Annotated in this window: 101 protein-coding genes and 1 pseudogene (1 of these 102 running past the window's edge); 48 read left to right on the plus strand and 54 right to left on the minus strand. The window is 59.8% G+C overall.

The features are described 5' to 3' along the window. Together BT116_RS31240 and BT116_RS15030 are read right to left on the minus strand one after the other, a co-directional pair. Positions 1–245 (minus strand): annotated as a pseudogene (locus BT116_RS31240) (IS4 family transposase); the annotation flags it as partial. Positions 246–462: 217 nt separating this feature from the next. Beyond that, positions 463–693, minus strand: a complete 231-nt coding sequence (locus BT116_RS15030) for a hypothetical protein (RefSeq protein ID WP_072345155.1) — start codon at positions 691–693, stop codon at positions 463–465. 153 nt (positions 694–846) lie between these two features. On the opposite strand from BT116_RS15030, the gene BT116_RS15035 reads away from it, so the two are divergent. Then, entirely contained in the window at positions 847–1,383 is a 537-nt protein-coding gene (locus tag BT116_RS15035) for a hypothetical protein (protein WP_003201795.1), read from the plus strand. A 148-nt stretch (positions 1,384–1,531) separates the two neighbouring features. Here BT116_RS15035 and BT116_RS15040 read toward each other — a convergent pair whose 3' ends face one another. After that, complete coding sequence (locus BT116_RS15040; protein WP_072345157.1) at positions 1,532–2,869, minus strand: cation:proton antiporter; 1,338 nt, start codon at positions 2,867–2,869, stop codon at positions 1,532–1,534. A 353-nt stretch (positions 2,870–3,222) separates the two neighbouring features. Here BT116_RS15040 and BT116_RS15045 point away from each other — a divergent pair, with 353 nt between their 5' ends. From BT116_RS15045 to ligD, 4 genes are read left to right on the plus strand one after another with little or no spacing between them, the layout of a single operon-like run. After that, positions 3,223–4,608 carry an iron-containing redox enzyme family protein gene (locus BT116_RS15045; RefSeq protein WP_072345159.1) on the plus strand — a complete coding sequence of 462 codons (1,386 nt, stop codon included), beginning with the start codon at positions 3,223–3,225 and terminating at the stop codon, positions 4,606–4,608. Between the two features lie 10 nt (positions 4,609–4,618). Next, positions 4,619–5,629, plus strand: coding sequence for a methyltransferase (locus BT116_RS15050; protein WP_072345161.1), 1,011 nt, complete (start codon positions 4,619–4,621; stop codon positions 5,627–5,629). Next, positions 5,601–6,764, plus strand: a complete 1,164-nt coding sequence (locus BT116_RS15055) for a carboxylate-amine ligase (RefSeq protein ID WP_072345163.1) — start codon at positions 5,601–5,603, stop codon at positions 6,762–6,764. Before BT116_RS15050 ends, BT116_RS15055 begins: the two co-directional genes overlap by 29 nt. Then, entirely contained in the window at positions 6,761–9,370 is a 2,610-nt protein-coding gene (gene ligD, locus BT116_RS15060) for a DNA ligase D (protein WP_072345165.1), read from the plus strand. Before BT116_RS15055 ends, ligD begins: the two co-directional genes overlap by 4 nt. Before the next feature lie 51 nt (positions 9,371–9,421). On the opposite strand, the gene BT116_RS15065 is transcribed toward ligD, so the two are convergent. Further along, the gene (locus tag BT116_RS15065; protein ID WP_072345168.1) at positions 9,422–10,033 is read right to left on the minus strand and encodes a Yip1 family protein; all 612 of its coding nucleotides are present in this window, start codon (positions 10,031–10,033) and stop codon (positions 9,422–9,424) included. 167 nt (positions 10,034–10,200) lie between these two features. Here BT116_RS15065 and BT116_RS15070 point away from each other — a divergent pair, with 167 nt between their 5' ends. From BT116_RS15070 to BT116_RS15080, 3 genes are read left to right on the plus strand one after another with little or no spacing between them, the layout of a single operon-like run. Next, complete coding sequence (locus BT116_RS15070; protein ID WP_072345170.1) at positions 10,201–10,701, plus strand: CinA family protein; 501 nt, start codon at positions 10,201–10,203, stop codon at positions 10,699–10,701. A gap of 10 nt (positions 10,702–10,711) precedes the next feature. Then, positions 10,712–11,230 carry a hypothetical protein gene (locus BT116_RS15075; RefSeq protein ID WP_072345172.1) on the plus strand — a complete coding sequence of 173 codons (519 nt, stop codon included), beginning with the start codon at positions 10,712–10,714 and terminating at the stop codon, positions 11,228–11,230. 7 nt (positions 11,231–11,237) lie between these two features. Then, the gene (locus tag BT116_RS15080) at positions 11,238–11,681 is read left to right on the plus strand and encodes a DUF421 domain-containing protein (protein ID WP_072345174.1); all 444 of its coding nucleotides are present in this window, start codon (positions 11,238–11,240) and stop codon (positions 11,679–11,681) included. A 175-nt stretch (positions 11,682–11,856) separates the two neighbouring features. On the opposite strand, the gene BT116_RS15085 is transcribed toward BT116_RS15080, so the two are convergent. Further along, positions 11,857–12,714: an SDR family oxidoreductase gene (locus tag BT116_RS15085; protein WP_072345176.1), complete on the minus strand. Its 858-nt coding sequence runs from the start codon at positions 12,712–12,714 to the stop codon at positions 11,857–11,859. Positions 12,715–12,901: 187 nt separating this feature from the next. Here BT116_RS15085 and BT116_RS15090 point away from each other — a divergent pair, with 187 nt between their 5' ends. Continuing rightward, entirely contained in the window at positions 12,902–13,306 is a 405-nt protein-coding gene (locus BT116_RS15090) for a VOC family protein (protein WP_063321290.1), read from the plus strand. 72 nt (positions 13,307–13,378) lie between these two features. Here the strand turns inward: BT116_RS15090 and BT116_RS15095 are convergent, their stop codons facing one another. After that, a complete protein-coding gene (locus BT116_RS15095; protein ID WP_072345178.1) occupies positions 13,379–14,527 on the minus strand; it encodes a MalY/PatB family protein in 1,149 nt (382 codons plus the stop codon). 504 nt (positions 14,528–15,031) lie between these two features. On the opposite strand from BT116_RS15095, the gene BT116_RS15100 reads away from it, so the two are divergent. The 3 genes from BT116_RS15100 (at position 15,032) to BT116_RS15110 (ending at position 18,231) form a co-directional block, all read left to right on the plus strand. Continuing rightward, positions 15,032–16,108, plus strand: a complete 1,077-nt coding sequence (locus BT116_RS15100) for an alpha/beta fold hydrolase (protein WP_072345180.1) — start codon at positions 15,032–15,034, stop codon at positions 16,106–16,108. A 227-nt stretch (positions 16,109–16,335) separates the two neighbouring features. Further along, complete coding sequence (locus tag BT116_RS15105; RefSeq protein WP_072345182.1) at positions 16,336–17,082, plus strand: YkgJ family cysteine cluster protein; 747 nt, start codon at positions 16,336–16,338, stop codon at positions 17,080–17,082. 240 nt (positions 17,083–17,322) lie between these two features. Next, a complete protein-coding gene (locus BT116_RS15110) occupies positions 17,323–18,231 on the plus strand; it encodes an AraC family transcriptional regulator (RefSeq protein WP_072345184.1) in 909 nt (302 codons plus the stop codon). Positions 18,232–18,276: 45 nt separating this feature from the next. Here the strand turns inward: BT116_RS15110 and BT116_RS15115 are convergent, their stop codons facing one another. The 12 genes from BT116_RS15115 to BT116_RS15170 all read right to left on the minus strand — a co-directional run bounded on the left by BT116_RS15115 (position 18,277) and on the right by BT116_RS15170 (position 34,262). Beyond that, on the minus strand, positions 18,277–20,514 hold the full coding sequence (locus BT116_RS15115) for a xanthine dehydrogenase family protein molybdopterin-binding subunit (RefSeq protein WP_072345186.1): 2,238 nt from the start codon (positions 20,512–20,514) through the stop codon (positions 18,277–18,279). 12 nt (positions 20,515–20,526) lie between these two features. Then, the gene (locus BT116_RS15120) at positions 20,527–21,000 is read right to left on the minus strand and encodes a (2Fe-2S)-binding protein (RefSeq protein ID WP_072345188.1); all 474 of its coding nucleotides are present in this window, start codon (positions 20,998–21,000) and stop codon (positions 20,527–20,529) included. 149 nt (positions 21,001–21,149) lie between these two features. Further along, complete coding sequence (locus tag BT116_RS15125) at positions 21,150–25,058, minus strand: hypothetical protein (protein ID WP_072345190.1); 3,909 nt, start codon at positions 25,056–25,058, stop codon at positions 21,150–21,152. 36 nt (positions 25,059–25,094) lie between these two features. Then, positions 25,095–26,036, minus strand: coding sequence for an exonuclease/endonuclease/phosphatase family protein (locus tag BT116_RS15130; RefSeq protein WP_072345192.1), 942 nt, complete (start codon positions 26,034–26,036; stop codon positions 25,095–25,097). Positions 26,037–26,107: 71 nt separating this feature from the next. Then, on the minus strand, positions 26,108–27,223 hold the full coding sequence (locus tag BT116_RS15135; protein ID WP_072345194.1) for a hypothetical protein: 1,116 nt from the start codon (positions 27,221–27,223) through the stop codon (positions 26,108–26,110). A 20-nt stretch (positions 27,224–27,243) separates the two neighbouring features. Then, positions 27,244–27,954, minus strand: coding sequence for a hypothetical protein (locus tag BT116_RS15140; protein ID WP_072345196.1), 711 nt, complete (start codon positions 27,952–27,954; stop codon positions 27,244–27,246). Between the two features lie 9 nt (positions 27,955–27,963). After that, positions 27,964–29,598, minus strand: a complete 1,635-nt coding sequence (locus tag BT116_RS15145) for a hypothetical protein (protein ID WP_072345198.1) — start codon at positions 29,596–29,598, stop codon at positions 27,964–27,966. Between the two features lie 22 nt (positions 29,599–29,620). Next, positions 29,621–30,685: a polyprenyl synthetase family protein gene (locus BT116_RS15150; protein WP_139209455.1), complete on the minus strand. Its 1,065-nt coding sequence runs from the start codon at positions 30,683–30,685 to the stop codon at positions 29,621–29,623. Next, positions 30,685–32,001 carry a hypothetical protein gene (locus BT116_RS15155; RefSeq protein WP_072345200.1) on the minus strand — a complete coding sequence of 439 codons (1,317 nt, stop codon included), beginning with the start codon at positions 31,999–32,001 and terminating at the stop codon, positions 30,685–30,687. The genes BT116_RS15150 and BT116_RS15155 overlap by 1 nt, the downstream gene beginning before the upstream one ends. A gap of 22 nt (positions 32,002–32,023) precedes the next feature. After that, a complete protein-coding gene (locus BT116_RS15160; protein ID WP_072345202.1) occupies positions 32,024–32,419 on the minus strand; it encodes a hypothetical protein in 396 nt (131 codons plus the stop codon). 29 nt (positions 32,420–32,448) lie between these two features. Beyond that, the gene (locus BT116_RS15165; RefSeq protein ID WP_072345204.1) at positions 32,449–33,390 is read right to left on the minus strand and encodes a hypothetical protein; all 942 of its coding nucleotides are present in this window, start codon (positions 33,388–33,390) and stop codon (positions 32,449–32,451) included. A gap of 314 nt (positions 33,391–33,704) precedes the next feature. Beyond that, positions 33,705–34,262, minus strand: coding sequence for a helix-turn-helix domain-containing protein (locus BT116_RS15170; protein ID WP_072345206.1), 558 nt, complete (start codon positions 34,260–34,262; stop codon positions 33,705–33,707). 366 nt (positions 34,263–34,628) lie between these two features. Here BT116_RS15170 and BT116_RS15175 point away from each other — a divergent pair, with 366 nt between their 5' ends. From BT116_RS15175 to BT116_RS15210, 8 genes are read left to right on the plus strand one after another with little or no spacing between them, the layout of a single operon-like run. Next, positions 34,629–35,273, plus strand: a complete 645-nt coding sequence (locus BT116_RS15175; protein WP_003201856.1) for an iron-containing redox enzyme family protein — start codon at positions 34,629–34,631, stop codon at positions 35,271–35,273. A gap of 27 nt (positions 35,274–35,300) precedes the next feature. Beyond that, positions 35,301–36,422 (plus strand): pyridoxal phosphate-dependent aminotransferase, encoded by a 1,122-nt coding sequence (locus BT116_RS15180; protein WP_072345208.1) that lies wholly within the window; start codon positions 35,301–35,303, stop codon positions 36,420–36,422. A gap of 13 nt (positions 36,423–36,435) precedes the next feature. After that, positions 36,436–37,593 (plus strand): NAD(P)/FAD-dependent oxidoreductase, encoded by a 1,158-nt coding sequence (locus BT116_RS15185; protein ID WP_170845950.1) that lies wholly within the window; start codon positions 36,436–36,438, stop codon positions 37,591–37,593. Beyond that, positions 37,584–38,441 (plus strand): TauD/TfdA dioxygenase family protein, encoded by an 858-nt coding sequence (locus BT116_RS15190; RefSeq protein ID WP_072345212.1) that lies wholly within the window; start codon positions 37,584–37,586, stop codon positions 38,439–38,441. Before BT116_RS15185 ends, BT116_RS15190 begins: the two co-directional genes overlap by 10 nt. A gap of 9 nt (positions 38,442–38,450) precedes the next feature. Next, entirely contained in the window at positions 38,451–39,734 is a 1,284-nt protein-coding gene (locus BT116_RS15195; RefSeq protein WP_072345215.1) for an ATP-grasp domain-containing protein, read from the plus strand. Between the two features lie 46 nt (positions 39,735–39,780). Further along, positions 39,781–40,728 carry an EamA family transporter gene (locus BT116_RS15200; RefSeq protein ID WP_072345217.1) on the plus strand — a complete coding sequence of 316 codons (948 nt, stop codon included), beginning with the start codon at positions 39,781–39,783 and terminating at the stop codon, positions 40,726–40,728. 23 nt (positions 40,729–40,751) lie between these two features. Further along, a complete protein-coding gene (gene argE / locus BT116_RS15205; RefSeq protein WP_063321266.1) occupies positions 40,752–41,993 on the plus strand; it encodes an acetylornithine deacetylase in 1,242 nt (413 codons plus the stop codon). Continuing rightward, positions 41,990–43,309: an MFS transporter gene (locus BT116_RS15210; protein WP_072345219.1), complete on the plus strand. Its 1,320-nt coding sequence runs from the start codon at positions 41,990–41,992 to the stop codon at positions 43,307–43,309. Before argE ends, BT116_RS15210 begins: the two co-directional genes overlap by 4 nt. Before the next feature lie 20 nt (positions 43,310–43,329). On the opposite strand, the gene BT116_RS15215 is transcribed toward BT116_RS15210, so the two are convergent. Continuing rightward, complete coding sequence (locus BT116_RS15215) at positions 43,330–44,538, minus strand: MFS transporter (protein ID WP_063321264.1); 1,209 nt, start codon at positions 44,536–44,538, stop codon at positions 43,330–43,332. A 152-nt stretch (positions 44,539–44,690) separates the two neighbouring features. Between BT116_RS15215 and BT116_RS15220 the strand changes: the two genes are divergently transcribed. Then, positions 44,691–45,572: a LysR family transcriptional regulator gene (locus BT116_RS15220; protein ID WP_072345221.1), complete on the plus strand. Its 882-nt coding sequence runs from the start codon at positions 44,691–44,693 to the stop codon at positions 45,570–45,572. Position 45,573: 1 nt separating this feature from the next. Here the strand turns inward: BT116_RS15220 and BT116_RS15225 are convergent, their stop codons facing one another. Further along, positions 45,574–46,440, minus strand: coding sequence for a LysR family transcriptional regulator (locus BT116_RS15225; RefSeq protein ID WP_072345223.1), 867 nt, complete (start codon positions 46,438–46,440; stop codon positions 45,574–45,576). Positions 46,441–46,542: 102 nt separating this feature from the next. Between BT116_RS15225 and BT116_RS15230 the strand changes: the two genes are divergently transcribed. From BT116_RS15230 to BT116_RS15275, 10 genes are all read left to right on the plus strand, one after another. Next, entirely contained in the window at positions 46,543–47,664 is a 1,122-nt protein-coding gene (locus BT116_RS15230; protein WP_072345225.1) for a muconate cycloisomerase family protein, read from the plus strand. Between the two features lie 29 nt (positions 47,665–47,693). After that, on the plus strand, positions 47,694–47,984 hold the full coding sequence (gene catC, locus BT116_RS15235) for a muconolactone Delta-isomerase (RefSeq protein WP_072345227.1): 291 nt from the start codon (positions 47,694–47,696) through the stop codon (positions 47,982–47,984). A 62-nt stretch (positions 47,985–48,046) separates the two neighbouring features. After that, positions 48,047–48,952 carry a catechol 1,2-dioxygenase gene (catA, locus tag BT116_RS15240; protein WP_072345229.1) on the plus strand — a complete coding sequence of 302 codons (906 nt, stop codon included), beginning with the start codon at positions 48,047–48,049 and terminating at the stop codon, positions 48,950–48,952. Positions 48,953–49,052: 100 nt separating this feature from the next. Next, positions 49,053–50,021: an AraC-like ligand-binding domain-containing protein gene (locus BT116_RS15245; RefSeq protein WP_072345231.1), complete on the plus strand. Its 969-nt coding sequence runs from the start codon at positions 49,053–49,055 to the stop codon at positions 50,019–50,021. A gap of 86 nt (positions 50,022–50,107) precedes the next feature. Beyond that, a complete protein-coding gene (locus BT116_RS15250; protein ID WP_072345233.1) occupies positions 50,108–51,484 on the plus strand; it encodes a Rieske 2Fe-2S domain-containing protein in 1,377 nt (458 codons plus the stop codon). Continuing rightward, a complete protein-coding gene (gene benB / locus BT116_RS15255) occupies positions 51,481–51,969 on the plus strand; it encodes a benzoate 1,2-dioxygenase small subunit (protein ID WP_072345235.1) in 489 nt (162 codons plus the stop codon). Before BT116_RS15250 ends, benB begins: the two co-directional genes overlap by 4 nt. 10 nt (positions 51,970–51,979) lie before the next feature. Next, positions 51,980–53,002 (plus strand): benzoate 1,2-dioxygenase electron transfer component BenC, encoded by a 1,023-nt coding sequence (gene benC / locus BT116_RS15260; protein ID WP_072345237.1) that lies wholly within the window; start codon positions 51,980–51,982, stop codon positions 53,000–53,002. A 10-nt stretch (positions 53,003–53,012) separates the two neighbouring features. Next, positions 53,013–53,774: a 1,6-dihydroxycyclohexa-2,4-diene-1-carboxylate dehydrogenase gene (locus BT116_RS15265; RefSeq protein ID WP_072345239.1), complete on the plus strand. Its 762-nt coding sequence runs from the start codon at positions 53,013–53,015 to the stop codon at positions 53,772–53,774. A gap of 53 nt (positions 53,775–53,827) precedes the next feature. Further along, entirely contained in the window at positions 53,828–55,168 is a 1,341-nt protein-coding gene (locus BT116_RS15270) for an MFS transporter (RefSeq protein WP_072345241.1), read from the plus strand. Between the two features lie 77 nt (positions 55,169–55,245). Further along, positions 55,246–56,502, plus strand: coding sequence for an OprD family porin (locus BT116_RS15275; RefSeq protein WP_072345243.1), 1,257 nt, complete (start codon positions 55,246–55,248; stop codon positions 56,500–56,502). Between the two features lie 66 nt (positions 56,503–56,568). Here BT116_RS15275 and BT116_RS15280 read toward each other — a convergent pair whose 3' ends face one another. Genes BT116_RS15280 through BT116_RS15315 form a run of 8 tightly spaced genes read right to left on the minus strand, consistent with a single transcriptional unit; the run spans position 56,569 to position 65,371 of the window. Then, entirely contained in the window at positions 56,569–57,348 is a 780-nt protein-coding gene (locus BT116_RS15280; RefSeq protein ID WP_072345245.1) for an SDR family NAD(P)-dependent oxidoreductase, read from the minus strand. Positions 57,349–57,408: 60 nt separating this feature from the next. Further along, positions 57,409–58,668, minus strand: a complete 1,260-nt coding sequence (locus BT116_RS15285; RefSeq protein ID WP_072345247.1) for a TIGR02270 family protein — start codon at positions 58,666–58,668, stop codon at positions 57,409–57,411. A 15-nt stretch (positions 58,669–58,683) separates the two neighbouring features. Next, the gene (locus tag BT116_RS15290; protein WP_170845949.1) at positions 58,684–59,550 is read right to left on the minus strand and encodes a hypothetical protein; all 867 of its coding nucleotides are present in this window, start codon (positions 59,548–59,550) and stop codon (positions 58,684–58,686) included. Continuing rightward, positions 59,550–60,464 carry a DUF4150 domain-containing protein gene (locus tag BT116_RS31590; RefSeq protein WP_072345251.1) on the minus strand — a complete coding sequence of 305 codons (915 nt, stop codon included), beginning with the start codon at positions 60,462–60,464 and terminating at the stop codon, positions 59,550–59,552. The genes BT116_RS15290 and BT116_RS31590 overlap by 1 nt, the downstream gene beginning before the upstream one ends. Beyond that, positions 60,461–61,525: a 3-oxoacyl-ACP synthase gene (locus BT116_RS15300; protein WP_256572578.1), complete on the minus strand. Its 1,065-nt coding sequence runs from the start codon at positions 61,523–61,525 to the stop codon at positions 60,461–60,463. The genes BT116_RS31590 and BT116_RS15300 overlap by 4 nt, the downstream gene beginning before the upstream one ends. Further along, positions 61,522–62,664, minus strand: coding sequence for a DUF2169 family type VI secretion system accessory protein (locus BT116_RS15305; protein WP_072345253.1), 1,143 nt, complete (start codon positions 62,662–62,664; stop codon positions 61,522–61,524). The genes BT116_RS15300 and BT116_RS15305 overlap by 4 nt, the downstream gene beginning before the upstream one ends. A gap of 12 nt (positions 62,665–62,676) precedes the next feature. Then, positions 62,677–63,129, minus strand: coding sequence for a DUF6484 domain-containing protein (locus BT116_RS15310; RefSeq protein ID WP_072345255.1), 453 nt, complete (start codon positions 63,127–63,129; stop codon positions 62,677–62,679). 16 nt (positions 63,130–63,145) lie between these two features. Continuing rightward, on the minus strand, positions 63,146–65,371 hold the full coding sequence (locus tag BT116_RS15315; RefSeq protein WP_072345257.1) for a type VI secretion system Vgr family protein: 2,226 nt from the start codon (positions 65,369–65,371) through the stop codon (positions 63,146–63,148). A gap of 269 nt (positions 65,372–65,640) precedes the next feature. Between BT116_RS15315 and BT116_RS15320 the strand changes: the two genes are divergently transcribed. Further along, positions 65,641–66,699, plus strand: coding sequence for a LirA/MavJ family T4SS effector (locus tag BT116_RS15320; protein WP_072345259.1), 1,059 nt, complete (start codon positions 65,641–65,643; stop codon positions 66,697–66,699). A 36-nt stretch (positions 66,700–66,735) separates the two neighbouring features. Here the strand turns inward: BT116_RS15320 and BT116_RS15325 are convergent, their stop codons facing one another. The 3 genes from BT116_RS15325 to BT116_RS15335 form a co-directional block, all read right to left on the minus strand. Next, entirely contained in the window at positions 66,736–67,542 is an 807-nt protein-coding gene (locus BT116_RS15325; protein WP_072345261.1) for an HNH endonuclease, read from the minus strand. Then, complete coding sequence (locus BT116_RS15330; protein ID WP_072345263.1) at positions 67,535–69,742, minus strand: AAA family ATPase; 2,208 nt, start codon at positions 69,740–69,742, stop codon at positions 67,535–67,537. The genes BT116_RS15325 and BT116_RS15330 overlap by 8 nt, the downstream gene beginning before the upstream one ends. Before the next feature lie 352 nt (positions 69,743–70,094). Further along, entirely contained in the window at positions 70,095–73,448 is a 3,354-nt protein-coding gene (locus tag BT116_RS15335; protein ID WP_072345265.1) for a patatin-like phospholipase domain-containing protein, read from the minus strand. 529 nt (positions 73,449–73,977) lie between these two features. Between BT116_RS15335 and BT116_RS15340 the strand changes: the two genes are divergently transcribed. Continuing rightward, on the plus strand, positions 73,978–74,658 hold the full coding sequence (locus BT116_RS15340; protein WP_072345267.1) for a peptidoglycan-binding domain-containing protein: 681 nt from the start codon (positions 73,978–73,980) through the stop codon (positions 74,656–74,658). Continuing rightward, positions 74,655–76,568: an HNH endonuclease family protein gene (locus tag BT116_RS15345; protein ID WP_072345269.1), complete on the plus strand. Its 1,914-nt coding sequence runs from the start codon at positions 74,655–74,657 to the stop codon at positions 76,566–76,568. The genes BT116_RS15340 and BT116_RS15345 overlap by 4 nt, the downstream gene beginning before the upstream one ends. On the opposite strand, the gene BT116_RS15350 is transcribed toward BT116_RS15345, so the two are convergent. The 9 genes from BT116_RS15350 to BT116_RS15390 all read right to left on the minus strand — a co-directional run bounded on the left by BT116_RS15350 (position 76,563) and on the right by BT116_RS15390 (position 86,073). After that, positions 76,563–77,096, minus strand: a complete 534-nt coding sequence (locus BT116_RS15350) for a carboxypeptidase-like regulatory domain-containing protein (RefSeq protein ID WP_139209454.1) — start codon at positions 77,094–77,096, stop codon at positions 76,563–76,565. The two genes, BT116_RS15345 and BT116_RS15350, sit on opposite strands and share 6 nt — an antisense overlap. Before the next feature lie 220 nt (positions 77,097–77,316). Further along, complete coding sequence (locus BT116_RS15355; protein ID WP_072345273.1) at positions 77,317–78,285, minus strand: ABC transporter ATP-binding protein; 969 nt, start codon at positions 78,283–78,285, stop codon at positions 77,317–77,319. Next, positions 78,285–79,274, minus strand: a complete 990-nt coding sequence (locus BT116_RS15360; RefSeq protein ID WP_072345275.1) for an ABC transporter ATP-binding protein — start codon at positions 79,272–79,274, stop codon at positions 78,285–78,287. The genes BT116_RS15355 and BT116_RS15360 overlap by 1 nt, the downstream gene beginning before the upstream one ends. Before the next feature lie 2 nt (positions 79,275–79,276). Then, positions 79,277–80,158, minus strand: coding sequence for a D,D-dipeptide ABC transporter permease (gene ddpC, locus BT116_RS15365; protein ID WP_072345277.1), 882 nt, complete (start codon positions 80,156–80,158; stop codon positions 79,277–79,279). A gap of 1 nt (position 80,159) precedes the next feature. Then, positions 80,160–81,176, minus strand: a complete 1,017-nt coding sequence (locus tag BT116_RS15370; RefSeq protein WP_072345279.1) for an ABC transporter permease — start codon at positions 81,174–81,176, stop codon at positions 80,160–80,162. Positions 81,177–81,252: 76 nt separating this feature from the next. After that, positions 81,253–82,833 carry an ABC transporter substrate-binding protein gene (locus BT116_RS15375; RefSeq protein ID WP_072345280.1) on the minus strand — a complete coding sequence of 527 codons (1,581 nt, stop codon included), beginning with the start codon at positions 82,831–82,833 and terminating at the stop codon, positions 81,253–81,255. A gap of 161 nt (positions 82,834–82,994) precedes the next feature. Continuing rightward, on the minus strand, positions 82,995–83,534 hold the full coding sequence (gene ddpX, locus BT116_RS15380) for a D-alanyl-D-alanine dipeptidase (RefSeq protein ID WP_072345282.1): 540 nt from the start codon (positions 83,532–83,534) through the stop codon (positions 82,995–82,997). Between the two features lie 38 nt (positions 83,535–83,572). Continuing rightward, entirely contained in the window at positions 83,573–84,427 is an 855-nt protein-coding gene (locus tag BT116_RS15385; RefSeq protein ID WP_072345284.1) for a MurR/RpiR family transcriptional regulator, read from the minus strand. A 266-nt stretch (positions 84,428–84,693) separates the two neighbouring features. Continuing rightward, positions 84,694–86,073, minus strand: coding sequence for an XAC2610-related protein (locus tag BT116_RS15390; protein WP_072345286.1), 1,380 nt, complete (start codon positions 86,071–86,073; stop codon positions 84,694–84,696). Positions 86,074–86,228: 155 nt separating this feature from the next. On the opposite strand from BT116_RS15390, the gene BT116_RS15395 reads away from it, so the two are divergent. Together BT116_RS15395 and BT116_RS15400 are read left to right on the plus strand one after the other, a co-directional pair. After that, positions 86,229–86,858, plus strand: a complete 630-nt coding sequence (locus BT116_RS15395; protein WP_072345288.1) for a LysE family translocator — start codon at positions 86,229–86,231, stop codon at positions 86,856–86,858. A gap of 63 nt (positions 86,859–86,921) precedes the next feature. Next, entirely contained in the window at positions 86,922–87,602 is a 681-nt protein-coding gene (locus BT116_RS15400; RefSeq protein ID WP_072345290.1) for a class I SAM-dependent methyltransferase, read from the plus strand. Between the two features lie 276 nt (positions 87,603–87,878). Here the strand turns inward: BT116_RS15400 and BT116_RS15405 are convergent, their stop codons facing one another. After that, a complete protein-coding gene (locus BT116_RS15405; RefSeq protein ID WP_072345292.1) occupies positions 87,879–89,117 on the minus strand; it encodes an OprD family porin in 1,239 nt (412 codons plus the stop codon). Between the two features lie 119 nt (positions 89,118–89,236). Next, positions 89,237–90,520: an MFS transporter gene (locus tag BT116_RS15410; RefSeq protein ID WP_170845948.1), complete on the minus strand. Its 1,284-nt coding sequence runs from the start codon at positions 90,518–90,520 to the stop codon at positions 89,237–89,239. 262 nt (positions 90,521–90,782) lie between these two features. Here BT116_RS15410 and BT116_RS15415 point away from each other — a divergent pair, with 262 nt between their 5' ends. The 8 genes from BT116_RS15415 (at position 90,783) to BT116_RS15450 (ending at position 99,698) form a co-directional block, all read left to right on the plus strand. Beyond that, positions 90,783–91,730, plus strand: a complete 948-nt coding sequence (locus BT116_RS15415; protein WP_072345296.1) for a LysR family transcriptional regulator — start codon at positions 90,783–90,785, stop codon at positions 91,728–91,730. 92 nt (positions 91,731–91,822) lie between these two features. Further along, positions 91,823–92,614, plus strand: coding sequence for a putative hydro-lyase (locus BT116_RS15420; protein WP_072345298.1), 792 nt, complete (start codon positions 91,823–91,825; stop codon positions 92,612–92,614). A gap of 39 nt (positions 92,615–92,653) precedes the next feature. Then, positions 92,654–93,187, plus strand: a complete 534-nt coding sequence (locus tag BT116_RS15425; protein ID WP_072345300.1) for a hypothetical protein — start codon at positions 92,654–92,656, stop codon at positions 93,185–93,187. A 58-nt stretch (positions 93,188–93,245) separates the two neighbouring features. Continuing rightward, positions 93,246–94,166 (plus strand): LysR family transcriptional regulator, encoded by a 921-nt coding sequence (locus tag BT116_RS15430; RefSeq protein ID WP_072345302.1) that lies wholly within the window; start codon positions 93,246–93,248, stop codon positions 94,164–94,166. Positions 94,167–95,037: 871 nt separating this feature from the next. After that, positions 95,038–96,417, plus strand: a complete 1,380-nt coding sequence (locus BT116_RS15435) for a UDP-glucose dehydrogenase family protein (protein WP_072345304.1) — start codon at positions 95,038–95,040, stop codon at positions 96,415–96,417. 177 nt (positions 96,418–96,594) lie between these two features. Further along, positions 96,595–97,302, plus strand: coding sequence for an HPP family protein (locus BT116_RS15440; protein ID WP_072345306.1), 708 nt, complete (start codon positions 96,595–96,597; stop codon positions 97,300–97,302). A gap of 134 nt (positions 97,303–97,436) precedes the next feature. Next, complete coding sequence (locus BT116_RS15445) at positions 97,437–98,543, plus strand: enoyl-CoA hydratase/isomerase family protein (protein ID WP_072345308.1); 1,107 nt, start codon at positions 97,437–97,439, stop codon at positions 98,541–98,543. Positions 98,544–98,546: 3 nt separating this feature from the next. Continuing rightward, a complete protein-coding gene (locus BT116_RS15450) occupies positions 98,547–99,698 on the plus strand; it encodes an acyl-CoA dehydrogenase family protein (RefSeq protein WP_072345310.1) in 1,152 nt (383 codons plus the stop codon). A gap of 222 nt (positions 99,699–99,920) precedes the next feature. Here BT116_RS15450 and BT116_RS15455 read toward each other — a convergent pair whose 3' ends face one another. The 11 genes from BT116_RS15455 to pssA form a co-directional block, all read right to left on the minus strand. Beyond that, entirely contained in the window at positions 99,921–100,694 is a 774-nt protein-coding gene (locus BT116_RS15455) for an enoyl-CoA hydratase (RefSeq protein ID WP_024617255.1), read from the minus strand. A 13-nt stretch (positions 100,695–100,707) separates the two neighbouring features. Beyond that, complete coding sequence (locus BT116_RS15460; protein WP_072345312.1) at positions 100,708–101,835, minus strand: acyl-CoA dehydrogenase; 1,128 nt, start codon at positions 101,833–101,835, stop codon at positions 100,708–100,710. 9 nt (positions 101,836–101,844) lie between these two features. After that, positions 101,845–103,032, minus strand: coding sequence for an acetyl-CoA C-acyltransferase (locus BT116_RS15465; RefSeq protein WP_072345337.1), 1,188 nt, complete (start codon positions 103,030–103,032; stop codon positions 101,845–101,847). Between the two features lie 16 nt (positions 103,033–103,048). Then, positions 103,049–103,810, minus strand: a complete 762-nt coding sequence (locus tag BT116_RS15470; RefSeq protein WP_072345314.1) for an SDR family NAD(P)-dependent oxidoreductase — start codon at positions 103,808–103,810, stop codon at positions 103,049–103,051. Positions 103,811–103,826: 16 nt separating this feature from the next. Further along, positions 103,827–105,491, minus strand: a complete 1,665-nt coding sequence (locus BT116_RS15475) for an AMP-binding protein (RefSeq protein WP_072345339.1) — start codon at positions 105,489–105,491, stop codon at positions 103,827–103,829. A gap of 304 nt (positions 105,492–105,795) precedes the next feature. Beyond that, positions 105,796–107,253 carry an ArnT family glycosyltransferase gene (locus BT116_RS15480; protein ID WP_072345341.1) on the minus strand — a complete coding sequence of 486 codons (1,458 nt, stop codon included), beginning with the start codon at positions 107,251–107,253 and terminating at the stop codon, positions 105,796–105,798. Positions 107,254–107,320: 67 nt separating this feature from the next. Further along, positions 107,321–107,614: a lipid-A-disaccharide synthase N-terminal domain-containing protein gene (locus tag BT116_RS15485; RefSeq protein WP_063321222.1), complete on the minus strand. Its 294-nt coding sequence runs from the start codon at positions 107,612–107,614 to the stop codon at positions 107,321–107,323. A gap of 1 nt (position 107,615) precedes the next feature. Continuing rightward, complete coding sequence (locus BT116_RS15490) at positions 107,616–108,359, minus strand: glycosyltransferase (protein ID WP_072345315.1); 744 nt, start codon at positions 108,357–108,359, stop codon at positions 107,616–107,618. A 32-nt stretch (positions 108,360–108,391) separates the two neighbouring features. Further along, complete coding sequence (locus BT116_RS15495; protein ID WP_072345343.1) at positions 108,392–109,363, minus strand: NAD-dependent epimerase; 972 nt, start codon at positions 109,361–109,363, stop codon at positions 108,392–108,394. 154 nt (positions 109,364–109,517) lie between these two features. After that, positions 109,518–110,534, minus strand: a complete 1,017-nt coding sequence (locus BT116_RS15500; RefSeq protein WP_072345346.1) for an AraC family transcriptional regulator — start codon at positions 110,532–110,534, stop codon at positions 109,518–109,520. An 11-nt stretch (positions 110,535–110,545) separates the two neighbouring features. Beyond that, a complete protein-coding gene (pssA, locus tag BT116_RS15505) occupies positions 110,546–111,889 on the minus strand; it encodes a CDP-diacylglycerol--serine O-phosphatidyltransferase (RefSeq protein ID WP_072345317.1) in 1,344 nt (447 codons plus the stop codon). A gap of 121 nt (positions 111,890–112,010) precedes the next feature. Here pssA and BT116_RS15510 point away from each other — a divergent pair, with 121 nt between their 5' ends. The 4 genes from BT116_RS15510 to BT116_RS15520 all read left to right on the plus strand — a co-directional run bounded on the left by BT116_RS15510 (position 112,011) and on the right by BT116_RS15520 (position 114,088). Beyond that, positions 112,011–112,574, plus strand: a complete 564-nt coding sequence (locus BT116_RS15510; protein ID WP_072345318.1) for a TetR/AcrR family transcriptional regulator — start codon at positions 112,011–112,013, stop codon at positions 112,572–112,574. A 45-nt stretch (positions 112,575–112,619) separates the two neighbouring features. Next, on the plus strand, positions 112,620–113,099 hold the full coding sequence (locus BT116_RS15515; protein ID WP_046062452.1) for a nuclear transport factor 2 family protein: 480 nt from the start codon (positions 112,620–112,622) through the stop codon (positions 113,097–113,099). Positions 113,100–113,282: 183 nt separating this feature from the next. Further along, complete coding sequence (locus BT116_RS31055; RefSeq protein ID WP_170845947.1) at positions 113,283–113,450, plus strand: hypothetical protein; 168 nt, start codon at positions 113,283–113,285, stop codon at positions 113,448–113,450. Between the two features lie 236 nt (positions 113,451–113,686). Further along, complete coding sequence (locus tag BT116_RS15520) at positions 113,687–114,088, plus strand: hypothetical protein (RefSeq protein WP_083569150.1); 402 nt, start codon at positions 113,687–113,689, stop codon at positions 114,086–114,088. A gap of 36 nt (positions 114,089–114,124) precedes the next feature. On the opposite strand, the gene BT116_RS15525 is transcribed toward BT116_RS15520, so the two are convergent. Further along, positions 114,125–115,343 carry the 3' portion of a TonB-dependent receptor gene (locus BT116_RS15525; protein WP_072345320.1) on the minus strand. Its footprint extends 1,205 nt past the window's final position, so 1,219 of the gene's 2,424 nt are visible here — the last part of the coding sequence; its start codon lies beyond the right edge, outside the window; the stop codon is at positions 114,125–114,127.

The following is a 115,343-nucleotide window of genomic DNA, read 5'->3' on the forward strand; positions in this document are numbered from 1 at the left end:
AGCCAATTCCCCGATTTATCGACTCGTTTGAGCAAGCCAACATCCGACAGTTCTACGTCGGCTCGCGCCGCCGTTTCGCGCATCGAACAATCACTGCTCAGATACAGCAATAGGGTGCGTAATAAAGTCTCTGGGGTGAAACGGCGCCCGAACTTCAACGCCCCCAATTCCCTGGCCTTGGCTTCCCATCCCGCAGGCAATAGCGCTAACAGCTTTGGCCAATCTTCATCTAGTCCTGGTGTCACACTTGCTTTCCTTGCAACTCATCTCAATTGCGGATCAGTTTACTATTTTTGGAGTTTGGTTAGCGCCTATGGGATTTATCCCCGCCGGGGCGCGAAGCGGCCCTCCATAGTACCGACGCCTCGGCATATCAGGCGGATAGAGGGGCTGCTGCGCAGCCCAACGGGGATAAATCCCCTCACCACTAGGGGAAGATGCCTGCCTAAAAAGGGAATATGCCTATTCAGTGTTCTTCCTGAACCCCCGCAAATTCATCGCACACAGGCAAAACTGCAACACGATCAACGCATACGCGCGGGTATGAAGCCCCCAGATCACCCACAGAATATTGCTTGCAATAAAACAACTGAATCCCGCCATCCGGCGTCGCGGTTGGCGTGAGCCGATCAACCAGGCGGCCAGCACCGTGACGAGCATCGCTGGCCATTGCACCCATCCAAGATAATCCACACAATCGTCCTCTTGCCCTTATGAACTAGAGACCCTGGCGGTTGGGGAGCGTTTCCCCGGATGTTGGATGCACCTACGGTCCATTGGCTTGAACTTGCCGCGCGCCGGGTTCTTCTAATGAGTCCGAATCATCATCGAGGCACCGCCTGCGCAATGCCCAGAATACTCACCGGGCCAACCCCGGAAGAAGAACTGACGGAACACAACGCCAAACTGTTTGGCTCGCCCAAGGAGCGACTGGATTTCTATCGCCGGGAAATCCAGTACGAAACCAGCATCCTGGCCAACCGAACCGACGCTTACCTGGCCGCCCAATCTTTCCTGGTGATCGCCTTTGCTTCGTGCATGGCCAACCTGAACCCGGAGTGGGGCAAGTTGTTCACGTTGATCGTGCCGCCATTTTTGGCCTTGCTGGGATTCTTGAGCTCGCTCAATGCCTGGCCGGGCATCAAGGCGGCCTACGAAATCATCGATCATTGGCATTTCAAGCAGAGCGAGCTATTGCGCGCCGAACCCTTGATGGGCCTGGCCTACGACGAGTCACCGCTGTTCAGCGAGCGCGAGTCGACGCACAAAGGCTATCGCAAGTCGCTGCTGTTCTCGGTGCGTACACCATGGATCTTCGCCACCTTCTGGGTATTGCTGGGGGTGTATTCGGTCTATATCCAGATGGGCGATCCTGGCGGTTGAGCCACGCGATCTTGCGGACGAACATCATCGTGGCGAGGGAGCTTGCTCCCGCTCGGTTGCGCAGCAACCGCAAAGCTTGGGGCAGCTTCGCAGCTCAGCGGGAGCAAGCTCCCTCGCCACAACAGCGTTCATCTCCTGCCGCAGTGCCTCACCTCGGCTGCTTGCGGCGCTCATACCATGCCAGGGTCGGTTGGGTCGTGACGCCATGAACCAGAATACTCAAGGCCACCACCGACAGGGTGAGGTTGATGCACAGCTGCGCCACCTCCGGCTGCAGGTCATTGTTCAAGGCGAAAAACAAATAGAACAAGCTGCCGATCCCGCGGATGCCGAACCAACCGATCAGCAGCCGTTGCGGTCCGTCGAGCAATCGCCCCCAGGGTAACGCCAGCACACTCAACGGGCGGATGACGGCAAACAGCAGGGCACCGATCGCCAAGGCCCGCCAGTCCCAATGGTTGGCCAGCACGACCCCCAGCAGGGTGACCAGAAACACTTCCATCGATCGCTCCACCAGGCTGCCGAATGCGAGCATGTCGCTCATCATGACCCCAGCGGCCAATTGACCATCGTCCAGCGACTCGGTATCACCCGCGACGGCCTGTTGGGGATCGACGGTTTCATGGCCCACCACCGGTTGCACCAGGTGTTCTGCCGGCGGCGCCGCTTCATCGGTGGATTTGACCTCAGCCTGGCGCAGCCCCAGGCCGGCGGCGAACACTGAGAGAAAACCATAGCCCTGGATCCACTCTGCCACGACGTAAGCCAGGGCAATCAGCGCCAGGGCCAGGTAGTCATTGGGCGACAGCGTGCTGTCGGCATTCCTGATGCGCATCGACAAGGTCAGCTTGCCAATGCCGCGGCCCATCCAGTAGCCGACCAGCAAACCGGCCGGCACCGCCCAGAGGACGTTACGCAGCAGCCATTCACCGAGAAAACCGCTGCCGTCTTCACGCAGCATCAACAGGCCGAGGATCACAAAAGGAAACGCCGTCCCGTCGTTCAGTCCCGCTTCGCCCGACAGGCCGAAACGCACCCGGTCGTCATCGCGCGCGTCGTTGACCTGCACCAGCGCCGCCAGCACCGGGTCGGTAGGTGCCAACATCGCGCCAATCAGCATCGACACGCCCCAACCCAGGCCCAACAGATAATGCAATGCCAGGCACAGGCCGGCGATGCACAGGATCATCACGGGCCCGGCCAGCCCATAGGCGACTCGCCAGGTACGGTTCTTGAGGGGCAAACGCAACTTGAGGCCGCTGACGAACAATGAAAACACCACCGCGACCTCCGTGAGGTGTTCCATCCAGACCGCCGACTCGCTGATGTCCAGCTTCAGCACGTCCAATCCCATCGGCCCGATGGCAACGCCCAGTACCAGGCACATCGCCGAGGTGGTGACCGGCATCCAGCGCAGATAGGAGGAGGTCAAGGCCAGGGTCAGCAACACCGCACCGAGCACCGCTACCCATACCGTGAAAGTCATCGTTGCTCCTTGGATAGCGCTTGGTACGGCCGGTGAGTGAGCCCCATGGCGAGGGAGCTTGCTCCCGCTCGGCTGCGAAGCAGTCGTAAAAACGCTTTGACCGCGCCCCTTGCATGGGCCGCTTCGCGTCCAGCGGGAACAAGCTCCTCGGCACAACAGCGCCGTTGCCACATTCAACAGCTGGGGGTGGTTCTCAGTATTCGAGGGTTGGAGCGAAACGAGGGTTCCCCTCGTGAACGGACAACCCGTTTATCCGCCTGCCCTTCAACCCAACGGAATTTTTCGTCGTTGCCGGTGCTCTGCAACAGAAGAGACGTGCTGATTCAGCGTCCGCCGAAACCCAAGAGGCCCTTATGACTGCGCTGACACCCCTCCAATCCCAGCCGGGAACCGTGCACCCTGTTACGCCTGACGGGCACGTGCGCCAATGCTATGAACGACTGTTCCAGGGCCCCGACGACGCTGACACGCAAGCCGTCGCCCAAGCGTTCCTCCAGGAATGCATCGCAAAGGCCGCGGCGCTTCCTCAGGAGATGCCCGATGACCCCATGGCGCTGCTGTCCTGGGTCGAGCAACACAGCGCCGGCGTGGCCCGGCAGTACGCTGACTACCTGGAGCGGCGCAAAAATGGCGGCGCGCGGGAGTTCTTCAGCAGCAAGGCCCACGCCTTGTACTTCCTGCAGGCTGTGGCGCCGACCAAACGGGTCGACGGCGCCTGGCTGTATGGCGTGGTGAAGCACTGGCACGACCATCGTTTCGAAGGGTTGCTGTGCACCTACCTGGAAGAACTGGGGGACGGTCATCCCGCGCAAAACCATGTGGTGCTCTATCGAAAATTGCTCGCCGAACACGATCTGTCGGATGCCCCGGACATCGACGACGACCTATATCTGCAAGGCGCCGTGCAACTGGCCCTGGGGTATGCCGGCGACGAATACCTGCCAGAAGTCATCGGCTACAACTTGGGCTATGAGCAGTTGCCCCTGCATCTGCTGATCAGCGCCTATGAGCTGAGCGAGCTGGACATCGATCCGTACTATTTCACCCTTCATGTCACCATCGACAACGCCAGCACCGGTCACGCCCATAAGGCCGTACAAGGGCTGCTGCAGCTGATGCCGATGGAAGCCGACCGTGAAGCCTTCTGGCACCGGGTCACGTTGGGCTATCGCCTCAACGACCTGGGGCAGGGCAGCCGGGACATCATCAACTCGTTCGACCTGACCCGCGAAGTGCTGGACATGCTTGAACGCAAACGTCCGTTCGGCCAGCACATGCATTCCGATTACTGCAAGTTCGAAGGCAAGACCGTCAACCAGTGGCTTTCGGCGCCGGGCCAGTTGGAAGGATTCTTGGCGGCAATGCAGAACAAAGGCTGGATCAAACGCCATGAAGACCCGCAGAACAGCCGCTTCTGGACGCTGGTCAACGGGGCCGGAGCGGCCATGTTCGGGGTGTTCAGCCCCTACGAAAAACAGCTGCTGCACGATTGGATAGCCGGTGACTGGCTGGACGAGGGTACAAGATCCGGCGTCCGGCGCGCTTCGGTTGCTGCTTGCGAGCCGACGACGCCGATGGACGATCCCGATGTACAAAGCTTGCAACAGGCACTGCAAGGGCGGACGCCCAACGAGCAGATGCAAGTTCTGATGCCCTGGCTCTGTGCCCGGCGTCATAGCCATCCGGCCGGCCTGTTGGCGACTCGTCGGTTCATCGAACTCAAATCCGCACTTCGCTAGGGAGCCCTGCATGAATGAAGAACGCCTGTCCGAGCGGGACCTTGCGCTGTTGCAACTGGGCCGGCGGCTGCAAGCCGACGGCTACCGTTTCATTACCCCAACGCCGTTGACCCACGAGCGAGTCAACCAGCGCCCCGGCAATGAACGCTCCAAGACCTTGCGGGACGTGTTCGGTTGGTCACGGCCATTTGCGCCGGGACTGATCAGTGCCGATGAACAGCGGCAACTGCAAGAGGCCCAAGTGCTGGAAGAGCACGACGGCCTGCTGCGCAGCCGGGTGCGCTGGTCGAGCCTGGATGGCTTGCTGTTCGCTCATTCGCCGTTCCCCACCCAGGCCACCGATGCGGTGTTTTTCGGCCCTGACAGCTACCGCTTCGCCCAACTGATCCATACTCATCTGCAGCAGAACTTCACGGCGGTACATCGCGCCGTGGACATCGGTTGTGGCGCCGGCGTCGGTGCGATCGTGATGGCCCGCGCCCGGCGTGAAGCGCAAGTACTGGCGGTGGACATCAACCCGCAAGCCTTGCGCCTGAGCGCCGTGAACGCCGCGCTGGCCGAGGTGGGCAATGTCGAGGTCGCTCGCAGCGACGTGCTGCAGGACGTGCCAGGCAACTTCGATCTGATCGTCGCCAACCCGCCGTACATGGCTGATCCATCCGAGCGCGCCTATCGCCATGGCGGCGGCGCACTGGGCGCCGGGTTGTCGTTGCGTATCGTCGACCAGGCCTTGCCCCGGCTGACACCGGGCGGCTCGCTGGTGCTCTACACCGGCGTGGCGATGGTGGATGGGCGCGACCCGTTCCTGGAAGCGCTGGGCCAATGGCGTGACTCGGCGGATTTCGGCTGGACCTACAAGGAATTGGACCCGGACGTGTTTGGTGAGGAATTGCTGACGCCGGGTTATCAGGACGTGGAAAGGATCGCCGTGGTGGCGTTGGTTGTAACCCGCATTGGCGCAGGTATCGGCGGGGTTATCGGAGGGATTATCGATGAACAGGCGCATGAAATTCGGCATTGAAGAGGAGTATTTCATTACCGATCTGCAAACCCGTTGCATGCCAGGCGAGCCACCCGCACAAGCGATCGCAGCTTGCCAGGCCGAGCTGGGCAAGCATTTCGCCCATGAAATGTTCTTGTGCCAGGTCGAGATGGCATCGCCCATCTTTCGCAGCCTGTCAGAGGCGGCCGATTACCTGAGCCAGGTGCGTACGGGCTTGAACCAGCGGTTGGCACCCTATGGCCTGGGTCTGCTCAGTGCCGGTTCACATCCGATGACGACCCAAGTGCTGCAGCCGACCGACGAGCTGCATTTCCAGCAACTGTTCGATGATTATCAACGGGTGGCGAGGCGCAGCGTGCTGTCGGGCCTGCATATCCATGTGGAAGTTCCGGCCACTCAGGATCGGGTGCGGGTCATGAATGAGATCCTGCCCTGGTTGCCGATGTTCCTGGCCCTGAGCGCTTCATCGCCGTTCTGGAACGGTGGCTACAGTGGCTTCAGCAGCTATCGACAAGTGGCCTGCGATGAATGGCCACGCATGGGCGTGCCGGAGTTTTTCGAAGACGAGTCGGCGTTCGCCAGCTACGTCGACATGCTCATGCGTACCGGGTCCATTCGCCAACCCAGCGATTGCTGGTGGGTGATACGGCCTTCCTCACGTTACCCCACGCTGGAACTGCGCATTTGTGATGCCTGTCCTCGGGTCGACGACGTCCTGTGCCTCGTCTCGCTGTTTCGCCTGATGGTGGCCCATGCCGTGGCGCAGCGCCGGCCTGGCGCCCACTACAGCCAGATGTCCCAGTGGATCCTCAAGGAAAATCGCTGGCGGGCCAAGCGTCATGGGATTCTCGCGGAGTTCATCGTCGAGGGGCAGGAGCAGCCGATGCTGATCGGTGAATGGCTGACCCTGGCCGAGCAAACCTTCGGTGAGACCGCAGCAGAGCTGGGCGTCCAGGACGTTTTCAAGCAGGTGCGCCGCATGGTGCAGGAAGGCACCAGCGCCGACCGGCAAATCGTCCTCTTCGAACAGGGGCTGCTGCTGGGCGATTCCGTCGAACAGGCCCTGGGCCGCGTGGTCGATCAATTGCTCGCGGAAACCGTCGGGCTGCCGGTTGCCGATCCGGCGTTGCAACAGGTGGCTGGTGGTCCATGAGCAGCAAGACCCTGGATGACTACAACCGTATGCGGGACTTCGCCGCCACCCCGGAGCCGGCGGCGAAGCGCTCGCGCCAATCGGCGAAGACGGCCCATGCCTTGCAGTTCTGTATTCAAAAACACGACGCCTCGCGGCTGCATTACGATTTTCGGCTGGAACTGGACGGTGCACTCAAGAGCTGGGCGGTGCCCAAAGGCCCCTCCCTGGACCCGAAAGCCAAGCGTCTGGCGGTGCATGTCGAAGACCATCCGCTGGATTACGCCACGTTCGAAGGCAACATCCCCGAGGGCCATTACGGCGCCGGTGACGTGATCGTCTGGGACCGAGGCGTCTGGATTCCCCAGGGCGATCCCCACGAGGCCTATGAAAAAGGCCGGCTCAAGTTCGAGCTACAAGGGGAAAAGCTCAGCGGCCTGTGGAACCTGGTACGCACCCACATGCCCGGCAAGCAGGAGCAGTGGTTCCTGATCAAGCACCAGGACCAGGCCGCCCGCCCCGAGAGCGAATACGACGTGGTCCAGGCCGAGCCGGACAGCGTGCTCAGCGATCGCACCCTCGTGCCCAAGCGTCGAGGCAAGGCCGCTGCAGCCAAAGCGGTGAAACAAGCGGAAAAAGCCGTCCAGCCGAAATCGCCGAAACGCCCGTCGAAAACCACCCTCAGCGGCGCGGTCGCCAGGCCGCTGCCGGACACCCTCAAGCCGGAACTGGCGACCCTGGTGGAAAGCGCGCCCGACGGCGAGTGGCTCTATGAAATCAAGTTCGACGGTTACCGGGTCATGGCGCGGATCGAAAACGGCGATGTAAGGCTGCTGACCCGCAACGGCCATGACTGGACCCACAAATTGCCAAGCCAAGCCGAAGCATTGGCCGCGCTGGGCTTGGAATCGGCCTGGCTCGACGGCGAGATGGTGGTCGCCAACGAGCAGGGTGTGCCGGACTTCCAGGCTTTGCAAAACGCCTTCGAGGCCGGCAGCAGCGGCAAAATCGCCTATTACCTGTTCGACGTGCCTTATCTCAATGGCATGGATTTACGCAATGTACCGGTGCAAGAGCGCCGGGCCGCCTTGGCCGCCGTGCTGGAGCCCAACCAAAGCCCTCTGCTGCGGTTTTCCGATGCCTTCGAAGAAACCCCTGAAGCGCTGCTCAATAGCGCCTGTCAGATGCAGATGGAAGGGCTGATCGGCAAGCGCGTCGGCAGCACCTATGTGTCCCGGCGCAGCAACGACTGGATCAAGCTCAAGTGCAAGAATCGCCAGGAGTTCGTGCTGGTGGGCTTCAGCGAGCCCAAGGGCGCTCGCAGTGCCTTCGGTGCCTTGTTGCTGGGGCTGCATGATGCCGACAGCGGCCAGTTGCGCTACGCCGGCAAGGTCGGCACCGGGTTCAACGAAACCACCCTCAAAAGCATCTACCAGCAATTGCTGCCCCTGGAGACGAAAAAGGCCGCCGTGGTGAACCCGCCCACCGGCTACGAAGCCAAGGGCGTGCATTGGCTGGAACCGAAGCTGCTGGCCGAAGTGGCCTTTGCCGAAATGACCAAGGACGGCTCGGTGCGCCATGCGGTCTTCCATGGCTTGCGCAACGACAAGCCGGCCAAGGACATCACTCCGGAGCTGGCCAAGCCTGTGAAAAAAAACGCAACGGCAAAAAAAACCAAAGCCAAGGATGAGCCTGGCGCGACATCGGCCAGGACCAAGAGCAAGGCCAAGGCAGCGGCCTTGGACGGCAAGGTCCGCATCACCCATCCGGAGCGGGTCATTGACGCCAGCAGCGGCACCACCAAGCTGCAACTGGCCGAGTACTACGCCAGCGTGGCCGAATTCATCCTGCCGGAACTGGAAGACCGCCCGGTCGCCTTGGTCCGGGCGCCGGATGGCATCGCCGGTGAGCTGTTCTTCCAGAAGAACCCCGAGCGCCTGGCAATTCCCGGTATCACCAGCCTGGACAAGGAACTGACCGGGCAGCCGGTGATGATCATCAACAACGCCGAGGCGCTGATCGGCGCGGTGCAGATGAGCACGGTGGAACTGCACACCTGGAATGCCACGTCTGTCGATCTGGACAAGCCCGACCGCTTCGTCCTCGACCTTGACCCGGACCCGGCGCTGCCCTGGAAAAGCATGGTCGAGGCGACGCAGCTCACCTTGTCGGTGCTCGATGAACTAGGGCTCAAGGCGTTCCTCAAGACCAGCGGCGGCAAGGGCATTCATGTGGTGGTGCCGCTGACGCGCAAACTGGGTTGGGACGAGGTCAAGGGCTTCAGTCATGCGATTGTCAGTCACATGGCCAAGCTGCTGCCAGACCGTTTTTCGGCGGTGTCCGGGCCGAAGAATCGGGTAGGGCGGATTTTCATCGATTACCTGCGCAATGGGTTGGGCGCTACGACGATTTGTGCCTACGCCGCCCGGACCCGGGAGGGGTTGCCGGTGTCGGTGCCGATATTTCGTGAGGAGGTGGCTGAGCTCAAGGGGGCGAACATGTGGAATGTGCACAATGTTCATGAGCGTCTGGCGGAAGTTGGGCATGAGCCTTGGGCTGGGCTCAAGCGAACTCGGCAGAGTATTACGGCTGAGATGCGCAGGCGTATCGGTATGAAGAAAGTTTAACCGGATAACCTCAAGCCGCTGTCATCGGCATTGTGCACCCCGAAGACGCATTCAGCCCACCGGGACACGCAAATATTCCGGCTGCAGGTAGTTGAACCAGAGCAGGATCATTTCCACCAGGATCGTCACCAGGACCAGCAGGCCCACGCCCCAGACACTCGCCGAATACAGCAGGCCCTGTTCCTTCTTGAGGCCCATGAACTTGGGCAGCCCGACGAACAGCAGGAATGTCGAGTAGGCCGATGCCAGCAACAGCACCGCCACGGCCAACCAGCGGCTCGGGTAAAGCCCGAAGATTCCGGCCAGGAAGTACGGCGTTGCGGTATAGGCGGCGAAGCCGATGCATTGGTTGACCGTCGGGCGCGCTTCGAAAGTGCGGGACATCCAGCGGATGAACAGCCCCATCAACGTGACGCCGACGACGATGGTCAGGTACAGCAGCACGCACAATTGAAGCGCGCTGGCACTGCTGAGCCGTACCGTTTCGTTTTCGGCCAGGCTCCATCCGGTCCATGTCGTGCCGATGAACAGGCATACCGTGGGGATCAGCGCGAGCAGCAGCAAATGAGCCAGGTAGTGGCGCGGATGAGCCTGTTCCTGCTCGCGAATGTCGGCCCAGGCGAATTCGGGCTGTGTGAACAGTTTGACGAAAGGTGCGGACATGACGACCTCCTGATCAGGACGGCCTCTGCATGAGGCCCTTATGGAGTTTGAGGTACAGAAAAAGACTCGGGTTTCATTTATTTGCTGGGCCTGGCCAACGGGGCGATAAAGGGAATGAAACACAACGGTAGCGGTCAACCCATCAGCATCCCGAAGGACCGTCTGCCATGACTGTTGCCCAAATCCTGGTTGATTATTTGCGCGATCATGACCTGCGCCTGACCACAGCCGAATCCTGCACCGCCGGCCAGATCGTCACATTGCTGGCCGAGGTGCCCGGCAGTGGTTCACTGATCGAAAGCGGTTATGTGGTGTACTCCCCTGAGGCCAAGCAGCGCTTGCTCGGCGTCAGCCCGCGCACCATCGAGACCTTCAATCTCACCAGCCGTGAAGTCGCCGAGGAAATGGCCCTCGGCGCCTTGCACGATGCCAATGCCAATGCGGCGGTGGCCACCACCGGTCTGCTCGGGCCAGACGACAAGGACGGAATACCCGCCGGCACCGTCTGCTTTGCCTGGGCGTTCGATGTGGACGGTCAGCGAGCACTGTTCAGCCGTTGCGTGCGCTTCTTCGGCAGTCGCGGTCAGGTGCAATTGTGGGCCGCCGAATACGTGCTGCAACAACTGCCCGGCTTTCACCAGCGCGCCGTGGCCGGCGAGCGGCGCTAGGAGGGCGGCCATGAGCGATCCATACGAGCGGGACGACCACCGCAGCCGCCAGTTTCCGGTACGCGAAGACATGGCGTTCCAGCACAAGGTCTGGCGTTTCGAGCGAATTGGCTGGTACGTGTTGGTGCTGTTGGTGATCCTGGCCTTGCTGGGGCTGTTCTCCCGTGGCCCGCTGAGCAACCGGGAGCTGCACAGCGACGACGGCAGCCTGGGCGTCGAGTATCAGGCCTTCCACCGCAACGGCTCCAGCAACGTCCTGGTCATCCGTCTCAAGGGCCAGCCCAATGCCGTGTTGGAAGTCGAGTTGGGTGGCGATTGGCTGGAAGGTTTCGAGGTGCAAGCGTTGCAACCTGCACCCCTGCGCTCGGCGGGCGCGGGGCAGGGCATGACCCTCTGGGTACAGGCCGATGAACGAGGGCAGGCCAGCCTGCACCTGTCATTGCTCGGCGAGGGTTTCGGGACCTATCACAGCCGCATCGCAACCCCTGGCGGTGCCTCGGTGAGTTTCAATCAGTTCATTTTTCCTTAGGTGACCTATGGATTCGGTGCTGCGGGCAGCTGCGATTTACCTGGCATTGCTGGTGTTGTTCAAGATCGCTGGACGCCGGTCGCTGGCGGAACTCACCACCTTCGACTTCGTGTTGTTGATGATCATCGGCGAGGCGACTCAGCAGGCGTTGCTGGGGGATGATTTTTCGCTCACCAACGCGTTGATGGTGATTGTGACGCTGATCGCCATCGACGTGGGATTGTCGCTACTCAAGCAACGTTCCCAGTGGGTGTCACAACTGATCGACGGTGGCCCGACTGTCATCGTCGAGGACGGGCGAATCCTCCAGGGCCGGATGCGTCATGCCCGGCTGGTAGAAGCCGACATCATGGAAGCGGCGCGCTCAAGCCAGGGTATCGAGACCCTGGAGCAGATCAAGTTCGCGATCATCGAGCGCAATGGGAAAATTTCGGTGATTGCCAAGGAGTAACCCTGAGTGCTGGCGAACTTCATTGTGGCGAGGGGATTTATCCCCGTTGGGCTGCGAAGCAGCCCCAGTAGGCAAACACTCGGGATCAGCCTGATATACCAAGTGAGCTTTTTAGGGCTGCTTCGCAGCCTAGCGGGGATAAATCCCCTCGCCACAAAAGCAGTCTTAGCCTTGATCAGAGCATCGGCTTGCCCCCGGTAACCCCATAACGGGCTCCGGAAATGTAGCTGCCTTCGTCCGAGGCCAGCAGCACGTAGATCGGCGCCACTTCAACCGGTTGGCCGGGGCGGCCGAGCGGGGTCTGGGAGCCGAAATTCTGTACCTCTTGCTCGGGCATGGTCGCCACGATCAGCGGCGTCCAGATCGGTCCTGGAGCCACGCTGTTCACACGGATGCCCTTGGGGCCGAGCATTTGCGCCAAGCCGCCGGTGAAGTTGGCGATGGCGCCCTTGGTAGTGGCATACGCCAGCAGCGTCGGCTTGGGCATGTCGGAGTTGACCGAACTGGTGTTGATGATCGAGCCCCCCGGTTTCATGTGCGGCACGGCGGCCTGGCAGATCCTGAACATCGCGGTGATGTTGATATCGAACGTACGCACCCATTCTTCGTCGGGAATATCCTCCAGGTTTTCGTGGGTCATCTGGAACGCGGCGTTGTTGACCAGGACGTCGATATGCCCGAAGCGGGCGACGGTTTCATCGACGATTTTGCGGCACTGGTCTTTGTTTGCCAGGTCTCCGGGCAGCAATAGGCATTGGCGCCCGGCCTGCTCGACCCAGCGCGCGGTTTCCCGGGCGTCTTCATGCTCGTCCAGGTAGGCAATCGCCACGTCCGCGCCTTCACGGGCAAAGGCAATGGCGACGGCGCGACCGATGCCGCTGTCGGCACCGGTGATCAGGGCGATTTTGTTCGCCAGGCGTCCGGAGCCGGTGTAGCTCTGTTCGCCACAGTCCGGGTAAGGGTCCATTTTGCGCTGGGTGCCGGGCACCGGCTGGCTTTGTTTCGGGAAAGGTGGAAAAGGGTAGTCGACCATTGTCGTTCTCCAGGTGGGTTGCGATGGAGGGTGGACTTTGGGTTTTCGGGCAGAGTTCGGTCGAATTGTCCGGCCAGTCGATGAGCGTAATGAGGCGTGTTTCGTCGGCGAATAGAGGGGCCTGGCGAACATTGGACGGCCCTGTATTCTCCAATGTGAGTGCAGGTGTCGTTTAAGGAGCAGGACAATGTTCAGCCACATACAGATCGGCGCGCGCGACCTGCCGACAATGGTCGCTTTTTATGATGCAGTCCTCGGCTGCCTGGGGCTGGAGCGCATCGAGGGCGAAAATGATTCGGGCCCGCCAGGAGAAGGCTGGCGTCAGCCCGGCAAGCATTGGCCCCAGGTTTTCGTCCAGCTGCCTTTCAATGGCCTGCCCGCTACGTGGGGCAATGGCATGCAAGTGAGCTTCGCCGCGGACTCCCCGCAAACCGTGCGTGCTGCCTGGGAGCAGGCGATCGCCATGGGCGGCTCCGACGAAGGCCCACCCGGCCCGAGGCCGCAGTATTGCGAAGGCTATTTCGGGGCCTATTGCCGCGATCCGGAGGGCAACAAGCTGTGCTTTGTCCATGCGCCGGATATGCATGAATAAAGCGATTGTGGCAGATGACTATTGTGGCGAGGGGATTTATCCCCTCACCACAGGGGGGCGTTGGTCTTTGGATCAGCCCCTGGCCTTCAGGCTGCGCTCCATCCGCGCGATCCCTTCCTCCAGCAGCGCCTGCGGGCAGCCGAAATTCAAGCGCACGAACTGACCGGCGTCGTCGCCAAAATCCAGGCCGGCACTCAGCCCCACCTTGGCTTCTTTCAAGAAGAAGCCCTGCGGGTCATCCAGTCCCAACCCGGAGCAATCCAGCCAAGCCAGGTAAGTGCCCTGGGGTACGGTCATGGTGATGCCCGGCAGGCGAGTGTTCACTGCATCGACCAGGTAATCGCGGTTGGCTTGCAGGTACGCCTTCAGGGCCTCTAGCCACGGACCGGCTTCGCTATAGGCCGCACGGGTCGCTTCAAGGCCCAGGGCATTGACGCTGTCGACCATGCCGGCCCGGGCGCTGTTGACCCGTTCGCGCAGCTTGGCGTTCTGGATAATGGCGAACGAGGTCTTCAACCCGGCGATATTGAAGGCCTTGCTGGCGGACATCAGGGTGATGGTGCGCTCGGCAATCTCCGGGCTGAGGGAGGCGGTTGGAATGTGCACACGGCCGTCGAAGCACAGTTCGGCATGGATTTCGTCGGAGATGATCCAGGCGTCCTGCTCCAGGCAGATGTCTGCCACGGCCTTGAGTTCCTGGCGGTCAAACACCTTGCCCAACGGGTTGTGAGGATTGCTCAGCAACAGCGCGCCACCGCCCTGCAAGGCCTCGCGCAACGCAGCCAATGGCGTGTGGAATTCACCGTTGACCGGGTTGAATGGCAATTCCACTTTGTTCAACTGCCAGTGACCTGGGGCGTTGCGCAGCGGCGGGTAGTTGGGCACCTGCACCACGACATTCTGCTGGGGCTCTACCAAGGCATGCAGGGCCATGTTGAAGCCCGGTTCGACACCCGGCAGGAACACAATCTGCTGGGGCTCGACGCGCCAGGCGTACTTGCTCCACAGATCGGCCACGACGGCGGCGCGCAGATCGTCCTGGGCCACGCTGTAGCCCAGCATCGGATGTTCCAGGCGCTTGTGCAGCGCGTCGATGATCACCGGTGGGGCGGGGAAGTCCATATCGGCGACCCACATCGGCAACACATCGGCCGGGTAGCGGCTCCATTTGGTACTGCCGGTGCCGTGGCGTTCCAATACCGTGTCGAAATCGAAAGTCATGGGGGTTCCATCAGTCAGTCATGAGATGGCGAACATCATAAAGCAAGGCCACATCGCCGTGCGCTTTAACGATCACCACCGTAAAGCCGATCGCATCATGTCGGGACTGCTTTGGCTTACGAGGAAAAGTGACCGAAAAGAACGCAAGGGAAAAAGTTAATCAACTCGCCCTCGCGGTTGAAAAACGCTGTGGGAAAAGCGCCGTATCCGCGGCCTCGAAGTTTCTTTGAACGATATCAGCTGGCAAAGACGATACAGCTGTGTTTTTTCAGACTTTTGTGATGGACACGGCGCAGACATATGTGCTTTCAGGCGATGTGGGTAGTCTGATACCCATCAATCACATGTATCTCCGTGTATCCATCACCTGTACAGATACGGACTGTTTCTTCTAAGCGCTTCGATGACACACGCGCGATACCTGGCCGACGTCTAATGAGCCCATCGAGACAACCCAAGCCCGTCTCATTGGCTCACCCCCAAGCCGTTTGCAAGGAGCTCCACATGGACACACCTCTGTTGAACCCCACATCCGCACCCCGGCATTGCCGCCTGCTCGCAGCAACCACGTTGGCGTGCGCAATGATGCAACTGGGCGCCTTGGGATTGACCGCTTCCCAGGCAAGCGCGGCCGATGTGTCCGCGAACACTGTCGGCACGATTACCCCCGGCAGTCACACCTCGTTCGGCGCGCTGAAGCACGTCAAGGCTGGCCTGCTGGACGTTTCCTATGCCGAGGTCGGCCCCGCCGATGGGCCGGTGGTCATCCTGCTGCATGGTTGGCCCTATGACATTCACAGCTACGCGGATGTGGCACCCGCGCTGGCAGAGAAGGGCTATCGCGTGCTGATCCCGTACGCCCGCGGTTATGGCGACACGCGCTTCCTGTCGGCCAAGACCCTGCGCAACGGCCAGCCTTGCGTACTGGCAAGCGATCTGATTGATTTCATGGACGCGCTGAAGATCAAGCAGGCCGTGCTCGGCGGTTATGACTGGGGCGCACGCACCGCCGACATTGTCGCGGCCCTTTGGCCGGAGCGGGTGAAGGCGCTGGTGGCGGTGAGTGGCTACCTGATCGGCAGCCAAGAGGCCGGCAAGACACCGCTACCACCGGCCGCCGAACTGCAGTGGTGGTATCAGTTCTACTTTGCGACCGAGCGCGGCCGCCTCGGTTACGAGAAAAACACCCACGACTTCGCCAAACTGATCTGGAAGCTGGCGTCGCCCAAGTGGAACTTCGATGACGCAACGTATGAGCGCAGTGCCGCCGCTTTGCAGAACCCCGATCATGTCGCCGTTTCAATCTTCAACTATCGCTGGCGCCTGGGCCTGGTCAAGGGCGAGGCCAAATACGATGCGCTGGAAAAGAAACTGGCGACGTTCCCGTCGATCAGCGTGCCGACCATCACCTTGGAGGGTGATGCCAATGGCGCTCCTCATCCGCCCGCCGAAGCCTATGCCAAGCGTTTCACTGGCCAATACGAACATCGCCTGATCGATGGCGGTGTCGGCCACAACTTGCCGCAAGAAGCACCGCGGGCGTTCGCCCAAGCCGTGATCGACGCCGATCACCTCCAGTGAGGCCGCGTTCCCGGTATCTGAAGTGAAGGGTAACCCGAAACAACGGATTCGCCTCCCAAAGGCTGATACCTGAAATCACCTTGGATCAGGCAAACATGCCGGCGAATCCGGCAAACGGATAGGCGTTTCGCTCCACATACTCTCGCGGCCCTGAGGCCCTGCCACAGCTGTATCCGAGTGGCGGGGACTTCTGTAGGCCATCGAAAACATGTGTGCGAGTGCTTGATATGGAAAACAACACGATCCGCTTTGCCTGCAACGGCTGCGGGATCTGCTGCAAGGGGCGGCTGATTCCACTGACGTTGGATGAGGCAAGGCAGTGGCTACACCGCGGACATGAGGTGGCGGTCATACTGGAGGCGTTCGATGAGTCAACCTGGCCTTCCGAGCCTAGGCAATTCGCCCACAGCGCCCAACGGGCCGTGGCCGTCACCAGTGGCGATGCCCAGATTCGAGTCGTGGCGGTACTGGCGGGCAATGCGCTGACGCAGTGCCGCAATCTCGGCGACGATGGTCGTTGCGGCATCTATGAAGAGCGGCCGCTGGTCTGTCGAATCTATCCGATGGAAATCAATCCGCTCATTGCCTTGCGTCCTGCCGACAAGGTCTGTCCGCCTGAGGTCTGGGAGACGGGCGAGGTCTTGTTCAGCGACCGCGTTGTCGATCCGATCCTGGCCGATCAGATCGAACGCTCCCGCCAGGCGGACAGGGACGATGCCCAGGCCAAGATTGCGCTGTGTGAAGCGATGGGCATGAACGTCGCCGCCTGGAAGGGCAACGCGTTGGCGGTGTACTTGCCTGATCGGGCGCAGTTGACTGAAGCGATCATTCGCTACGATCGCGCCCCCGTGGCACCGACAGGCCTGGATTGGAAAGTGCGGGTCGAAACGCCGGCCCTGGCCCAACGCCTGCTGCAAGTGGGGGTCGCGCTGGATGATCAACGGTCAACCGGCTACATCTTCCAGAATCTTTAGGCACCCAGCCAAACCATCACTTTGTGCCCCCCAAACTCCTGAAACATATTGTCATTTCTGGCCCGAGGTGACTGATGCGAGCTACGGATCGTTAAATCGAGTAAGAAATTGCGTCAATCAGGCAAGCGACTCGAACCGCCGACCCAGCATACTGCGTCCATATTGATCAACGACTTACGGTGATGGCGAACAGTGTTCGCATCACCAAGTCGTGGGTCCGATGTTTCCAAGGAGTGAAATGTGCACACCGACTTCAACTGCGACCAGGGCGTCAGCGACATCAGTCGCCTGGCCGGTTCGGTCAGCCAGCTTGTGCCCAGCGAGGGCGACCAGATCACCGCCATTGCCGGCTTGAGCCTGCATCGGCGCAACGCGATCACCGCGCCGACGCACTGCATCTATGGCCTGGGTCTCGGCGTGACCTTGCAGGGCCGCAAGCAAGCCATGCTCGGGGACGAGATACTGACTTACGCGCCGGGCCAGTCGATGGTGACCTGCGTGGATCTGCCGGTCATTTCCCACATCTCCCAAGCCAGCGTCGCCAAGCCGTTCCTGGGCATGATGCTGAGATTCGACAGCACGATGGTGATGCAAGTGGCCGAGCGCATGCAGTTGTCACAACGCATGAGGGACGACGCGTTTCGACCGGTTACCGTACAAGCGCTGGATACCAGGGTGCTGGACGCCCTGCGACGCTTGATAGACCTGCTGGAGGAACCGTCGCTGCTTGAGACAGTCGCTCCGCTGATCAAGGAAGAGATCATCGCGCGCCTGTTGAGCGGTGCCCACGCGCCACAGTTGCTGCATGTGATCGCTGCCGGGTCACCCAGCCAGCACATCGCCAAGACGGTTGCCTGGCTGAAACTGAATTTTCGCCAGGCGTTGCGTATGGACGATCTGGCGGCACAAGCGCACATGAGTCCATCCACGTTTCGCCAGCATTTTCGCACCGTGACCGGAATGAGTCCGTTGCAATACCAGAAGCAGCTGCGGCTACAAGCCGCTCGGCAGTTGATGTTGAGCCAGAATGTCGATGCGAGCAGTGCAGGGGGCTTGGTTGGCTATGAAAGTGCCTCGCAGTTCAGCCGTGAATACAGCCGCCTGTTCGGCGCGCCACCGCAGCGGGATATCAAGCGCATTCGCTTGTGATCGTGAGGCTTGTCTGGCGTTGCGGCCAGACAGCCTCACAGCCTGTCACGCCAATTTGAAAGGTAACTCACGCAACGGTTTACCCGTGAGGCTCGCCACCGCGTTGGCAAAAGCGGGGGCCAGTGCCGGCAGGCCGGGTTCACCCATCCCCGTAGGAGGCTCGGCGCTGGGCACGATGTGGACGGCAAATGTCGGCATGTCGGTAATGCGCGGCACGCTGAAGTCAGCAAAATTGCTTTGTTGCACCACGCCATCTTTCAGCGTGATCGCGCCACCTGGCAGGCACATCGACAATCCCATCAGCGCCGCGCCTTGGACCTGGGCCTCGACACTGCGAGGGTTGACCGCCAGGTTGCAGTGCACACCGGCCGTCACGTTATGCAGCACCGGACGACCGTCCTGCACCGAGGCTTCGACGACGTAGGCCACCACCGAGCTGAACGACTCGTGGACCGCCACGCCCCAGGCATGGCCCGCCGGCAACTGGCGCTTGCCATACTCACTCTTGTCCACGGCCAATTGCAGCGCCTCGCGATGGCGTGGGCTCTGGTCGCCAAACAGCTTCATCCGGTAGGCCACTGGATCCTGCTTGGTCGTGCGGGCGATCTCGTCGATCAGCGTTTCCATCACAAACGCCGTATGGGTGGAGCCCACGCTGCGCCACCACAGCACGGGAACGTTGAGCTTGGGGTGATGAACCGTCAGCCGCATGGGCAGCGGATACGGATCACGCAGGCCTTCCGTGGCGGTCGGGTCGATGCCGTTTTTCACTCGCCCGCCAAACACGGTGCCGGTGATGATCGATTGGCCCACCAGGGCGTGGTCCCAGGCGAGCACCTTGCCGCTGTCGTCAAAACCGATGCGCGCATGGTGCAGGTGCATGGGCCGATAGTAACCGCCCTTGATGTCGTCCTCCCGGCTCCAAAGGGTGCGGATAGGGGCGTTGACCCCGGCGGTGCGCGCGGCCTTGGCGACCTCGCAAGCCAGTACGACGAAATCGTTGGTGGGCACGCCGCGCCGGCCAAAACCACCGCCGGCGGTCTGCACGTTCACCTGGATCTGCTCTGGCTTGAGACCAAGCACCTTGGCGGCCGCGGCACCGTCACCGCCGGGGAACTGCGTACCGACCCACAGTTGAGCGCCATCCCCGGCGAGCTGCACGGTGCAATTGAGGGGCTCCATCGGAGCATGGGCGAGGTAGGGAAACACGAACTCGGCGTCCAGTTGATGCGGCGCGCCAGCAAGTGGCGTCATGTCGGCATCAAAGTGCAGTGGGCCGGGCTGGTTGGCCAGTTCCCGGTATTGAGCCAATTGTTTCTCACTGTCCACTTTTTCTACAGCGCTCGCATCCCACTCCACCTTCAGCGCATCGCGTGCCAGCTTTGCCTGCCAGTAACTGTCGGCGACCACCGCAACACCTTCGGCACCGCCGTCCAGTGGTACGCGCAACACGGCTTTTACCCCTTTCGTGGCACGTGCCGCGCTGTCATCCAGGGAGGCGATTTTGGCGCCGAACACCGGAGGGCGGGCGACAACAGCGGTGAGCTGCCCCGGCAGATGCATGTCGATGCCAAAATCCTGCTGGCCGCTGCTCTTGGCCTTGGCGTCGATGCGTGTCGTGGCCTGGCCGATGATGCGGAAATCCTTGGGATCCTTGAGCGTGATCTGCTCGGGCACCGGCATCGCCATCGCGGCTTCGGCCAGTTCGCCGTAGCTGGCTTTACGGCCTGCCGGGCCGAGGACCGTGCCGGCCTGGGTGCTCAGGCTCGCCACGTCCACGTTCCAGCGCGCGGCGGCGGCACTCAGCAACATGGCGCGGGCACGGGCGCCGAGTTCGCGGTACTGGGTGTAGCTGTTCTTGATCGAGTTGGAACCGCCGGTCAGGTGAATGCCGAAATTCGGGTCCATGTAGGCGGCGTCACTGTTGCCGTTGCGACTGCGTACCAGGCTCCAGTCGGCATCGAGTTCTTCGGCAAGAATCATCGGCAAGCCGGTCTGCACGCCTTGGCCGAACTCCAGGCGGTTGATGGTCACCGTCACTTCGCCGCTGGGCGCGATTTGCACGAATGCCGTGGGTTGCTGGCTCGGTTTGAGTGGCACAGCGGCGCCACTGGTCTCTTGCGCCAGGGCCAGGTGTGGAAACGCCCCCAAGGCCAGCCCGCCGATGCCGACGATCTTGAGAAAACTGCGGCGCGGCAGCGTAGCGGGGCTGTCAGCCTCGTCGCGTTCAAGCAGGAGTTGCAAGGCGCGAGGGCGCTCGTTCGGGAAGATCTCGTTCAACATGGTCTGCTCCGATCAGGCAAGGGCTTTGGCGGCATCAGCCACCGCGGCGCGGATACGGGCGTAGGTGCCACAGCGGCAGATGTTGCCGGCCATGGCCGAGTCGATCTCGGCGGCCGTGGGCTGCTTGCCCTTGGGTTGGGCCTTGAGGAAAGCGGTCGCGCTCATGATCTGGCCGCTCTGGCAGTAGCCACATTGCGCCACATCATGCTTGACCCATGCATCGTGCACGGCGCTACCGACCGGATCGCTGCCGTTGGTTGCCGCTTCGATGGTGGTGATTTTCTTGCCTTCGGCGGCGGCAATGGGCGTCACGCAGGAACGAATGGCCTGGCCATCCAGGTGCACGGTGCAAGCGCCACACAACGCCGCGCCGCAGCCGAACTTGGTGCCGGTCATGCCCAGCGTGTCGCGCAAGGTCCAAAGAATCGGGGTGCTTGGGTCTACGTCGACCGTGTATTCACGGCCATTGATGTTGAGGGCGCTCATAGGGGTACCAGCTCCGGATGGTTTGGCTCTGGTTAACTATAGAAAGCTATGTTTGGGAGCGATTGCACGATCCGGGCGGATGATTGCCTAATCTTGCAAATTGACTGGAGCGCCATGAAAGAGCTACCAATGGCCTTCGGTAGCATTTCTCATGCAACGGCCAGCAAGCCGCTCTTCATCGCGCAATTCTTGATGCTGTTGTACAGGAAGTCGACGATTTCCTGCGCTTCTTCGACGGTTTTGTCGAAGACTGCAATCAACATCTTCTCCACGTCCTCGGCCGCATAGCCCACAGCCTGGAGGAAGATGGCGGCCTGCTTCCACGCAAGTTTGAAGGTGTCTCTGAGGATCTTGCCGATTTGCTCGATCCCTTCAATGCCCTTCAGGATGCCCTGATAGACGTATTCCAACCATTTCTTCGCGTCTTGGAACAATCCGACAAAGAACTGTTTGATCTTCTCCAGCAGGATGCCTGGGAGATTTTCCAGAGGACCGATGTCGACATCCAGGTCGAAGCTGGCGATGTCATGCGTGCTGCTGGCCAAGGTGAAGCTGAACGAGGCGTTGGCAAATATTCCCTGGCCTGTGGTGCCGAAGGCCAGGTCGGCATTGATGGTGTCGTCGATGCTCAGCGTGCCGAGTGGCCCAAGATCGATGGACTCGTTAATGCCGACGCTGGCCGAACCTTGTGCGTTGATTGAATCGATACCGTCGATATCGGCCTGTAGGTTGAAGGTCGAACCACCGAGGGTGGTGTCCTTGAGTTCAAAGTGACAATGGTCAGCTCGAATATCGATATCGATTTGCGGGCCGATACCCAGTAGATAAGCTTCACCGGAGATCATGAATGCGGGCGTTCGATAGGACGGTTGCGGGTTAGTGGCGTCCGAGAAGGTGCACAGCAGCACACTAGGGCCGCTCGAGCCCTGGGCACCCGTGAGCTTGAACAGCTTGTCATTGCCGATGACGATTGGCGCCATTTCGACATTGAAGGCGATGCCTTTTTGCGGCATGACCTCGACCTTGATCTGTTCTCGGATCCACAGAAACTGGATATCGGCAAAAATGTGGAAGCCCTGTGGGAACGTCAATGTGGCGATGCTGACTGGCTGAGGCACGACGTACAGTTGGGCTTCCAGGGACACCGAGATCTGCCCCCCGTTACGCTGCATTTCGTAGTGGTACATCGTGGAAAGATCGAGCAGGTACCAAATCTGGTCCGGTGTGTTCACAATCAACTGGATCTGGCCACTATCGGCGGGCAGGTCAACGCCACCGGCGGCGAACATCTCACGAATTTTAGCCAGGTCGTAATGGTTCAGGGCATCGTGGTAGGTCTGCCAGTCGCTGTCGAAGCTGTGCAATCGACCCACCGCTATCTGGGTGAGTACATCGCGCAGGAAACCGGGCAAGTCCGAGGCAGTAGCACCGGTCAACTCGTCAAAGACCTTGGCCAGGCTGAGGTCGCTGACAGCGCCGGCAACCATTGACTGGCTAGGTTGCACGGTGTCGATGAACACCGCCAAGGCGCTATCGATGTCGGCTATATCCAGTTCGGCGGCAAATCCGATCGAAGGTTCGCCTTCGAAGGAAATGCCAAGCTCGAACGCCAAGCTCTTGAGCTTGAATACCGAGAAGTCGAGGGTGCCGTTATCGTTTTCAACCACCATGTCGCCCGATACGAATGCGCCGTTTTCCACGACTGCCAAGCTGACATCGAAGCGCACCGGTTGCGACTCGAGGGTGGCGCGAGCGGTGGCGGTCAGATAGAACTCAACCTGTTCGGCCTGTATCTGAACGCCCAAGGCCCCGCTGAGCGTTACCGAACGATTGATCACCGTGCTGATATTTGCGAAAAGCCGTGCCTGGGTGCCGGCATCGGTGCCAATGAATATCCCCGCATTCAGGTTAGTGTCTGGCGAAATGGACAGCATCCTGGCCAGGTTTTGCAGGATCCTGTTTTGCTTCAATTGGGTCTGCGCGTAAAAGTAGAAGCCTTCCTGCAGTCCACCTGACCAGGCCGGAATAGTGATCTGTTTTGACTTGATCTGCGGATTTTGAAATAGGTCCAAAGCCGGAAAGGTGAAATCCGACTTCTTCAGCGTGGAAACGATCACCACCTGCTCGCCGGCAATGGGAAAGATATCCAGGAACGCCTGGATGGAAGCAAGTCCTGGCAGCGCCGACAGCTTGCACAGGGACAAGTCCAGGCCCAGAGCAAAGCCCCAGGTGCCTTGTTGGTCCAGGAGTTCGAAGGCCAGCGAGCCGGCGTTGGCAACTTGGGTTCCGAACGAAAGCTTGAATTGATCCTGGTTCTTGGTGATCAACAACGTCGAGTCGGTAAACGTCAAGTCGCCAAGCCCACTGGGCAGTACATCCTTGGCGTTGCATAACCAGCCGATCAGCCCGTTCAACGTGACTTGGGGCAGGGCGCCCCGCAACGCTAGTCCCTGAGTGGGATCGTAAGACATGGCCAGTGTCAGGTTGTCGTCGAAGACCAGCCCGCCGGCAAACTGAGCCGAGGCCTTAGCGTTCGCTCCAAGCCCTTTTGATAAGCCGAATTGAATGTCCTCGATGGCCAGGTTGTGCGGGCCCAGTGGAATGACCCACCCTGGGGAATCGGCCATTTCGGTGTAAAAGTTGTAGCCGGCCTGGGTATCGATGTTGACCGACAGCATGTCGATCGTCAGATCGGCCGGTGGCTGGATCGACGGCAGGTACCGCGTGACCAGCGCCTGCAGCGGCAGCGTAACCGCGTCCTCCAGTTCGCCGGCAATGAAGAAATCAGGATAGCCGGCGCTAACGTTTACTTGGGCGGCATTACCGATCAGGAACAACGCATTTATCGAAGCACCCGGTGCAGGCTTGATGAAAGGCAGGGTGACATGGAACTCAACGGATATGGATTCGAGCAGAAACTCATCGCCCAGCAGTTTCCATTGAGCGTCCGGGATACCAACGGTGAGGTAGACATAGTCGACGCTAAGGCCGGTGCCCGACCCCGTCAGCGCGATCGCCGCGTCCAGCAACTGCAGCTTGCCGGCATCATGCAGGGCGTCTTGCAGTGGCCCCGGCAGGTAGTCGATTAGCGTCGAGGTGCCTGCCAGGTCCAGCAGGTCCGCCAGATTGCTCAGGGTGAAACCGCTGAATTCTCCGGTGATCACGAGCTTGCGAGTGCCCTTGGGAATCTTCGACGACAGCTCAACGGTCAGGCCGGCACTGGGTATCGTCAGCGCACCACTGATCGCCATGAATGGCTCATAGCTGGGGTTGGCCATCCACCATTTCGCGCTCAAAGGACTGTAGACCGAGAAGATCGTCTGGGTAAGCGCAAGCTTTTCGGAAATGGAAACGTCCAGTCCCAGGTCCACGAACAGGCTGATGCCCGGCGGAGAGTTTTGCTCTTTCCATGGGAAATTGTTAACGATCTCGCGCAGCGGCGACACCTGCACGGAGGGTTCGACGATGTTTCCGCCGATCGCGAAGCGGTCGTTGACGTCCAGCAGATGTTCCAGCGCCAGCAGTACGCCTCTAAGCTCGACAATGCCGGCGAAACCGAGCCCTGCGTCCAGCGACACTGGCGTCTTGGTGGAGCCCAAGTCGATATCAACGACAGTGGCATCGGTCAGTGCATAGAACCATGCCGAGGTCAGCGTGAGATCGTCCAGCGCCGACGTCTGGGGAGCGGTGACACTGGAACTGAAGTCGAAGCTGACGGGCAGATCCGGGAAACTGTCGGAAAATTTCCAGTTTCGTCCTGTGCCAATCAAAGTGAACATCAACTGGACAGTAACGTCGCCGCTTTGCGGGTCGAGCACAAACGTGGCTGTTACGGGAGCGTTAGCCACTTGGCGAAAAAGCGAGGCGGTGCCGACGCGCTGCACTGTATTGCCGGCGTCGTCGGGACCGATGCTCGCATTGGAAATGGTCAGCGGTTGATGGTCGAAAATGCGCCCGTAAAAGTCGGCGAATTTTGCCGTGGTCACCGTACTGGCAACGATGGTTGTCGTCCCGTCCAGCCCTATCTTGAGGTTCTCGCGAAGCGTTTGGATATCCATGGCCATTTCTTCATCAGAGAGCGAAGTTCGCTGGGGTTATTCTTCGAGAGTCATGACGATAGGCATGTGGTCGCTGATGATCTTGGCATTCTTCATTGCCAGTTGCAGCTGCATGCGGGTGACGATCATGAAGGTGAAGCTGTCCATGATTTCCTGGAGGACGACGTTGGGAACGCAGACCTTGAGTTCCCAATTGGAGGTGATGCCACGGATGAATATGTTGTCGTAGGCGCTTGCCAAAAAGGCGTCGTCAACATCGCCTTGCTGGATCATTTTCTCGCGATTGGCGATGTCATTGACGAACGATTTCAACGAGGTAAGGGTCGTTTTTTCGCCGTCGAATATACCGGAGAACTTCAGGCTGGTCAGAGGCGCATAGGTAGCAGCATTGGCCGTGTTGTAGTTGAAGTCGCCAGAGATCAAAAAGGTCGTGTTGCCCGTGTTGATCTCGATCTCTTCGCTGAGATCTGCCAGCAACTGGATGGTCGCATCTTTCTTGTGATACTTGGGTTGGGGGGCATGCCAGAGCAGGCAGTTGAGTTCCTTGGGCTTGCCAGCGGTTCTGGCCTGCATGTTCCAGAACAATGGATTGCGGTCAGCGAAGATGACCTTGGTGCTGGTGGCGACGGCCATGTTGCTGACACTGACGTTTGCATCGTCCCAAAGCAACGCGTACTTGTCGGCGCGCCGGGCGAACGTATGGGCGACTTCAATATTTCGCTGCGACACCTCGTATTTCCACTTGCTGCCTGAGCCTACAAGCTTCTTGCGATCATTGACGGCCTGGACCAGCACTTGCACCGCTTGCTCACCCGTGCCGAGCGTCACTTCCATGACGCCGATGACGTTGGCCTGCATCTCGTCGATCAGCACGGCGATCCAGGCCGCGACGTTGACGTTGCGAAAGACGTCCTTGGCGCATTTTTTCGAGGACAGGCTTTCAATATTCCATGACATGTAATCGGCGATTTCCGGCATGGACGTTCACTCCATGTGAGGGCGATTTCGGTATCCCGGCGGTGTCAACGCTGGTTCCGCCGGGATATCGTTCAGCTGGCGGTGACGCTGGCGGTACCTGTCAGCAGGATCTGATTGCCCACGCCTGTGATGTTCAGGTTCTCAGGCGTCACCTGCAGAGTGAATCCTTCGAAATTGCCGCTCAGATCCGGGATTTGCAGCAGGTTCTGGGCCAGCTGACCTTGGATCGTTTCCTGGATCTGGCCTCCTACCACATCGTTGAGGATCGCCAGGGTAATGGAGGAGATCACACCACCGCCCAACGTCGCCATCCACGCCCAGAAATTGGAGGGCGTGATGTTGACCGATGGACGAGAAACACTGCCGCCGTTTATACGGATGTTACGTTGCGCATCCACCATCACCTGCAGCGTCGCGGTGACTGGGCTGATGGAAATATCCCAGTCTGCCGGGCCCAAGCTGTAGCTACCGCTCAAGTTGAGCGTCAGCGTCAGGTTACCGTTGTTGACCGAAGCGCTGTAACTGTTGAGATGCACGACGGCACCGCTGGCCGAATAGGTCTTCTGTACTGTGCTCCACCACAGATTGGCGACGACCTGTTGGATCAGCGGCTCGGTGAGTACCAGGTTGAAGCCGCCATTGGATGGCGGTTGCTTTTGGCTGATCGCCACCGGCGAGAACAATCCGCCGGCCGCATAGGCGTTGCCGCCATCGATCAACAGGGCGTATCCGGCAAAGGTGATACCGTTGACGGGCCCCAGCGGTATGGCGATGGCGGATATCAGGCTGTTCACCCTGCTGGCGATATCACTCTTCAAGGCGTCCAGGATTTCGTTCACAAACGGATCATCGGTGACAAAGTTGATATCGGTCACTGACAGACGCACCACACCGTTGCCATCTACTGTGGCCCGTGCACTGGCATTGGCACCGACTGTGCTGTTGGTGGGGTCCCCGCCGGCCACGGTCACGGACAGCTCCACCGGCATGCTGACCATGAAAGTTTGACCGCTACCGCTGGCGGCCAAACTGAATGTCGGTGGTGCAGATACGCTCCAGGTCAAACTTGCGTTCGCATCGGGGATGTTTGCGGTGTCGCTCAGCTTGGGCGCGATGGTGGGAAAAATGGATTCACTGGCGTTGTTCAATAACGATTGCGAAAGGCCCGCGATGAAATCGGTGGACATGGTCGAAACTCCTTTTTCAATCAGATAGTGGCCAAGGCCTTGCGCGCTTCCGTGGTGGCGACCTGCGACAGGCTGGCGAGCAGATCGGGGTTGGAGAGCTGGCCGTTGAGCGCGGCGATGAGCTTCGTCTGGTTGGCGTCCTCATTGAGCAGTTGGTTGATGGTGGCTTTAAAGACGGTTGCCAGATCGATATCGATCTTTATGTTGCCATTGCCGACGACCGGATTGACCGACAACGCGCTGAAGTTGACGACTGCGGTATCGAGCTGTCCATCCACCGCCTCGGTAGCACTGAAGACCCCGGTCAGGTCATCGACGTGGTTGATGGTCAGGCTGAAAGTACCCGGTGGCATGTCGGTGTGGTTCAGGTTGACGTGCAATTCGCCACTGGCCTGGATCTGGTTGGGTACGGCGGGGGGCCGTTGGTAACCATCCTGTGTATTGGGCTGTTTGCCGTGGAAGGTCACGGTGCTGCCGTCGACGACGATCTCGGGGTCGGTTCCATTGTCGAGCTTCACCTGGCTGTTGCTCAGTCCGAGGATATTCAGCTTCTTGATAACGATGTCGATCGGAATCTTTTCGATCGTGAATGAGCCCAGGTCCACTTCGGCGATGGTCAGTGGGTCCAGGGCGCTACCGTCCGGATTGTAGAGAATCGAGGACAGGTAGAAGTCGGAGGCGGGCGTCAATAACATGTTTTCCAGCAATTGGACGAGTTGACTGTCGGACATGGTGTGCTCCTAACTGTTGAGTTGGTTGAGAATGGCTTTACGCGCGATCTGGCTGAACTCTTCCGATAGCTGCGGCGCCTGGGCGCTGAGCGCATCGTTCAGCGCTTTGGCGATCTGTGACTGGACTTCGGGTTTCTGGAACAAGCGACCGATGATCTGCTCCAACGCGGTGTCGCGTGGCGTCAGAGTCACCGACACATCTATCTGGGCGCGGTCCAGGTTTGCGCTGATATCGCTGATCGTGAGCGTCAAGGCATTCACATCGGCACCTGATGGGGTGATCGTCAGCGAGCTTTGCAGGTTGACCACAGTCGCGGTCAGGGTGCCCTGCAGTAGGACTGGCTTGAGGCCCTGCTGGGTCAGCGAGAACCCGGCGGTCACGGTGAGCGGCGGTGCCGGTGGAACGGGCTGGCTGACCGTCGGGCCCGGGCGGTCGAGCTGCCGTACCGGCCCCTCTGCCAGAGCGCCGAAACTGAGCGTGGCGGCAATCCGCGGAGTGCTGAGCGTGACCGCCGAGAGCGGTGCTTGGGCGTTGGAACCGCCCGAAAGCGTCAATTTGGTCAACTGGATGTTGGTGTACTTCAGCCCCCCATACGTCTGATCGGGTATGTCGATCTGAGGATTGGAATAAGGCTCCAGCACCGGATCCGACGAGCACGCGAGTTGCCACGGGAGATACCAGTTACTGTTCGCTTCGTTCAGCGCCACGCGCGTGCGATCGAACAGGAACAGGTCCACGGGCGAGGCCGCGTCCTGGCCACTGTCGTCATTGGGCAGGCCTTGGGCAGGGAGGGGGCCGAACACACTGGACATGAGGTTCTCGGCCTGTGTGCCGAGCATGTCGTTGACGCTTTGCAGGTTGGAGGGCAAATTCAACATGCTGCTTAATGCGCCGACCATGGCTGCCTGGCCTTCGGAGCTGTTTAGTGCCTCCCTGATCGATTCAATCAGCTGATCTTTGCCCACAAAGTCGCCATCCAGAGTGAGCTGCTTGAAGTTCAGACTCACCGGATCGTTCTGCACGCCGGTCACTAGTAGTTCGCTCACTACGAAGGCCAGCGAGCGCGTTGCGCCAGCGCCTTCGATGGTCACGCTGACCTTCGCCGTCAACATGCATTCGCTGAACACCACTGTGAATGCACCGCTGCCGACGATGTCAGTGGTCGAAGTGTTGGGTGCGTCCCCGATCTGGAGGGACTGGTCGATGTGATAGTTGCCGGACATCGTCAGCGGCGGCAAGTCCGTCTGCCTTGAGGCTCCGTTATAGTAATTGAACAGCAATGGCAGGGTGATGGAGTAGCCTTGGCCCGTGATTGTGGAGGACGCCGGATTGACGAAGAGGTTTTGCAGGCCATCCACCAGGACTGCGGACAGCTTCAGGTGCGGATCGGGTTTTTCAGGATCGGGTACGGCGTCCTCTTGGTTGACGATGGACCAGTTTTCGGCAAATTGCTCGGCGAGATAGTCGCCGTTGGAGCCGGTCAGGTAGCCCAAGTCCTGCTGGTCGGCGTGTATCGGCAGGACCAGATTGCCATCGCCTCCCTTCATCTGCACCAGTTGTCCGGGCAGCCACAGCTTGGCGTTGTTCGGGTCGTTGAGGCATGGTTGCAGCGTGTCGAGAAAAAAACTCATCAAGGTGCTCATGGGGGCTCCGTCAGGTGCGAGGTCAGCCGTTCAAGGGGCGGTCAATGACGTGCAGGGTCAGCTCCTCCAGGGCGTCGCGATAGCGGCCTGGAGGAAATGGCTCGAGATAGAACAGCGCCTGCAAGGCTTCGCGCCGGGCAGCCGCGTAGGCCTTGTCGATACAGCCGCAATCACGCAAGTCGTCCAATGCATCGCCCAAACGATGACCCGTCAATGGCGTGCCTTCGCGCAGCGATTGGCTGATTGCATGTGTCGGGCCGAGCGTCTCCATCGCATAGATCAGCGGCAGCGACAGTCGACCCAGTAACAGGTCGATACCTGACTGCTTGCCCGCCGAACTTTCGTACTCCACCACATCGAGCACGTCGTCCATGATCTGGAACGCACGCCCCAAGGCGCGCCCGAAGAAGCCACCGCGGCGGGCATCACGGCTACGCCCACCGGCCAGATCGATGCCCCCCTGGCAAGCCAGGCGAAACAAGACCGCGGTCTTGCGGTCGATGGTCTGGTAATAGCGCGCCAGGCGTGCATCGTGATCCTCGGGCAAGGTCCGGTCCAATTCGTCCAACTCCCCTCGGCAGATATCGAACGCGGTATCCAGCACCAACCGCACCAAGGTCATGTCGCGCTCGGTATCCACGGCGGTGGCGAACCCGCGAAGCGCCTGCACGAATTGCAGATCACCGATCAGCAGCGCGGTCTTGCTGCCGCGAGCCGCCGACACCGATGGCAGTCCGCGTCGCAGCTGAGCCTCATCGACGATGTCGTCGTGGATCAAGGTGGCCACATGCAGCATCTCCAGCGATGCCGCGCCTTTGTAGACCTTGTCGGACAGAGGCCCATCCTGCGCGATGAGCCGCGCCGACAGGAGCATGACCAAGGGACGTATCTTTTTACCGCCGGCAAACATCTGCCGTTCCACGTCGGTGAGGTAGGGCGCCTGTGGTTCCAACGCCAGCTCCACTTCCTGCCGGAAACGCACGAGGTCTTCGGCGAGCAGTTCTTCGCTGATGCGCGCGTACACGGATGACGACGATGCGATCGGCTGCTGCGCGATGACAGCGGCAATGGAATTGCTTGCCGACATCATGCCTCCTGGCTGGCCAGTGTTCGCAGTACGCGAGTCAGTTGGCTGGCAATGCGGTCTTCGAGGATGCCTCGGATGAAGTTGGCGCTACCCAGGCGCGAGCGTCCAATTTCACCGGCCTGGCCCTGCCATTGCGCGGTTTCAAGGTCCAGTACCGGCACACTCAAACTGCTGCGTTGCAACTTGAGGGTCAGTGCGCCATCGGGCTGCTCGCTGAGGGCGAAGACGAAGTGGCTTTCGGCGAGAGAACTGGAGAATGGTCCACTATGCAGAGGCAAGCGGCGCTTGGGATCGTGCAAACGCAATGATTCGGCATAGATGGCTTGCACACGCACTATGGTGTCGGGGTCCATGACGAAGCCGTGCTGGACGCATAGATCCAGATCCGTGTCGTCATGGGTATTGTCGGCGATTCGCGCGAACGTCTCCTGCAGGCTTTGGATCTGCAGCTGGAGCGCCGCCTGATTCGCGGGGGGGGCTGTGTTGACGGTGTTGTAGACAGAATCGGCAGTCATTGGTACCACCGTCTGCTGCGTGTTTTGGGTGTTGGTCGCAACTTGTGCCTGAAAGCTCAACGCGGCCACCGCGGCATCGGGGTAGGGTTTTAGACAGGCGTAATAAAGATGAATCTTCTGCGAGAACGCGTGCATATTGTAGGACAACTGCTGGGTACCAAATAGCTTGTCCTGCGGATTGACCGGCATACCCGATGTAGCCAGCGCTTGCGATGTGTAATCGAACATCTCTGCAATGGCACCACCCTTTGCCCAGGACGTGCGCAACTGCGAATTGTTATTGAAAACATCGGTATAGGCATCATTATGCTGGTTGAACGTATCCAGCAGAGAGCGGCCATTTGCAGTCTGATTCAACTGGGTACGCTGATCGTTGGCTTGCTGCAGCTGGTCATACTGTTTCTCGGTGATAGTCGGTGGATCGGCATCATCAACAGTACTCGCACCCACGGCAAAACTTGCCAGCGGCGCCATCAATCCACCGGTATCCAATTGCACCTTCGCACTTTCCAGGCCGAACAAGTCATAGGTTCCGCTTAGTTGCATCGGCGCGAGATTCACCACGATCCGACTGGCGTCACGGTCGGGAACGACGGACAGCAACTTCACCGGCGACACCGAGATGTCGTTCAATGCCAGCAGTAATTCGCCACCGTTGGAATTGCTGGGAATGTCCACGTGGCTGGCCAACGGATAGGGGCCACAAGCCGATACCGAAAATTGTTGGGGCAGGGTAGCGGCCAAGGAAGCTGTGCCGGAGGCAGCCGTCAATTTCGGCAGGAAGTCGTCGATAGTAGGCATGCGATGCGCTCTCGTAGGCAGATCAGACGCTGGTAGAGGGGGGATTGGTGATCGCCAGCGTCGCGACGATTTTCAACATCGGGCTATCGCCGATGTTGACGCTACCCAAGGTCAGAGCGCTGGGGGCGATGCGGATACCATTGGTATCGTAGTTGGGCACTGAGCCGATGGACTCGACTTTGCCTTGCAACGCGTCCTTGGGTTTGTCCTTGACCTCTGCGGCGATGAGGGTCGCAATGGGATAGGCAACCGCGGACAGAATCTTCTGGGCCAGGTTTCCAGTCGGCGTCAATTTAAACGTCAGCGACGGTACCGACGTTATCGTCGCGCTGATAGCGACGCCATCGACTGCCACGGTCAGATCGATTTCGGCGGGCGAAGGACTGATGGAAACATCGTAATCAAACATGCTCGACATGGGCGTTGCTCCGGCAAGGAATTTGAGGGTTACAGCAGGGCCGCACCGAGGGCACAACCTGCCGCCGCCAGGGCCATGCCTGCCGCAGTGAGGGTGGCCTGCGCGTTGAGCGAAGCGCTCAACTGGGCATTGATGGTCAAGGGGGCCACCTGCTTGACTGTGGCCGAGAGCGAGGAGATCGAGCCGTTGTAGCTCCAATCGGCCAGTTTCTTGAAGTCGCCGCTGTCGGAGAACGGATACCCCTGGTAAGGCTTCAAGAAAACAGCCATTGCCGTGTTGATCAGCGCATTGCTGGCGATCACGAACACCGGATCGGTGGGCCAGGTTACTCCGTCGATATCCAGCGCATTGGTGTTGGTGGTCAGCGTCGTCGCACCGAGCAAATAGCTTGCAGTGAGTTGCAGCTGTAAAGGGTTGAGTGTCACCCCGTTCCAATCAAGGTTGGGCAGGTGCACGAGGGCCAGCATCTGATTAGCAGAGGTGAATATCTGCGGCAACAGCATCAGGTTGAATATGGCTATGTCCCACGCGGAGAATTTGCTCTCGTCCAATGACACTGCCACCAAGTCGAGTGCCAGTGTTCCCGGCGTAAAGGTGAGCGTGGCGTAGACCACTACGCTTGGGGCGGTACCGCCTACCGCGGGCGCACTACCCAGCGTGTAGCTGGCCGTCAGCATCGGCAAGGTGAGTTGGACCATTGGCAAACTGGGCAAAGGGATGCTCTGGGCACCATTGGTTTCGCCGTTCGGCGCAAGCGCGGCATTCCAGATAGCCGGGGAGGGAGGACCGAACGCAAGGCTAGGCGCAGCACCGACATCCCAAGTCAGCGTTACTGCTCCGAGGTCTGGCAAGGTTTTGGGCAGGCTGCCCTTGAATGGGTCATTAGTGCTGGGGGCGTTCTGGTAATACTCGCCCAACAAGGTGTTGAGCTCCGTCAAGCTGATGCCTGCGGCAGCGTCGAAATTGGTCATCCCTGTACCTTCCTGATGTCTGTGAGAATCCATCTCACACTCGAATGTAGCAGGTTTTTAAAAAGCCACCTTTTTTCTTAAAAATTTGTTTAAGAGGCGTCGGTTCGGCCAGATATAAGAAATGCCAGCGCTTATCGATACCTCTGGCATCCGCCCATTTCGCAGGAAACCGTAGCGGGACACTCCGGCTTCTTGCGCGACGATTCACCTCCCGGTCTACATAGGCATATTGCGCGAATGCCGTGCGCTAGCCGCCCTGGATGAACGTCTGGATGGTGCGGTCGGTGTGCGGGCGGGCACCGATGGGGCGGTTGCTACTTGCGAATCAGGGCTATGACGTATTCGCACACTTGCGATGTGGCATTTTCGAACGTGCAGGCTTCTTCAGGCAGCCCCAATTGCAAGCAGTCGCCTTGCTCCAGGATGTAGGTGGTGGTGCCCTTGGTAAACGTCAGCGTGCCTTGCGTGGCCCACACCTGCTGATGAAGGAACGCATAGGCCGTGGCCGGGTAGCTGATACGCACGCCCGGAGGCAGTTGCACACTGATGAGCTCCAGTGGCCAGCCCTCCCGCGGGGAGACTTGCTGGCGCGCGTAGCCAGTTTCCGGGTCTACCCAACGCGGTTGCTCCGCCGCCCTTGATAGAAGCCCCGAGCGTCCCTCGGCTCGATGCAACAGGGTGGAGAGAGGCAAGCCGAAAGCTCCCGACAACCGGCCCAGGATCGTCGACGTCGGGCTGACCTGTGCGTTTTCAATTTTGCTGATCATTGCCTTCGATACGCCGGATAGCTGGGCGAGCTCGCCGATGGACCATTCCCGCGCGGCTCGCTCGGCTTTGATGGTGAGTGCGATGTCAATGGGTTGGTTGTTCACTATAGAAGACTTCCAGATCGGGGTGATTTAATTTGAGCTTAGCGCCCGACATGCATTCTGTTGGTGCAACAAAATAATAATGCTCTATTTTTGTGCGATAAAATATTACGAAATCATAATCAATTGATTCTGCATGGAATTAATATCGCGATTTTTATGTTTAAAAATAAATCTATTGTTCGAAGCGCTTTCGATTAAAAGTATCAATTTGTTTGCGTGGATTGCTTGTTTACTATCTGAAACGCGCAGCGACATTCCGTCGCGGCCATCCAAGCTACCTTATCGTATTTGGGGGGATCTATGCCGGCTCAGCAAATGGAACAAGGCTGTCTCACGGGTGAGCAAATCATTCATTCGATTAAAGGAATGATCACGGCTTCGGGGATCAACACCAATGCGTTCTATAAAACCTTTCGACAGGCCCCGCTACCCAAGGCAACGCTGAAGAAAGTGTTCCAGCAGTACTTTTATTACATTCGTACGTTCCCCCAGATCCTGGCGGGTACCTCGCACCGCACCGACAGCGAAGTGATTCGGATGAAGCTGGCGCGCACGGTCGTGTCCGAGCTGGGCGATGGGGTAGGCGAGGCACACTTCATTATGTTCGAGCGTGTACTTGCCGGCGTTGGCATCACGTTGGATGACTGGAAGAAGGTTGAATATATTCCCGAAGCCAGTGAGCTGGTCGATGGCCTGCGTCGAATTTTCCTCGAGGGTTCGACAGAGCATGCCATTGGTGCTCATTACGTTATCGAAGAGTTCGGCTTTCCGATGATCGCCAACCTGTACGAAGGCTTCCGCCTCTACAGCGGGTGGAAACACGAAGACTTCACCTATTTCTATCTGCACATGCTGGTAGAAACCGATCATGTGCAATGGATCAGTGACGCGGTCATGGAGGCAGCCCGGGACACTGACAACGGCAACAATATTCTGGAGGGCGCTGCCGATGTACTGAACCTGTTGACCCGATTCTGGCAAGGACTCAACCGAGTAGCCACTCACGCCTGACCGATCAATACAAGGGGGCGGGAAGTCATGGATGATTTGACATTGATTGGTCGAGTGGCGCCCTTCAGGGATGCCAGTGCATATGCAGCATCCTCAGGAGCGTTGAACCTTTCGCAAGGGCTTCCTGAACCCCTGTTTGACAATGCCATGAATGCGGCGTTGGCCCGCCAGGTCAGGGCGGGCTGGCAGTACGCCGACCCACGCGGCGAAAGGATTTTGCGCGAAAGCATAGCGGCCCACAGTGCCGGCTATGCGCCCGACAGCGAAGTGCTGGTAACCAGTGGCTGTACCGAGGCCTTGTACTTGGCCCTGTACGCAGCGTCCACGCAGTACGGCAGCCGGGTCGCGTTCTTTGAGCCCTTTTATCCCTACTACCCAGGAATGGCCACGTTGCTGGGATTGGAGTTTGTTGCAGTGCCGTTGTCGGTAGGGGAGTCGATCGGCCCCGATTGGGCACTGCTCGAACAGCAGTTGCGCGCGGGTGTTCGCCTACTGCTGCTCAATACGCCCCATAACCCGACAGGGTGGTGCATGTCCGCTGATGATTGGCAGCACCTGGTGGCGCTGGCAAAAAACCATGATTTCATGGTGATTGTCGACGAAGCCTATCGTCACTATCAGTACGACACTGACACACCGGCGCGCTACCCCAGCCAGCAGATTCCCATGATGGTGGCAGGCAGCGCTTCAAAGTTGTTGTCCATGACGGGCGTGCGAATCGGCTGGTTATGCGCGCAGGCAACCTTCATGGAGCGAGCCTATGCCCACCACCTCTACCTGAGCTATTGCCAACCCACCCCCATACAGGCGGCCGTTGCTGTTTTGCTCGATGAGTTGACCGTCGGGCGACTGGATAGCTTGCGTGAGCACTACAAGCGCAAACGTGATCGCCTGGCAGGTGCGCTGGTGGCTGCCGGGCTGGATGTCCGGTTACCGGCGGGCGGCCATTACATCATGGCCGACTATTCACGGCGGGCGCCTTTATTGTCCCCCGTTGAATTCAGTCAACACCTGGCCGCTCGTTGCGGTGTCATGCCATTGCCCGCGACGCCCTTCTACCAGGGGTCATGCCCCACCTACGTCAGGTTCTCTTTCTCGGTAGCCAAACCCATTGTTGATCAAGCCTGTGTCCGCCTGGAGGGTTTTTGAAATGGAGCAGCATGTGTTCGACGTCATTGTCGTAGGCGGCGGTCCCGCAGGGCTTAGCGAGTGTATCCGGCTGATTGATCTGGGCCTGAAAGTCGCTGTCATCAGCGATGTATTCGGAGGGTGCATGGGCATGATGGGCGATCATCCATTGCAGTCCTACTGCAATGAACTGGAGATCGAAGGCGCGCCCTATCCCTTGCAAAGGTTCATGCGCAAGTTGTGCGTCAGCCCCACCGGTGAGGAATATGCAGCCTACATCCGCAGTAACTTCGAAGCTTTGCAATTGACCAAGATCCAGCAACGGGTGGTCACCGTCAGCAAGGTCCAGGGGCTGTTCGAGGTGAGCCTGGCCCCGGGTTCCCAGCATCGTTCCTTGCGTGCACAGCAGATTATCCTGGCAACCGGGATTCGCCCGAAGGCGCCGCCCTTCGAAATGCCCAGTGCCCATTGGTTCAATTGCTTTGACGTCTATCAAATGGTTGCGCGGGGCCAGGCCCATCGTTTCCTGCAGCAAGATGTGGTCATCTTCGGCAGTGGCAACAGTGCGTTCCAGATCGCACTGCTCCTGGCGCCGTTCGCCCGCAATGTGTCGATCCTGATCAAATCCTATCTGGGGCTGTATCCCCAAGAGACCGATGATCGCTTTGCCCTCAGGTCCCTGAGCCAGCGCACGCTGGAAATGATTGCCAAGACTTCGTCCAGTTCCTTTCAAGGGCCGCTCAACAGCGCCAGCAGCACGGGCCGGGCCAATATCTGGCTACATGCCTACAACAGCATTCACCAGGATGGCGACAAGGTCGTCATGGATCTTCCGGCGTCACTCAACGGCCATCCGCTGCTCCAGGCTTCCTGTCGCAAGGCTCAAGAGGCGGGCCGGTTGGTCGCCGCCCAGGCATCCGACGGGCATGAGTTGCATTTGGATGTGTCGGCGAAGGAGCAATGCCTTGTTTCGGCCATCGGCGTCACCGCACAACTGCCCGCCACCGACTGGCCGCAACTGCTCAACCAGCAAACCGGCTTTACCTGTCACCAGGATGGGAAAAGCCCTGTCGCAGGCCTGTATTTCGCGGGTGCTGCCTCAGGTTATGCGTCGATCAACACGATGGTGCCGGCAGCTGCAGAAATGAGTGCCGCCATATCGCTGCGAGAAGGACTGCGGTCATGGGCATGAGGATGTTCCAGCCGCTACGCCTGGACATTGGCGACGTGCTCGGGCAGTCGGCCGCGGCGCTCAAGCAGGCCATCGCCCAGGCCAAGGTACTGGTCATCGCCAACCAGGACGTCAGCGTCGCCCCTTATGTGCAGTTGATGCGCAGGCTGGGCTCGCCTGTCCATCATGTGTTGGCCAAGTACTGCCTCGAGGATTATCGGGAAGTGCTGACTGTGACCAATCTGCATCGGGACGGCCAGGCCTTGGGCGTGCATGAAGGAGGAGGGTATTGGCACACCGACATGTCGTACAAATCGGCGAACACGGTGTTCACGTCACTGCTGTCGGTACGTGTACCCGACCAACACGGCGAGACCCAATTCATCGATTGTGTCGCAGGCCTGCAGCAGGTTCGCCAGTGGCTGGAAAGCCCAGGTTGCCCGCCGTACCTGAAAGGTCTCGACCTGGAAAACCTGCGGGTTCACCACCGTTTCGGCAATCGCGACGCGCTGCGCAATGCCGACGCCGCGGTGCAACAGCTCAATTCCCAAGAGGCTGGCGCACTGGAAAACACCGTGGTCCATCCCCTGGTGTACCAACACCCGCTCGCTTGCACGGCGTCGCTGTATGCACCGGCTGCAACGGCCATGCAAATAGAAGGGGTTACGCCTGCACTGTCCCATCGCATTCTCGACAGCCTGGTCGACTTCCTTGTCCAGCACGCACCGCGCTATCGGCATGCCTACCGCCCAGGCGACATCGTCATCTGGGACAACCTCTCAACGCTGCATAAAGGTCCGCCAATACCCAAAAGTGAAGGGGGCGCCGATGCGCGCCTGCTCTATCGCATGAACGTCGACTTCCAGTGAGGCACTACTATGATCCAGACCATCGTTTTCCTGACGCCCCATTACCTTAACTTTGCCTCCGAGAAGGCGTTGCAGACGCTGGGTCGAGATTGCCGGACAGTGCTGATCGCCTATCATGCCGACGTCCTGCCGCCCGCGCTCGAGCGTAATGTCTCACAGGTTGTACGCGTCGATGCCGATCTGCAGCGCAACATCCGGCCGCTGCTGGACCATGACCAATGTCGCAGCATCATCAGCGATGAGCTGCGGGCCGTGCAGGGCAATACTTCGTCATTGCGCATTTTCTGCCAGGAAGAGTGCCACGTTGAGCTGGCGGCTCAGTTGCGCGAGGAGTTCGGATTAGAGGGTGATACACAGGCGATCGTGGCGAACTTTCGCGACAAAGTGCTGATGAAACACGCCGTCAGCCAGAAGGGGATACGCATTCCCGAGTTTGTGCCACTGGATCACGTGCGGCTATCGGCTGAGCCGCAGGCTTACTACGCCGAGCTGACGGCGCGATTGGGCTTGCCCCTGGTCCTGAAGCCGGTGAACGCAGCGGGCAGTTTCGAGGTGTCGATCATTCGCAACGAGGCCGAATTCATCAAGGCCCGCGAACAAGTGCTGGCCTCGCCGTATCATTTTGATTACGAGGTGGACGAGTTCATTGACGGCGACATGTTCCAATGCGACTCGTTTGTGGTCAACGGTCAAATCCGCTACTGCGGTGTGCTGGAACTGGGTTGCACCAACTTTGACTTTGTCCAGGGCAAGCCCTTGAGCGTGATTCCCGTGGCCGACCCCACGCTCAAGGCGACCCTGGAGGCATTCAATCGGGACGTGATTGCGGCCCTGAACTTTCGCAACGGTTCGACGCACCACGAGGTCTTCGTGGACCGCAAGCGTGGTTATCCGGTGTTCCTGGAAATTGCCGCACGCGTACCTGGCGGCATCGGGGTGCCGTACCACGAGAAAAACAGCGACATCAACCTGATCGACGCCAATCTCTACCTCACAGCCGGCGTCGCAGCTCTCGATGACATCAAGCCCAACGAGAAGAACAACGTGGTGTCCGCCTTGTTGCCCTTGCGCAAAGGCCGGATCAGCCAGCTCAACGAGCCCCCCATTTCCAGTATCTACAACATCGACTGGCGGGTCGCCCCCGGAATGGTGGTGGACTCCCGGTCCCTGGCCGATACCGCCGGCATCCTGACTTTGTATAACGCCGATCCAAAGGTACTTCGCGCCGACTTCGAGGCTTTGCAGCACTACGTACCGACCCAGGTGGAAGTGCTGGAGCCGGGAACCGCTTGATCGATCAGGCAGGGCGCCAAGCACAGGTTTTTCTCAAGGAGCAGGCATGAAGACAGGAATACTCGGTGCCGTCAGCATGGCGGTCTACTGCATCTCGACGGCGCTCTCGGCCGTCTGGGTCATGGTGGCGTTCACCCGTATCAGTGGGGCGGCGTTGACATTCATTACCTTCCTGATGGCCTGGGCGGTATTTTTCCTGGTGCATACCTTGCGGGGTCATGACCCGTTTCGCCTGCTGCGCGAGGAGTGGCGAGGCGTGCTGCTGCTCAATGTGCTGACGTTGTTCAGTTGGTGGTTGATGTTCATGGCATTGCAGCGCATCGAGGCGTCGGTGGAGTCGGCCATCTATCAGGGCTGGATGCCGCTGGTGGTGGTGGCCTGTGAAATGCTGGTGGCGCGCTCCTCGGTCAGTCGTTCCCGCTGGCTGGGCGCGCTGCTGATCCTGCTGTCGCTGATGGCGTTGGTCCTTATGCGTCTTGCGCTTGGGGTCACGGCCCAGGTAAGCCTGGTCAACTTGCATGAGGGCATCGCCCTGGCGAGTGTTGCCGGGATCACGGGCGGGATCTATGTGTTCTGCTCGGCTCGACTGAACCGCGACAGCAAGTACAGCGCCATGGATATCCTGTGCGTCAGGTTCTTCCTGCTATTGATCGTCACAGGGTGGGTCGGCCGGGAAAACTTGCACCAACTGCTCACGCTGGATACCGCCATGCTCGGCCAGTTGATCAAGCTGGCGTTTGTCAGCGTGCTGATTCCGGTGTTTACCCTGCAATTTGCCATTCAGCACCTGGGAGGTGGGCGGGTGTCCATTCTCACGCCTTGCGTGCCGGTCATTGCCTTGGCCGCCGAGTTCGTGCTCTCCACCTGGCATAGCCCTTGGGTTCCCGTCCTGGTTACGGTGGTGTGCGTGGCGGTGTTGTTGTCCAACGTCTGGTTTTCGCGAGACAGGCGCGTTGTTCATTCAGGGCCTATGCCTGTTGCCCTTCAAAAATAGACCTCTGTTTGCTGGAGCATCCCATGACTCTTTCCTTGGCCTTTGCGCAGGGGGCGGCAGACGCTTGCTCGAATGACGACCGCAGCGTACTGGCACGCACATTGGAAATCGCACGAACCTTGATCGGCTTCCCTTCGGTCAGCGACCGCTCCAACCTGGACCTTATCGAATGGGTGAGCGGGTACCTGCACGGTTTCGGGGTACAGGCCCAGATTCTACCGGACGCCTCCGGGCGCAAGGCGAACCTGTTTGCCAGCCTTGGACCGCCACGCCCCGGGGGCATCATCCTGTCCGGACATACTGACGTGGTGCCGGTAGCGGGCCAGGCTTGGGCGCAGGATCCGTTCAGTGCTTATCTGGATCAGGATCGGCTCTACGGTCGTGGCAGCTCGGACATGAAGGGGTTCATCGCCGTGGTGCTGGCGATGGTTCCCGAGCTGATGGCCTCTGCACGACAAAGCTTTCACCTGGCCTTGTCCTATGACGAAGAAGTGGGTGCGATGGGGGCGAAACATCTGGCCCCGTTCATCACCCAGGCGCAGTTGGAGCCCGCCGGTTGCATTGTCGGCGAGCCGACTTCAATGGCGTTGGTGATCGGCCACAAGGGGCGTCACGAAATCAATTGCTGTGTCCATGGCAAGGTGGCGCACTCCTCGTTGCCGAACGAGGGGGTCAACGCTATCGACTATGCCGCGCGGGTACAGATGCAGCTTCAACACGTGGCCAGGCGGCTTTCACAGGGGCCGTTGGACAGCGGGTTCGATGTCCCGTACACCACTGTCCAGGTCTGCCGGGTCAATGGCGGTGTCGCTGGCAATGTCATTCCTGGTCAATGCAGCTTTGACTTCGAGATTCGCTACCTGCCCGGATGTGATGCCGAGCAACTGCTGGTACAGATCAAGGACGACGCCAAGCAGGCCATGCACAGCGAGACGGATGATCGCGCTTGGGCGGCGTCCATCGAGTTTTCCCACACGTTGCATACCCCGGGGTTGGATGAGAAGGGCAACCAGGCATTCGCGCAGTGGGTCCGCGAGGCTAGCTCAATGGCCCATGGCCGACAGCGAGTGGCGTACAGCACCGAGGCCGGACTGTTTCAGGCCGCCGGGATCCCCACGATCGTCTGCGGCCCAGGGAGCATCAAGCAAGCGCACAAAGTGAACGAATATGTGGACCTGGCCCAGCTCAAGGCCTGTGAACAGTTCCTGCGCCGCCTGGCACGTTGTGAGCCATTGCCGCCATTTCCCGCAGGGGGTGCGCAATGAGCGCCACAGCCTTGGATAGCCAGGGGCGCGAACGCAGGAAACTGGTGCTGGCGGTGAGCGTGGGCGCCGCACTGGAATGGTTCGACTTCACCCTGTTTGCGATCTTCTCCTTGCAGATTGCCGCAGCGTTCTTTCCGGCTTCCGACCCATTGATGTCGTTGCTCGCGTCCTACCTGGCGCTCGCCGTCGGCTTCGTGGCCCGACCGTTGGGCGCGCTGCTGATGGGGCGCTATGCCGATCGCCAGGGGCGCAAGGCCGCGCTGACGCTGTCCATCATGCTGATGGGCGCCGGGACCCTGATCATCGCCGTATGCCCGACCTACGAGACCATCGGTTGGTGGGCACCGCTGAGCGTTGTCGTCGCGCGCATATTGCAGGGGGTTGCAGCAGGAGGAGAGATCGGTGGCGCGCTGGCCTATCTTGTCGAGACAGCACCTTCGGACCGCCGCGCGCTATTTGCGTCGAGCCAACAAGTGGCGCAAGCCGGATCATTCCTGCTATGCGGTTTAAGTGCGAGTCTGTTGTCGAGCGCGCTGACGCCCGCCCAGTTGGATGAGTGGGGTTGGCGCGTGCCCTATGTCTTCGGGCTGCTGGTCGTGGTCGCAGGCTTGAAAATTCGCCGCAGTCTCGAGGAAAGCGAGCCGCTGCGCCGCTTTCTCGATAATCAAGATAAGCACGCGATGGCCGGGAAGGGGCCTAGCCTTCGCCCCTATCTGCCCAACCTCGTGATGGGGGTGTTGATCGTCGTGCTCTGGACGGTCGCGACACAGTTGATCAATTTCATCCCGACCTATGCATCGATGGTGCTTGAGCTTCCGCGCAACAAGGCCTACCTGGGGTTGGTGCTGGTCGGCCTCATCACGCTGCTGTGTCCGTTAACGGCACTGCTGTCGGACCGTATCGGGCGCTACACCGTGATGCTCATCGGTGCCGTGGGGGTCGCGCTCTGTGCCTACCCAGGGTTCGTATGGCTGAACAACAGTCCCAGTCTCCAGACGCTGATCATCTTCCAATGCGCGCTGGCAGTGTTGATGGTGCTTTACACCGGGCCGGCTGCGGCGGCCTTGGCAGAGCTGTTTCCGGTGCAGGTCAGGGCCTTGGGTGTCTCGCTGGCCTACGCCTTGTCGGTGACCCTCTTCGGCAGTGCCACGCCTGCGCTGATTACCCTGATCTACCGCCAGAGCGGCGATGCCCTGGCGGCGGCCCACTGGTTGTTTGCGGCGGCCTGCCTGAGTGCGATACCGCTGGCCTGGGTAAGCCTGTCGAAATACCGGGCAAGCGCCACCCCGGCGCTGACGGCAGAGCATGAGACTTGAGTGACGTTGATTCACCCTGCTCATTGAACGCGCTTCGCAAACCCGTACTGCCTGGCAGACCCCACCACCGCCAACGTCAGCAGCAGGAGAACGACCAGGACCGGCGCAAACGCCACCACCCCCAGATGATCGAGCAGAATGCCGCCGACGATCCCGCCGCCGGCAATGGCGAGGTTCCAGGCCGTGACCAGCATTGACTGGGCGAGATCCGCCGCGTCTCCGGCAGTCTTGGCGATGGCCGTCTGGAACAGCGTCCCAGCCCCTCCGAAAGCGATTCCCCAGGCGGCCACGGCGATATACACCGCCGCAGGCCTGTCGTTCATTGCCCCGAGCATCATGGCCGAAAGGGCGAACAACACCGTACCTGCGAGCGTCAACGCCCGCAGATGGCGATCGATCAGCACGCCGACGACCCAGATTCCCAGCAACGATGCGACGCCAAAGACCAGCAGGACCAGATCCGTTCGCTCGCCCAGGCCCGCCGCCGTCAAAAACGGAGCGATATAGGTAAAGAGAATGTTGTGCGCCAGGACAAAAGCCAGTACCACGAACAACACCGAACGAACGCCCGGCAGGGTGAAGACCTGGCCCAGGGCAAGACGTTTGCTGGAAGCCTGCCCGGGAAAGTCAGGCACCTTGAGTCGTACCCAGACCATCAAGGCCACGGCGAACAGGCTCATGAGGGCGAAACTCATTCGCCAACCGACCAGATTGCCGAGCAGCGTGCCAGCCGGGACGCCCAGGGATAACGCCAAGGGCGCGCCCACCATGGCGATTGCAATCGCTCGGCCTTTCTGGCTTTCGGGCACCATGCGGGCTGCATAACCGGCCAACAAGGCCCACAGCAGCCCGGCCGATACGCCCCCCAGCAAGCGCGCGACAATGGTCAAACCATAATGGGTAGAAAACGTCGTGACGGTATTGGCAACGGCGAAACCGGCGATGGCCATCAGCAACAGCGATCTGCGTCGCATGCCTTGGGTCGCGGCGGTCAATGGAATGGCCGCCAGCAAGGAACCGATCGCGTAGACCGTGACCAACTGGCCGGCGAGGGCTTCGGAGATCGCCAGCCCTTCGCTGATCTGTGAAAGAAGACCGGCGGGCAAGGCTTCGGTGAGGATGGTCACGAATGCCGCCAGTGCGAGGGCAAACAGTGATCCGATAGGGAGCGGCGCGGTGTCCGGGACAACCTCGGCATCGGCGTCGATATGGGTATTGGCAATCGTCATGTGTCACCTGCCTGGAACGCTTCTGACCCGCCGGATAGCGGCGTCAATCGCAGATTGATAAGTGCCGACTACGGTAAGTGCCCATCCTTGGCGAGACAAGAATGCTAGAGTGCGCAACACATCGGAAAAAATGTCCGCAATTGGAGCCTGGCGTGGAATCACTGAGCGGGATTGATTTTTTTGTTCGCGCGGCCGAAACCCGCAGCTTTTCAGAGGCGGGCAGGGCGCTTGGCATTTCGTCTTCGGCAGTGGGCAAAAGCGTCGCCCGGCTCGAGGAACGGCTGGGTGTGCGGCTGTTTCATCGCAGCACGCGCAGTATCACGCTGACGGCGGAAGGGACGCTTTTCCTCGAGCGTTGCCGGCGTATTCTCTGCGAAGTCGAAGCGGCCGAACTGGAACTGTCGCAAACCCGCCAAGCGCCACGGGGCAAACTGCGGGTGAGTTTGCCGCTGGTTGCAGATCTGGTCATGCCGACGCTGATGGCCTTCATGCGCCGCTACCCCAGTATCGACCTGGACCTGGATTTCTCCGACAGGCTGGTGGACATCATCGAGGAAGGTTTCGATGTCGTCGTTCGGACTGGAGAACCGAACGACTCCCGGCTGATGTCCCGTCCGTTGGGCACGTTCAAGCTCGTCGTGGTCGGTTCGCCCCGGTACCTCGCCGAACACGGCACGCCTCAGGTGCCGGCGGATCTGCTGCGCCATGCCTGCCTGCTCTACAAGTTTCCCAGTACTGGCAGGATGCAGGTCTGGCCGATAAATGGGGAAGGGCAGCCGGATCTCAACCTGCCGGCCACCCTGGTCTGCAACACCACCGAGGCGTTGCTGCACGTCGTGCGCGATGCATTGGGGATTGCCTGCGTGCCGGACTTCACCGTGCGCGACTCCATCGCCAGCGGTGAACTGGTCACCGTCCTCGACGACTTCAATCGGCATCAGAGTACCTTCCGTATGCTCTGGCCCTCAAGCAAACACCTGGCGCCGAAACTGCGGGTGTTCATTGATTTCATGAGCAGTGAGTTGTTCAAGTAACTCATCGCTTGGCGAGCAGATCAAGGCACTGTTGCAACACTGGCGATACGTCCCCGGCGCGGTAGCTCACGACGATGGGGGAAGTGGCGCTGCTGTCCAGCAGCGGGGTGTAGCCAATGTCATCGCGGTGCAGTCTTCGCACCGAGGCGGGTACCAGGGTGATACCGATGCCTGCTGCAACGAGGCCGATGGCGGTCTGCAGTTCGTTCACCGTTTGCACCACCCGGATCCGCAAGCCCTGTGCGGCGAAGATGCCCAAGACGTGGTCGGCATAGCTCGGGCGCGGGGTGCCCGGGTAGAGGACAAAAGGTTCTGCTGCCAGTTGCTCCAGGGTGGCCGGTCCCGACAGCAGCGGGTGACCTGCCGGCAGGGCTGCGACCAAGGGGTCCTGGCGCAGGATTTCCTGGGTGATGGTGGGATCATCGAACAGCATCCGGCCAAAGCCAATGTCGATGCGGCCACTTTTCAGCGCTTCGATCTGCTGCAAGGTGATGAGTTCCGAGAGCCCCAATTCCACATCGCCGAGGCTACGCAACTGACGGATCAACTCAGGTAAGGCGCCGTATAGCGTGGAAGGGGCAAAGCCAATACCCAGCCAGCGTTTCTGGCCTGCTGCGACGCGACGCGTGTCGTCGCCAATGCGCGCGAGCTGTTCCAGCAATTGGCTGGAGTGCTCATGAAAGAACCGACCCGCTTCGGTCAACCTCAGCGGCCTGGAACGTTCAAGCAGCGCCACCCCCAGCTCATCCTCCAGTTGCTGGATCTGGCGACTCAGCGGCGGCTGAGCAATGTTCAACTGCTCAGCGGCGCGAGTGAAATTCAGGGTTTGCGCCAACACCCGGAAGTAACGCAAATGACGAAGCTCCACGATACCTCCAAGGTATAAAGCGAGACTTATTCAATATTGGACGGTGCGCTTGCTCAGCGTCAATCTTTGCCCAAGAGCAAACACAACGCCGACGGAAAGATTATGACTGCTGTCACCATCGAACGCTTCGATACCCAAATTGTTGACCTACCCACGATCAGGCCACACAAACTGGCCATGCATACCATGCACGGCCAGACGCTGGTCATTCTGCGGATCCAGTCCAGTGACGGTATCATCGGCGTCGGCGAGGCCACGACCATCGGTGGCTTGGCGTACGCCGGGGAAAGCCCGGAAAGCATCAAGGTGAACCTCGACAAATGGTTCGCACCGCTGCTGATCGGGCAAGACGCGAGCAATCTCAACGCGGCCATGCAACGGGTCGACCGGAGCATTCGTAGCAACACGTTCGCGCGTTCGGCGGTGGAAACAGCGCTGCTCGACGCCCAAGGCAAGCGCCTTGGACTGCCGGTGGCGGAATTGCTCGGCGGGCGTGTACGCGACGGCGTGGAAGTGGCGTGGACGCTGGCCAGCGGCGACACCGGCCGAGACATCGAAGAGGCCGAACACATGCTCGATGTACGTCGCCACCGACACTTCAAACTGAAGATCGGTGCCGCAGAGCCGGCTCTCGACATCGCCCATGTCGCGGCGATCAAGCGTGCCCTAGGTGACCGTGCCAGTGTGCGTGTCGACATCAACCAGGCATGGAGCGAAGCGCTGGCCATGCGGGCCTGTCGACTGTTGGCCGATGCTGGCGTCGAGCTGATCGAACAACCCCTGTCCCGACACGACCGGCCGGGCATGGCCCGCCTCAGTGCCCACAGCCCGATCCCGTTGATGGCCGATGAGGCGATCGAGTCGGTCCAGGACAGCTTTGCCCTTGCGCAGATGGGCGCCGCTTCGATTTTTGCCCTGAAAATCGCCAAGACCGGAGGCCCTCGGGCGGTGTTGCGTACTGCTGCGATTGCCGAAGCCGCCGGTATCGGCCTGTACGGCGGTACGATGCTCGAAGGCAGCGTCGGCACGCTGGCGGCCGCTCATGCCTTTGCCACGCTGGACAAGCTGGAATGGCACACCGAGCTGTTCGGACCGCTGCTGTTGACCGAAGATATCCTGGTGGAACCGCCTGTCTATCGGGCCTTTCAGCTCATTATCCCGCGCACGCCCGGTTTGGGCATCGAGCTGGATGAACAACGGCTTGCGCGTTTTGCGCGCCGCTGACCTGCCTTAGCCAAGAGGATACCCACGAGATGCTTTTCCACGTACGCATGACCGTCAGGCTCCCGGCCGATATGCCGCCTGAAACAGCTGCTCAGCTCAAGGCCGACGAGAAAGAACTTGCGCAGCGCCTGCAACACGAAGGCACCTGGCGTCATCTGTGGCGCCTGGCCGGACTCTACGCCAACGTCAGCGTGTTTGATGTGCCGGATAACCAGGCGTTGCACGACACCTTGATGCAATTGCCGCTGTACCCCTACATGGAGATCGACGTGACACCGATGTGCCGACATCCATCTTCGATCCATGCCGACGACCGCTGAGTTCACCCGATTCGCAGCACTGACATCGACAAGAACAAATAATACTGATGAGGGCAAAAGCCATGACCGTTCGTATCTCCCAAACCGCTGAAGTGCAGCAATTCCTCGAGAAGGCATCCGGTTTCGACCAACCCACCGGGAGCCAACGGATGAAGCAGGTGGTGCATCGTGTCTTGAATGACTCGATCAAGCTCATCGAGGACCTTCAGGTAACCCCCGAAGAGTTCTGGAAGGCTGTCAACTACCTGAACGACTTGGGCCGCCGCCAGGAGGCTGGCCTGGTCGTCGCGGGGCTGGGACTCGAACATTACCTGGACATGCTGATGGACGCCGAAGATGAACAGGCCGGCCAGGTCGGCGGCACGCCACGGACCATCGAGGGCCCGTTGTATGTGGCCGGCGCGCCGCTGTCGGAGCACTTTGCCCGCCTCGATGACGGCCAGGACCCCGGCACGGTGTTGTTCATGACCGGCCAGGTACGCGACACCGATGGCGAGCCCCTGGTCAACGCGGTGGTCGATGTCTGGCACGCGAATACCGGCGGTACCTACTCATATTTCGACCCTTCGCAGTCCGCATTCAACTTGCGTCGGCGGATCCTGACGGACGCCGAAGGACGCTATCGTTTCCAGAGCATCGTGCCCTCGGGCTACGGCTGCCCGCCGGATGGTCCGACCCAGCAATTGCTTGACCAGCTGGGGCGTCATGGCCAGCGGCCCGCACACATTCATTTCTTCATTTCGGCGCCTGGACATCGTCACCTGACGACGCAAATCAACCTGGCAGGGGACCGATACCTGCACGATGATTTTGCTTATGCAACCCGTGACGAATTGATCGCCGAGATTCGCTTCAGCGACGACGCCAACGGCCAGCGGGCGGATATCGTGTTCGACTTTGTCCTTCAACCGACCGCCGCGCCCAAAGACGAAAGCCGTCCCGAGCGAGTGCGAGCGCTGGAGGTGTGATTCATCGTTACGCCTGACACCCAAGCCCCCGCAGCGATTGCTGACGGGGGCTTTGTGGCTTCCGCCTGGTCTTGAGCAAACAACAAAAAGAGGCGCCAACATGACCGTGTTATTGAGTGAGCGCAGCCAGATTTTCGACCGCGCAGATGCCTATGCCGTGTCGGATTACGTTAACCAACACGTGGGCAGTCACTGCATTCGCCTGCCGCCCAAAGGCCGTCCTCAGGCGAGCATCAGCCATCGCACGTTCTCGAGCCTGGACTTGTGTCGTATCAGTTATGGCGCGCCGGTGCGGGTCACCTCGACGGCGCTGGAGACGATCTATCACCTGCAGATCCTGCTTCAAGGGCATTGCCGATCCGCTGCCCGAGGTAAAGAGCAGGTTTTGCGGGCAGGCGAGATTCTGCTGATCAACCCGGATGACCCGGTCGACCTGACGTATTCGGCCGACTGCGAAAAATTCATCGTCAAAATGCCGGTAAGGCTGTTGGAAAACGCCTGTCTGGAGCAGCACTGGACGCTTCCGCAGCAAGGGATCCGGTTCGTGTCCGAGCGCCACGAGCTCAAAGAGTTGAGTGGTTTTGTGCAACTGCTGGGGTTGATCTGCCATGAGGCCGAGAACGCGGCGCAAGGTGAGGTCCCGTGCTTGTACGAGCGGATCGTCGCCAACAAATTGCTGGCGCTGCTGGCAAGCAACGTCTTGAGAGTCGCCCCCCGAGCTGAGGAAGGATCTGGTTTCGAGCGCGTGCGGCAGTTCATCGAGGAACACCTGACCGAAGACGTCAGCGTCGAACAGTTGATGGCGGTTGCCCGGGTTAGCGAGCGCTCGCTGTACACGCTGTTCGAGCGCAAGGTCGGCCTTTCACCCAGGGACTACATGCGCCAACGCAAGCTGGAGCGGGTGCATGCCGAACTGCAAGCCGCAACGGCGCGCAGCGTTACCGAAGTCGCGCTGGACCACGGTTTTCTGCATCTGGGCCGCTTCTCCGAGATCTACCGCAAGCGCTTTGGCGAGCTGCCTTCGCAGACTTGGCGGCGCCAGCGTGAACAGGCCGCGCCACGCGGATAGCGAATTGCAGTACGTGGATATTGACGCCGCAAGTGAACACGTAGGGTGAGGGGGCCTGATACAAGAACAACCGAGGGCCTACCCCCATGATCAGCACGCTCGACAGACTCGCCCGTCAACTCAGCGAATCCGTTCAGGAAGATCCCGCTACCGGGGTCTTCCGCTGCCGCCGCGACATCTTCACCGACGCCGAACTGTTCGCTCTGGAGATGAAGCATATTTTTGAAAGTGGTTGGGTCTACCTGGCGCATGAAAGCCAGGTGCCGGACATCAACGACTACTTCACCACCTACATTGGCCGTCAGCCCGTCGTTATCACTCGCGACAAACAAGGGGCGCTGCACGGCCTGGTCAATGCCTGTGCTCACCGTGGCGCCATGCTGTGCCGACGCAAGCAGGGTAACAAAGGCTCATTCACGTGCCCGTTCCACGGCTGGACCTTCAGCAATGCCGGCAAGCTGCTCAAAGTCAAAGACGCCAAGACCGGCGCCTACCCCGACACTTTCGACTGCGACGGGTCCCACGACCTAAAGCGCCTGGGCCGTTTCGAGAACTATCGCGGCTTCCTGTTCGGCAGTCTCAGCGAAGCGGTTCCGGCACTGAGTGATTACCTGGGCGAAACCCGAGTCATTATCGACCAGATGGTCGACCAGGCGCCTGAGGGGCTGGAAGTGCTGCGCGGCAGTTCGTCCTACACCTACGACGGTAACTGGAAACTGCAGATCGAGAACGGTGCCGACGGCTATCACGTCAGCTCGGTGCATTGGAATTACTCGGCAACCATGGGCCGTCGCAACTATGAGGCCGAAGGCACCCGCACCGTGGATGCCAATGGCTGGTCGAAGAGCCTGGGCGGTGTCTATGCCTTCGAACATGGGCACATCCTGCTGTGGACCCGCCTGCTCAATCCCGAAGTGCGTCCGGTGCATGCGCACCGTGAGGCCCTCGCCGAGCGCCTAGGCCAGGAGCGTGCCGATTTCATCGTCGACCAGACCCGCAACCTCTGCCTATATCCCAACGTTTACCTGATGGACCAGTTCTCCACGCAGATCCGCGTGGTACGGCCCCTCGCCGTCGACAAGACCGAAGTGACGATTTATTGCATGGCGCCCAAGGGTGAAAGTGCCCGGGAGCGCACGACCCGCATTCGCCAGTACGAGGACTTTTTCAACGTCAGTGGCATGGGCACGCCGGACGACCTGGAAGAGTTCCGTGCCTGCCAGACCGGTTATCAGGGGGCGACTAGCTTGTGGAATGACCTGAGCCGCGGCGCAAAGCAGTGGATCGAGGGGGCTGACGAAAATGCACGCGCCATGGGCATGAACCCGCAACTCAGCGGGGTGAAAACCGAGGACGAGGGGTTGTTCGTCCGTCAGCACGCCCACTGGGCCGCCAGCCTGCAACGAGCGATTGAGTTGGAGCGACAAGGCCTGATTGCCACCGACAAGGAGGTGCGCCCGTGAGCATTTCCCGTGACAGCCTGCTGGCTTTTCTCTACCGCGAAGCACGCCTGCTGGATGATCGCCAGTGGGACGAGTGGCTGGAGTGCTACTCGCCCAAGGTCGAGTTCTGGATGCCGGCGTGGGATGACCACGACACGCTGACGCAGGACCCGCAGAGTGAGATTTCGCTGGTGTATTACCCCAGCCGCGACGGCCTGGAAGACCGAGTTTTCCGCATCAAGACCGAACGTTCCAGTGCCAGCATGCCAGAGCCGCGGACCGTGCATTTCATCACCAACCTCGAGGTACTGGCTGAAGAGGCTGGGTACGTGGAGCTGCGGTTCAACTGGCAAACCCTCAGCCATCGCTACAAGACCACGGACACGTATTTCGGCACATCTTTCTATCACCTGGACATCAGCGCGGAACAGCCGCTGATCACGCGCAAGAAGGTGGTGCTGAAAAACGACTACATCCATCAGGTCATCGACATCTATCACATCTGAGACCAGCGCCATGACGTATTCCATAGCCCTCAATTTTGAAGACGGCGTGACCCGTTTCATCGACTGCAAAGTGGGTGAGAAGGTGCTGGATGCCGCCTTTCGCCAACGCATCAATCTGCCCATGGATTGCTCGGACGGTGTTTGCGGCACCTGCAAATGCCGCTGCGAGACCGGTGTCTATGACTTGGGCGACGAGTACATCGACGACGCGCTGACGGAGGAAGAAGCGCAGGAACGGCAAGTCCTGACCTGCCAGATGGTGCCGCAATCCAACTGCGTCATCGCCGTGCCGGTGCCATCCAGCGCCTGCAAGACCGGCACCACCCGGTTCGCTGCCAGCGTCACCGGCATTACTCGGCATGCCGATGCGGCATTGGAAATCAGCTTCGAACTGGACCAGGCGCCGATTTTCCTGCCAGGCCAGTACGTCAACATCGAGGTACCGGGCAGCGGCCAGACGCGTTCGTACTCATTCAGCAGCCGCCCAGGTGAAAAGCACGCCAGTTTTTTGATCAAGCATGTCCCCGGCGGCCTGATGAGCGGTTGGCTGGAACGCGCTCAGGAAGCCGAGAGCGTCGCCATGACCGGGCCATTGGGCAGTTTCTATCTGCGCGAAGTGACTCGGCCGCTGTTGTTCCTGGCTGGCGGCACTGGGCTTGCGCCGTTCTTGTCGATGCTCGAGGTGCTCGCCGAGCGCGCAGAAACCCAGCTGGTGTCGCTGATCTACGGTGTGACTCGCGATCAGGACCTGGTGATGGTCGAGGCCCTGGAAGCCTTCGCCGCGCGCCTGCCGAACTTCAGTTTCGTGACCTGCGTGGCAGACCCCGGAACCGCTCATCCTCGCCAAGGCTATGTCACCCAGCACATGGCGCCAGCCGTGCTCAACAACGGTGATGTCGACGTGTACCTCTGCGGGCCACCGCCGATGGTTGATGCCGTACGCCGGTATTTCAAGGAACAAGGTGTCGCCCCGGCCAGCTTCCACTACGAGAAGTTCACGCCCAACGCAATCGTCACTGGCGACGCCGCCTGAGGACACTGAAATGAACCCACGTTTCAACGAAAAGGTCGTGCTGGTCACCGGCGCGGCCCAGGGCATCGGTCGGCGTGTCGCCGAGCGATTGCTGGAGGAGGGCGCGTTACTCGTTGCCGTCGACCGCTCTGAACTGGTCCACGAACTGCAGCATGAACATGCGCTCACCTTGACGGCTGACCTGGAGCAATACGCGGAGTGCGCACAGGTTATGTTCACGGCCAAGGCGCGTTTCAGGCGTATCGACATCCTGATCAACAACGTTGGCGGGACGATCTGGGCCAAACCGTTCGAGCACTACGCCGAACATGAAATCGAAGCCGAACTACGCCGCTCCTTGTTCCCGACGCTGTGGTGCTGCCACAGCGTATTGCCCTACATGCTCGAACAGGGTAGCGGCGCGATCGTCAACGTTTCATCGATTGCCACGCGCAGCGTCAATCGCGTTCCGTATGGTGCGGCCAAAGGCGGCGTCAATGCGCTGACTGCCTGTCTGGCACTGGAAACCGCCGGCAGCGGCATCCGGGTCAACGCTACGGCACCCGGCGGCACCGAAGCACCACCGCGCCGCATCCCGCGCAACAGCCAGCCGCAAAGCGAGCAGGAGCGGGTCTGGTACCAGCAAATCGTCGATCAGACCATCAACAGTAGCCTGATGAAACGCTACGGGACCCTCGATGAGCAAGTCGGCGCCATTCTGTTCCTGGCATCAGATGAGGCTTCCTACATCACCGGCGTGACCTTGCCGGTAGGGGGCGGCGACCTGGGCTGACGCTGCGGCAGTACCTACGGATCTCACACAACAAAAATAATGAGAGTGAAGCCATGCGGACCATCGACGTACATTCGATCATCGACAACGCCCGTTTCGGGCGCTTCCATTGGCTGGTCATGGGCCTATGCGCCTTGCTGTTGATCTTTGACGGCTATGACCTGTTCATCTACGGCGTGGTCTTGCCGGCGATCATGAAGGAGTGGGGGCTGACGCCTCTGCAGGCCGGCGCGCTGGGCAGCTATGCACTGTTTGGCATGATGTTCGGTGCCTTGGTATTCGGCAGTCTGGCCGACAAGATCGGCCGCAAGAAAGGCATCACCATCTGCTTCGCGCTGTTCAGCATGGCGACGGTGATCAATGGTTTCGCCAGCACGCCCGGCGAGTTCGGCGTGTGCCGTTTCATCGCCGGGCTTGGATGTGGGGGGCTGATGCCCAACGCGGTCGCGCTGATGAACGAGTACGCGCCGAAAAAAATGCGCAGCACCTTGGTTGCGTTGATGTTCAGCGGCTATTCCCTCGGCGGCATGCTGTCGGCCGGTGTCGGCATCTTCATGCTGCCGCGTTTTGGTTGGTCATCGATGTTCTTCGCCGCGACCCTGCCATTGTTGCTTCTGCCGTTGATTCTTCACTACCTCCCGGAGTCCATTGGCTTTCTCATCCGCCAGGGCCGCACCGAACAGGCCCGTACGCTGCTCGAGCGCCTGGCGCCAGGGAGTGAAATCGGCGTCGAGGACACGCTTCAACTAAATGAAACCAAGGGCAAGGGCGCATCAGTACTGGAGCTGTTCAGGAATGGCCTCGGTGTAAGAACGGTGGCGATCTGGGTGGCGTTTTTCTGTTGCCTGCTGATGGTCTACGCATTGAGCTCATGGCTGCCCAAGCTGATGGCCAACTCCGGCTACAGCCTGGGTTCAAGCCTGACGTTCTTGCTGGCCCTGAATTTTGGCGGCATGGCAGGCGCGATTCTGGGAGGTTGGCTTGGGGATCGGCTGAATCTGGTGAAGGTCATGATCGGGTTCTTCCTTGCTGCCGCACTCTCCATCAGCCTGCTGGGTATCAATAGCCCGATGCCGGTGCTGTACCTGCTCATCTTCATCGCCGGCGCTACCACTATCGGCACGCAAATCCTGTTGTACGCCGGGGCCGCACAGCTCTATGGCTTGAACATTCGCTCCACGGGCCTGGGGTGGGCCTCCGGAATCGGTCGCAACGGCGCAATCGTCGGTCCGCTCTTGGGCGGCGCACTGATGGGGATCGAATTGCCCCTGCAACTGAACTTCATGGCCTTTGCCATTCCGGGCGCTATTGCGGCGCTGGCAATGACCGCCTTCGCCCTGAACGAACGTCGCGCCCTGCCTGCTGCGATTGAAGCGCCCTCGGTAAAGGCCTGACACCGAGCGTAATAGCCTGCACGTCATGACGGCGGGCCCATGAACTGTCGATAAATAACAATAAATAAGAGCACAACATGAATCAGCAGACCGTACCGCGTTTCTGGCTTTCACTCCTGGGCGTGCCACTCGTCGCGTCGGCGGCAGACCAGGGCTTGCTCGAAGGTTCCACCGCCACCTTGCAAGCTCGCAACTATTACTTCAGCCGGGACTATTCCGACATCGTCGGCGCAAATCGGCAATCCAAGGCCGAGGAGTGGGGGCAAGGTTTCATCCTGACGTTCAAGTCCGGCTACACACCGGGGCCTGTGGGATTCGGCATCGATGCGCTAGGGACGCTGGGCCTCAAGCTCGACAGCAGCCCTGACCGGGTCAATACCGGGTTGTTGCCGGTCACGGACGATGGCCGTGCGGCTGACGATTACAGCCGTCTGGGCCTGACGTTCAAAGCGAAAGTCTCTAAAACCGAACTGAAGGTCGGGGAGCTGCAACCGAATCTTCCGGTACTCTCCTTCAGCGACATACGTCTGTTGCCCCCGAGTTATCAGGGGGTGAGCATCAGCTCCAGCGAGATCAGTGGTCTGACGGTGCAAGCAGGTCACTTGTCGACGACCAGCCTGCGCAACGAAGCCGGCGATGAAAAAATGATCGCCATGCTAGGCCATGTGCCTGCACGCCAGGCTGAAAGCGATGCTTTCAACTACCTCGGCGGCGATTACAGCTTCAACAGCAATCGCACCAGCGTCAGCCTCTGGCACGGCCAGTTAAAAGACATCTATGCCCAGGACTTCATTGGTTTCAAGCACAGCCAGCCCATGGGCGACTGGGTTCTGGGCGCCAATCTCGGCTATTACGACGCCAGCGAGGACGGCAGTGAAATGCTGGGGAAAATCGATAACCAGGCGTTCTTTTCGTTGCTGTCTGCAAAGCGTGGTGGCCACACCTTTTATGTCGGTTACCAGGCGATGTATGGCGACAGTGCGTTCCCCAGGGTTTTCGCCAACATCACGCCTCTGGGCAACGAGGTGCCAACTTATGAGTTCGCCTATACCGATGAGCGTTCCTGGCAGGCTCGTTACGACTATGACTTCGCTGCGATGGGCGTGCCCGGCCTCACGACGACGGTGCGCTACATCACGGGCGACAACGTGAACACCGGTGCGGGTTTTGAGGGCAAGGATCGCGAGCGCGATCTGGATATCGGCTACGCGTTCCAGAACGGTTTTTTAAGCGGCTTGGGGGTCCGCGTGCGCAACGTCATGGCGCGTTCTAACTACCGCAGCGACATCGACGAGAACCGGTTGATCCTCAGTTACACCTGGAAGCTGCTCTGACCTGCTCGGTGAATCAGACGCCAGCCTGGCAGGTGCCATGGCGAATGCCTGGGAAGCCTGTTCGGATCAAGGAGCCTTGTTCTCCACCAGGCAGTTTCCGCCATCCACGACGATAACTTCCCCCGTGAGGTAGCTCGCCTCTGAAGAAGCAAGGAAAGCCACCAGTGCAGCGACCTCTTCGGGACGTCCGGCGCGGCCCATCGGCGTGTATTCGGCAGCTTTGGCTTCCTCTGGAGTGGTCGATCCTGTGGTGATCCAGCCGGGAGCGACGCTGTTTACAGTGATCCCTTGCTGGGCGACTTCCAGCGCCAGGCTCATGCTCATTCCGACCATCGCCGCCTTCGCGGCGCTGTAGGCCGCTTCACCGGGGTTACTGCAGCGGGTGCCGGTCGTGGAACTGATGTTGACGATGCGCCCGTAACGACGTGCCCGCATGCCGGGCAGAACTGCCCGTGTAAGAAGAAAGGCCGTGGTCAGGTTTCGCGCCAGCGTCAGGTTCCAGGTGTGCAGATCCATGCTTGCCACGTCGGAAAAAAACTCCGGGCTGCCTTGCATGGCCATGCCCGCGTTGTTGACCAGGATATCGATCTGGCCCCAGAGGGACTCCGCCCATGCCATAAACTCACGTACCTGGTTTTCATCGGTAAGATCGAGGGCCCGGCCTTCGACTTCGAACCCTTCGGCGCGCAGTTCTGCGACTCGATCGTTGATGCGTGCACTGCTGGCGGTGACGATCAGCCTGGCACCTGCAGTACCCAGTCTGCGGGCGATCGCCATGCCGATGCCGATCTCACTTCCAACCCCACTGATGAGTGCCACAGGGTTCTGTCCAGTTGCGTTTGGCATGGTGCCTCCAAAGGGGGGTAAGTGATTGCCAGGCGTTGGCGCGCTATATGAACATCCTGATCAACGCCCGGACACCGCCGTCATCCCCAACAACCGCTTTTGCCGCCAGGCCGGTGCGTTGGTAGGGAAAAGCGCCACGTCTGGCCGGAAGCGGGCGAGACCGCAGGCGGCGGCGATGCGCTGGCGTTGCTGACCGCGGACAAGGGCTTGCTGAAAGCTGTGTTCACTATGGGCCGATCCCAGCATATAACGAGTACCCTCTTGGAAGTGTCCGCCATTGGCTTGCCACCATCTTTCGATTGCCTGTGAATCGGGCCAGGGCAGGTTTTCATCGGGGTCCATGGCGACATTGGGATCTTCAGGGTTGTCGTTCGGGCCCGCATCGAAATTCGGCAGGGCCTGCAATTCCAGATCGAGCAACGCCAGGTCCGCGCCGGTGATCATGCTGAAGGCTTCGCCGGCGACGCGGGCATAGGGCAGGTCGCTCATCTGCTGGATCAACCAGGGCACGCAAACCGGATCGCCCAGCAGTCCGAGGGCCTGGAGGCCGATGCGCCGATCCCGGGGATCCTGTACCCATTGCCGTATCCAGGCGATGCTGGGTTCGCGTTCTTGCCAGGCCAGCAGTACGCAGAGCGCTCGGTACTGGAACTCGCCCGGTTGCTCGGCGAATGGGCGCAGAGCCTCCAAGGCTTGCTGGTCGCCCATCTGGGTGGTGGCCCAGTTGGCCCAGAAGCGCGTGGCGGCGTCTTCATGTTGGCGGTGGGCACGAATCGCCGGCAGCAGGTCACGTCGGCGCAGCTCGCCAGCCGTGCGGGCGGCACGTGCCAGCACGCTGGGGTCGGCGTGGGACAGTTCGGTCAGCAGGATAGGGCCGGGATTCTGGCGATGCATGCCGCAGGCCGCCAGGCCGAGGCGGTGAAACAAGGGCTCGGGGGAGGCGAGCATGCGCTCGATCCAGGGCGATATCCGTTCCCAGTCGAGCCAGCCCAGGGCCATCAGGTAACCGCGCTCCGTTTCCATGGCACTTCGCAAGTGCTCGCTGAGCCGCGACAGTACCTTCGCATTGGCCGTCTCGAAGGCCAGCAGCACACAGGCGAACATCTCTCCGACGGTGTGCGGGCCAAGCTGGGTCAGCAGAATTTCCAGGCTCGTTGAGCCAGCAATACGCAGGCCATCGAGATGAGCGTCGATGCGTTCGTCCAGTTTGCCGAGGTCATCAAGGTCATAGTGGGGCGCGCGCACGGCGTGATCGTGCAGGAGGATGAGGAAGCAAGCTTCTTCGGCATGTTGCTCGATCATTGATGAGATGGGGACCATGACGTCTCTGTCTTGTTACGGCACCAGGTTTCCAAAGAAGTAGCGTTTACCGACTTCGAAGTGCAGGGGAGAGGCCATGTATCGGTCCAGGATAGCGGCCGCATTCAGCGGTTGAAACTCGCCGTTTTTTCCGTAGAAGCTGGAACAGTCGACGCCGGAATACACCTCGAATTTACGCCTCCAGATGAGAAAGTTGCTCCAATCGATCCATTCGTCAGTGCCTGAAGGAACCAGGGACTTTCTCATGACCCAGACTTGTTTGTTCATGTCGACGGGCATCCCCCCGGAAATTGAGCAGCGATCGCTGCCATAAGCGTCCTGCAATTGGCTAAGTCGTGAATCGACAGCCGCTTTGTAGTCGACTTCGTTCAGGCCACTGTCAAAAAACTCGGGTTCGTTTTCGATGGGGTCAAGAAGATTGGTTAAATTGGCTTCCACGGCGGCTCGGTCGGCCCGACGCGCAAACGTACGCCATGCCTCAACCATGAAAGGTATCAGCCACAGCACACCAGACCACTGGGCTGCCAGGCACGCCTCGATGCGAAGGTAAGTGGGGCCTTCGAGTATGAGTTCGGCCAGGAAATCCAGGTCAGTGTCGAGCCCTGCATCAGCGGTCAGGCCGAGGCAGGCCGATACCAGTGTTGGATCGCAATCGGGGTCCACTATCCATTTGCGCAGTTGGGAGACATGGCTGTAATTTCCACGCTTGGCATGCTCCAGAATCGCAGCAAGGGCAATCCACGGGTCATTGCTCATCCATCCGTCAGGTGACAATACTTCTGCCGGGGCGCTCCCGCTGTAGTGATATCCACGTCCTTTCCAATAGAAGCTGTCTTGAAGGAAAGCGGGTCTTTGGGTGTGCTTGTAAATAGAGGCTTTCATCATTCGGGCCTTGGAAAACTATTGATGCGTGTCTCTTGAAGTGCGCTCAGCTCTCCTTCGAGCTTCTCACACTTCTTGCCAGTAGGGGCGAGATTCCCTTGCCCGGACGGACAACCTCCGGCCGCCTTGGGGACTCTATGCGCCACCGGCTCTCCTTGGCCCACTTCTTTCCAACGCATATAGCCTGGCCGGTTAATCGCCCAATCATTTTCAATGTTGGCTTTCTCTCGTTTGCTCGTTACGTAGTACTTATTACAGCCGCTCGGTTGCTTTCCGGCGGGTGGCAACAGGTGCCTGCACTTGGGATTGGCCCGGACTTTGGCGAGGACGGCTGCATTCTTGGGATTTTCTGCGGTGCCGTAGAACTGGTCTTCCGTCATGTACTCCCCGTTCGCTTGAGCCTTGGAGTGCGCCGCGCCGCCGCAACATTCACATTTGTGTTTGCCCGGGACCTTGGCGTCTTGTTGCACCGGACTGTATTTGGCGGTGTTGACCATGGGCACGGCCGCATTCGCTGCAGGACTGGCATGATTCGATGTGGTGAGATCGGTATGTCGGTCTACGTTCTGGCCTTCGAAAAGAACATCCATTGACCATGAAACAAAATAGGTCTTGCCGGTGATGACGTGAGTGATGACACCGGCCCCCTGGCTTCTTGTGGCGGCTTCATCGCCCAGCGGGGAGGTTTTATAGAAGGAGCGATTTTTTAACATGATCTCCTTGTTTTCGATCTTGACGGTCTTGCTGCCTTTCTTCATGTCCTTGGAAAACGAGGTGTCCGGATAGGGCACCGGGATGGGCCCCCCCGGAGGTGGCGGTGGTGTCAGGCAGACATCCGGGAACGCCGCGATGACCTTGCCGCCACCCGCCTTGCATGCAATCTCATCGCCGTTTGCGTAAACGTCGCAGCTCATAGGTCCCCCTCTGGCTGGCTAAGGTCGCACACGACAGCCGCCGCGCGTGCACCGGCCAGGGCACTGCTCAGACAGATCGCGGTGGTTCCCGGTGCATAGCCTTTGCGAAAGGCCTGGTCGGCGAGTATCAATTGGACGATTCCAGCAATGGCCCCGGTGTCACCCATGGCCTCTGCCCAATGCCACAGTGGCTGATCCTCTTTTCGCACTGTCCGAAAAAGCCGGGCCTCCATCAACGGAAGTTCCTTGAACCCGTATTGCTCTCCCGTGACATCGGACAGGCGCAGATCAATTTCATGCAGACCCAGCCTGGCCTGTGCGAGTGCCGTACGAGCAGCGTCGGTCAGCCCGCCTGCTCGCAGGGGTTTGCTCGACAAAAGAGGCGCCTCTTCTTGCCCAAAGCCCAGGCCTGAGATTTTCAAACAGGTGCCAGGCTGCCGATAGGCCTGAATCAGGATGGCCGCAGCCCCTTCACCAGGAAACAAGCCGTCATTGTGAGTGGCCGTTTTCAGCCGGCGATGCTCGTCCAGCCACTGCAGCGTCAAGGCGCTGAGCAGTGAGTCAACACCCGCCACCACACAGGCGGGGACCCGTGTTTCCTGCATTAATCGACTGACTTCATGAAGGGCATGCATGCCGGCAACATGGCCGGAGGGGATGACCCTGGAATGCGTTGGATGGAACCGTATGCCCAACTTGGAAGATACGTCCTGTATGACGGCCTGGGCTATATCCCTGATATTGATTCCGGGGCGCTCCGGTTCAGCCAGGCACAGCAGAAATGGTACTTCTGTCCAATCCAGCTTCGGCGCACCCTGTATCAACTCGACCAGTGCATGCTGCATGAGCTCGGACATGCGCGCTGCTGCCGGCAGAGCCAGGTCAAGGCCGGGCACCGCCGCGCCGATGATCGGTTCGCACGCGTTGTCAAAAAACGGCAGCTCCTGGAGTGCCGACAGCCCGGCGCGCTTGGCAGCACAGGCGCTGGCGACGCACAAGCCCACGGGACACGCCATGCCCATGCTGGTAATGAAGAGGGCGTGCCCCTGCATGGAGCTCATGTTTCCTCTTCCGCGGGAGGATAGGCTTCCTTTGTCCACGCGATGAGTTGAGCCAATGACTTGAAGTGTTGTTTCGCGCGCATGCGTTCTTCGTTGGCCTTGGCCTGTTCGAACTGAGCGGCGGTTTGCCCGATGATGACCTTGGCCACCTCCCTGATGTTGCGCCCGAGGGGTGAAGAAGCTCGCCATGTCAGCGTCAGGCGATTCGCGTCTGGTTCAAGAATGATGGTGTCGACCACGGCGGCGGCTTCCCGTGTGCTGTCGTCATGAAAAACGACAAGCATCGCTAGCTTCAGGTTTGCCGGAAGCTTGAATGCCGAGCGGCCTTTATCACTCAGGTTAAGCAGCGCGACTTCTTCGCCCCCACGGGGATAATCGATTTGCTGGTCCTCGGGTGCGCATTGGAAGTAGCGCAGGTCAAAATCTTCGGGAAGAAATGGGAATTGATGATCAAGCCACGCCTGATCATAAGTGCCTGCCCATTGGATACGCTGCCGCCATGCCCGACCAATCGGGCCAAATGCCATTGGCTTGTAATGTTCGTGGGGAGCGGTGACCGGCCTGTCCAGTTCTTCGGTATTGGGGAGCGGCAAGCCATTGGTCTGGGCACTGCTTGCCGAGGGGTAAAATCCGGCTCCAACCGGGTTCCATGGGTACCATTTGTGTTTGGCCGGGTCCGCATGCGTGCGATCCACGCCGCCGAAAGCCTGCGCGTAGGTAATTGGCATTGTGGTGAATGGAACAGGTTTGCTTATCGAGTGTGAGAGGGCGCTATCCTCATAGTTTCGTGCCCCAATCACTTTGAATGCCTTGACGAGGGTCCCCACTTTCAGCGCTACGTTCACCTCTGTTGCCGGCTCACCGTTGGGGGCGTAGCAGTGACCATTAAGCAGAACATCGCAGCGGGGCTTGTGCAGCGCAAAATCGTTTTCGTATAACGCGGCTGATTCGCAGGGCTCCCCTGGGAATACATCGGCCATGATCAGCGGAACCTGTTGTTCAAGCAGGCGCGGCGGATGTCCAGGGTGATCTGGAATGCCATAGGTCCCTTTCGCCACCACGACCAGCCATTCACGGCCCGTTTTATCGGTTGAGGTCGTATAGCCGCCGACGAGGCGGGTCTTGTTTACCAATTCCATGGCGTCACTGCCTCAGTTGATCTGTACCGAGCCGCCCTTGATGCGGTTCACGCCGGATGATCGGCTCGAGAGGTAGGCCCCTCGGATCAACACCTTGCCTTCGCGCGTGAGGGTAATGCTCGCCTTGCCGCAGCGCAGGACGATTTCCCGCTCGGCTGTAAATTCCAAGCGCTCGCCGTCCAGGTGGGCGACGGCTGGCGTGGCGGTTTGCGGCAGGCGCTGGATGCGGCCGATCACCAGCGGTCGGGCCACGTCGCCGGCCTCGAACATCAGCGCGACCTGGGCGCCGATGTCCTCTCGGCTCAGCGGTGTGGTAGTGCGCGCAGCGAGGCCTGTGTCAGCGGGGCAACCGGGGAAGGCCACCACTGGGGCGTCCGCCTTGGGCACATCCAGAAGCACGCCAATCACGACGCCCTCCACGCGCACTGGCGTGGAGGAGGCGGGGAGGTGGTATTCAACGGTCATAGCGCCTACTCCATGGCTAGTTCTGCAGAATCTTCTGGCCTTTGACGACCACATTCTTGCTGGCCTTGATCTTGATGGCACCGGAGCCGTCGATGGTGATGTTCTTGCCGCTGATCATGATCGTGCCGTCCTTCTTCATGGTGATGCTGGCGTCGCCCGTCGTCAGGCTGATGGAGTCGCCGGCGGTCAGGGAGAAGTGCTTGCCAACGTCCAGGCTGTCGTTCTGCTTGATGTTGGTGGTGCGGTTCTGGGCGACGTCGCGGGATTCGTTCTGGCCAATCTGGGTGCTCTGGTTGCCGTTGATCTCGATGCCTTCGTTGCCCTGGACCGTTTCGTTACGGTTGCCGGTGATGCCGATGGTCTCGTTACCGCCCACGTCCTCGGTGCGGTTGCTGGCGATGCTGATTTTCTCGTTGGCACCGACTTTTTCGGTGCGGTCCGCGCCGATGGTGATGGTCTCGTTACTGCCCACGTTCTCGGTGCGATTGGCGCCAATGGTGATTTTCTCGTCGCTGCCCACCTTCTCGGTACGGTTCACGCCAATGGAAATGCTTTCGTTATTGCCGACCTTTTCCGTGCGATCCACACCGATGGTGATGGTTTCGTTGTTATCGACGGTTTCGGTGCGGTCGTGTTTGACGTGCACGGTTTCGTCGTTGTCGATGGTCTTGCGGCGGTCATGGCCAACCCAGTGGGTCTCGTCGTTCTCGACCTCGATGTCCTGGTTTTTCTCGGCGTGGATAAACAGCTGCTCGGCGCCTTTCTTGTCCTCCATGCGGATTTCATTGAAGTTGGCCGGCGAGCCGCCCTTGCTCGAGCGGCTTTTCACCCCGCTCTGGGTGGCATTGGCCGGCAACCCGTAGGGCACGGTCTGTTCGGCGTTGTAGACACGGCCGGTGATGATCGGCCGATCCGGATCGCCCTCGAGGAAACTGACGATCACTTCCTGACCGATCCGCGGGAGTTGCACGGATCCCCAGTTCTTGCCGGCCCAGGCTTGGGAAACACGAATCCAGCAGGAGCTGTTTTCATTGGACTGGTCATGGCGATCCCAATGGAAATGCACTTTGACCCGGCCATATTGGTCGGTCCAGATCTCCTCGCCACTGGGCCCCACCACCACGGCGGTTTGTGGTCCACGAACGATGGGCATCGGCGTGAGGGGCAGAGTTCGGAAGGCCTGGTTGGCATCCATGCAGTCCAGTTCGCTGACGAACTGTTCGGCGACGTCCGACTGTCCGCTTTCATAGGCGTCCTGACGAATCTGATAACGGGCGGCCACCACGAGATACTCGCGGTTCTGGTCCGCGCGGTCATATCCCGTCAGCGTGAACACATGACCGCAACCGATGCCGCGGGCGCGTCCGCGCAATTGCACACGCTCGAACTGGCTGTGAATGGCTTCGATGCGGGTACGCGCGTAGTGATCGCCATCGTTGCTCTGGACGTACTCACCGGGGTAGTCGTAGAGCGGGTAGTCGGCGTTCGTGTGGGTGCGCGGCACACTGGAGCGCACCTCGAGGCTGGCGCGTGGGCGCAGGAAGTCATAGTCGTTCAGCGCCAGCGAACCGGGTTGGACTTCCCGGGCCAGTTGCCAGTCGTAGAAATGATCGCGCTCGCGCATTTGCCGATCGGGCGGATAGAAGGGCACCGATTCATAGTCTGCCGCCGTGGAGTGAGCGCCATAGGCGTCGGCCAGCACCAGGACATGCCGCGACTTGTCATGGCGAAAGTAGTAATAGATGCCTTCCTGCTCCATCAACCGGCTGACGAAGTCGAAGCTGGTTTCGCGGTACTGCACGCAATATTCCCACTCGCGGTAGCTGCCGCTCAGGCTGTCCTCGAAATCGGAGAAGCCGAGGTCGCGGAACACCTGCTTGATGATGTCCGGCACCGTCTTGTTCTGGAAAATCCGGCAGTCGGAGGTGCGGGTGAGCAGCCAGAACCACGGGCGCAAGCTGACGCGGTAACCGGCGAACTGACCGTGGCCGGTCAATTGCCGGCAACTGCAGACAATGCCGTGGAAATAGCGCTTGCCGCCGTCATACAGCTCCAGGGTCAGGCCCATCGGCTTGCCCAGCAATTGGTCGAACGTGATTGCCCGGTCTTCGGAGGTCAGGTCCAATTCGTAGTGAAACAACCGCCCCAGCTCTTCGCTGCCTTCCATGCTTTGCAACAACAGGACATCGCCGCCGAGGGGGCTGTCGACTTGCACCAAACGGTTGTTTTGCGTGATCTCCATATCGCCTCGTAATTCACACCCGTCAGCGCCGACGGATGGCAGAATCCGTTTCCATGGATAACGTCTGCCGTTATCTCGAGAAGCTATTCGACCAAGGGAACAGCGCTGAATTGTGTTTCAAGATAGGCGACAGGAGGGCATTGGTTAGGCTCTTTAGTTATATGATTTATTCAGAAAACAGCTAAAACAGCCGGATCACGGTTACCAAAGAGCGTGCAGCGCCGTGTTCCGGGACTAAGCTGAAAAGGCCATTCATGGAGGAAAACGCGATGCCCGCTCAAAGCGAAGCCAGTGTAGCTTTGGACTTCACCAATCACTTTTCCCAAGCGTTTCAGAACAGCGCCTACTTCCAGGACTTCTGCGATGTGGGGGCGTTTCTGTCAGCGGAAGAAAATTGCAGGGGCGCGCTGGCGTATCTGGAGCACCAGTTATTTCTGTTGTTCTCTGAACGGACAATGGCTGTCCAGGCGGCTCTACGCTCCAAGGGCGTCACCATTACGCCAGAGACGGTGTTGAATCTATTCAATCATCTGAGCGGCATGAGAAAAAAATGGAAGAAAGGCACACCCAATGAATTCCATAGGTTTGCCGAGTTGGCAAAGGAAACGACTAGCAAGCTGCTGACTACCGTGCTGTCCCGCTGGGAGGCCGATAACGGCTTCAATGTCGACAAGGAGTTCTTTTCCAGCAAGCACTTACCGGCAGACTTGCTGGTCGGTAACGTCTTGTCGTTGTTCAACGATCAACTGGCATCGGGACGCCCCTTCAAGGATCTCGGTGCCGGTCCTTGGCACGGTGAGCATACCCACAGAATCCAGTGGTACCTGATTGGCATAGGCTTGAATCTCGGCCCCAAGGCCGGAGCCATGTTCAAGGATGTCAAACGGTGGATCAGCCGTCAGACCCTTCAGTCTATCGACCAGTCCAACACTGTGAAGCGGTACCTCTGGGAGTATTTGTTCGATCGAGAGGGAGATCCATCGAATGCCGCATCGGTTGCGTTCAGATGCACGGACAAACTCGACTTCCGTGCGCCCAGCAACTTGAACAGGTTTCTAATGGATGAGGCACAGCGCGAGACTTACCCTCTGTTGAATTGGTGTTTGAATTACCGACACGAGAAGCGCATGAACGGGACTGTGGGGATCGAATATGCAGCTTCCAAGGTTTCCAATTGGAATCTCAGAAAAGTCGTGAATGCCAGCGAACGAGGGTTCAACGGGACCGACGATTCCCGATTACTCAAGGCCTTCAACAGTGGTTTGTTCATTCGCCGTGGGCATCTCATCAATGGAGTGCAGTGGCAGCAGTGGCCTGATGATCTTTAGGTTGAACTGCTGCCGCCCTCAATGAGTCGCTTTACGCTAACGGGGCAGCGCGCCATTTTTTATCAATTGGGAAGTGGACTTCGCAAGTGCCTGGTGAAAAGCCTCCAGCTCAGGCGCCCAGGCGCCCTCATTTGACGACGCATGAGCATTGATCACCTCCAACGCTCCTTTCAACTCTGGATTGCTGTTGAGCACAATCTCACGTGCTGATAGATCTTTGAGCAGATTAAGACAAAGATGCCGGCCCTGGTCGCTTACACCTCGATAGATCGAAACGATGTGATCATTGGTCTGTACGCGAATAAAGCGTACATGCTCGGCAAAACGATGAAACCTTGGGTGATACATTTCAATGAACGCAGCAGGTGCCGGATAATCCTCCAGTCCATGTTTATCGACGCTGGTCCAGACATGGTCGAGCTTTATCTGGTTGCAGTCGAAACAGGCAATCGCCAGGTTCCAGAAGTGAAACGTGTACTGGACGAACGTCGCACGCGGAAGAATGTGCTCGATGGGTTTGGCATAGGCAATATTCACCAGTGGGCGCTGGCAGTAACAGCACAGCCCGTTCTGCTCCCGCTCCAGGAAAGCTCGCAAGGCTTTGCGGATTAACGGGCCGGTTACACCGGATTTGAAGCTTTTTCTGTGTTTTGTCAGTTTGCTCCATAGATCTTGTTTCGAGGCGGGCAGTCCTTTTTGGCGTCGTTTGAATTCGGCAATGGCTGCGGCATTCTGGGTCGACAGATGTTCCAGTGTCTTCTTGCGATGAATCTCACGCTCGTGGCAATCACTTTCATACCGTGCTAGTGCGGCGTCCATAGATTCCTGGGTGAGATCAACCATGGCGAGGCTCGCTTTCTTCACGCAACATCACGATCGCAGCCAGGGTTTTTTCGATCAAATCAAGATCGCTGGCCTGTTGCTCATCATCTTCACCTTGGCCGTTCTTTCGGATGGTCGTCCTGAAGGTTTTGAGCTTCTCGATCGCTGTTTCAGATTTGATGGCCGCGTTGGGTGTGTTCGCATCCGAGATAAGTGAGGCAACCAGCTTCGCACACTGCTCATGGACTTCACGGTTGTGCGGCGTATAGGTTTCGAAACCATCCATGAGCAGCGTCTCCACGGAGTGTCGCTCAATGATAGGGATCTCATCCAGGATGCCGATGCTGGACACGTAGCAAATATCGTCATCCGCTGCGTTGGCAATGAGGATCGGTGAATGAGTAGCTACTACGAAGGAAACATTCAAGCGATCACTCAAGAGATTGAGGATGCGAGGAAGCCGTTGCTGCCAACTAACGTGCAGGCTGATCTCAGGCTCGTCGATCAGAAACGTCGGCCGGTCGGCGTCCGAGGCAATGATCTTGATCAGCAGGCCAATGATGCTTTGCTCCCCAGAACTCAGGTTGTCGAAGGGAATCGTACGGTGCCCCTCGCGAATGAAGTTGACCTCGTACTCGCTGATCGAACTTCTGTCACGGTTGTAGTAGCGCCTATCGTCAACATCTGAAAGATCAAGTGTTTCTCGACGAGGGACGCCGAAGCGGTCGTGGCTGAGCTCGGACTTCAGGATCAGATAAATCTGGGAACGGAATCCGACCAGCCCCAGGCACTCTCTAAGCAACTCGACTTTGCCTGGTGCGGACGAAATGGCACTTACCTCCTTGGCAATCTGGGTCCTGCGAGCACCTTTGTACTCGAAAAGATGCTTGATAGTGCCGTCGTCGACCGGGAAACGGTCAGCATGGGACAAGGGAAGGCCTACACTGCGTTTTCCAGCTTCCACCAGTTGGTAGACGATGTCGGTTAGCAGGAAACTCTTTCCTTCGCCATTGTTGCCAATGATATAGACGCAACAAGGCCTGCCACGCTGTTCCAGCACATCCGCAATCAATTTGCTGTTATCCGAACGGGTTCGCTGCGAAGATTCGCCAGACGCGGCCTTGAGTAACAGTCTCTTGGTCAGGACGGCCCTCAAGACATTGCCAGGCCGCCTCTCAATTGCGTTGCAGAGCCGCGAAATTGGCCTGAAGCCAGCGCTGAAATAGCTATTGAGAAAACGCCTTACATCACTGGAGAGATACTCGAAGTAACTGTGGGCGACGCGGCCTTGCCAAAGGTTGTAGATACAGCCGGCGAGGAGCATCCGCTCGATACCATCCAACGGTGGCAGCGATTTGTTTGACAGGGAAACATCGATGTACAGCGTTTCTCGCTGAGTCGGAGCAGTATTGATAATAATCGCCGTACAGTAATCTGAAACAGTAGGCAGGCTGCTGAAGGCGATGACCGCTTCCACTTGGGCACGGTTCTCGATCAACGCGTACAAGCGCGACCACGTATCCCCCATGTTGGCGCGGGTCCAGTTATGAATGAGCACCAGCCGACCTTGTACCTGATCGTCCAGCATATTTTGAAGCCCGTACAGCATTTGGGTTGGGTCAGGGTAGGGCGCGTCCAGGAGGACCGTCGATTGAACGGTTCGACGATGATTCTTGAATGCGATGAAATTAGGCCTGATATCCATTGCTGCCAAGCGGATGGTGATCAGATCCCATTGATGCTGGCTAACATCGTCGGACATCGGAAAAGAGTCTTTCGGGTAGTCACCGAGCAACCCCAGCGACAGTTCGGCTGTACTCGGGATTGCTTCAAACAGGGGCGTCGGCAAGGTCGACTGAATGGTGCCAACCAATGCGGCGACCAGTTTCGGATGGCGGTAATCAATACCTAATGCCAATGAAATTGCTTTCGCGGCCAGATGAGTGATTAAAAAGTCTGCGTTTTCGCCAGGCTCGATAATACTCTCGGCTTCATGCAGCAGACTGCTGAAGTCACTGAGCTTGATCGAAGCAAGCTCCGGGTGCTCCATCAGTTTTTGGGAGAGCGTGTTCAAAATGTTGTACGGCTTGCTGATCCTGGCGACGATCACCAGCATTAGCAAGAGTCGTACGTGCTCGGGGATACTGGCGAGCCTCTTTACCTGGGCTTCAAGCGTTTCGATCAATTTGTCGGCGTTGATTTCGCGATCATCATGGTACATGTCAGTCGTAATCCTGATCTGTCAAAGGGCTTCCGTGGCGATGACTGGCAAGTGGCCATCCTGCGGCTATTGAAAAGCTTTGGTGCCGCGAATTCAACAGGGGCCTATCGCTTATAGCGACCTGACGTGCCGACTGGGCCAAGTCGCGCGCGATGAAGCGCAACTACGTTGAGGCAGGAAGCGGCAGGCAACCAACGATGAAACGGGGGCTGTAGGTTAGGTTGGCTCAATAGATGTGAGAAGCTGTTCCATTAGTTTTGAGAATTAGCTCAAATGTCTCGCCAAAATCGAACAGGAGATCGCGCCGCCTGTTCCGCCATGGTCACATCGACGTGGTTAGCGAATCCTCCGCTCATTGGGAAAACCCCTCGGCGGCGGCCGTTGGCGGTAACCAAACTTCGATGGTGCCAGCAAACTTCTCGAAGCGTTTGTTCAGCTCTACCACGACCCAGCTCTTTTCTGGCTTGGAGGCCAGTTTGGGAAGAGCCTCGGCGCAGGCTTTAGCATCTTCTTGGTGATAAATGACCGTGGGCATACCGTACGGCGTCGGTGCGCTGCGGCCTTGTCTGCGGGCGGTGTCCAATACGTCTTCGATGGGTGGCACTGAAGCGCCCTCAGCCCGCCAAAGTGATCGCAAGGCGCGAACATTGTCACGACCGTTCGGGCCGTAGATTTGGATGAAGATCGTAATGCCCTTGCAGGCCGGTACGTTGTTCGATGCCTGGCCATTCTCAGTGATGGGGTAGGCGGCTACTTGGTGGCTGAACGAGGGGAAATGAGCCCAAGGCCACGTGCTCGCTGTGATGCTGGTGAGTACGGGGGCAGACGCCACCACATAGGGCAATTCCGGAGTTTCCTGCTCGAGGGTTGTAGTTGCGACTTGCTGGCTTTCGCTATCGAGCTCGTCGGTATCGCAGTAGGTGTCTGCCTTGCGTTCATTCTTGCGTTCATTCATGCGCGCTGTTTTCTCAGGTTCTTCGCGCGCCCAGTACCCGTCGTTCTGATTGACCAGAGAGGCGGTAGGCTTGCTCGGGCACTGGAATGTCTTGATCAGCGTGTTACATACCGCCAATTTGTCGTTCATGCGCGTACACAGGCCATAGGTCATGCGCAACATGTCCAGAGCCTCCGGGTTATTCAGAAACAGATCCTGCTGGTCATGGGCGCGTAGCGTCTGCCAGGTGGTCAACAACTGCGCAGCCATGCGCCCCACCGAGTCGTTGAGTTGTCCGCCATCCATGCTCACCGGAAGCGTTCCGTAAGCGTCGTACAGCGGTTTAAGTACCTGATCGCTGCCCGCGCTGCTATCTACCTGGACCTTCTCGAATGCGACCCAAAGCCCTGAAGCCGAGCTGACGATCACGCCCAGTCCCAGCCCTGCTGCCGCCGCTGATTTCATCGGAATGCGCAGTGGTCTTCGCGATTTTTCGTCAGTGGTTGCGCTGTCCGCAGGCACTGCGGTGGGCGTGCCAGTGACATTTGCTGCCGAGGTATCGCCCAAGGACGCTTTCGCCCGGGTATTAACCCAGCCATCATTCTGAACGGCCGCGATCAGTGAACGCAGCCTGGTTTCATCCAGCCCCCCGCCCAGATGACAGCCCAGCGAGAAGTAGCTTTCCCATTGGGCCTCGTCAAAAAACTGATCCGCCGTAGAGTCCTGAGGAAAGTCCTCGCAATCGCGACTGTAGTTATAGATATCTTCAGGCAGGCCGGGTGTCAGGTTCGGTTTTACCAGTACCAACACCCCAGGCAGGTTTTTGTCAGGGTAGTTGATCCGAGCTAATGCCAGGCAGGCGGTTTTAGACGGCGAAGCCAGCTCGTCGAGGGAACCGAACAGCGCGTCACTGCCTTGCGGCGGACTGATAAATCGAATGTCCACATTCATGTCTATGCGGGCACGGCGAATCAGGTTTTCCAGGTCTTGGAACTTGTAGGCCGGATCAGCGCCGCAATCGGCCATTACGATCAGTTCGCAGCGTGCCTCAAGCAACGGGTATACCGCCGTGTTTTCCGAGTGGCCCCCATCGCTAAGGTACTGGGTGTTGCTGGCGGTTCCCGCAAATTTCGCCAGCAGTTCGGAATAAAGGCCTTTGTACTTCGGAAGCAAGATAGAGGACCACTGCGTGTCTTTATCGCCAGTGCGCCACCAATAACCCAGGCGCACACCCAAGGTGGTCAACACAGACGCGATGCCTGGCCGCGTGAGGCTGCCCATGCCGGGCGCTGCGGCAGCACCGGAAACGGCCATCCAGGTACCCAGTGTGCTGAGGGTACCTGCCTTGAGTTGCAGCCATTGCCTCCCTTGGACCTTGTAGTACCCGGAACCGACCAGCGACATCAAGTCTCCCTGCCGATCAATGTTGTAAAGGCCTTCGCGTTGGTACGTCTGGTTTATACAGACATTGATGATATGAACAGGCCCACCGTTCAGATGCGGCTTATAGTCCTTGAGTGGCACATCATCGTTGCCGTGGACCTCCGTGACCTTCGAGCCCTGCTTGCGCTGTAGGTTCGCGGCGCCCAGATAAGCACGAGACAGTCTCGATCGATAGAAATTATGCAGCGACGAGCGATTGAGAAACTCAAGATTGCGCCCGGACAGGGCAATCCATCCTAGTGAAATGATTGTAGGAACGGCGAGTGCCCAGGCGGCTCCGACAAAGTCCACCCGGTTCCACTGAAAATCCCAGACTCGGAGGGTTGCAAAGGCGTGGACCAGGCTGGTCCAGAAAATGGCCAGCACCAGCAGTCCAAACCTCCCAGCCAAGTCCAGCAGCGCTGGTAACCGCTGCCGTAAGAACTCTGAAGAACTGCCATTTTGCTGGAACATGGGAAGCGCTAGGCGGAGCACCGATAGGATGGAAGCGAAAAATACCCCGAGCGTAAACAGATGTGCCGGTTGCTTGGCCAAGCGCCAGGCAACCCAATCAATGCCTCCTAGGAGGACCAAGGCTATGCCTGTTTGCACGGCAAGCGCTAGCTGACGCGTGACCTTGTGCGAAGCGTTGTCCACCTCAGCATGTTCGCGCCCGGACGTCGGCATGTACCAATAACAGGTCGCCGCCCCGATCGCCCAAAGTATGGGTACTGGTAATGCCAGCCAAAGCGTGGGCCACTTCGAGACCCACTCCCAGAGTTGGATGGGCGTGAACCCATAGGGTAGGGACGGGGTTGCCTTGATCAGATAATCCATCCCGTACCAGGCCAGGATATCGATGAAACCTAGGGCACACGCCAGCAATATCGCAAGGAAGCCCAGTTCCAAGTGAACACCTGCCAGGTTGCGCAGGAAGGTAACGACCCCGAACAGTCGATCCCGACCGCCGCGCGGCGTCAGGTAGCGGCTGTTTGCGCGTAGCCAGCTTCTATGGTGCGAGGTGGCGCCATGGGCGCCGAGTTCATCCTGTAACGCTTCTGCAGACTCGGCACTCTGGGCGAGCCTGCCTACCATTGAGCCGATGTAACCGCCTCCGGAAACAGTAGACATCAAGTCAAAGCGCGAGAAAGCTTTGGCCTTGGCCAGCGCCGAAATGAGTCCATAACAGAAAATTGAACTCCTGATTCCTCCCCCCGATAGTGCCAAACCCCAGCGTTGTTCCTGGTCCGGCGGACGATCGGTTTCTGGAAGTGCCTTCCGGCGGTCTTCGATCAGGCGATCGAGAACATCAGGCTGCGACTTGGTATTACCAGTGTCAGTATTAGTCATAGGCCACCTCAAGCATGTATTTAGCTGCTGATAAACTCCAGCTACTACTTGGAGGTACCTCTGTATGTCTATTTATAGCGCAACCTCGCCGCTTCGCCATCAGCCCATTGGCGGCCTCTAGGTTCAAGGTCCGTAGAAAGTCGCCAGACTAGCGATGCAAAACTCGATTTAGCGAACATTTGAAGGCTGCCGCTGATGCTTAGGCGTTCTGTTCTTTGGAGCTGAGGGGGAGGTAGGAGGCAGACGGCTCAGGCGAAAGCGTAAACAACTACTCATATGATGTTTAACATAATATACATTATGTGTACTTATAGATATTCCCATGGCCCCCATTGATGGCTGGATTTGAAGCCAATCTCATCCTCTCAAGCCAAAGCTGTACCGTGACGTCACCGATATCCCTCAACCCACTGTCGCCAAGTTCTCCGTGTTCCCAAAAAGGCACATAACGTACTAAGGTTTAAATCGCCTGCTGAATTGGTGCGATTTCCTACACACGACCTCAGTGCGACATACAAGGATAGACAGTATGAATGCCAGATCGGACCCTGGCGGTGACGGCATCGTTCTGGCACTGGGAGCCGCCGAAAGTGTCGACAGCGTGGCCTACGCTTATGGACACGCGCGCTCGACACTCTGGGATCACCCACGCAATGCCAACCTGCGCCAGCAACACCCGGACGGGACGACGCTCGCGTCGGGGGATCTATTGTTCGTTCCCCCGCGCACGAAAGCGACCTTCGAACAGAACGCCACCGGGCGAAGGCACACTTTCCGCGTGCTGAACACGCCTGCCTTGCTTCGGTTTCGTCCTTATGCGCTCGCCGGACAAGGCCTGGCGCGCCACTTTGAAGTACTGCGTGGTGACACGCTGCTGGGGCGTGGCACGGCTGAAGCGAACGGCGATATTGTCTGGCCGCTCGAGCCAACCGCCGATGACATCACGGTACGCGTAACCTTTGACGGCTTCTCCCGCGACTACCCATTGAGGCTTCGCGCGCTCGACCCGATCAGCACCCTCAAGGGCGTGCAACAACGCTTGCGTGGCCTCGGCTACTTCAGCGGCGAATGCGATGGTCAGATGAATGACGCGACCCGGGTGGCCATCGGTGCTTTCAGGATGCAGGCTGGATTGCCTGACGACGATGAGTTGCTGAGCGATGCCGTACGCGCGACGCTCCACGGCTACCATGGAGAGGCGTCCCTATGATCCAGGTTCACAAAACGCCAACGGCCCCTCCCGCGCTACAGCGCTCGCATGCTGAGATGCAAAAAGGCATCCAACAAGCTGTCCAGGCTGGCGCCATGGTGGTCCTCTGCACCAAAGGCACCAACACCGCCAAAACAAAAAGTGTTCCAAAAGGCGCGGTGAAGATCGTCATCGACGACGATCAGTACAAGCCGCCTCACGCCAAGGCGCTGCTGAAGGTGGACCAATATGGCAAGTGTGCCTTTTGCGAGGCGCGCTTCATGAGCACCGCAGGCGGGGATGTCGAGCACTTTCGACCGAAAAAACGCCACGACGGTTTCGTCCCTGTGGGCGCCCAGGCACTCGATAACCTCGGCTATTTCCAATACGTTTATGACTGGAGCAACCACTTGTGGTCATGCAAGGAGTGCAATGAGACCTACAAGAAAAACTACTTCGACGTGATACCGGACAACCTGACGACCCCACCGCCGCGCCTGGAAGACTTCGACACCGAGGACGAGTTCTGGCAAGCCATTGGTGAATGGGGTCGTTTGGGTCCACCGCGACACGACGCGTGGAACAACCCGAGCAATGCCGAAAGGCCGGTGTTGATCAATCCTGTCACCGAGAATCCGCGCGAACACATCAGCTTCGATTCAGAGACGGGAGAAGCCGTCCCCGCTCCTCTCGACGACCTTAACCAACAAATGCAGCCCACGAGCGACAGGGGTGGCAAGAACATTCTTGTCCTCGGCCTGAACCGCAAGGAGCTTGTATTCGCCCGCACGCGACACCTGGCAATGTTGCGAGGCGTGTTTCTGGAGATGACCCACAGCCTCGACCTAACGATCGAGTTCCTGAAATGGCAGCGTGGAGACGAGTGGTTCAAGACCCTGACGGTGCCAACATTGCGCGACAAAGTGAAACGCTACACCGCTTACCCCGTGTCGGAGGATCAAACCCGCTCGGCCATCGAGTTCTTGTATTACTCGACGACGCCCCAGGCGCCGTTTTCGGCGTTGGCGATGGATGCCTTTGCCTGCTGGAGCCTGGAGCTGACCAGACACGTGCTGCAGTCACGCGAGCACATCACTCAGCTGCAGGCCGCACAAAGCGGGAATGCGCCGGCCACCCGCAGCGTCCACGAACTTCCCCGGCTCGGCCTGCATGCGGTCATCCTGGCTACCTACCAAGCGGACATGGAGGCGCTGAAAGCCTCGCGTGACACCCTTGGTGCGTATGCCCCGTTATGGAATGCCGGATTTGAGCAAACACACATCGAATACGTCTGCCGGGACCGCCTGGCAAAGGTCATGGCTCTGCACGCCAAATTTTACAAGGACCAAAAAGGCTATCCCCGTCACGACCCGGCTTTTGTCACTGCTTTTCTGAGCCACGAGCGCGATGTCCTTGATGTCTGGAATGCCCTGGAAACCTATGAGTGCGACAAGGATACATGGAGCAGCGCGATGGACACGATGAACCAGAACCTGACGGAATATGGGCCGGATCTCGCAGAAGACCTCACTGTCCATTGCAACCAGATCGTCGTCAGACTCAACCATGCGACACAAGCGTTCACCCTGAATCGAAGCTTGAATCAGACAGCGCCCTGGTGCGACGAAGTGGTCAGGATCGGTCAGGCTGGTGAGCAACTTACCGCTGAGCTCGACCGTCGGTGCCAGGCCTGCGCAAACGAAGATGTGAGCAACAGCACCAGCAGCATGCGCGTCACACTGAAGGAAATTGCCGAGGCCGTCGCTAAACTGAAAATAGGCAATATTCCCGAAACAGTGATGCCATTTCCATTGCCAGACCCACCGAAACCCTGGATCACGCCCAAGGCCACCGGGCTGCGCAAGCGCGCCGGCATGCCCCAAGATTTGGACGCCGCGTGGCAGCATATCCGTCTCAAGTCCAATTCATGAGCCCTTCCAGCGCTCCACCGCATGCCGATCCAATTCCGGAAACGTCACCTGACAGTTGCCCGGATCGAGGCCATCCACCCTCGCCCGTCCGAGCCCGTCAAGCACACCGCTGTGCTGGGTCCCGTTTGGTAATGCAATGACATAGGACTCCCCGGCAACGGGCTGCCCCTGCATATCCAACAACTCGATCTCCACGAATGTCAGTACCACCGGCTCAGGTCGACTGGCAGATTCGGATGAGGCTTTTACTGGCAGACGCTTGCGGGCTGCGGCAGACACCGGCGCAACGACCTCTTCTACCGCGACCGAGGCCGGTACGCGAACGGGCATCGGCCGTTGGTATGGAAAAACGTAAGCACACAGCTCCCCGTTCCATAGTTTGCTGGCTACCTGGCGGTGAACTTCGCGATCATCCAGCAGATGGACCAGAGACTCCTGGACGGATAACAGCGCGCGCAAACGGTGTATCTGATCGGCCCCGGCAAAATGTCGGTGAATAAAGCTGTCGGCCTGCCACGGTTCACGCATTTCGATCCTGGCCGCCCCGCTCCCTCCTTGCTGCATGGACGGACCGTCAGCAAAGCTGGATCGAGAGCCCAGTTCGATGCGATCAGCCCCGTCAAAAAAACATATCCGCATAGGCTGCCAGTCCCGGGCAGGAGGATGAAGGAGCAGTCTAGATGATTATCATGCAGACCCTGCTACAGGCCACTGATAAGTCCGGTGCGAAAACGGTGAAGTCAGTGACTCAATCCTGTAAATGACATCGCACACGCTGCAACTCATCGCCCAGCAAGGCCTGAGGCTTCTCGCAGCCAGTGGTGCATAGATTGCACCGTTCGCGGAAGAAGCAGCCGCTCGGTAGTCGGCGGTTCCCTGGTAATTCGGTCGGCGCCGCGACTTGCTCGTCGTGCAGTGGCGCGCCCAGTCGAGGTACCGCCTCGAGCAACAAACGGGTATAGGGATGACGTGGCTGATCAAGCACTTGAGCCACGCTACCCAGTTCAACGATTTGCCCCAAGTACATCACCGCTACCCGATTAGCCATATGACGCACCACGGATACGTTGTGAGAAATCAGGATGTAAGTCAGATTGCGGGCTCTTTGCAGCTCTGCCAGCAGGTTGAGAATCTGCGCCTGAACCGAGATATCCAGCGCCGATGTGGGCTCGTCCAGGACAATGATATCCGGGTCTGACGAAAGGGCTCGGGCGATGGCGATGCGTTGACGCTGCCCACCGGAAAACTGATGCGCGAAGCGGTCCAGATATTCCGGGCGGATGCCGACTTGGGCCGCGACCCTGGCGGCTACATCGCGCATCTGCGCATGGCTGACATGGCCTCGGGCGTATAACGGCTCGGTGATGATTCTCCAGATAGGCAGGCGCGGATCAAGGGACGACTGTGGATCCTGGAAAACAATCTGAACGTTCCTGCGACCTTCGCCGCTGCGATTGGCCCAATTCATCTCCCCGCTGCTGGGCGGCAGCAGGCCCATCAACAGCTGGGCCAAGGTGCTCTTGCCGCAACCTGACTCGCCGACAACCCCCAGGGTCTCGCCTGCCCGCACCTGAAGATCAATACCGTTCAAGGCGTGCGCATATCCACGCGGTCGCCCCAACCAGTCATTGCTCACGGGGAAACGAACGTGAACATCGTCAAGTTGAAGAATCGTGGGAGCCATTTGGGTGATGGGTTGAAGGGCGGCACTGTTCATCACGAAAGCTCCTTGACCGGTAGCCAGCACGCGCTTTTACGTTGGTCATTACCGTTGATAGTGTTGAGATTCGGGCGCTTGCTACAAACCGGCATGGCGTATGTACACCGCTCCTGGAAAGTACAGCCCACGGGCAAAGAGGCCAGGTTCGGCACCTGACCGGGAATGGTCAGCAGCGGCTGGCCTGGCTCGACCATTTCCGGCAGACCATTGAGCAAACCTTGCGTATAGGGATGTTGCGGATTTCCCATGACATCGGCCGTGCAGCCCTCCTCGACCACTGCCCCTGTGTACATGACGTAGACCCGGTCGCAGAACTGCGAAACCAATGCCATGTCATGGGTGATGAGCAAAATGGCCGTGCCCCGCTGCCTGGCTTTTTCTCGCAACAGCAACAGCACCTGACGTTGCACGGTCACGTCGAGGGCCGTTGTCGGCTCGTCGGCAATCAGCAATTGGGGTTCGCAGGAGAACGCCAGCGCGATCATCACCCGCTGGCGCATGCCGCCAGACAGCTCGAAAGGATAGCTCTCCAATACCTGTTCCGGACTGGCGATGTGCATGTCGCGCAACAGTGCGATCGCCTTGAGACGGGCTTGGGCGACGCTGATCTTCTGGTGATGAATGATCACATCGAGCATTTGCCTACCGATGCGCCGGGTCGGGTTCAACGCGGTCATCGGCTCCTGGAAAATCATCGCGGCGTCGCGCCCACGAATCGTCAGTAACTCTTTTTCAGGCGCTGCCAGCATGTCACGACCGAGCATGCTCAGGCTGCCGGCGGTGATGCGATAGCTGCGCTCGGGCAACAATCGCATGCTGAGCATGGCCGTGACCGACTTGCCCGATCCGGACTCGCCGACGACGCCGACGATTTCCCCGGGATTGACATGCAGCGACACGCCGTTCAGCGCCTTGACGTTGTTTTTGTAAGCCGGGAATTCCAGGCTCAGGTTATCGATGGACAATACCGGACTCGACGTCTGCATGGTCACTTCCCCTGTTGCCGTGGATCGAGCAGATCGCGTACGCCATCGCCCAGCAAGTTGAACCCGGTGGCCGTGATCAGAATCGCCAGGCCTGGAAAGGTCGAATACCACCAGTTATCGAGGATGTAGTTGCGCCCGGTGGCGACCATCGCGCCCCACTCGGCCGTAGGCTGCTGCGCTCCCAGGCCGATAAAACCCAGGGCCGACGCCATGAGGATCGCGCTGCCAATATCCAGGCTCAGTTGCACCAGCAATGGCGGCATTGCGTTGCGCGCCACGTGCCAGTGCACCAGGTGCCAGCGCCCTGCCCCGAAGGTTTGGGCGGCCTTGACATAACCCATCTCGCGGATGCTCAAGGCTTGGCCGCGGGCTAGCCGGACATAGGACGGAATTCGTACAAGCGTAATCGCCAGCATCGCGTTGAACAGGCTCGCGCCCAACGCAGCCGCCAAGGCCATGATCAGCACCAGCGATGGCACCGACAGCATGATGTCCATCAGGCGCATGATCAATGCGTCGAAACGACCACCGATGACCCCGGAAAAGCACCCCAGCAACCCGCCGATAAAACAGGATGCAAAAGCCACGAACAGACCGACACCCACCGACTGCTGGCTACCGAACAGCACGCGGCTGAACAGGTCGCGGCCGACTTCGTCGGTGCCGAACCAATGGGTGCTGGATGGCGGCGTCAGGCGTTCGCCCAAGTTCAGCGCGTTGGGATCGTGGCTGGCGAGCAAAGGGGCGAAGATCATGCACAGCAAGACGACACAGGTGATCGCCAGGCCCGCCATGGTCAGCGGACTGCGGCGGACGCGGTAGGTCAGATAGGCGATTTTTTCGTTCCAGCGCGGGCGGCGCGTGGCCATCAGAGTAGCGGACATTTCAACTTACCTCGCCGATGCGTGGGTCGATCACGCGGTACACAATGTCGATGGCCATGTTCAGCAGCACATAGATGAACGAAACCAGAATGGCGAAGCCCATCACCGCCGGGAAGTCCAGCGACTGGATCGACTTGACGACATAGGCGCCCATGCCGGGCCAGGCGAAGACCGTTTCGGTCAGCACCGCGCCATACAGCAAATCTCCGAGGGTCAGCCCAAGGACCGTCACCGAAGGGATGAGCGCGTTAGGCAGTGCGTGGCGCAGGATCACAGTCCATCGGGACAAGCCGTAGGCGCGGGCGGTGCGGATATAGTCTTCGCCGAGTTGATCAAGCATGGCTGAACGAATCTGCCGGGCGACGACGCCCAAGGTCACGAATCCCAGGGTCGCCGCCGGCAGAACCAGATGTTCGACGGCATCGAGAAACAGCGCGCCCTCACCGGCGAGCAGCGAGTCGAGCAGATAAAAACCACTGATTGTCGGCGGCGGAGCAAGCCCTTCGGACAGTCGCCCTCCTCCCGGCAACCAGCCCAGATGTCCGTAGAACAGAACGATTGCGCCGAGGCCGAGCCAAAAGGCCGGCGTCGAAATTCCGGTGACTGCAAGCGTGCGGGCGATCTGGTCAATCGCCCGATTGTGATAAACCGCTGATAGCACGCCAAGCGGCACGCCGGCCAGGATCGCAAGCACCAGCGCTACCAGCGCCAGCTCCAGTGTCGCCGGGAAGAACGTCTGCAAGTCTTCCAGAACGGGACGGCTGGTGCGTATCGAGGTTCCCAGGTCTCCCTGCACCAGGTCCATCAGGTAACGACCGTATTGTTGATACAGCGGCAGATCCAATCCCAGTTGATGACGTATACCGGCCACCAATGCATCACTGGCCCGGTCGCCAGCGATCAATCGAGCAGGATCACCCGGGATCAAATGCGAAATTGCAAAGGTAATCAGCGAAACGCCGAACACGACCAGCAACAGGCCGAGCAGGCGCTTGCGCAACAAAGTCAGGAAGGCCATTTTGGCACCTCGGTAACACCCGCGACGAAAATCAGAAGCCGCGCCAGCCACGAATGGCCAGCGCGAGGGAGCCGGTTTACTTGCTCATACTGCCCAAGTTGAACACCTGTTCGAGCATGGGGTTGAACACGTAACCCTTGACCGAATCACGCATCGGCAAGGTGTAGCTCTTCTGGTAGAGGTAGGCGTAGACGCTGTCCTTGAGCACCATTTTCTGCGCGCTCTGGTACAGCTCGACGCGCTTCGCGGTGTCGCTATCAGCGGCGGCTTCTCGAATCAGTTTGTCGACTTGCGGGTTGCTATAGAACGAGCGGTTGCCCTGCAAGCCCTGCATCTTGGAGTCGAACCAGAAGTTCATGAACATGTACGGATCGGCAAAGTCCGGGCTCCAGGCACCGACCGCGATGTCGTAGTCCGCCTGGCCGACGCGCTCACGCAGCGTGGCGTTGGCTAGCTTTTCCAGCTTGAGGTTGATGCCCAGTGGCGCCAATGCAGCTTGCAGGGTCAGGCCGATCGGTTCCCAGTTAGGATCCTTGTCCGAATACATGTAGCTGAGGTTGGTGATTTTCTGCGACGTTTTGGCGAGGCTTTCCTTGGCGGCTGCCATGTCCTGCTTCATCGGCGGCAACGAGCTGTCATACGCCCACATGCCGTCCGGGATTGGCCCGTTCAGGAGCTTGGCCTTGTCCCTGAGAATGCCTTTGACGATGCCGTTGTAGTCCACCGCTTCGGTGATCGCGCGACGTGCATCGACGCTGGTCAGTGGGCCTTTTTTGTTGTTCAGGTAGAGATAGGTGACCCGTAGCGACGGGAACTCCTTCACCGCCACGCCGGGCTTGCTGGCAAGAACGCCGAGCTGGTCTTCGGGCATGTCTTCGATGATGTCCAGGTCACCCCGCTCCAATTGCAGGCGACGTACGGAGGGCTCACCGATGATTTTGATGACCACGGTTTTCAGCGCAGGTTTGGGGCCGGCGAAGTAGGTGTTGGGCTCCATGGTCAACGACTGGCCTTTTTGCCAGTTGCTCAAGCGGAAGGGACCGGAGCCTGCGGTGTGGCTCGACAGCCAGGCATTGACGTCCGCGCTTTTATTGACCACAGCGGGGTTGATGATCGACGCGCCATTGTGGGCCAGGGTAAACAGGAACGGCGAGAAAGGCGTCTTCAGGGTGAACCGGATAGTCTGCGGGTCGACAACCGCGACCACCATGTCCTCCGGAAATGCACCGGAAGGTCCCTGCTTGAGCGTCATCAAGCGATCAAAGGAAAACTTCACCGCGGCGGCATCTACAGGGGCGCCGTCGTCAAATTTGTTACCAGGTTTGATTTTGAATTCCCAGACCAGATTGTCCGCAGAAACGGTCCAACTTTCGGCCAGGTCACCCTGAACTTCGGTGCTGCTTTTGTCGCCTTCGACCTTGTAGCCAACCAGGCGCTGGTACGACGGGTAGGTAATGGTCCAGTCGTTGTTATCGAAGGTCACGGCCGGGTCGAGGGTCTGGGGATCAGCGGGTTTGCCGATGACCAGCGTGTCTTGTGGTACAGCCGCTGTCGCGGCCTGCCAGGCACCAAGGCTCAATGCACTGCACAAAACGCTCAGCAATAGCTTGCCGGCGCCGGGAAAGGATTTGCTGGTCACGGTGCTCATTGGGTTCATGCCGGTTTCCTTGATCATTCGATAGAGGGAAGTACGTCAGGTTTTTTATAAAAGCTATAACCGGGCAGTTGCAGGTGAAACGTAAGTAACGCTGTCTTGTTATTGTTATCAGCCGCACTGAGCGTGGGCTGCGCGGTGCTATCTGTTGGTGAGTCAGTGGTTTAAACGTCATCCAGCAAGGGGTAATCGTCGGCATTCGGAAGTTCGTAATGCCACCACTCGGTGGCAATCGTCTCGAAGCCGGCGGCGAGCATGATCCCCACCAGCAGCAGTCGATTGCGTTGCACGTCTACTGGCAAACCGGGATGGAACTGGTGGGATTTCTCTTCCATTGCGTCGAATTCAGTCCCCATATCCAGCGGCTCGCCATCAGCACCGACCAGCGTCAGATCCACCGCCACACCACGGCTGTGATGGGAGCCCAAATGTGGGTCACGCACGTAGTCGTTGTTTGGCAGTGCGTCCCACAGCAGGTACTGAGCGTAAGGCGGCCTATAGGCGTCATAGATGCGAAGGGTAAGGCCGGCCTGACGCGCGAGCTGACTGGCCTTGGACAAACACTCGGCAGCCTGGTGATGTAACAGGCAACGCGCATCTGGATAAATCACTCTTCCTGCCAGGTTGTCTGCACCGGCGTAGATCAAATCGATTTGCACCTGGTAGCGCTGGGCATCGATCTCTACAAGGGGGCTGTTGTTCACGCCAATACTCCAGTTGGGATTCGGTGGGACGATGAGGATCAGCCTTCGAACTGACCGAAAGCTTTTTGCAATTGACGGTTCCTGGCCAAGCGCTCATCGAGCCGATCCCCGTATTTCTCAGCGACGGCCGACACGATGAGATTTAACAGGCAGGCCAATGGCGCAGGTGAATCCCAGAACTGCCCGACATCGGTTTTCAGTTGCAAGAGGTCAAGTGGGTAGTCCCTGGCCCAGGGGCATTGCAGGTCGGTGATCAGGGCCAATGGGAGGTTGTTATCTATGGCCGTGTCGCAGAAAGTCTGAGTCACGCTGGAATAAGCGCGGAAATCCGCAATGATTGCGTAGGGATTCGCAAAGCCGGAATTCAGGGTTTCTGCGTAGATGCCGGACAGACCATCGACGTAGTAGACCTTGGGCCGGATGTACTCGAGATGGCTATGGAACGCTGTGAGAATCCCTCGAGTGGACTGAATGCCGAGGATGAACACTGCATCGGCTTCGTAGATACGTTGCACGATATCGGCGAAGGCGTCGCTGCGTGCTAGACCGTAGACATACCGAATGGCCTCGATCTCACGACTCAGGGAACGATCAAGAGCATCTTGCTGAGTGCTTTCGGCACGAAAGGCGCCGATGCGATCAGTGATAAGCCACGACGTGGGTGTTTCAACGCGCAGGCTCTGTTTGATTTCATCGATGTTCTGGTAACCAAGGGATCGAAAAAAGCGCCCTACGGAAATCCCAGTGGTGGAGGTCTGCTGCGCGATGCTATCGGCCGACTCGAACGGAAGCTGTTCTGGGTTGCCCAACAGATAACTGGCGATCCGCTTGCCAGTCGGGGTCAGGTTGGAGAACTCTCGCTCCAGCAGTTGCAGGAAGCTGTTCTTTTCCATGGTTTCAGAGCTCCCGCACGCAAAATGTTACTGCGCTGTCATTAATTTCTATCGTGTTAAAACAATAACATTCGAGTTCGAAGCAATACAATGACTATTTTCAGCAGGCGTCCTGCGGGTGATTGTGCTGGGTCTCGATGAATGAGCCGGGTACAGGTGGAGGCAAGTGCGGCTTCGGTGCCCCCGGACCTCAAGTCGGAAGCCGGCAAGCATTGTCTGGCGACCGGGTCATCGTCGACAGCGATGCGTCCTGACGGATGCTGTGTTCACTGCTTCAAATACACCCCAGCCAGCCCCTTCTGCGAATCCGGCCCAGCGTTGTTTCCAATGACCGCGAAGCCTTTCACCAATTGAATGTGATACGGAGCGTTTTTCTCGGAGACTTGCGGCTCGCGCACGATGATCAGGTTTTCGCTTTCCATCGGTACGATGTGATGCTCGGTCACGCCGCCCTTCAAGGTCACGCTCAATTCCGCGATTTCTTTTCCGTTGGCGTCGCGGTCCGGCAGGATCTTCAAGTCCAGGTCGGCGTCGCGCCCCAGGGCGTCCTGGCGCATCTGGTAATGGCCGCTGCGCTGGTCAGCGTCGACGTCGTCGATCTTGTCGCCATCCAATTCCCGTTCATCATCGTGCAGCAGGATCGCCAGCTTGCCGTCGTCGCCCTGAATGCCGCTGACCCAGGTGCCGGTGTGATTGTAGGGTTCGACGGTTTCCCGGGAGATCCGCCAGGTACCGGTTTGACGACCGTCATCGGCGTATTCGTGGAGGCTGATGAGATCGTCATCGGCGTCGTCCCGTGTTCCTAGCAGCTTGATCGCGTCGCCAGCGCCAGCCTGGGTGTAGCGCACCTCGCCAATGATCACGGTTCCCTGGACCTGGTACCAGAGTTCTACCGGGGTCCTGGCGTCGAGGGTTCCGGCAAGAATCACCGGATCCTCCTTTTCCGGACCTTCCAGGCTCGATTGTTCGAGCCACTGGCCATCTTTCAATTCACCGGTGGTGCGTCGCGTGTAGCCGCTGGGCATGCTGGTATTTTCGCCCTCCTCGGTCGGCTGGATTTGCTCCTCGGTGTCTGAGTGAAGCAGGACCAACTCATCGCCGCGCATTTTCCAGTGGGTGGCGCGAGTCCAGCAGCAGTCGCGGTCGGTTTGCGAAAGCAGGACGCCGTCCAGCGGGCTGACGGAGAACATGCCTTTGCTGTCCTCCTTTGCCAGGCCCGTCAGCGCAGGATTGAGGACCCATTGGGTTTTCTGCGGTTCTTGCAGGTAGACGTCGAACGCCGGTTTGTAACTCGCGTCGGGATCGTTGCCGTTACGAATCGCCAAGTCCAGGCGGCCATCGAAGTTGAAGTCGTCGAAGTACAGCAGGCTCTGGGGGCCGAGTAACCAGTTATCGACCTTGCCGTTGCGGTCCACGGGCACATTGCCGGCGGGCGTCTGCAATTGCTGCAGGGCTTGTTGGGTGGCGTTGTCGCGAATGGTGATAAAGGCGCGGGCCAGTTGATGCGGGTCTTCCGGCGGCTCCGGGAACAACACTTCGACCAGGTATTGGCCGCTGCGATCATTCACCGAAAACGCCCTTGGCTCGGCCATGACCGGGGATACCAGCGTCATGGAAACAAGCACACTGCTGACGAGCGAACGCATCCACCCACTTCCTTGCTGAAATTCGGGCCAGCAGTTTAGCGATTACCTTGATGCATCGCGAGAAACGACTGTTGCTATCAGATTGGCCCGGACTGTAACTGACGCCCTCCTCGTCATTCACTTACTGTCGTGGCTCACCCCACGGAGTGATCCCCATGCCGGATACCGCCAATCTCTACCTGTTCGTGGTTGCTGTTGTGCTTCTGCTGATCGTCCCAGGACCCAACATGGCCTTTGTCACCAGTCATGCGCTGGCCCACGGCTGGCGTGCCGGTATTGCCGCCGCCCTTGGCATTTCCTTTTCGGACGTGCTGATGACGATGATGGTCAGCGCGGGCATTGGTGCGCTGGTGATGAGCTGGGCGCCGGCGTTCGACATCCTGCGCCTGGCCGGGGCTGGTTATCTGCTGTGGCTTGCCTGGCAAGCACTGAGAACGCCAGCAGCGACTCAGGATAGCCAGCTCCAGGTGGCTTCGCTGTGGAAAATCTTCTGCCGGGGCGCCCTCAACAGCCTCTTGAATCCCAAGGCGCTGCTGTTCTTCATGGTGTTCCTGCCCCAGTTCGTCAACGTCAAGGCTGGAGGCGTCAGTGTGCAGTTGATTTTCCTGGGCGCGTTGCTGGCGCTGATTGCACTCGTCTTTCATACGCTGTTGGGTGTTTGCGCCGCTCAGCTCAGGGCGAAGCTGGCAAGCGGCGGGATTTCAAGGCGCCTGGGCACGTATGGTTTTGCCGGGGTCATGGCAGCGCTGGCCGCACGCCTGTTGTTCCTTGACCGCCCGCTTTGACCACTGGCTTCCCTGCGCCAGCGATTGGCCTATGCTTACCCAATCCATTGCGGAGCTGGATCAATGTCGTCCTCGGAAACCGCCCTCCTTCAAAGCTGGCACCACAATGCCCAATCCTGGATCGAAGCCATCCGCACGGGGGCCATCGAAAGCCGGCTGACGGTCACGGACCAGGCCATGCTATTGGTGGTGCAGAGCCGCCAGCCCGAGCGCGTGCTCGACTTGGGCTGCGGCGAAGGCTGGCTGTTGCGGGCGCTGGCTGACAGGGGCATCGAAGCGGTCGGTGTGGATGGCGACGCGACGCTGGTCGAAGCGGCCCGGGCGGCGGGTTCCTCGCCGGTGCATCTGGCAAGCTATGACGCGCTGGTGGACACGAAGGTGGACGTTGGCAGCGGCTACGACCTGATCTGCGCCAACTTCGCCCTGCTGCACCAGGACATCATCCCGTTGCTCGCTGCGATGAATGCCCTGCTCAGCCCAGGTGGCGCGCTGGTGGTTCAGACGCTGCATCCATGGACCGTGGCGGGGGGCGATTATCAGGACGGTTGGCGAGAAGAAACCTTTGATGGTTTCAAAGGCAAATGGCAACGTATGCCGTGGTACTTCCGCACCTTGTCCAGTTGGCTCAATGCCCTGGACATGGCCGGTTTCCGATTGGTGCTCTTGCAGGAACCTCAGCACCCACAAAGCCCGGTGCCGCAGTCGTTACTGCTGGTGGCCGAGCAATCCCCGTCATGGCGTTAGCGACTCGACGGTAAAACACCCCGAGCGATACACCCTGCGCGCCTGCAGTCCGCGCTTTTGCAGGGTTTGTAATCGATCAGCGGCGTGGCATGGCGTATCAGGTAAATCACAGCGACAGCTCCCTTATTTTGTCTTGAAAATCCCTTTCGAAGCGCACCTGTATACAGGCAACGACGCCATTGATCGAGTGCAATGCTCCTTTTATCCAAGGAGTGATGACCCTGTGGCGAGGGAGCCAGTTGTTTTGCCACAGGATCGGTTTTACCGGCGATCTCTTTACCAAAGCGCCATCGTGTAGCTGACGATCAACCGGTTCTCATCCAGGTCGTTGCCAAAATTCGAGCGCACCGTTGCGTTGCGCCATTTCAAGCCGAGGCCCTTCAAGGTGCCATCCTGTACCACATAGGCGATATCCGTGTTGCGCTCCCATTCCTTGCCTTCGCCCGGTGCGCTGCGCTGGACGTTGTCGCCGGTGATGTAGCGAGTCATGAAGGTCAACCCGGGTACGCCAATAGCCGCAAAGTTATAGTCATAGCGCGCTTGCCAGGAGCGCTCGTCGATGTTGGCGAAGTCGCCGATCTGTACAAAGTTGACCAGGTAGGGATCGCTGCGTCCGATGTACGGGAACGGATCGTCGCCGCTCATGCGCTGGTAGCCCAGGCCCAACGCATGGCCCGCCAGGCTGTAGGTGAACATGGCGCCGAAAGCCTGGTTGTCGAGTTCGCGAAAACTGCCGTCTTCGGTGCTGCGCGAATAGCGCACGTCGCTCTTGAACGACTGGCCTGCGCCCAGGTCCAGGGTGTGGACGAAGCCGAGGTAGTTCTGCTGGTAGATGTCTTCCAACAGGCTATAGCGGTATTGCGCCGTGAGGTTCGGCAGGAACTGATAGTCGGCGCCGGCGAACTGGAACTTGTCGCTGCTGCCGCCGATGCGGTTGGCGGTCATGTCCTGGTAGTCGGTGGAGTCGACAAAATTGATCTGCGTGAGTTGCCCGGCGGTCAGCTTCAAACGATCGATTTCCTGCACGCTCAACAAGCCGCCCTTGAAGGTTCCCGGCAACAGGCGCGTGTCGTTGGAACTTACCGCAGGGTCCTTGATCTGCAAGGTTCCCAGCTTCAAGGTGCTGTTGGACACACGGACTTTGGCGGTCAGGCCCAGTTCGCCATAGCGGTCTTGCGAGCCGCCAGACTGATCCGCTGGCAGCAGGTTGGTGCCCGCCGTACCGCCCCCGGAGTCCAGTTTGAAACCGGCCATGCCCAAGGCATCGAGGCCCAAACCCACGGTCCCGGCGGTGTATCCCGACTCCATCCGCAGCAGAAAGCCCTGCGCCCATTCTTCGGCCTTGTCCCGTGCCCCTTCCTGGCGGAAGTCGCGGTTGAAGTAGAAGTTGCGGGCCTCCAGGCTGCCTTTGCTGTCGGCGATGAAGTCGGCCTGGGCGTTCGGCACGCCGATCAGGCTCAGGCCCAGCAACGTACCGGCGGGGGTATAAAACCAGGTGGATGTGAAATGCCCCATGGCATGCTCCTTTTTTATGGACGCGAGCGAACCCTCTCGGGGGCGTTGCAATCGCGTCCGATGGTTGTTGTTTTAAGGGTTGTAGCGGCGTCCGCGCTGTGCACGGACGTCGCGGGTGGTCAGGACTCGAGCTGCCTGCCGCGGGTTTCCGGCAGGCTCAACGCCGCCAGGATCACCACACCATAGGCGCCGGCCGCAAACACGCCGATCCCGGTGCCGATGGGCAAGGTGTTGCTCAACGCGCCGATGAACAATGGGAATAGCGCCGCGATGGAACGCCCGGCGTTGTAGCAGAAGCCCTGCCCCGACCCGCGCATGCGGGTGGGAAACAGCTCGGTCAGGAATGCGCCCATGCCGGCGAAGATGCCCGAGGCGAAGAAACCCAGTGGAAAGCCCAGCCAGAGCATCCAGGTGTTATCGATTGGCAATTGGGTGTAGGTCAGGACGATGGCCATGGACCCGACGGCGAACAGGATGAAGTTCTTCTTGCGGCCGATGGCATCGGTCAGCAACGCACTGGTCACGTAGCCGATGTAGGAACCGACGATGACCATCGCCAGGTAGCCGCCCGTACCGAGCACACTCAGGCCGCGCTCGGTTTTCAGGTACGTCGGCAACCACGTAGTGATGGCGTAGTAACCGCCCAGCGCACCGGTGGTCAACAGCGAGGCGCGCAACGTCGTGCTGAGCATCCGAGGGGCAAAGATCTCGAAGAAGGCCCAGCGAGAGCCCAGTTCCGGCTTGGCCTGGCGCTGCCGCACCGCATGTTCGAAAGTGTCCGACTCCTTGACCAGTCGACGGATCACCAGCACAAACAGCGCCGGCACCAGGCCAATCATGAACAACGCCCGCCAGGCGTCTTCCGGCGGCAGGAAACTGAACAACCCGGCATACAACAGCGCCGTCAGCCCCCAGCCCAGCGCCCATCCGGCCTGCACCATGCCCACCGCTTTGCCCCGGTCCTGGGCGCGGATCACCTCGCCGATCAATACCGCCCCTGCGGTCCATTCACCGCCGAAGCCAAAGCCCATCAAGGTCCGGGCCACCAGTAATTGCTCGTAGTTCTGCGCCAGCCCACACAGGAAGGTGAAGAATGCGAACCACAGGACCGTCAATTGCAGGGTCCGTACCCGGCCGATTCGGTCGGACAGGATCCCGGCGATCCAACCGCCGGCCGCCGAGGCCAGCAGCGTGCAGGTGCCGATCAAGCCGGCGTCGCCCTTGGAAATACCCCAGGTCGCGATCAGGGTCGGGATGACGAAGCTCAGCATCTGTGTATCCATGCCGTCTAGGGCATAGCCGATCTTGCAGCTCCAGAATGTACGTTTTTCATTTTTCGACAGGGGACCGTACCAACTGAACGGGCCCGTGCGCCCTGTCCCGGTGGTTACGCAGTCAGTCATGGTCTTTTCCATGGAAGGTTCCTGCGGCAGCAAGCGAAGATGACGGACACGCCTCGTTATTTTTTTGTGAAGGCGTTGTCGTTGGGGATGCGGACGCAGTGGCTGCGTCGTGGAGCGGATTCTTGGTGGCGGATCGGCACAGCGTCAAACGGGAAAAACACCAGATGGGACATAAGAAAATTTGATGCCCCAACGGCCCGATCTGGAGTGACAATTGCAAAACAATTGCAACATAAGAACCACCCGCACCTAGAGAGCCCTCATGAACCTCAAATTCCTCGAAACCTTTGTCTGGGTCGCCCGGCTACAGAGTTTCAGCCTCACCGCCGAGAAGATGTTCAGCACCCAGGCGGCGATCTCCAGCCGAATCGCCTCGCTGGAAGAGGAGTTGGGCCTGCGCCTGTTCGTACGGGATTCGCGCGGGGTTTCGCTGACCCCCGAAGGCCTCAAGGTGCTCGACTACGCCGAGCAGATGCTCGAAGTGCAGCGGGCGTTGAAGCAGTCACTGGATACCACCATTGCGCAGCAAGGCCTGGTGCGCATCGGCGTGATGGATACGGTGATCCACACCTGGCTCAGCCCGTTGATGTCGATGCTGATGCAAGCCTTCCCCGCCGTGGAAATCGAAATCACCGCCGATGCCGCGCGCAATCTCTGTGACCAATTGCAAAAAGGCTACCTGGACATCGTGTTCCAGACCGATCTGGTCCGCCACGAAAGCGTGCGCAACCTGGAATTGGGTCACTACCCCATGCACTGGATCGCCGCCAGCCAGTCGATCTATGCCCGCCCCTACGCGTCACTAGTGGAAATGGCCGGCGAGCGCATCATCACCTTCGTCAAGCATTCGCGGCCGCATCAGGATGTACTCAACCTGTTGTACGCCCATGGCGTGAATGCGCCACGGGTCAGTTGCGTCAACTCGGTGTCGGCCATGACCCGATTGATTCGCGACGGATTCGGCATCGGCGCCCTGCCCGCCGCCCTGGTGGCCAAGCCCCTGGCCAGCGGTGAATTGATCCAGCTCGAACCCGGCACCGCCCTGCCCCAACTCGACGTCGTCGCCTCGTGGCGCGCGGGTGTCGGCCTGGAACTGGTCGAGAACATCGTCCAGATGAGTCGCCAGGTGGTCAGCCAATACGCCGTTGATGTCGGGCCACAACGCATGGTTGCGGCTCCCGGGCTGAACGGCCAACCATCTCTTGAATAACTTTTAGTTGTCACGGGGTAGCAATATTCCTTGTTGGACGTCATCCCCACGGTGTTCTCAAAGTAGCGAACGAACGCTTGGAGAGCCCCGTAATGATGTCCTTCGAACAACTGCAGCAATGCACACCCCTGGCCCTGCGCCAAAACATCGCCGCCGGTCAGTACCAGGGCCATACCAGCGGCCTGGGCCAGGGCCGCGTGCAGGCCAATATCGTGATCCTGCCCGGCGACTGGGCCAATGAATTCCTGCGCTACTGCACCCTCAATCGCCAGGCTTGCCCGGTGCTTGACGTGACCGAGCCAGGCGATCCGTTCTTCCGTAACCTGGGCGCCGCCATCGATATCCGCCACGAGGTACCTCAATACCGGGTCTACCGCCACGGCGAGTTGAGCGAAGCGCCGCTGGACATCGAACACCTGTGGCAGGACGACCTGGTGGCCTTCGCCCTCGGTTGCTCGTTCTCGTTCGAACAACCCCTGCTGGAGGCCGGCATCCGTTTGCGGCACATTGAGTTGGGGCGCAATGTCGCGATGTTCCAGACCGACATCGACACACGCCCCACCGCCCGCCTGTCTGGCAAAATGGTGGTGACCATGCGGCCGATGAAAGCCGCCGCGGCGATCCAGGCGATCCAGATTACCGGGCGCATGCCCAACGTTCACGGCGCCCCGGTACACATCGGCGATCCGTCACTGATCGGCATTCAATCCCTGGACTCGCCGGATTACGGCGATGCCGTGCCGGTGGAAGCGGACGAGATCCCGGTATTCTGGGCCTGCGGCGTAACGCCTCAATCGGTGGTCCAGGCCTCACGTCCACCGTTGTGCATCACCCACGCCCCTGGCTGCATGCTGGTGACGGACTTATGGAACAGTGACTTGTAAACCTCGGACGAGGCCGCTATCAACTTGAAGGGACACACGATGAACACCGCTCAGCAATCGATTCAACAATACATCAGCGCCAAGGACGGCAACCGGCCTCACCTGCTGGATCAGGCTTTTACGCCGACTGCTACGCTGCACATGAACGTGCGCACCGGTTCCATCACGTTTCCCGACCACGTCGAAGGCCGTACCGCCATTGGCGACGTGTTGGTCAGTCGCTTTGGCCAGACCTTCGAAAACGTCTACACGTTCTGCCTGGCCGCCCCGCCGCCGGCAAACGCCGAGGCGTTCCAGTGCAAGTGGCTGGTGGCGATGTCCGACAAGAACAGTGGCGAGGCACGCGTCGGTTGTGGCCTGTATGACTGGCAGTTCGATCCGGCGTCGAGCCTGGCCGAGCGACTGACCATCACCATCGAACACATGAAGACCCTGCCGGCAACCGATCTGCCAATGATCATGGCCTGGGCATCGCGGCTGGAGTACCCATGGTGCCAGCCTGAAGCGGTTCTCGATAACGTCCCGGATTCAGGCGCGCTCCAGGATGTTATCCGGTACCTGGAAGATCTTTGATCAGGCCGCCCGTGCGCTTTCAGGAGTCTTGCATGACTGTTTCAAGGAATCGCCCCAAGTGAACATCAAGTTTCTCGAAACCTTCGTCTGGGTCGCCCGCCTGAAGAGCTTTCGCCTCACCGCGGAAAAGCTGTTCACCACCCAGGCGTCCATTTCCAGTCGGATCGCCGCCCTGGAGGATGAAATGGGCGTGCGCCTGTTCGTGCGCGATTCCAAAGGTGTGTCGCTGACCTCCGAAGGCCAGCGCGTGCTGGAATACGCCGAGCGCATCATGGACACCATGCAAAGCATGAAAGCGGTGATCAAGGATCCGCGCCAGGTGCGCGGCCGAATCCGCATCGGTGCGATGGATACGGTGATCCACACCTGGCTCAGCCCCTTGGTGACGCGCCTGATGGAATGTTACCCAGCCCTGGAAATCGAACTGTCGGCCGACACCGCGAGCAACCTGTGCTCGCAACTGGAAAAAGGCTACCAGGACATCATTTTCCAGACCGACATCCTGCGCCTGGACAGTGTACGCAACGCGCTGCTGACCTGTTACCCGATGCACTGGGTGGTGCGTACCGGCTGCGCCTATGACCGGTCCTATGCGTCGCTGGAAGACTTGTCCCAGGAACGCATAGTGACCTTCTCGCGCAACTCTCGCCCCCACCAGGACATTCTCAACCTGCTGCATTCGGCCAACATCGTCTCGCCCCGCATCAACTGCGTGAACTCGGCCTCGGCCATTACCCGCCTGGTTCGTGACGGCTTTGGCATTGGCGCCATGCCCGCGGCGCTGGTCGTCGGCGAACTGGCCCAAGGCACATTGACCTTGGTGGACGGCGTACCGCTGCCATCAGTCATGGACATCGTCGCCAGTTGGCGGACCGGTGCCGGAATGGAACGGGTGGAAGACATCGTCAGCCTGACCCGGGAGGTGGTCGGCGAATTCGTCGCGCAATTGCCTGCTGCCTACCGACTGGATGCGATTTGAGTTTCAGTAGCGCAATCCCGCCATGACGGCAGCCAGCTGTTCTACGGCATCAGACGCTTCCTGAAAGTCAGGGCTGTCATCCTCATTGTCATAGCTTCCTGCCCGATCGATGTACTGCACGACCAGGCCGTCTCGTCGAGGAATGAAGAGAAAGTCCTGAGCCCTGATTGCATACTTGATTTCCGGTTGCTGAACGAGCCGGGCCGTTTGCCCACGAATCGCGACAATGTCCGGATCGTTGAACAGTGCCTTTGCGCCGTAGCCCGTAGCCCGTAGCGTTGATGATTGTTTTCTCGGGCAGGCTCAACAGCTCCTCCGCGCTTTCAAATGGCGGATATGAATCTTCCCTCCCGCTGCCAGGAAGTCCGACAACAAGAGGCGAGCATAGCTATTGATGTTGAACAACACCGCGATGTGTCGGTTCGCCCTGTGGAACCGTTACGCCTATAGCCTGAGGGGCCGCTGATGCTAAAGCCAGCGTGGCACCCATGCCTTGAAAGAAATCGCGTCTTTTCATGCGTCATGATCACCTTGGGGAAGCATTTGAGAGTCACCCGCCAGCGCGCTCTTCCTGGATCGAAGCACTGATTTAGCAGAGAGCGTGCGATTGCCACGATTGTGTTGAATGAGATACCCAAGAGGAAATGAGCAGATTCCGATAGGTGCGTGAGACGTTTCTTTAAAGGGCCAAGCGTTTCATCGTCAGCGACTAAGACCAGCCGTCGATTGATCCAGGCCACCTTCAGTTGAGGCCCCAGGGGCCGCGCCTGTCAGCGAATTGCAACATCCCCGACTTACTCTGGACCGAGCGCACGGCGGCGAATGGCTGGTTGTGCATGTCGCCCGCTCGGAAAGATCCAGGGAGTTCGCCATGAAAATCAGCGTATTCGGAAGTGGTTACGTAGGCTTGGTGCAGGCTGCCGTGTTGGCCGAAGTGGGCCATGACGTAGTGTGCATGGACATCGACGAGCGCAAGGTCGACAGCTTGCGCCAAGGCCAGGTGAGCATTTACGAGCCTGGCCTGGCCGCGCTGGTGCGTGAAGGCCTGGAGGCTGGCCGCTTGCATTTCACCTGCGACGAACAGCTCGCCGTGCAGCACGGCCAGGTGCTGTTTATCGCCGTGGGCACGCCTTCCCGGGACGATGGCAGTGCCGATCTGAGCCAGGTGCTGGCCGTCGGCGAGGCCGTCGCCCGCTACCGCGAGCAACCGCTCATTGTGGTGGAGAAGTCCACCGTGCCCGTGGGCACCGGCGACGTTCTGCGGGCGCACATCGACAAATGCCTGCTCAAGGCCAGTCGCCTGCTGCAGTTCGATATTGTTTCCAACCCCGAATTCCTCAAGGAGGGCTCGGCGGTCGCCGATTGCCGTCGTCCGGATCGTATCGTGATTGGCTGCGAGCGCGATGAAGTGCGCGAAACCATGCGCGACCTGTACGCGCCGTTCAACCGCAACCACGACCGGGTCCTGTTCATGGACCTGCGCAGCGCCGAGCTGACCAAATATGCCGCCAACGGCATGCTGGCGACCAAGATCAGTTTTATCAACCAGATCGCCGAACTGGCCGAACACCTGGGGGCCGACATCGAGTCCGTGCGCCTGGGCATCGGCGCCGACTCGCGCATCGGCTATCACTTCATCTACCCGGGATGCGGCTACGGCGGTTCGTGCTTTCCCAAGGACATGCGTGCCCTGATCCACACCGCCGAGCAGGCTCATTGCTCCAGCGACCTGCTGCAAGCGGTGGAAGCCATCAACGGGCGGCAGAAACACAAGCTGTTCGAGCGGATCAACGCGTTCTACCAGGGCGACCTGCGCGGCAAGACCTTCGCCCTCTGGGGCCTGGCCTTCAAGCCCAACACCGACGATATGCGCGACGCACCGAGCCGCACCTTGCTGGAATCGCTTTGGGCGGCGGGTGCCAGCGTCCGCGCGTTCGACCCGGAGGCGATGCAACAGACGCAATTGCTCTACCCCGACGAGCCCCGACTCATGCTGATGGGCACGCCGGAATCGGTGTTGCCGGGAGCCGACGCATTGGTCATCTGTACCGAATGGCAGCCCTTCAAGGCGCCGGACTTCGACCTGATCCAGCAACGGCTCAAGGCCCCGGTGATTTTTGACGGTCGTAACCTTTTCGATCCGGAGCGCATGGCCGACAAGGGTTTCACCTATTTCCCGATGGGGCGCGGGCAGTCGAGCAACCTGCCTATCGCCCAGCAAACGTGGTTCCCGGCTTCGAGAAGCGCGTGACCTGTGGGCGTTACCTCAAAATTAATGCACTCAACCAGCATTAATATGAATTTGTAAGCAAGAGTTGTGAGCGGCACACTGTGCACCGTTCCTCCCCCAACTGTTGGAACACTTAAAGGGCTTTCTGGGACTCCCCCGTAAGCCCCTTTTTTTGTTCGTTTTTTGGATTTTCGCTTAATGCTTTCTCGCTGGTTCCCCGCCGCCATCAATACCCGTCCCACCGAGTGGAGCCGCGCCGCCATCGGCATGGCGCTGGGGACGATGTTCAGTGTCTGGCTTTGTGGCCAGGTCTTCGGCCTTGAGGTAGCGCAACACCTGATCGGCCCCCTCGGCGCCTCGGCGGTGCTGTTGTTTGCGGTGTCATCGGGCGCCCTCGCCCAGCCTTGGTCGATTGTCGGCGGTTACCTGTGTGCGTCGGTCGTCGCGCTGCTGGTGGCCCATGTACTGGGCCGAACGCTGGGTAGCGCCTGCCTGGCGGCGGGCATGGCGCTGGTGTTGATGTGCTGGCTGCGTTGCTTGCATCCGCCGGCAGGCGCCCTGGCGGCGACGCTGGTGCTGGCCGCCCCGTCTATCATTGCCTTGGACTGGCAAGCCGTTGGTGCGGCGATGCTGGCCGGTTCCGGCTTGCTGGCCTTTGCGCTGGCCTATAACAACCTGACGCGGGTGCGCTATCCCAAGCGTGCCAGCGAACCGCTGGCCGTCATACCGGCTGACCACCCTCCCGTCGACCGCCAGGCGATCACCGCCGAAGACCTGAAACTGGCCTTGGTGGAAATGGAAGCATTCTTTGACGTCACGCCGGAAGATCTCGAGCAGTTGATCCACGCCAGCGAGCGAAATGCCAAGCGCCGCAGCATCGCGGAGGTTCTCTCCAGTCGCGGCTAAGCCTATGGCTGCTATAAATATGCAGAAAGGACCTGCACGTATCCCGGTTGTGCAATGCAAATTTGCACTGTTACGATCCTGAATAGGTACGCGCGACACAATTCATAAAGAAGAATAAAAGCAGGGAGTTAGCGATGACAGCTCAGGTTTCATCACATGCTGCGGGGACCCTCGACACCGCCGCCTATGAGGTGCTGGTCGACGTTCGCAATCACATTGGCCATTTGACCCTGAACCGCCCCGCCGGCCTCAATGCCCTCACCCTGGGCATGGTGCGCAGCTTGCAGCAACAACTCGATACCTGGGCCCTGGACCCACAGATCCGCGCCGTGGTGCTGCGTGGCGCGGGCGAGAAGGCATTTTGCGCCGGCGGTGATATCCGTTCTTTGTACGACAGCCACAAGCAGGGTGACACCCTGCATGAAGATTTCTTCGTCGAGGAGTACGCCCTCGACCTGACGATTCATCACTACCGCAAACCAATCGTCGCCTTGATGGATGGCTTCGTGCTGGGCGGCGGCATGGGGCTGGCACAAGGTGCCGACCTACGGGTGGTGACCGAGCGCAGCCGCCTGGGCATGCCGGAAGTCGGCATCGGGTATTTCCCGGACGTGGGCGGCAGTTACTTCCTGCCGCGCATTCCTGGCGAACTGGGGATCTACCTGGGCGTCAGCGGCGTGCAGATCCGCGCGGCCGACGCCTTGTATTGCGGGCTGGCCGACTGGTATCTGGACAGTCGCAAGCTTGAACAGCTCGATGCGCGCCTCGATCGCCTGGAGTGGGGTGATACGCCACTCAAGGACCTGCAGAGCCTGCTGGCCAAACTCGGTGTGCAACAGCTGCCTGCCCCGCCCCTGGCCGATCTGCGGCCAGCCATCGATCATTTCTTCGGCCTGCCCGACGTGCCGAGCATGGTCGAGCAGTTGCGCCAGGTCACCGTCGCCAACAGCCATGAATGGGCAATAAAGACCGCCGACCTGCTGGATGGCCGCTCTCCCCTGGCCATGGCCGTGACCCTGGAAATGCTGCGGCGCGGTCGGCATTTGAGCCTGGAAGACTGTTTTGCCCTGGAACTGCATCTGGATCAGCAATGGTTCGAACGCGGTGACCTGATCGAAGGTGTACGCGCCTTGCTGATCGACAAAGACAAGAACCCGCGTTGGAACCCGCCGACCCTGGAGGCGCTGGACGCCGACCATGTGGCGAGTTTCTTCGACGGCTTCGACGACCACGGGAACTGAGCCATGCATGACCTCGAACTGACCGAAGAACAAGTGATGATCCGCGACATGGCCCGGGACTTCGCCCGTGGTGAAATCGCCCCCCATGCCCAGGCGTGGGAAAAGGCCGGCTGGATTGACGACGGCCTGGTGGCGAAGATGGGTGAGCTGGGCCTGCTGGGAATGGTAGTGCCGGAAGAATGGGGCGGTACCTACGTCGATTACGTCGCCTATGCCCTGGCCGTGGAGGAAATCTCCGCAGGCGACGGTGCTACCGGCGCACTGATGAGCATCCACAATTCGGTGGGTTGCGGGCCGGTGCTGAATTTCGGCACCGACGAACAAAAACAGACATGGTTGGCCGATCTCGCCAGTGGCCAGGCCATAGGCTGCTTCTGCCTGACCGAGCCCCAGGCCGGCTCCGAAGCCCACAACCTGCGCACCCGGGCCGAACTGCGCGATGGCCAATGGGTCATCAACGGCGCCAAGCAGTTCGTCAGCAATGGCAAGCGAGCGAAACTGGCGATCGTGTTTGCCGTGACGGACCCGGAACTGGGCAAGAAAGGCATTTCAGCGTTCCTGGTGCCCACCGATACGCCGGGTTTCATCGTTGATCGCACCGAACACAAAATGGGCATCCGCGCCTCGGACACCTGCGCGGTCTCCTTGAGCAATTGCACCATCCCCGAAGCCAACCTGCTGGGGGCTCGCGGTAAAGGCCTGGCCATCGCCCTGTCCAACCTGGAAGGCGGCCGCATTGGCATCGCGGCGCAAGCCTTGGGCATCGCCCGCGCGGCGTTCGAAGCGGCGCTGGCTTACGCGCGTGATCGCGTACAGTTCGACAAGCCGATCATCGAGCACCAGAGCATCGCCAACCTGCTGGCCGACATGCACACCCGCATCAACGCCACCCGCCTGCTCATCCTCCACGCCGCCCGCCTGCGCAGCGCGGGCCAACCTTGCCTGTCAGAAGCCTCCCAGGCCAAGCTGTTTGCCTCGGAAATGGCCGAGAAAGTCTGCTCCTCGGCCATACAGATTCATGGTGGGTATGGGTATCTCGAGGATTATCCGGTGGAGCGTTACTACCGTGATGCGCGGATTACCCAGATCTATGAAGGATCGAGCGAGATACAGCGGATGGTCATCGCCCGGGAGTTGAAACACTACCTGGTGTGATTAGCATCGCGAGCAAGCTCGCTCCCACAGGGACTTTGGTCGATCTCCAATTTCGGCTCCACACAAACCCAATGTGGCGAGGGAGCTTGCTCCCGCTGGCCTGCGAAGCAGGCCTCTGCATTTTTTCAGCTGAACCGCATGATCCGGTTGGCGACTGCTACGCAGCCGAGCGGGAGCAAGCTCCCTCGCCACGGGTTATGGGGTGTCTGGGCTGACGCCGCCTTACTTGTCCTGGAACTCCGCCGCGCGCTTGGCCACGAATGCCGCCATGCCTTCCTTCTGATCTTGTGTCGCAAACGCGGCGTGGAATACTCGCCGCTCAAAACGCACGCCTTCGGACAGGCTGACCTCAAAGGCGCGGTTGACGCTTTCCTTGACCATCATGCTGATGGGCACCGACTTGGAGGCGATCAACGCTGCGGTTTTCAGCGCATCGTCCAGCAGTTCATCGGCCGGCACGATCCGCGCGACGATGCCGCAGCGCTCGGCTTCTACCGCGTCGATAAAGCGCCCGGTCAGGCACATTTCCATGGCCTTGGCCTTGCCCACCGCCCGGGTCAGGCGCTGGGTGCCGCCCATGCCCGGCAGCACGCCGAGGTTGATTTCCGGCTGGCCGAACTTGGCATTGTCGCCGGCCAGGATGAAGTCGCACATCAACGCCAGCTCGCAACCACCGCCCAAGGCAAAACCGTTCACCGCCGCGATGATCGGCTTGCGACGGTTGGCCACGCGGTCGCTATCGCTGAACAGGTCGTCCAGATAGATCTGCGGGTAGGTCAGCTCGGCCATTTCCTTGATATCGGCACCGGCGGCAAAGGCTTTTTTCGAGCCTGTCAGCACGATGCAGCCAATCTTCGGATCAGCCTCCAGGCTATCCAGCGCCTGGTTCAGTTCGCTAACGATCTGCGCATTCAAGGCGTTCAAGGCCTGGGGACGGTTGAGGGTGATCAGGCCGACGCGGTCCTTGATCTCCAATAAAATCGTTTCGTAGCTCATGCAGGACTCCTGTTCAAAGATTGCGCGAAATGACCATGCGCTGAATGTCGCTGGTGCCTTCGTAGATCTGGCAGACCCGCACGTCGCGGTAGATGCGCTCCAGCGGGAAGTCGTTGAGGTAACCGTAGCCGCCCAGGGTTTGCAAGGCCATGGAGCAGACTTTTTCAGCCATTTCCGAGGCGAACAGCTTGGCCATGGAGGCCTCCACCAGCGCTGGCTGGCCGCTGTCTCGCAGGGCTGCGGCGTAGTGCACCATTTGCCGGGCCACGGCGATCTGGGTCGCCATGTCGGCCAGACGGAACGCCACGGCCTGGTGTTCGATGATCGGCTTGCCGAAACTGGCGCGTTCCCGGGCATAGTCCCGGGCCGCTTCGAAGGCCGCGCGGGCCATGCCCACCGCTTGCGCCGCGATGCCCACGCGCCCGCCTTCCAGGTTCGCCAAGGCGATCTTGTAGCCCTCGCCCTCCTCCCCCAGGCGATTGCCCACCGGCACCTTCAAATCCTCGAAGAGGATCTGGCAGGTGTCGGAGGCATGCTGGCCGAGTTTGTCTTCGACCCGCGCGACGCTGTAGCCCGGCGAATCGGTCGGCACGATGAACGCACTGATGCCACGCTTGCCTGCGCTCGGATCGGTCACCGCAAACACAATCACCACCCCGGCGTTCTGCCCGGAGGTGATGAACTGCTTGCAACCGTTGAGCACGTAATGATCGCCCTCCAAGCGCGCCCGCGTCTTCAGGCTGCTGGCGTCCGAACCGGCCTGGGGCTCGGTCAGGGCAAACGCGCCGAGCATTGTGCCGCTGGCCAGGGGCGTGAGGAATGTCGCCTTCTGCTCTTCGTTGCCGAACTTGAGGATCGGCACGCAGCCCACCGAGTTGTGCACGCTCATGATGGTCGAGCACGCGCCGTCGCCAGCGGCGATTTCCTCCAGGGTCATCGCGTAGGCCAGATAACCGGTGTCACAGCCGCCCCACTGCTCCGGCACCAGCATGCCGAAGAAGCCCAGCTCGGCCATTTCATCGATGGCTTCCCGGGGAAAACGGTGCTCGCGGTCCCATTCGGCGGCGAACGGTTTCAAGCGTTCCTCGGCGAACTGCCGGGCCATGTCGCGGATTTGAGTCTGTTCTTCAGTCGCAAGCATGGTAATTCCTTAATACAGGCATTCGACGGCCATGGCCGTGGCTTCGCCGCCACCAATGCAGATCGCCGCGACGCCGCGCTTGAGACCCTTCTGGCGCAGGGCTGACAGCAGGGTCACGAGGATCCGTGCGCCAGACGCGCCAATCGGATGGCCCAGCGCACAGGCGCCGCCGTGAACGTTGACCTTGTCGTGGGCAATCTCCAGCTTGTCCATGGTCACCAGCCCGACCACGGCAAAGGCTTCGTTGACTTCGAACAGGTCGACTTGATCCAGCGACCAACCGGTTTTGTGCATCAGTTTCTTCACGGCACCAATCGGTGCGGTGGGAAACAGGCTCGGAGTATCGGCAAACGCCGCGTGACCGTGGATCACCGCCAGGGGCTTGAGGCCACGCTGGGCAGCCTGGCTCTGGCGCATTAGTACAAGGGCTGCGGCACCATCGGAAATGGAACTGGCGTTGGCCGCCGTCACCGTGCCGCCCTCGCGGAACGCCGGTTTGAGCGAGGCGATCTTGTCGATCCGCGCTTTCGGCGGCTGCTCGTCGTGGCGAATGGTCACTTGTTCCTTGCCGACCATGACCTGCAACGGCACGATCTCGGCATCGAAACTGCCGTCCTTGATCGCCTGCTGGGCGCGGGTGGTGGACGCAATGGCAAAGGCATCCTGGGCCTCACGACTCAAACCGTTGGCTTCGGCGCAATCTTCAGCGAAGGTGCCCATCAGCCGACCTTTGTCGTAGGCGTCTTCCAGCCCATCGAGGAACATGTGGTCAAGCACCCGGCCATGGCCCATCCGGTAACCGCCGCGGGCGCGATCGAGCAGGTACGGGGCGTTGGACATGCTCTCCATGCCGCCGGCCACCACCACTTCGGCGCTGCCGGCGATGAGCATGTCGTGGGCCAGGATCGTCGCTTCCATGCCCGAACCGCACATCTTGTTGAGCGTGGTGCAGCGGGTCGACTTGTCGAGCCCGGCGCCCAGTGCGGCCTGACGTGCCGGTGCCTGGCCCTGGCCGGCGGCGAGCACGCAACCGAACAGCACTTCTTCAACCGCCGCCGGCGCGATACCGGCCCGCTCCACGGCGGCCTTGATAGCGGCGGCACCGAGTTGCGGGGCAGTGAGGCTTTTCAGTTCGCCCTGGAAACCGCCCATGGGGGTACGGACGGCGCTGACGATGACAATAGGATCGTTGGACATCATGAATCCTCCTTACTTATTTGGCTGCCATGCGCAAGGCGCCGTCGAGACGGATCACCTCGCCGTTGAGCATGCTGTTCTCAATGATATGCCTGGCCAGCGCCGCGTACTCGGACGGTTTCCCAAGGCGTGGCGGAAACGGCACGCCGGCGGCCAGGGAATCCCGCACCTCGGGGGTCATGCCGGCCATCATCGGGGTTTCGAAAATCCCCGGGGCAATGGTCATCACCCGGATACCGAAGCGCGCCAGCTCACGGGCGGCCGGCAACGTCAGACTGGCGATGGCGCCTTTGGAGGCCGCGTAGGCGGCCTGGCCGATCTGGCCGTCGAAGGCCGCGACCGAAGCGGTGTTGATGATCACGCCACGTTCGCCATCGGCGTCTGCCTCGGTTTCGGCAATGGCCGCAGCCGCCAGGCGCAGCAAGTTGAAACTGCCGATCAGGTTGACGTTGATCACCTGGCTGAAGCTGTCCAGCCCATGGGGGCCGTTCTTGCCGAGGATCTTCTCGCCGCGCACGATACCGGCGCAGTTCACCAGGCCATTGAGACCACCGAACGCATCGACCGTGGCCCGGACCGCCGCTTCAGCCGCTGTTTCGTTGCTGATATCGGCCACCACGCTCTGGCAGCCCAGTTTTTGCGCCTGGGCGGCCACGGCGTCGGCGTTGAGGTCCACCAGCATCACCTGGGCGCCGGCCTTGACCAGCATCTCGCCGGTGGCCGCACCGAGGCCGGACGCGCCGCCGCTGACGAGGAAAATCTTGTTGTCGATCTGCATCATGGTGTCCTTGGGTTCAAGCTGAAACGTTCTGCGCCGCGGCCTCTTGAGCCTTGGCGATTTCCTGGTTGCGCAAGATAAAGCGCTGCAACTTGCCGCTTGGGGTTTTCGGCAAGTCGCTGACAAATTCGATTTCACGGGGATACGCATGGGCCGCCAGGCGCTTGCGCACATGCAGGCGCAATTCCTCAGCCAGCTCCGATGAGGCGCGATATTGGGTGCTGAGCACCACGAAGGCCTTCACCAGCTCGGTGCGTTCCGGATCGGGCTTGCCGATCACCGCCGCTTCCACCACGGCCGGGTGTTCGATCAGCGCGCTTTCCACGTCGAACGGACCGACCCGGTAGCCGGAGGTGGTGATCACGTCGTCGCTGCGGCCGACGAAGCTGATGCTGCCGTCGGGGTTAAGCTCCACGGTGTCGCCGCTCAAGTAGTAGTCGCCAACGAAGGCCTTGGTCGGCGCGCCTTCGTAACCGGCGAACCAGCACATGGGCGACTGGCTGCGGTCCAGCGCGAGAATGCCCGGCTGGCCCACGCCCAGCTCGCGCTGGTTTTCATCCAGCACCACGATCCGATGGCCCGGCGAGGCAAAACCGGCCGCCCCCAGATGTACCGGATGTTCCAGCCCATGGTGGTTGCACAGCACCATGCCCAGTTCGGTCTGGCCGTAATGGTCGTGGATCACCACGTCCAGATTATCGGCGAACCAACGGATCACCTCCGGGTTCAACGGCTCACCAGCGCTGCTGACGATGCGCAGCTTGCCCTTGATCGAGCGGGCGAACTGCTCGCCCCCGGCGATCAACAGACGGTAGGCGGTGGGCGAACCGGTCAGGTTGGTGATGCCGTATTTGTTGATGACCCGGCAGGTGCTTTCCAGGGTGAACGGGCCATCGTAGAAAGTAATCGGATGTCCCATGGCCAGCGGCCCGGTCACACCGAAATAAATGCCGTAGGCCCAACCGGGGTCGGCGACGTTCCAGAAGGCGTCTTCAGGTCGCAGGTCCACCGCGTCACGGGTGTAGCTCTGGAACGCCACGATGGCCTTGAGTGGCACCGACAGCGCCTTGGCAGGCCCTGTGGTGCCGGAGGTGAACATCAGCAGGAACGGGTCTTCGCCGGTGAGCATCAGCGGTTCGCACTGGCTGGAATGGTTCGCCACTTCGGCCCAGAAACTGTAGTCGCCGCGCACGATGCCCTGGCCCTTTTCACCACCGACCGTGACGATGGTGGGGCAACCGGTGATTTCATTGAGCTTGGGACGGTTGACGGCGTCGGTAACGACGATCCGTGCGCCCGAGCTGCCGACGCGGTGCTCGATGGCCTTTGGCCCGAATGCGGTGAACAGCGGTTGATACACCGCTCCGATACGCCAGGTGGCGAGTACAACGATCAAGAGTTCAGCGGTGCGCGGCAGCAGGCCGGCCACTTTGTCGCCCTTGCCGACGCCTTGGGCGCGCAGGAAATTGGCGAACCGCGCGGCGTTGTCCTGCAGGTCACGGTAAGTCCAAGTCGCATCGCTGCCGTCACGGCCCTCCCAGAACAAGGCGATACGACCCGGCAACGCATGCCGGTCGCAACATTCGACACAGGCATTGAGCACCTCGAGCGAGCCGTGCAGCGCGGCGTTGACGGTTTGCAGGTAATCGAATTGCGAAGTGGCGGACGAATAATCGCGCATGACCAGCATCCCTCTGTGGTTTTTATTGGTTGGGGGAACCGTGGATAGCAGGCAAATACTCGCGCCGAAGGGCTGTGGCGGCAATGGTCAAAGCTTTCAAGTTGCTTGACTGGTTTGGCCATGGTCTGAGGGATGTGTTGCCTGTCGAGCCCCCCCTGTGGCGAGGGAGCTTGCTCCCGCTGGGCTGCGCAGCCGCCCCAAAGCAGTCAACTCAATCAGCCTGACACACCCGGTTGTCCGGCTCTGGGGCCGCTTCGCGTCCCAGCGGGAGCAAGCTCCCTCGCCACAGGGCAGTTTTCAGCCACTACAAAGGATGCGCCCACGTGAATGAGTAAACCTTTTCCGGCGCCGGGGACTGGCAGCGCTGGTTGTCCGCATCAGCTCCTACCAGGAACCACTCGGCCCTTGAGGTATCGCCGACCCGGCGAGCCTTTTGCGGGTCGTAACAGCGGGCCAGGTCCCTGGCGGGGACCAGGGCGAAGGCCCGGGGGTGGCTGCGCAGCCAGGTGGCGGATTGTTCCAGGGCGTTGCCTTTATAAAAGCCGAAATGCACGATGGATTGCCGGGCGAACAGCCAATGGCCCTCACGCCAACCCACGAGTACCAACTCGGCATTTGAAGTCATCCCCGCGACATCGCGCATCAAGGTCTGGTGGGGGTTGATGCCTTCCTTGTGGGGCTCGACGAAGCCGCGTACAAGCCAGGCACACAACCACAGCGCAGCCAATACGTTGAAAACCATCCCGCCCCTCGGTCGCGCGCCAAACCAGCGGCGCAGCATCCACGGCACAAGCGGCGCTACCACCAGAATCAACGCGGGTAACACGGGAAAGATATACAGCTTGCGCTTGCCGCTGCTCAGGCTAAAGAACACCAACACCAGCAGTACCCAACCGAGCAGCACCAACACCCGACCGTCGTGCTTGAGCAGTTGCTTACGCCAGGCCGGCACCAGCCAGGGGAGCATGAACACAATCGGCAGCCAGTACTTCGGAATCACCTGGACGAAGAAATACCAGAATGGCTCGCGGTGCTCCCATGCGTTGGCATAACGCCCGGCAGTCTGCTTGAACAGGATTTCCTGGGCGTATGCCAGGCTGTCGGCACTGCCCTGGGAGACAATCATCAGCAAAGGCCCCAGCCATAACGCGATGGCAACCAATGCTACGAGCAGCCCCAGCCACCAGCGTCCCGCCTGGCCAGGCATGGCCACCACCCCCTTCCAACCTTTGCGCAGTGCATAGGCGTAGGGAATCAGCAACAGCACCGGCAGAAAACCAACGCCTTTGCTGATGATCCCCAACCCCATCGCCGCACACGCCACGTAGTACCAACGCCAGGCCGGGCCAAGCAGCATGTGCCGGCACAAGCCATAGATCCCCAGGATGGTCCAGAGCGCAAGGAAACCATCGATCTGCCCGGTGCGCAGGATGCTGTAGGTCTGGTAGGTCGCAAGAAACAAGAGCGCCGCGATCACCCCGACGCGCCGCCCCCACAAGCGTCGGCCCAGGTCATACAGGCACGCGGTGGTAACGGCGCCCGCCAGCAGCGCGGGCAAGTACAGGGCAACTTTGGGCAGGTGGGTCAGTTGCACGAACAGCGCCACCGTCCACATGAACAGCGGCGGTTTGTCGGCATAGATTTCACCGGCGCGATGGGGAATGAACCAGGAGCCGTTCTGCAGCATCTCCAGGGCAACGCCAAGGAAGCGCTCCTCATCGACGTTCATCGGTTGGCGCCAGCCAAGGCCAGCGCCCACCATGATCAAGGCCAATACCACAAACGCCAGGAGCTCGAGCCGCGAGGAAGATAATCGTATCCGCACCGTCTCAGCCCTTCTTGGCCAGTTCGGGGTTTTCCTGCTCATGATGCTTGGCGATCAACTGCAAATTGCGCAGGTAAACGATAAAGCCGAAGGACTGGCCGACAATGAACACCGGGTCTTCACGGTAGATGGCATAGGCCAGCAACAGCGCGCTCCCGACGATGCTCAGGTACCAGAAGCCAACGGGAATCATGCTGCGCTTCTTGTATTCGCTGTACAGCCATTGCAGGGCAAAACGCCCGGTGAATGCCAATTGACCACCGAAGCCAACGGCCAACCACAACGATTCTCTGCCCATTTCACACCTCGGTTTCTTGTGCGTTGACGTCCAGGCGGGTGCGTTTGATCAGCCACCACACCCCGAACAGATCGACAATGCCCACCAGCGCCCGGTCCAGGTTGCCGTAATTGGACACCCCGGCCCCGCGCTCACGGTGATTGACCGGATGAACCAGCATCCGGCCGTTGTGACGGCGGATCAGCGCCGGAATGAAACGGTGCATGTGATCGAAATACGGCAGGCGCAGAAATGCCTCGCGCTCGATCAACTTGATGCCGCAACCGGTATCGGGCGTCTGGTCCTTGAGCAGGCTGGCGCGCAATTTGTTGGCAAATCGCGAGGCCCAACGCTTGCTCGCCGTGTCCCGGCGGTTGACGCGATGCCCTGCCACCAGCTTGACGCCCGCGGGGGTGCCTTCGGAGCCGCGTACCAGGTCGAGCATTTTCGGCAGATCGGCCGGGTCGTTCTGACCGTCGCCGTCCAGGGTTGCCAACCAATGCCCGCGTGCCACTTCAGCGGCGTGGTAGATCGAGGTGCTCTGCCCGAGGGAACGGGTGTGGCTGAGCACCCGCAATTGCGGGTAGCCGCGACCTTGTAAGGTGCTTAACTCAGCGGCGGTGGCGTCGGTGCTCCCATCGTCCACCACGATGACCTCAAAGTTCTCATTGGCCAACGCCGTGCGCACTTCTTCAAGAAGTGGAATGAGATTACCTGCCTCGTTTTTGGCCGGAATCAGGACCGATACATAAGGGGGTTCGTGCATGATGCTCCAGAAAAAAGCTGGGAAATGAGTGGTTAGACGACGTAATAGTCGCGGTACCAATCGACAAACGACTGCACACCGACGGGCACCGCGACCTGTGGGCGAAACCCCACCCGCGCCTCCAGTTCACGAGTGTCCGCCCACGTGTCGACCACGTCGCCCGATTGCAGCGGCAAGAAATTCTTTATCGCGCGGATGCCCAGCGCTTCTTCAATGCACTCGATAAACCGCAAAAGCTTCACCGGTGAGCCGAAGCCGATGTTGTAGACCTTGTTGCGCACGCCGGTCTCATCGGTCGGGGGCAGCGGTATCAGGCGCACGAGGCCCTCGACGATGTCGTCGATATAGGTGAAATCGCGAGACATCGCGCCGTCGTTGTAAACGTCGATGGCGCGACCGTTGAGGATGGCATCGGTGAATTTGAATGGCGCCATGTCGGGCCGTCCCCAAGGCCCATACACGGTAAAAAACCGCAAGCCGGTGGTGGGAATGCCATAGAGATGCGAGTAGGCGTGAGCCATCAGCTCATTGGCGCGCTTGGTCGCGGCATAGAAAGACACCGGCTGATCGACAGGGTCGGTCGTGGCGTACGGCAGGCGGTCGTTCAAGCCATACACCGAACTGCTCGAGGCGAAAATCAGGTGCGCTGGCCGATGGGCACGACAGGCTTCCAATATGTTGAGGAAACCTACCAGGTTGCTTTGCGCATAAACGTCCGGATTGTCGATGGAATAGCGCACGCCGGCTTGGGCCGCGAGATGGACGACTTGGTCGAAGGCCTGTTCGGCAAACAACTCCAGCAGTGCCTGTTTGTCTGCCACATCCAGCAACTGAAAGCGGAAATCGCGACATCCGGCCAACTGAGCCAGTCGTGCCTGTTTCAGCTCGACGCTGTAGTAACTGTTGAGGTTGTCGATGCCAATGACCTGATGGCCATCACTGCACAGCCGCTTGGCGGTATGAAATCCGATGAACCCTGCGACGCCGGTGACCAGTACTCTCATACGCGGCCCAAAACGGTCGTTTGCATACATTACCCTGATGGATGGCCCGGCTTTTCCGGGGGCCTGCACAGGCTTGTATCAGAAATAAATGACGGTTTTATGAGCGTAGCGAAAAACCCTGTGGGAGGCACAAGATTGGAGGCCACCCGATGGGTCAATCTGGGTCGTTGAGAATCAGGCTGCGATAATGCCCCGGGTTGGACCCGGACCATTTGCGAAACGCCTTGTAGAAGGAGCTGGCATCGGCAAACCCCAGGCGCGAGGCGATTTCGACGAAACTGATGGAGGGCTCGGCCAGCCAGGTGATCGCCAGGTCCTTGCGCACGCTGTCCTTGAGGCCTTGGTAAGTCTGGCCCTCCTCCGCCAGGCGTCGACGCAGGGTGGACGCGGACACGCACAGTTGCTGGGCCAGCGCCTCGGTTTCCGGCCATTGTTCGGCAGGCAACTGCCGCAGGTCGTGCCGGATACGGCTGGCCAGGCTTTGCGGATCGCGGTATTTAACCAGGATGTTGGCCGGGGCTTGGGCCAGGAAGCGCTTGAGCTCATCAGCATTGCGTCTGATCGGCAGGTCGAGGCATTCGGCGGCGAAAATCATCCGGGTGCGAGGCCGGTCAAAACGCAGGTTCTGGGAAAACATCACCCGATAGTCGTCGCAGAAATCCGGCGCCGGGCAACGCAGTTCGACGGAAAGAATGGGAATACGCCGCCCGGCCAGCCAGCAGGCTACGCCATGGACGATCATCCAGTAGGTGAAATAGGTAAAGGCCCGACGCGGTTCCTGATCGTCTTCCAGCAGCACGATCTCCGCCAGGCTTTGCTGGCGCACCCATTGGGCCGGCAGGTGTTCGAACATCAGCGACAGAAAACCCAGCGCCGCCGTCAAGGCGCTCGCCAGCGTGGGCTGGGCCATGGCGCACTGGCAGAGAAACGCCAGGCTGCCGGACTTGAGCTTGCGCGGGTCCATGCCAAAAAACTCGTCATCCAGGCGCCGGGCGAGCAAGCGCCAGAGCCGCGCATAGGCATGGGCCGGGACCCGCGCCTGGGCGTCGTCGAGCAATGTGGGATCGATGCCCACCTTGCTCAATACCTCATCGGTAGCCGCTCCGGGAGCGCAGCTTTGCAGCAGCGCCTCACGCACCAACTGAATGGAGATGGTGTCTTTTTTCGACATGGCGCCGGTGTTCACAGGATCCGGTAAAGCAGCCGTTCTATCCGCACCCGGCTGACCCGTTTCAGGAACCTGGCCACGGCGTCGGGGTAATCCGGCAGGGTTTCCAGGTCCAGGTAGCGTTCGATCCGGCGCGTGTGGCGGTAGATCTGTTCAAGCTCGGCCTGGCGCGGCGCCAGCAACTCGCCCTTGGGGTCGTCCAGCAACAGCGCATTTTCCAGGTCCAGGCGAAAGGCCCTTGGATTGAGGTTGTTGCCGGTCAGCAAGGTGTAGCGCTCGTCGATCCACATGCCCTTGAGGTGATAGGTGTTGTCCCCATCACGCCATAGGTGCAGGTTCAATTGGCCGCTGTCGATAGCGCGCTGATGGCGTTTGGCGAAGCGCCGCAAGCTGATTTCGTAGAGGTATGGCAGCGCCGCGATGATCTTGAACGGCTCGCTTGGCGCAATGTAGAAGTCGTTGGCGGTCTTGTCGCCGACGATGATGTCGATCTTGACCCCACGGGCCAGGGCGCGATTGAGCTCCCGGGTCACCGCCAGGGGCAGGTTGAAATACGGTGTGCAAATGGTCAGTTGCTGGCGACTGCTGGCGATCAGCTCACCGATCACCCGGCTCAGCGGATTGTTCTTGCCCACCCCCAGCAACGGGCTTACCGACAGGCCACTCTTATCGAGGCTGCCCACGCTGGTGTCATAGGTCGCGTACTTGAGGCGACTGCGCAGGTCGCCGATGTCCTTGCGCAAACTGCGGGTGCTGGGCAGGTTCGGCAGGTCCAGGCGGTGCACGGCCCTGGAGGTGATCAGGCCGTGCTGCACCAGGTGATGCATCGAATCGGCCAGTGCCGTGTTCTGCAACAGGTGATAGCGGTCGTAGCGGTATTTGTCGAACTTGTGCAGGTAGACGTTATTCAGGCTGGCGCCGCTGTAGAGCACACAGTCGTCAATCACGAAGCCTTTCAAGTGCAGCACGCCGAACAGCTCGCGGGTCTGTACCGGCACGCCGTAGATCGGCACTTCGCTGGCATGGGTGCGAGTCTGTTCCTGATACCACGCCGAGTTGCCCGGCTGCTTCTTGGCGCCGATCAGCCCGCGCTGGGCCCGCAGCCAGTCCACCACCACGACCACATCCAGTTCCGGACGCGCGGCCTTGGCGGCATGCAGGGCATCGAGGATTTCCTGGCCGGCCTCGTCCTGTTGCAGGTACAGCGCGACGATGTAGATGCGCTGGGTGGCCTGGGCGATTTTCTCCAGCAGACAACGGCGGAATTGGGCAGCGCCATCGAGGATGGTCACCGCGTCGGCGGTCAGTGCAAAGCTGCGCAGCTTGGGCAGCAGGGAGCGTTTGAAAAGCGACGGCATAGGGCTCGCAAAAGGTCGATTCCGAAGAACGGATGAGCTTACACCATGGATGGGTTTGGGTCTTCCTGTCCTCAAGAAAAAAAGACTTGACCAAGGAGAACGATCATTCTACTTTTGTTTCATGAACGAAATCACTGGTAATGAAACACGAGACATCATTCTCGATGTCGCCGAAAAGTTGATCTATAAAAGTGGCATCGCCGCCACCGGCATGGACCTTCTGGTGAAGACCGCCGGCGTCTCCAGGAAAAGTGTCTATCGCTACTTCGCCAACAAGGACGACCTGATCGTGGCCGCCCTCAGGCGGCGGGACGAGCGCTGGATGCACTGGTTCAGCACCGAAGTGGACAAGGCGCCCACACCGACTGCACGGCTGCTCAACCTGTTCACCGTGCTCAAGGGCTGGTTCGACAGCGAAGGTTTCCGCGGCTGTGCATTCATCAACACCAGTGGCGAGACAGGCGATCCACAGGATCCGGTCCGCCAGGTGGCGAAGATGCACAAACAGAAGTTGCTCGATTACGTCACCCGGCTGTGCGTCGAACAAGGTGTCCAGGACCCGGACGCACTGGCCCGCCAACTCCTGATTCTGATTGACGGCGCCATTACCGTGGCGCTGGTCATGGGCGACCACAGCGCGGCTGACGACGCCCAGGACTTGCTGGAAAAACTGTTACACGCCTGACCCGTTGAACCCTTGTGCAATTTGTCAATTCACTGGAGATCCGCCATGTCTGCCTCTTCCGAAGTTCGCCCGCCGTTGCCGCCGTTCACTCGTGAATCGGCGATCGAGAAAGTTCGCCTGGCCGAAGACGGCTGGAACTCTCGTGACCCACAAAAAGTATCCCTGGCCTACACGCTGGATACTCAATGGCGTAACCGCGCCGAATTCGCCCATAACCGCGAGGAAGCCAAGGCGTTCCTGACCCGCAAATGGGCCAAGGAACTGGATTATCGGCTGATCAAGGAGCTCTGGGCCTTCACCGATAACCGCATCGCCGTGCGCTATGCCTACGAATGGCACGACGACTCGGGCAACTGGTTCCGCTCCTACGGCAACGAAAACTGGGAGTTCGACGAGCAAGGCCTGATGTACAACCGTTATGCCTGCATCAACGACATGCCGATCAAGGAAAGCGAGCGCAAGTTCCGCTGGCCGCTGGGCCGCCGGCCGGACGATCATCCGGGGTTGTCTGAGTTGGGGTTGTAACGCTCTTGACTGACCTGCCGCCCTAGCGAGCAAGCTCGCGATGGCGGCCTGACTGAGTACATATCCATTTCTGCGGTAAAGGCTGCTGGCGGTTCCGCCCTGACGGCGGGTCACTTTTGGAAAAGCGCCAAAAGTAACCAAAAGCGCATTGCCCCACCACTCGGTGCCTCGCCTAGGCTCGGCATGCCCTCACTCCGGCATTGCTCCGTGGGCCGCCGCGAAGGGCCGTCCATGGCCCAGCGCGGCTACCTCGGCATCCATGCCGAGGTGCCCACGGATCAATGCCTGCGTTCGGCCAGCGTGGTTAACGGGGCGCCCGAGATCAACGTCCACGCCGAGGCGGCCTTATAGCCGACCTGGCTCTCGCGGTCGTGCACCCATCGGCTCTTGTGGAAGCTTGCTCGCGATGGCGGTGGCAAGTCCGACAAAGGTGCAGGCTGACTCACCGCTATCACGAGCAAGCCCCCACAGCCGCGCCAGACAAGCGGCCCCTCCAACAGGCTTGACCCACATGCCGCCAGGCATCACATTGCCTGGGCCGGCGATAAGCTCGCTGTTTCGTTGTGCAGCAGATTTTTGTGGAGCCCATGACCGCGTCGATTCCGATCCGTCCCCCCTGCCCGCCCGGCGTCTGCGATTGTGGCCGTGATGCCTTGTTGCAAGCGCCTGGCAGCGACCTGCGCATCCTTTGCCTGAATCGCCAGGAAGAAAAACGCCTGCTTGAACGTCTGGAGAACATCCAGAGCCTCGACGAACTCCAGCGCCTGCAGCAACGCCTGTACGAGAACCTGGGGATCCGCTTGAGCGTCGAGCCCGGCTATAACGAAGTGCGGACCATGCGCGGCATCGCCATCGAATTCCAGGAGCAGCCCGGCCTGTGCCGGAAGATTCGCCAGTCGATTCCCGCCGCCATTCGCCGCGGGCTGGAAAAACGCCCCGAGATTGCCTGGCGGTTGCTGGATGCCCACGATCTGTTTCGCGACATCTGAACCCAGGCGGCTCCTTCCCTGGAGCGGCACCTCGGCCTAGAAATCCACCGTTGCGGAAAGCAGGTAGGTGCGCGGGGTCGACAGCGTCAAGCCAGGCTCACTGTCATCCGACGCGCCGGCCGAACTCCAGTAGCGCTTGTCTGCCACGTTTTCGATATTGGCCCGCAGGGTGATGTGTTTTTCGTCGACCTTGAATGCATAGCGGGCGCCCACGTCGAAACGTTCCCAGGAATCGATTTTCTTGGTGTTGGACTGGTCCAGGTACTGCGAGCTGGAATAGATGCCACGGCTGGTCAGGGTCAGGCCCTGTAGCGTCGGCACGTCCCACTCGGCGCCGAGGTTGACGTTGTACTTCGGCGTGGCCGGTGCGCGGTTGCCGTCGAAAGTGCCGTTGGTGGTATGGGTCAGTTCGCTGTCGATGTACATCACGCCGCCGAGCAAACGGGTTCCCTTCAGCGGTTCGCCAAACACACTCAACTCCACGCCGGTGTTTTCTCGCTTGCCGTTCGGGCCGAAGACACGCGTCGTCGCGTCGGTCGCATAGGCCGGCTGTTTGATCCGGAACAGGGCGGCGGTGACGGCGAACGGACCGGCATCGTACTTGGCGCCCACCTCGACCTGACGGCTGATGAATGGCGGGAAAATCTCGTCCTCGTTCACCGATGTCGACGGCGCGATCTTGCCCTGGCTCAGGCCTTCCATGTAGTTGGCATACAGCGACAGCTTGTCGGTCGCCTTGAACAAGATGCCGCCCGACGGCGAAACCTTTTCCTCATCGTAGGCGGTGTCACCCTTGACGTTATTCGTCCAGTCGTCAACCTTCACCCGCTGCCAGCGGGCGCCGAGGGTCAGCAGCAAGCGATCATCGAACAGCCCCAGGGTGTCGGACAAGGCCACGCCACTGAAGCGGTTCTCGGTGTAGACCTTGTCGTCCTGTCGCGTCGGGTTGCTCGGCGTCGGGGTCTGCACCGGCTCATACAGGTTGCTGCGACCGTTGGCGTAACGGGCGCCGCCATTTTCGAAGTCCATGTAGAAATAGCTGGCCGCCAGGTTGACCTCATGGCTCACCGGACCGGTATGGAACCAGTTGCGCACCCCGGCCGTGGCCGTGCGAACATTTTCGTCGCGGGTAAAGTCTCGGGGCTGGACCGTGAAGTCACCGGCGTCGTTGGTGACCGAAACGTTGTGCCTGAGGAAGTCGTGCTCGCTTTTGCGCGCGCCGACACCGCCATACAGCATGACGGAATCGTTGACG

Origin of the sequence: Pseudomonas sp. NFACC16-2, from assembly GCF_900119205.1 — a bacterium.
Classification (GTDB): domain Bacteria; phylum Pseudomonadota; class Gammaproteobacteria; order Pseudomonadales; family Pseudomonadaceae; genus Aquipseudomonas; species Aquipseudomonas fluorescens_Q.

What these genes read in the sequence shown, in the direction of transcription:
- BT116_RS15195 (WP_072345215.1), top strand. Translation starts at nt 38,451, where the DNA reads ATGATCCAGACCATCGTTTTCCTGACGCCCCATTACCTTAACTTTGCC.
- BT116_RS15120 (WP_072345188.1), bottom strand. Translation starts at nt 21,000, where the DNA reads ATGAGCGCCCTCAACATCAATGGCCGTGAATACACGGTCGACGTAGAC.
- BT116_RS15485 (WP_063321222.1), bottom strand. Translation starts at nt 107,614, where the DNA reads ATGGGCAGAGAATCGTTGTGGTTGGCCGTTGGCTTCGGTGGTCAATTG.
- BT116_RS15395 (WP_072345288.1), top strand. Translation starts at nt 86,229, where the DNA reads ATGCCGGATACCGCCAATCTCTACCTGTTCGTGGTTGCTGTTGTGCTT.
- BT116_RS15125 (WP_072345190.1), bottom strand. Translation starts at nt 25,058, where the DNA reads ATGGATATCCAAACGCTTCGCGAGAACCTCAAGATAGGGCTGGACGGG.
- BT116_RS15135 (WP_072345194.1), bottom strand. Translation starts at nt 27,223, where the DNA reads ATGTCCACCGATTTCATCGCGGGCCTTTCGCAATCGTTATTGAACAAC.
- catA (WP_072345229.1), top strand. Translation starts at nt 48,047, where the DNA reads ATGACCGTTCGTATCTCCCAAACCGCTGAAGTGCAGCAATTCCTCGAG.
- BT116_RS15100 (WP_072345180.1), top strand. Translation starts at nt 15,032, where the DNA reads ATGGACACACCTCTGTTGAACCCCACATCCGCACCCCGGCATTGCCGC.
- BT116_RS15280 (WP_072345245.1), bottom strand. Translation starts at nt 57,348, where the DNA reads ATGCCAAACGCAACTGGACAGAACCCTGTGGCACTCATCAGTGGGGTT.
- BT116_RS15160 (WP_072345202.1), bottom strand. Translation starts at nt 32,419, where the DNA reads ATGTCGAGCATGTTTGATTACGATGTTTCCATCAGTCCTTCGCCCGCC.
- BT116_RS15455 (WP_024617255.1), bottom strand. Translation starts at nt 100,694, where the DNA reads ATGAGCTACGAAACGATTTTATTGGAGATCAAGGACCGCGTCGGCCTG.
- BT116_RS15065 (WP_072345168.1), bottom strand. Translation starts at nt 10,033, where the DNA reads ATGTCCGCACCTTTCGTCAAACTGTTCACACAGCCCGAATTCGCCTGG.
- BT116_RS15245 (WP_072345231.1), top strand. Translation starts at nt 49,053, where the DNA reads ATGACCGTGTTATTGAGTGAGCGCAGCCAGATTTTCGACCGCGCAGAT.
- BT116_RS15325 (WP_072345261.1), bottom strand. Translation starts at nt 67,542, where the DNA reads ATGGTTGATCTCACCCAGGAATCTATGGACGCCGCACTAGCACGGTAT.
- BT116_RS15465 (WP_072345337.1), bottom strand. Translation starts at nt 103,032, where the DNA reads ATGTCCAACGATCCTATTGTCATCGTCAGCGCCGTCCGTACCCCCATG.
- BT116_RS15445 (WP_072345308.1), top strand. Translation starts at nt 97,437, where the DNA reads ATGACAGCTCAGGTTTCATCACATGCTGCGGGGACCCTCGACACCGCC.
- BT116_RS15150 (WP_139209455.1), bottom strand. Translation starts at nt 30,685, where the DNA reads ATGTCGGCAAGCAATTCCATTGCCGCTGTCATCGCGCAGCAGCCGATC.
- BT116_RS15190 (WP_072345212.1), top strand. Translation starts at nt 37,584, where the DNA reads ATGGGCATGAGGATGTTCCAGCCGCTACGCCTGGACATTGGCGACGTG.
- BT116_RS15330 (WP_072345263.1), bottom strand. Translation starts at nt 69,742, where the DNA reads ATGTACCATGATGATCGCGAAATCAACGCCGACAAATTGATCGAAACG.
- BT116_RS15145 (WP_072345198.1), bottom strand. Translation starts at nt 29,598, where the DNA reads ATGAGCACCTTGATGAGTTTTTTTCTCGACACGCTGCAACCATGCCTC.
- BT116_RS15480 (WP_072345341.1), bottom strand. Translation starts at nt 107,253, where the DNA reads ATGGTGGGCGCTGGCCTTGGCTGGCGCCAACCGATGAACGTCGATGAG.
- BT116_RS15515 (WP_046062452.1), top strand. Translation starts at nt 112,620, where the DNA reads ATGTCTGCCTCTTCCGAAGTTCGCCCGCCGTTGCCGCCGTTCACTCGT.
- BT116_RS15410 (WP_170845948.1), bottom strand. Translation starts at nt 90,520, where the DNA reads ATGACTGACTGCGTAACCACCGGGACAGGGCGCACGGGCCCGTTCAGT.
- BT116_RS15425 (WP_072345300.1), top strand. Translation starts at nt 92,654, where the DNA reads ATGAACACCGCTCAGCAATCGATTCAACAATACATCAGCGCCAAGGAC.
- BT116_RS15340 (WP_072345267.1), top strand. Translation starts at nt 73,978, where the DNA reads ATGAATGCCAGATCGGACCCTGGCGGTGACGGCATCGTTCTGGCACTG.
- BT116_RS15165 (WP_072345204.1), bottom strand. Translation starts at nt 33,390, where the DNA reads ATGACCAATTTCGACGCTGCCGCAGGCATCAGCTTGACGGAGCTCAAC.
- BT116_RS15495 (WP_072345343.1), bottom strand. Translation starts at nt 109,363, where the DNA reads ATGAGAGTACTGGTCACCGGCGTCGCAGGGTTCATCGGATTTCATACC.
- benC (WP_072345237.1), top strand. Translation starts at nt 51,980, where the DNA reads ATGACGTATTCCATAGCCCTCAATTTTGAAGACGGCGTGACCCGTTTC.
- BT116_RS15440 (WP_072345306.1), top strand. Translation starts at nt 96,595, where the DNA reads ATGCTTTCTCGCTGGTTCCCCGCCGCCATCAATACCCGTCCCACCGAG.
- BT116_RS31055 (WP_170845947.1), top strand. Translation starts at nt 113,283, where the DNA reads ATGCCCTCACTCCGGCATTGCTCCGTGGGCCGCCGCGAAGGGCCGTCC.
- BT116_RS15435 (WP_072345304.1), top strand. Translation starts at nt 95,038, where the DNA reads ATGAAAATCAGCGTATTCGGAAGTGGTTACGTAGGCTTGGTGCAGGCT.
- BT116_RS15265 (WP_072345239.1), top strand. Translation starts at nt 53,013, where the DNA reads ATGAACCCACGTTTCAACGAAAAGGTCGTGCTGGTCACCGGCGCGGCC.
- BT116_RS15490 (WP_072345315.1), bottom strand. Translation starts at nt 108,359, where the DNA reads ATGCACGAACCCCCTTATGTATCGGTCCTGATTCCGGCCAAAAACGAG.
- BT116_RS15175 (WP_003201856.1), top strand. Translation starts at nt 34,629, where the DNA reads ATGATCACGGCTTCGGGGATCAACACCAATGCGTTCTATAAAACCTTT.
- BT116_RS15520 (WP_083569150.1), top strand. Translation starts at nt 113,687, where the DNA reads ATGACCGCGTCGATTCCGATCCGTCCCCCCTGCCCGCCCGGCGTCTGC.
- BT116_RS31590 (WP_072345251.1), bottom strand. Translation starts at nt 60,464, where the DNA reads ATGAGCTGCGACGTTTACGCAAACGGCGATGAGATTGCATGCAAGGCG.
- BT116_RS15375 (WP_072345280.1), bottom strand. Translation starts at nt 82,833, where the DNA reads ATGAACCCAATGAGCACCGTGACCAGCAAATCCTTTCCCGGCGCCGGC.
- BT116_RS15320 (WP_072345259.1), top strand. Translation starts at nt 65,641, where the DNA reads ATGCCCGCTCAAAGCGAAGCCAGTGTAGCTTTGGACTTCACCAATCAC.
- BT116_RS15355 (WP_072345273.1), bottom strand. Translation starts at nt 78,285, where the DNA reads ATGAACAGTGCCGCCCTTCAACCCATCACCCAAATGGCTCCCACGATT.
- BT116_RS15055 (WP_072345163.1), top strand. Translation starts at nt 5,601, where the DNA reads ATGAACAGGCGCATGAAATTCGGCATTGAAGAGGAGTATTTCATTACC.
- BT116_RS15315 (WP_072345257.1), bottom strand. Translation starts at nt 65,371, where the DNA reads ATGGAGATCACGCAAAACAACCGTTTGGTGCAAGTCGACAGCCCCCTC.
- BT116_RS15385 (WP_072345284.1), bottom strand. Translation starts at nt 84,427, where the DNA reads ATGGAAAAGAACAGCTTCCTGCAACTGCTGGAGCGAGAGTTCTCCAAC.
- BT116_RS15250 (WP_072345233.1), top strand. Translation starts at nt 50,108, where the DNA reads ATGATCAGCACGCTCGACAGACTCGCCCGTCAACTCAGCGAATCCGTT.
- BT116_RS15345 (WP_072345269.1), top strand. Translation starts at nt 74,655, where the DNA reads ATGATCCAGGTTCACAAAACGCCAACGGCCCCTCCCGCGCTACAGCGC.
- BT116_RS15290 (WP_170845949.1), bottom strand. Translation starts at nt 59,550, where the DNA reads ATGAAAGCCTCTATTTACAAGCACACCCAAAGACCCGCTTTCCTTCAA.
- BT116_RS15140 (WP_072345196.1), bottom strand. Translation starts at nt 27,954, where the DNA reads ATGTCCGACAGTCAACTCGTCCAATTGCTGGAAAACATGTTATTGACG.
- BT116_RS15500 (WP_072345346.1), bottom strand. Translation starts at nt 110,534, where the DNA reads ATGTCGAAAAAAGACACCATCTCCATTCAGTTGGTGCGTGAGGCGCTG.
- BT116_RS15080 (WP_072345174.1), top strand. Translation starts at nt 11,238, where the DNA reads ATGGATTCGGTGCTGCGGGCAGCTGCGATTTACCTGGCATTGCTGGTG.
- catC (WP_072345227.1), top strand. Translation starts at nt 47,694, where the DNA reads ATGCTTTTCCACGTACGCATGACCGTCAGGCTCCCGGCCGATATGCCG.
- BT116_RS15360 (WP_072345275.1), bottom strand. Translation starts at nt 79,274, where the DNA reads ATGCAGACGTCGAGTCCGGTATTGTCCATCGATAACCTGAGCCTGGAA.
- BT116_RS15285 (WP_072345247.1), bottom strand. Translation starts at nt 58,668, where the DNA reads ATGGTCCCCATCTCATCAATGATCGAGCAACATGCCGAAGAAGCTTGC.
- BT116_RS15105 (WP_072345182.1), top strand. Translation starts at nt 16,336, where the DNA reads ATGGAAAACAACACGATCCGCTTTGCCTGCAACGGCTGCGGGATCTGC.
- BT116_RS15115 (WP_072345186.1), bottom strand. Translation starts at nt 20,514, where the DNA reads ATGTTGAACGAGATCTTCCCGAACGAGCGCCCTCGCGCCTTGCAACTC.
- BT116_RS15305 (WP_072345253.1), bottom strand. Translation starts at nt 62,664, where the DNA reads ATGGAATTGGTAAACAAGACCCGCCTCGTCGGCGGCTATACGACCTCA.
- BT116_RS15370 (WP_072345279.1), bottom strand. Translation starts at nt 81,176, where the DNA reads ATGGCCTTCCTGACTTTGTTGCGCAAGCGCCTGCTCGGCCTGTTGCTG.
- BT116_RS15095 (WP_072345178.1), bottom strand. Translation starts at nt 14,527, where the DNA reads ATGACTTTCGATTTCGACACGGTATTGGAACGCCACGGCACCGGCAGT.
- BT116_RS15070 (WP_072345170.1), top strand. Translation starts at nt 10,201, where the DNA reads ATGACTGTTGCCCAAATCCTGGTTGATTATTTGCGCGATCATGACCTG.
- BT116_RS15130 (WP_072345192.1), bottom strand. Translation starts at nt 26,036, where the DNA reads ATGCCGGAAATCGCCGATTACATGTCATGGAATATTGAAAGCCTGTCC.
- BT116_RS15275 (WP_072345243.1), top strand. Translation starts at nt 55,246, where the DNA reads ATGAATCAGCAGACCGTACCGCGTTTCTGGCTTTCACTCCTGGGCGTG.
- BT116_RS15045 (WP_072345159.1), top strand. Translation starts at nt 3,223, where the DNA reads ATGACTGCGCTGACACCCCTCCAATCCCAGCCGGGAACCGTGCACCCT.
- BT116_RS15420 (WP_072345298.1), top strand. Translation starts at nt 91,823, where the DNA reads ATGATGTCCTTCGAACAACTGCAGCAATGCACACCCCTGGCCCTGCGC.
- pssA (WP_072345317.1), bottom strand. Translation starts at nt 111,889, where the DNA reads ATGCCGTCGCTTTTCAAACGCTCCCTGCTGCCCAAGCTGCGCAGCTTT.
- BT116_RS15200 (WP_072345217.1), top strand. Translation starts at nt 39,781, where the DNA reads ATGAAGACAGGAATACTCGGTGCCGTCAGCATGGCGGTCTACTGCATC.
- BT116_RS15350 (WP_139209454.1), bottom strand. Translation starts at nt 77,096, where the DNA reads ATGCGTGAACCGTGGCAGGCCGACAGCTTTATTCACCGACATTTTGCC.
- ddpC (WP_072345277.1), bottom strand. Translation starts at nt 80,158, where the DNA reads ATGTCCGCTACTCTGATGGCCACGCGCCGCCCGCGCTGGAACGAAAAA.
- BT116_RS15470 (WP_072345314.1), bottom strand. Translation starts at nt 103,810, where the DNA reads ATGCAGATCGACAACAAGATTTTCCTCGTCAGCGGCGGCGCGTCCGGC.
- BT116_RS15035 (WP_003201795.1), top strand. Translation starts at nt 847, where the DNA reads ATGCCCAGAATACTCACCGGGCCAACCCCGGAAGAAGAACTGACGGAA.
- BT116_RS15510 (WP_072345318.1), top strand. Translation starts at nt 112,011, where the DNA reads ATGAACGAAATCACTGGTAATGAAACACGAGACATCATTCTCGATGTC.
- BT116_RS15215 (WP_063321264.1), bottom strand. Translation starts at nt 44,538, where the DNA reads ATGACGATTGCCAATACCCATATCGACGCCGATGCCGAGGTTGTCCCG.
- BT116_RS15400 (WP_072345290.1), top strand. Translation starts at nt 86,922, where the DNA reads ATGTCGTCCTCGGAAACCGCCCTCCTTCAAAGCTGGCACCACAATGCC.
- BT116_RS15040 (WP_072345157.1), bottom strand. Translation starts at nt 2,869, where the DNA reads ATGACTTTCACGGTATGGGTAGCGGTGCTCGGTGCGGTGTTGCTGACC.
- BT116_RS15390 (WP_072345286.1), bottom strand. Translation starts at nt 86,073, where the DNA reads ATGCGTTCGCTCGTCAGCAGTGTGCTTGTTTCCATGACGCTGGTATCC.
- BT116_RS15300 (WP_256572578.1), bottom strand. Translation starts at nt 61,525, where the DNA reads ATGAGCTCCATGCAGGGGCACGCCCTCTTCATTACCAGCATGGGCATG.
- BT116_RS15210 (WP_072345219.1), top strand. Translation starts at nt 41,990, where the DNA reads ATGAGCGCCACAGCCTTGGATAGCCAGGGGCGCGAACGCAGGAAACTG.
- BT116_RS15450 (WP_072345310.1), top strand. Translation starts at nt 98,547, where the DNA reads ATGCATGACCTCGAACTGACCGAAGAACAAGTGATGATCCGCGACATG.
- BT116_RS15085 (WP_072345176.1), bottom strand. Translation starts at nt 12,714, where the DNA reads ATGGTCGACTACCCTTTTCCACCTTTCCCGAAACAAAGCCAGCCGGTG.
- BT116_RS15075 (WP_072345172.1), top strand. Translation starts at nt 10,712, where the DNA reads ATGAGCGATCCATACGAGCGGGACGACCACCGCAGCCGCCAGTTTCCG.
- argE (WP_063321266.1), top strand. Translation starts at nt 40,752, where the DNA reads ATGACTCTTTCCTTGGCCTTTGCGCAGGGGGCGGCAGACGCTTGCTCG.
- BT116_RS15050 (WP_072345161.1), top strand. Translation starts at nt 4,619, where the DNA reads ATGAATGAAGAACGCCTGTCCGAGCGGGACCTTGCGCTGTTGCAACTG.
- BT116_RS15335 (WP_072345265.1), bottom strand. Translation starts at nt 73,448, where the DNA reads ATGACTAATACTGACACTGGTAATACCAAGTCGCAGCCTGATGTTCTC.
- ligD (WP_072345165.1), top strand. Translation starts at nt 6,761, where the DNA reads ATGAGCAGCAAGACCCTGGATGACTACAACCGTATGCGGGACTTCGCC.
- BT116_RS15090 (WP_063321290.1), top strand. Translation starts at nt 12,902, where the DNA reads ATGTTCAGCCACATACAGATCGGCGCGCGCGACCTGCCGACAATGGTC.
- BT116_RS15155 (WP_072345200.1), bottom strand. Translation starts at nt 32,001, where the DNA reads ATGCCTACTATCGACGACTTCCTGCCGAAATTGACGGCTGCCTCCGGC.
- BT116_RS15230 (WP_072345225.1), top strand. Translation starts at nt 46,543, where the DNA reads ATGACTGCTGTCACCATCGAACGCTTCGATACCCAAATTGTTGACCTA.
- BT116_RS15460 (WP_072345312.1), bottom strand. Translation starts at nt 101,835, where the DNA reads ATGCTTGCGACTGAAGAACAGACTCAAATCCGCGACATGGCCCGGCAG.
- BT116_RS15475 (WP_072345339.1), bottom strand. Translation starts at nt 105,491, where the DNA reads ATGCGCGATTATTCGTCCGCCACTTCGCAATTCGATTACCTGCAAACC.
- BT116_RS15405 (WP_072345292.1), bottom strand. Translation starts at nt 89,117, where the DNA reads ATGGGGCATTTCACATCCACCTGGTTTTATACCCCCGCCGGTACGTTG.
- BT116_RS15270 (WP_072345241.1), top strand. Translation starts at nt 53,828, where the DNA reads ATGCGGACCATCGACGTACATTCGATCATCGACAACGCCCGTTTCGGG.
- BT116_RS15180 (WP_072345208.1), top strand. Translation starts at nt 35,301, where the DNA reads ATGGATGATTTGACATTGATTGGTCGAGTGGCGCCCTTCAGGGATGCC.
- BT116_RS15415 (WP_072345296.1), top strand. Translation starts at nt 90,783, where the DNA reads ATGAACCTCAAATTCCTCGAAACCTTTGTCTGGGTCGCCCGGCTACAG.
- BT116_RS15310 (WP_072345255.1), bottom strand. Translation starts at nt 63,129, where the DNA reads ATGACCGTTGAATACCACCTCCCCGCCTCCTCCACGCCAGTGCGCGTG.